A 115,343-nucleotide genomic window follows, 5' to 3' on the forward strand; every position below is an offset into this window, starting at 1 on the left:
TCTTGAAAATGATGAAAATAAAGAAAAATTACTTAATGATTTTTATAAAATTCAATCAAAAGAAATCTTTAGCGAAATTTTAAAAAGATTTTGTGTGATTGTTGGTAAAGATATAAAAGCTTTAAAAGTTCGCAAAATGAAAACTCGTTGGGGTTCTTGCAATACGAAAAAATCTTATATAAATCTAAATACCGAATTAATTAAAAAAGATATATTAGCAATAGAAGCGGTAATTATGCACGAATTAACACACCTTTATCACGCTAATCACTCAAAGGCTTTTTATACCACGCTTTTAGGATTTATGCCTGATTATAAAGCAAGAATTAATTTATTAAAAGATAAATAATTTATATTTATCCCCCATATTTTATACAGCTAATGCCAAATTTATCTCTTATAGCACTTAGGGTTTCGTTTAATTTTTGATTTTTTGTGGTGTTTTGAAAAATATTTTCACAATATGTTTTATCAAGATTATTAGCAGCAATTCCTATATAATAAACACTTACATTTTTAGTATTTTTCATAAGAATTTCAAATCCTTTTACGGCATTATCAATTAGATTTTTTTCATCAAATGGTTGCATGATTTCAATTCCAATATGCTCTAATTTATTGCCGTATTTAATACTTATTTCTATTTTTTTAGGATGATATTTGTGCTTTGAAATCCAAACACATAAATATCTAGCAAGTATTTTAACCCTTCGCCTTAACTCATCATAATCATTAATTGGCTTAAAGCTTTTTGATATTGCGTGGCTTTTAATATCTTTTGTTTCTTCTACTTTTTCATTATCAACGCCTTTAATTCTTGCTATGATTTTTTTGCCATTTTTACCATATTTATCTAGCAAATATTCTTTTTGCAATAATTCATCTAAAGTATTTACCCCATAAGCTCTTAAATATTTTTGTATTTCTCTTCCTATGCCTGCGAAATTTTTTATATCTATTCCTTTAATGGCATTACTTAAATCATATTCCATTCTAATGCCAAAAGGTTTTGCTAAATCGGTTAAAAATTTAGCTCCCCATTTGCTATTATTAATGCCTATACTAGCTGGTAAGCCAAATTTATCTAATAGTTCTTTTTGAAGATATTTTGCATAATCTAGCACTTCTGTGTCTTTTTTAAACCCTTCTAAATCTCCAAAAAACTCATCTATGCTAAATTGTTCAATCACGGGTATTTTGCTTTCTAAAAATTGCCTTACTTTAAAGCTTAGTTCTTTATAAAATCTAATATTACTTCTAGCTATTTTTAAATTCGGACATTTTTGATAAGCTATATTTAATTTATCTCCTACTTTTACGCCATATTTTTTAGCTTCATAAGATACGGCAATTGCAGTAAAATGCCTATAATCAATTACTTTATTTTCACTTCTTGCAACTTCAATTGAGCTCATAAAGGCGATTTTATTATCTATATATTTTGCATCTTGATTGAAAAAATCTTCATCGCTTCCAGCATAAATCACGCAAGGTGTATTGCAGAGTTCTTTATTTAATAGTCGTTGTGCATTTACAAAATAGCTATCAAAATCTATATGAAGTTTCATTAGAATTTGTTTTTATAAATATTTATAAATTCATTAATAGGTGTAGCACCTTTATGATAATAAAATCCTTGTAATTCATCACAACCTAATTGTTTTAAAATATTTACTTGCTCTAGTGTTTCAACACCTTCTGCTACTACTCTTTTATTCATAGTTTTTGCTATTTTTATAATACCAATTATAATTGCTTTTGAGTTTTCATTAATTAAATCACAATCTTTACTATTTAATCCATCTATAAAGCTTTTATCAATTTTAATTGTATCAATAGGTAAATGATTTATATAAGAAAGAGAACTATAATCTTTCCCAAAATCATCAATACTTATTAAAAATCCAATAGCTTTTAATTTTTCTAATATAGTTTCACTACTGCTATTAAGTCTATATCTTTCTGTTATTTCTATATCTATTAAATTTGGATTTATATCGTATTTTTTAACATTTGCTAGCAAATAATTTATCATATCTTTATTGTGCAAGTGTTTTGCTGATATATTAATACTTATTGGAATATTTATTCCCTTATTTTTTAAAACTTGTATTTCTTGAAATACTTTTGCAATTACAAATTTTTCAAGTTTTATTATTAAATCAGTTTTTTCTGCAATTCTTATAAATTTTTCTGTATTTTCAAATTTATCATTTCGTTTCCAGCGAATTAATGCTTCTGCGCCTTTTACTAAATTATCATTTGCTCCGATTTTTGCTTGATAATATACATCAAGCTCACCTTTTTCTAAAGCCCTTTTTAAATCATTTTCTAATTTTGCTTCATTATCTATTTGTGTTTTAACTTCATCAGAATAATCGCAATACAATGTATCTTTTTGAACGCTTGAAAGTAAGGCTGCTTTGTAAGTATCGTTTATTATTTGATTGTAATTTTCATTTGTTAATACACTAAAGCCAACCCCTATACTTTGTTCATAAATTCCATCACTTCCAAAATTAATACTTTCACTAAAGCATTCGTGCAACTTAATAGCCATATTATTAAAAGTTGTTTGTATTTCATCAATACAAGGAAATGCTAATAAAAAATCTCCATTGCCACTTATTTTGGCTATTTTAGAATTTAAAATAGTTGTAGAAAAACTTGAAAATCTACTTGCTAATTCTAATATTATTTTATCAGCTAAATCAAAACTTCTACTTTTTAATAGATTTTGATAGTCTTTAAGATATATATAGCTAACTATTATAGGACAATCGCTTTTTTCATAGAGTTCTTGTATGTCTAATAAGAATTTTTGTTTTTTAGGTAATTTGGTTAAAGAATTATAGTTTTCTTGATAGTATATATCATTTAAGACTTCGTTTAAAGAATTTGCTATTTTTTGAAATTCGCTGTAATTTAGCGTATCGTTTAGCATTAAAGGCTTATGTTTTTTTACTGAATTTGCGAGAAGTTCTGCAAAATCATTAAAATTTGATTTTACTCTTTTTAATCTTTTTATATAAATTGCATTACTAATAACTGCGGCTACTAATACAGCGAAAGAAAATACTAAAAATTGAAAAATAGTATGGTCTTTATTTTGTTGTAGCCTAATTACCAAGCTATCATTTCCTATATTGTGAATTCTATGATGCTCTTCAATTCTTTTTGCCTCGCTAATATATCTATAAGTTCCAAAAATTCCACCAGCAATTTCAATTAGTAAAAAAGTTGTAATAATAAAATTCTTAAACGAGTTAGATAGAATTGATTTTGTTTTCATAGTACTCACCTAAACATTTTAATTGATGCCTTTGCTTCTTCTTTTTCCATATAATTACGAACTGATTCTTGAGCATTTTTATTCATTAAATAGCTTTTAATTTGTTCTTTTGCTACTTCATAACTTGCCCCATTCATTTTATCTTTATTTAAATTATAAAATCTAATTACTTCATCATCGCTTACATCTTTCATATAATTTTGAGCGATTAAATCAAATAATTTCTTTTTTAGAATTTCATCTTTTATATTTTCTGTTAGCATTTTGATTTTATCTTGGTTATGTTCTATGAAAGTAGATAAGCTAATATTATTAGCAGCAGCTATTTTTGATAATTCTTGATTGATTTCTAGTTCATTTGCAGCTAATTTGAATTTTTTAGCTAAAGATGTGCATATTTTATTTTGAATTAGCAATCTTAATGCGTCGTTTTGGCTTATATTCATATATTGTGAAATTTCTATAATATCAATATTTGTAATAGGCTCGTTATTAACACTAGCTATGATTGAAGTTATAGGACTTGCGTTCATAAATGCACCAAATACAAGTGCAAGCAAAATTTTTCTCATTATTTACCTTTAAGTGATTTTAAATGATTATAACTATAAAAAATTCACAAAAGGCTAATAATAATGATAGTTACAAGATTTGCACCCTCTCCGACAGGGTTTTTACATATTGGTGGATTAAGAACAGCACTTTTTTCTTATCTTTACGCTAAAAGAAATAATGGTAAATTTATTCTTCGTATTGAAGATACAGATATGGCAAGAAATAGCGAAGAAGCAACCAAAGCTATTTTAGAAGCTTTTAAATGGGTTGATTTAGAAGTAGATGGGGAAATTACTTACCAAAGTAAAAGATTAGATATTTATAAAGAATATATTCAAAAATTACTTGATAGTGGCAATGCTTATTATTGTTATATGAGCGAAGATGAGTTAAACTCATTAAGAGCAGAGCAAGAAGCTAGAAAAGAACGCCCTAAATATGATGGAAGATACAGAGATTTTAAAGGCACTCCACCAGAAGGAATTAAGCCTGTTGTAAGGATTAAAGCACCGCTTGATGGAGAAATAATAGTAAATGATGGAGTAAAGGGCGAAATTAGATTTAACGCTGCTGATATTTTAGATGATTTTGTAATAGCTCGTGCTGATGGCACTCCTACTTATAATTTCGTAGTGGTTGTTGATGATGCTTTAATGGGCGTAACTGATGTTGTTCGTGGAGATGACCATCTTTCAAATACTCCAAAACAAATAATAATTTATGAAGCTTTAGGCTTTAAGGTTCCTAATTTTTATCATTTAGCTATGATAAATGGAGAAGATGGCAAAAAACTTAGCAAAAGACACGGAGCAACCGATGTTATGGAATATAAGGCTTTAGGATACTTGCCTGAAGCTTTACTTAATTTCTTATTAAGATTAGGATTTTCAAACAAAGACCAAGAAATATTTTCAATGCAAGAAATGAAAGAATGCTTTACATTTGATAATGTTAGCAAAGGTGCAAGTACATATAACGCACAAAAATTAGAATGGATTAATGCTCATTATATAAAAAGCGTTAGCGATGAAAGATTAGTAAATGCTTGTAAAGATTTAGGATTTGATTTTTCAAGTGTTAAGAATTATTCATTCTTATTAACAATGTTAAGAGAAAGAGCTAAGACTTTAATAGATTTGATAAATAGTGCAAAAATTATTATAAACGAGCCAAATTCTTATGAAGAAAGTGGAGTTGCTAAGTTTGTAAATGATAATAGTAAAGCTTTATTTTCTAAGTTTGTAAATGATTTTAAAGGTGCAAATACTGAAGCAGAATTTGAATTAGCCGTTAAACAATTTTTAGATAGCAATAATGCTAAGCTAAAAGACATAGCGCAATTAATTAGATTAAGCCTAACAGGAACAACAATTAGTCCTAGTATTTATGCTATTATGGAGTTTTTAGGCAATGATGAGATTAAAAAAAGATTTAATAATTTTTTAAAGGAGATTTTATGAATAATTTAAAAGAAAGAGCATTAGAGTATCATTTAGGCGGTAAATTAGGCACTTTTATTAAAACGCCTATGAAAGAATATGAGAGTTTAAGTTTAGCATATTCTCCTGGAGTTGCATATCCTTGTGAAGAGATTGCTCGTGATAGTGATTTAGCTTATAAATACACAAGTAAAGGTAATTTAGTAGCAGTTATTAGCGATGGTTCAGCTGTTTTAGGTCTTGGCAATATCGGTGGAATTGCAGGAAAACCTGTTATGGAAGGTAAGGCTTGCTTATTTAAAAAATTTGCAAATGTTGATTCTTATGATATTGAATTAAGCACTCAAGATACCGAAGAAATAATAGCAGCAGTAAAAGCTATTGCTCCTAGTTTTGGCGGTATTAACCTTGAAGATATAGCAGCTCCAAAATGTTTTGAGATTGAAGCAAGACTTCAAGACTTAGGTATTCCTGTAATGCATGATGACCAACACGGAACAGCTATTATTAGTGCGGCGGGGTTAATTAATGCTTGCGAAATAATTGGCAAAAAATTAGAAGATTTAAAAGTAGTTGTTTGTGGAGCAGGAGCAGCAGGGATTGCAAGTGCTAAGATATATAAGACTTTAGGGGTTAAAAAGATTTATTTAGTAGACTCTAAAGGTGTTTGCAATACTAAAAGAACAGATTTAAATGAGCATAAATTAGAATTTGTAAGAGAATGTGATGAGGATACTTTAGCTGATGTTTTAAAAGGAGCTGATGTTTTCTTAGGGCTTAGCAAAGCTGGAGCTTTAAGCGAAGAAATGTTAAAAACTATGGCAGAAAATCCAATAGTATTTGCTTTAGCTAATCCTGATCCAGAGATTTTACCTGAACTTGCGAAAAAAGTTCGCCCTGATGTAATTATTGCAACAGGAAGAAGCGATTATGACAATCAAATCAACAATGTTTTAGGCTTTCCGTATATCTTCCGTGGGGCTTTAGATGTTAGAGCTAGAAAGATTTCTATGGGTATGAAAATAGCAGCTGTTAAGGCATTAAGCGAATTAGGACGCCTTGAAGTTAGCGAAAAAACTAAAAAATTATATGGTAAAGACTTAAAATATGGAAAAGATTTAATAATTCCAAAACCATTTGATGATAGGGTAAAAGCTTATGTTAGTACCGCAGTTGCTAAGGCTGCTGTTGATGAAGGCATAGCTTTAGTTAAAAATTTTGATGATAAAGCATATTTTGAAAGGTTATTGAATGAAAGTAATTAAAAATACACTAGTTTCAACTTATCTAGCGAAAATTAGAGATAAGAATACATCTTGTAGGGATTTTCGTGAGCATATAAAAAAGCTTAGTGGATTTGTTATTTATGAAGCTTGTGAATTTTTAAGCACAGAAAAAGTTAATATTCAAACTCCACTTATGCCTTGTGAGTGCGAAGTTATTAGCGATGATATTGTAATAGTGCCTATTTTAAGAGCTGCACTTGGTATGAGTGATATTGCACTTGATTTATTAGGTAAAGCTAGTGTGGGATTTTTAGGTATTCAACGCAATGAAGAAACGCTTGAACCTGAATTTTTCTTTGAAAAATACCCACAAGATATGCAAAATAAAACTGCAATTATAATTGACCCTATGTTTGCAACTGGCGGAAGTGCTATTGCAGCTGTTGATAGATTAAAATCAATTGGTGTCAAAAAAATAATTTTTGCAAGTATCATTGCAACTCCTGAGGCAAGAGATAGAATGAAAAAAGCTCATCCTGATGTAGCATTAATTACTGCTTGTTTGGATAAAGGATTGAATGAAAAAGGTTATATTATCCCAGGTCTTGGAGATGCTGGAGATAGGATATTTAATACTTTAAAGGCTTAAAAATGAAAAAAATATTATTGGGTTTAAGTTTATTTGTTTGTTTAAATGCTGAGGTAATCACACAAAATATCAAGGAATTTGATTTTACTAATAGTGATTATGCTGTAATTGATGTTAGAATGCCTAGTGAATACGCTGCAACAGGTGTTGTAAATAAAGCAAAATTGATAACATTTCTAAACGAAAATGGAAGTATTAATCCTGATTTTTTGAATGAAATTAGTAAAAATTATTCAAAAGATAGCAAAATAGCAATTATGTGTAGAAGTGGTAAAAGAAGTGCAATGGTAACTAAAATGCTTGAGCAAAACGGCTTTACTAATATAATAAATCTTGATGGTGGAATGAACGAATTATTAAAGACAGATATTAAATTAGTTCCATATCAAAATTAATTTTTAATCCTATTTTAAATTCTTTTTAAAATAGGATTTATTTAAGTATTCCTTGATAGCCTGTATTAAAAAGTGCTTGATTTATTATGCTTTCGTTAAGTTCTTTATCGCTTTTAATTATCGCTGTTTTATTTTCTAAACTAACATTTACTTTATTTACTCCATCAATTTTTAGTAGTGCCTTTCTAACAATTGCCGTGCATAATGGGCAATGTATTTTAGGAATTTCTAAAGTGTATTCATAAGCATTTAAAACACTTAAAAATAAGCTTAACAATAATATTTTTTTCAAATCATTGCTCCTATAATTTCAGGATAAAATACGATAAATAATAATGCAAGTCCTATTAAAAATAATCTGATTTTATTTTTTTGATTTAGTTTTTTATAGACAAATATGCAATATAAAATGCAGGTTGCAATCCCCAAATATACTCTAAAAGGTGCTAAAAAATCAAAATTAACAAGGCTTACTCCAAATATCAAAAAGCTAATAGCTCCAACACAACAAAGGCTAGAGCTAATAGCTAAGATAAACATTGATATTAAATATTTTTTCATATTTGTTTTGAAGTGTATTCATATACAAATTCATTAGGTGAATAATAATCAATAGTATTTGAATCAACTTCAGCATATACATAGCCAAAATTATTAAGCGGTGCTTGAGCTGGGCGTGGAATTAACACGAAATCTCTTTTAGTATTAAACTCGCACCAACACATTTCCCAATTTCCGAATTGAAATTCTCTTAATTTTTGTATACCACTATCATTATTATCTAGGTTTAAAGATAATTTAACTTTAGCTATATCAGCAGGATCGCAAGGAATCCACCCATAGCCTTTTAGATAAAACTCCGCCCTACAATGTTGAGCTTTTGTTATATTTTCTTTACTACCCATTGCAGCATAAAATCTACTCGCACCTAAACGAATTCCAAAGCACTCTCTAGCAGGAATATTAATACTTCTTAAAAGTGCTACAAAAACAGAGCTAATATCAGTGCATTTGCCATAAAGTTTTTTACTTTCTAAAATAGCCTTAGCATCACCAATTCCACACCCAATTACACTCTCATCACGAGTAAAATTAAGTGCTACCCAATCATAAATAGCTTTTGCTTTTTCTAAATCGCCTTTTATACCTTTTGTAATTTTTAGTGCATATTCTTTTACTATTCCACTAGTAAAAATATGTTCGCTTGGTTTTAAATATTGTGCGATACTTTCGTCTAATTTCTCGTTTTCATTAAAATTAACTTTAGAAAAATCAGTAATTCTATCGTGAGTTTTAATGCTAAATTGTGTTATTAATTCAGCTTTTACATTAGAAAAACTTGCATATAAACTATTAGTTTCAAAATCACTTAAATAAATTTCATTGTAATTTCCACTATTTACAATATCACTTGTAAGGTATTGATATGAGCGTGATTTTGGTAATGGAAGCCATATTTTGCTAACTTCGCCTAATTCGCTTAAATTATGTTTTAAGCTTACAATGTATTCTTTACTATCGTCTTTTGTTGCTTGAGTATTATTTACTAAAGGTGTTTCATTCGCACTTAGTAAAGTGTTTGCTGCAACTGCAGACGATAAAGTTAAAAATGTTCTTCTTTTCATAACTTTATCCTTGTGTGAAATAAACTTTTATTTTAAATTATTTTATTTAATAATAAATTTAGTTTTTTAATAGTTTTTATGTTATTATTGACCTTTACATTTTTACAAAGGAAAATTATGGCTAAAGATGATGTAATAGAAATTGACGGCGAAGTTATTGAAGCTTTACCAAATGCAACTTTTAAAGTTGAGCTTGATAACAAACACGTAATTTTATGCCACATTGCGGGTAAAATGAGAATGCACTATATTAAAATTATGCCAGGAGATAGAGTAAGAGTTGAGCTAACTCCTTATAGTCTTGATAAAGGACGCATTACTTATAGACACAAATAATTTAGCACTTTTTATGGTGCTAAACTTCTAAATTATTTTTTTACCATTCATTTATCTTGGGGGGGGGTATAATCACTCTAAAGGAGATAAAATGAGTGATTTAACAACAAATGAAAATCAAAATGAAAACAAATATGATTTGTTTAATGGAGTTTTATTAGTAGATGTTGGTGCCGTAACGCAATATAGCTTAATTCATATAAGCGAACTTGAAATTACGGTTACTTCTGGTGTGAGTTACAAAGATGCAGAACAATCACTTAAAGATGTGGCTAGTTATTTAGGCTATAACTGTGTTTTAAACATAGTAAGAGACAATTATGTTGAAAGCACGGAAACTTTTGGGACTGCACGCACAGAAGGTAGTGTAGATGGTAAAATTAGTAAAGGTTGGTTTGGTTCTTATAATACTAATTCTAAAATCAATGCAGAAACTATAATTAATTCAGAAACTAAAATAAATAATTGCTTTAATATAAAAGGCACCCTTGCGATTATCGGTAAGCCAAACCCTAATGGTGAGAGCATAGATTTAGATGAGCTATCAAAAAAGGATGAAATAATTTTAAAGTGTGTTTATGCGGCTTATCCGGTTTATGATATTAATTGCGAGTTAGAAGAAGTTATAAAAAAACAAGATGAATTGGTTAATAAAACCTTAGGAGGGGCAGGACTTGCTACTTTTTTATCATTCGTAGTTGGGTTTTTATCATTTGTGAAATTTATAAGTATTCCTGTGTGGCTGATTTTTTTATTTTGGTGCAAATCAGCAGACAAAACAAGAGATACTTATAAAAATGCTTTAGCAGAATATGAAGAAAATTTCAAAAACATTGCAAGTAATTATGGTAGTGAATTAGCAGTTGTTTATAATTCTATTCCATACGCAAGAATTAAACACATAGGAGATTAAAATGAATAGTTTAGAAGTTATAAATAATGTTTCAGAATTTAAAGAAGGTGAGTTTTGTGTAGCGTTTCATAAGATGATTTTTGAAAACAATGCAAATGTAACCGATAAAAATGTATTAATAAACATGGCTAGACCAGTAAGTTGCTTTAAAATGGCGATAAACATGACTATTGGATCGTTTATATTATATCCAGTTTTATATGCTATTGGCTATTTTTTCTTTTAGTTAAAACTACAATTTTTTAAATAATTTAGCACTTTAAATGGTGCTAAATAATTTTTATTATATGCTCTATTTTATTTTTATCTAGGATTTTTAAACTTCATTTATATTGGGATATTTCACATACTTTAAAAGTTATCTAAAACTTTATGAATTAAAAAAGTAAAATCTATAAATTAATTCTTAAATAATAGTTTGAGATTAGATTGCTAAGAAATTTTTAGAATTATCAAAGACAAATAAATTTAATATTTAAACCTATATTAATTTTGTTTTGATAGTATTAGTACTTTTGCAATTTATCTGTGTGAAGAAGTAATATTTGAGTGAATTTTCCACCATTTAAATATTAGTTGGTAATTCGTGATACCTAAAAATGCAGATTGTAAAAAAGTGGAAAGCAAATTATTTTTTAGGAGACAAGATGAAAGTAAGACCATCTGTTAAGAAAATGTGCGACAAATGTAAAGTCGTTATGAGAAAAGGCGTTGTTCGTATTATTTGCGAAAATCCAAAACACAAACAAAGACAAGGATAAGGTATGGCTCGTATTGCAGGTGTTGATTTACCAAAGAAAAAAAGAATTGAATATGGCTTAACTTATATCTATGGTATAGGTTTATTTACTTCACGCAAAATTTTAGCAGCAGTTGGAATAGATCCAAACAAGCGTGTATATGAATTAAGCGAAGATGAAGCAGCAAATATTCGTAAAGAAATCCAAGAACATTATTTAGTTGAGGGTGATTTAAGAAAACAAGTTGCTATGGACATTAAAGCTTTAATGGATTTAGGTTCATATCGTGGTTTAAGACATAGAAAAGGTTTACCAGTGCGTGGTCAAAAAACTAAAACAAATGCTAGAACTCGCAAAGGTAAGAGAAAAACCGTTGGTGCAAAAGCGTAAGGATAGATAATGGCTAAGAGAAAAGTAGTTAAGAAAAAAGTAGTTAAAAAGAATATTGCTAAAGGTGTAGTATATATTAGTGCAACTTTTAACAATACAATGGTAACAGTTACAGATGAAATGGGAAATGCAATTGCATGGAGTAGTGCAGGTGGTTTAGGATTTAAAGGGTCTAAAAAATCAACTCCATTTGCTGCTCAACAAGCGGTTGAAGATGCTTTAAATAAAGCTAAAGAACACGGAATTAAAGAAGTTGGTATTCGTGTTCAAGGTCCTGGTAGCGGTAGAGAAACTGCTGTTAAGAGTGTTGGTGCAGTTGAAGGTATTAAAGTTACTTTCTTAAAAGATATTACACCATTAGCACATAATGGTTGCAGACCACCAAAACGCCGTCGTGTATAATATAAGTATAGGAATATAGGAGAAATAGTATGGCAAGATATACTGGACCAGTAGAGAAAATTGAAAGAAGATTAGGCGTTAGCCTTGCAATGAAGGGTGAAAGAAGACTAGCTGGTAAGAGTGCTTTAGATAAAAGACCTTATGCACCAGGTCAGCATGGTCAAAGAAGAGGTAAAATTAGCGAATACGGCTTACAATTAAGAGAAAAGCAAAAAGCTAAATTTATGTATGGTGTAAGCGAAAAGCAATTTAGAAAATTATTCCAAGAAGCTGCTAGAAAAGATGGAAATACAGGTTCTATTTTAATTCAATTCTTAGAACAAAGACTTGATAATGTTGTTTATAGAATGGGTTTTGCTACAACTCGCCGTTTTGCAAGACAACTTGTAACTCACGGACATATTTTAGTAAATGGTAAAAGAGTAGATGTTCCAAGTTATAGAGTATTACCAGGCGCTAAAATTGAAGTTGTAGAAAAAAGCAAAAACAATCCTCAAATAGTAAGAGCAGTTGAGCTTACAAATCAAACAGGTATTGTTGAGTGGGTTGATGTTGAAAAAGATAAAAAATATGGAATTTTCACAAGAAAACCTGAGAGAGAAGAAGTTGTCATTCCTGTTGAGGAAAGATTCATAGTAGAGCTATACTCTAAGTAATAAGGAGTAGCAAATGAGAAAAGTAGTTACAACAGCTCATATGCCAAATGATTTTACTATTGAAAATATCGGCGAAAATAAAGCACGCATTAGTGCTTGGCCTTTTGAAATTGGTTTTGGCATTACATTAGCACATCCACTGCACAGGCTTTTACGCCTTAGTGCAATTGGCTATGCAGCAACTGCTATTAAAATTGATGGAGTAAGCCATGAATTTGATAGCAAAAGAGGTATGGTAGAAGATATTTCTTTATTTATTATTAATATTAAAAATATGCGTTTTAAAATTAAAAACGAAGATAGTAAAAGAGAAGAAGTAAGCTTTAGCTTTAAAGGGCCAAGAGAAATTAAAGGTAGTGATTTAGCTAATAATGTAATTGAAGTTGTAAATCCTGATAACTACATTGCTACTATAAATGAAGACACTGAATTAGACTTCACATTAATTATTGAAAAAGGTATTGGCTATGTAGCAAGCGAAGATTTAAGAGAAAAAACTGATAGTAGTTTTATAGCTCTTGATGCGTTTTTTACACCAGTTAGAAATGCAAATTATTCAATAGAAAAGGTATTACACGAAGATAATCCTGATTATGAAAAAATTGTATTTGAAATAACAACTGATGGTCAAATTACACCTGAAGATGCGTTTAAAAATGCTTTAGATGCTATGTATCAACAAATGATGGTATTTAATAAAATTGCAACTACAAGTCCTAGATTAATAGGGGAAGAAACAACTGAAGAAATTGATTTATCTCCTTTATTAAAAAGCGTTAAGGAACTTGGTTTAAGCGTAAGAAGTAATAATGGTTTAGAAAAAGCTGGCATTGAATTTATAGGCGAATTAGCTTTAATGAGTGAAAGCGATGTAAATAATTTAAAAAATGTTGGTAAAAAATCAGTGGATGAAATTACTACTGCTATGAAAGAAATAGGCTATCCGATAGGTTCAAATTCTGTAGATGCTTATAAAGATAAACTTATTGAAAAAATAAAAGAAATTAAAGGATAATAAATGAGACACGGACATGGATATAGAAAGCTAGGTCGTACTAGCACTCATCGTGCAGCTTTACTAAAGAATTTAAGCATTGCAATTATCAAAAATGGTAAGATTGAAACAACTTTAGAAAAAGCTAAAGAATTAAGATCATACATTGAAAAACTAATCACTCGTGCAAGAGTTGGAGATTTTAACGCTCATAGAGCAGTATTTGCAGCTTTACAAGACAAAGAATGCACAAATAAATTAGTAAATGAAATAGCTCCAAATTACAAAGAAAGAAATGGTGGCTATACAAGAATTATTAAAACAAGAACTCGCCGTGGTGATGCGGCTACTTTAGCTTATATTGAGCTAGTATAATAATTGAGTGCTTCGGCACTCAAAATATTATGAATAAAATAACACTCCCAAATAATCAAACTTTAGAAAACTATATATTAAACAAAGAACTTTTTACCCTAGCTGATATTTCTCAAAATGCTTATAAATTTTGGAAAAATATAAAATACGCACAATATCCAAATTCTAGAATTGTATTTTTAGATAAAAATACAATAGCTAAAAAGTATGAGAATTTAATCCCTAAATGCTCTAATTTAAGTGGATTAGTATTAGCTAGTGCATTTTGTTCTATGAGTAATCTAGCGCCATCACATTTAAATCCAAATAATAATTCAAATCTTTTAAATGTAATAAAATTAGTAGAGATTGCAGGGATAAAATTTATTGATTTAAATGATTTTTTTACAAAGTTAAAAATACCTTTAAATTCTCATATTTATATAGAAAAATGTTGTTATTTTGCACCCGAGCCTTTTGAGAAAAAAATCAAACTCACAAACACTTTATGTTTAGGATATTACTAAGGAGATAAAATGCTTACGAAAATAAGAGATATTTTAAAAATCAATAATGCTGATTTTGCTTTAATACTAACGGCTGATTATCACTTGAGTGAGTATATTTCTGAATATTTTAAACTTAGAGAATTTATAAGTGGATTTAGCGGTTCTGCGGGCTCGCTTTTAATTAGCCTTGATGATGCAATTTTATTTACTGATGGTAGATATTTTTTACAAGCTGAAAATGAGTTAAAAGATAGCATTAGATTAATCAAAAGCCCTGATTATATAGACTATATTAAAAACAATCTAAGTACCAAAAAGGCTTTAATTGATTTAAAAACCATATCTCAAAATAATTATGAAAAGCTAAAAAACCTTGTTAATATAATAGATTATGATAATTTTTATAAAGATTTTTACGATAAACAACTCCCACAAGAGCCAATCTATAAGCAAAACGAAAAATTCATAAGTGATTTAAGTGCTAATAAAATAAAAAAAGTCCAAGATGAATTAAAAAATAAAAATATTGATTATTGCGTAATCTCAAGCCTTAGCGACATAGCTTATCTTACAAATTATCGTGGTAAAGATGTGGAATTTAACCCAGTATTTTTAAGCTATATGATAATTTCACAAACTAATGCGATTTGTTATATAGAGCCAACAAAACTTAAAAATATTCAAAAAGATTTAAATATAATTTATAAAAATTACGATGAGTTTTATTCGGATTTATCTAGTTTAAGTGGTAATGTATTGTGTGATTTTGCCAATACGAATGCAAAAATTATTAGCTTAATAAATGCAAATTTAGTAAATGAAATCTTGCCTAGCACCATACATAAAGCTTGTAAAAATGATGTGGAAATAAAGCACATAAAACAAGCTCATATAATTGATGCTATTGCATTAACTAAGTTTAATTATTACTTAGAAAATATTAATTTAGACTTGGTTGATGAGCTAAAAATTGATGAAGTTCTAACGCAATTTAGACAAGAAAATGAGTATTTTATCAGCAATTCTTTTGATACTATCGCAGCATTTAATGAAAACGCCGCAATAATTCACTATAAAGCAAACACAAAAACTTCAAAATTACTTAATAAATCAGGTTTATTATTACTTGATAGTGGGGCTCAATATGAGTGCGGCACTACTGATATTACGAGAGTTTTTAAGATAAAAAACGCAAGTTTAGAGCAAATTAGAGATTATACTTTGGTTTTAAAAGCACATATCGCAATATCAAAAACCATAGCACCCGAAAATATAAAAATGCCTTTATTAGACAGCATTGCAAGAAAAGAATTATGGCAATACGGATTTGACTATTTGCACGGCACAGGGCATGGGGTAGGATATTTTTTAAATGTTCATGAAGGTCCACAAGTTTTATCGTTAAATGCTAATATTAGCGAACATACTAAATTAAAAAGGGGTATGCTAACATCAATTGAGCCAGGTTTGTATCATAATAACAAATACGGAATTAGACTTGAGAATTTAGCAATTAGTAAGCATTGTTTTATCAGTGAATACGGAGATTTTTTGAGCTTTGATATAGTTACGCTTTATCCTTTTGAGCTTGATTTGATTGATAAAAAATTATTAAATCAAGATGAGATTAATTGGCTAAATGATTATCATAAAAGGGTTTTTGATACCATAAGTGTATTTTTAGATGATGAGTTAAAGCAGTTTTTAGAATTTAAAACGAGAGCATTAAACTAAACTTTAGGAATATTATTTGCTATTAAACAAATAATTAAAGGAGTTTTAATGAAAGTAGAAAATATTGCATTATTTAATGATACCAAAATAAAAAAAAGCAAACAAATATCATCTGAGTTTTTTACAAATGAATTAGCCAAAGTTACGACAAAAACTATATCAAATAATACGCCAACTTTACTAAGCACTTTAAATAATAGTATAAAAAATGAGCTTGATTATAAAAACGAATTAAATAAAGCAAAATCTAGCATTCAGTTTGGCTATAGCGTAGATAATGATGGCTTTATGGGTGCTGATTTTAACAAGGCTTCAGGGTTACCAGATGATTTTAAAATCCACTCAAGCACACTAAAAGAAATAGTTAGATTTAATGAAAAAATGAATGTATATTCGGTGATGAAAGATTCGGGCAAGACATTTAGCAATATTGATTTAGCCGATACTATTAAACATTATTATGATTTATTTACGCACATTACTCACAACAATCAAGATTATCCAAGTGGCATTAGCATAGATTTTGGTTACAGCAAGGTTAGCTTTGATTATATAAATGATATTAGCAAATATAAAATCACAAATATTTATAAAAATAACGAAGAATTAGAATATGCTAAAAGCATAAAAGCAGATGGCTTTAGCGTAATAGAGCTTAGTTTCGAGCCAAAAAATATTAGCGTTGATAAAGAACTTGCTTTTAGCCCTGATTTTTCTATGTATAATGAAAAAGAAAAGAAATTCATAGGATTTTTACAAAGCATAAATCCATTTGCAAGTGATAGCGGGACAACAAGGCTAAGCAAAGATGCTTTAAAATATGCTTTAGCTATGCAAGATGATTACAATAATATAAATAAAGATATTAAAAAGCATAAAGATTTATTAAAAATGGCTGATGAGATTAAGCATTTAGGCATTGATGAATTGCTAAAAACTAATACCGAAGTGGCTAAGTTTTTAGACAAAACTAAGGCTTGATTAGACTAAAATCTGCATTAGTTTTGCTTTATTCTCTTGGCTAATTTGGTAACTATCTTTACATTTTTGTAAAGTCATTTTAAGTGTTTTAGCGTCTAATTTGTGCGAACTTAAAAACGAAATGCCTAATTCAAATTCTTTAGCTAAAACTACTTGAAAATACCAAGCTCTAGCCATATTTATATAATATTCATCACTTTTTATACTAAATATAGCTTTTAACCCATCTTTATAAGCGATAAATTTCATATAACAAATTATCCCAAAACGAATTTTGTATATATGGTTTTCGCAAATTAATTCATTTGCAAAAGCTTTTATATCTTGATTTTTAAAGCTTTTAGGCACTAAAGTATCACAATTAGCCCAATTATCAACGAAATCTAAATAAAGCTTAGTGTATTTTAGTGCTTTTGAGAAGTCTTTTTCATAATTAATCCCATAGGCAATTATTTGTAGATATTCATAAAATTTCTCATCTTTTAAAAACTTATTAAAAAATTCATCAAAGGTATTTTCTTTTTGAAGTTTTTTTGCGTAGTCTTTTAATATATTTGAGCGAACTCCTAAAATTTCATATTTGCTAAAAACTAATTTTTTATGAAATTCTTTATAATTGTTATCAATAAATTTTGTTAAATACTCTTTCAACCTAGCTCCTTTTAAATGCTAATATAAATAATTGGAATTTAAAGATTATATTTTAAATTCTAAAACTAAACTTAAAAAGAAATTACTAATTAACAAATATTTACAAATTTTTATTATTTTCATAGATTTAAAGTTAAATTTTGATAATATTAAAAGATTTTAATTCAAGGAATAATTATGAGAAATAAACTAAGTTTATCTTTATTAACTTGTTTAGCAATCAGCGGGGGGGGGTATTTACACGCTGAAGAATTAAACACTGTATGTAACGACAAGAACCCTTGTAATATTGATGGTAAAACTATAGAAGTTAAAACTCCATACAATACAACTCAAGATATTATTGGTAATGGAGCAACTCTTGATATTACTGGAAGTCTAACTTCTACTGGAAAAGTTGATTTAGTTAATAGTACTTTTAAAAGCAGCAGTGCAAATAGTAAAACTGATGTAGATACTATTATAGGAGATAAGTTAAAATTTAATTTAAGTTCAGCTAACAGCAACTCTTTTAAAGTAAATAATATGATTTTAAAAAATAATTCTACAATAGATGTTGTTGATGGGACACAAGCGATTAAAATAGGTAATTTATCATTAGATAATTCAATTATTAGAAAAAATGGAATAATGGATATTGATGTTTTTGAGTTATCTAATAAATCTAGTTTTACAAATACTTTTCGCAATGCTATTGTTGGTGAATTAAAAATAGATGAAACTTCTACTTTTCATAATTGGCAAGGTGGTTCTACTATAAAAAAAGTTACAAATAATAGCACGAATGGTTCAAATGTTACATTAAAATCTGAGGGTAGTGGTATTACTATAGGAGATTCTTCTAGTAATTTGCAAGGTAATATATCAAAAGTTAATATAGAGGGAACAACTGTTATATTTAGTAATTTATTATTAGATAATACTAGCAAAATAGATGTTAGTGGTAATATAGTTTTGGATAATAAAATTAATATTAATAATATGGATTTATCAAAAACGACTTCCACTCCAACTTCACATAAGATTGTTATAAAAGATGGTGCAAATGTTATAATTACCGATACAAATCTTACTAATCAATCTATAAATGCTAATAGTAAAAGCGATAAAAATGGTTCTTTAACAATTATTGGTGGAATATTCAAAGATGTTAGTATAGGTGGGGCAACGGGAGCTACCAATCTTGCAAATGTTACTTTAGATAAAGTAAATATTGAAAATAGCGGATTAAATAAAGATAACAATATAATAGCTCAAAATGTTACTCTTAATAATATTACAACTTCAAATAATGCAAATATTAATGCAAAAACAAAATTAGATATAAAAAATTCTAAAATAGATAATACAAACAAACTTACAGCAACTAATGCAGAAATAGGAACTTCTACAATAGGTGCAGATATTAATGTAACTAATGAGTTAAAGGCAACAAATGGTGCGAATTTAAACGGCAGTATAACTTCAGGCACTATTATTGCTGAAAATGGTTCTATATTTAATGGGAATACAAAGGCTAATGACAGCATAACTGCTAATAGTGGCTCAAAATTTGTAGGGAATGTAAATGCAACTAACAAAATTACTTCAAGTGGTGCTATATTTAATGGAGAAGTTACAGCAAAAGATTTAGAAAGTTCTAAAAATTCTATATTTAATAACACTATAACAGCAAGTAATTCAATTACTTCAAGTGATACAACATTCGCAAAAAATGTAAGTGCAAATACAATTACTGCAAATAGTGGTTCAGTATTTAACGGCACAACCACTGCAACCGATAGCATAACTGCTAATAGTGGCTCAAAATTTGTAGGAACTACTACAGCAACTAACAAAATTACTTCAAATGGTGCTACATTTGATGGGTTGGTAAATACAAAAGATTTAGAAAGTTCTAAAAATTCTATATTTAATAACACTATAACAGCAAGTAATTCAATTACTTCAAGTGATACAACATTCGCAAAAAATGTAAGTGCAAATACAATTACTGCAAATAGTGGTTCAGTATTTAACGGCACAACCACTGCAACCGATAGCATAACTGCTAATAGTGGCTCAAAATTTGTAGGAAATGTAAATGCAACTAACAAAATTACTTCAAATGGTGCTACATTTGAAAAAGAAGTAAAAACTGCATTCTTAGACGCTCAAAAAGGCTCTATATTTGATACTACAAGCATAGTCAATGCAACAGATATTAATGCAGTAGGTTCTACATTCAATGGAAGCATAGTTAAGAATAATTCAATTACAGCTGATAGTTCAACATTTGCTAATGCAATTGATACAGCTACTCTAACAGCTAAAAATAATTCAAGCTTTGCAAATGTTACAGCAAATACTATCACTTCTACTAATTCAATTTTTAGCGGTAGTGTAAATGCAAGTAATTCTATAAACTCTACAGGCTCAACCTTTAAAGCTTTAGTAAATACTTCTAGTTTAACTACTGATGCTAATAGTGTTTTTAGTGCTACATCTAAAGTAAATGTAGAGAAATTAACGGCTAATAGCACTAATTTTCAAGGTTTAGTGGATATTAATTGTAAAAATACTGATTGCACTTCAAGTCTTAATAATAGTAAGTTTAATGAATTAAGCGTTACAAATGCAACCATAAGCGATACATTTACAGCACACAAACTAACAGCAAATGATAAGGCTACATTTGAAAAAGATATAAAATCAGATTTTATCACGGCAAATAGCGGTTCAGTATTTAACGGCACAACCACTGCAACTAATAGCATAATTGCAAATGGCGGCTCAACTTTTAATGGTTTTGTATCGGCAAATAATATAACTTCAGAAAAATCAGTATTTAATAAAGAAGTTAATGTAAAAGATACTTTAAAGTCTAATAATTCTAAATTTAATTCTATAGTTAATGCCAATACAATTGAAGCAGTTTTAGACACTACATTCTCTAAAGATTCAAAAGTTAATGCTAACACTATTAATACGAGTAAATCTATATTTAATGGCGAAGTTGTAGTAAGCAATCTTAATGCACTTAATACAAAATTTAATGGAGCTACTACAATTGATTGCAAGGATAATACAAATTGTAAGTCAGATATTAAAGCTAGTTATTTTAATGATTTGACTTTAAAAAATAATGCAAAAATTACTCTTGATGAGGGAAGTTCGGCAAATAATTTAACATTACTTGATGATACTACTTACCTAGCACTTAATGGCAAATCTCAAATCACAGGCGATATTAAAAATGAAGGTATTATTGAGATAGTTGATGGGACGATTTCATCAAAAATCACAGGTAATGGGGACTTAATTAGTAATAAAGTAGTTTATACAAACGATGTTGAATTGAGTGATATTAAAGGTAGTGGGGGTAAATTTGGTGGAATAACAACTACCACAAATGATGTAAGCGTAGATAATACAACATTTGAAAAAGATTTAAATGTAGGTAAAACTTTATATGCTAATCAAGGAAATCAGTTCAGTGGTAAAGTTAGTGCTACTGATGCAATCTTTAGCCTTGATACAAGTAAATCTATGGAAAAAGGTAATGTAATTACGGCAAATCAAGTTGATATTACTAAGAATTTAAATATAAAAGATTTAAATGTTACAGCAGAAAATATCAAATCAAATTCCGCACGCATTACAAACTCTACTATCAACTCATCAAATATCAATTCTAATTTAGTAAATATTGCAAACTCTACTATTAATTCTAAGCTTTTAGGCAAAGATGATAGCTCAAGTAATGTATATGATGCTAATATACAAAAAGATAGCGGAACTTACACTACAAAACAATCAGAATTAAATGGCGGCGTAAGGGTTGATAAGCTAGATACAACAAATACTCATATAAAAGGTCAAGTAGCAGTAAATACTTTAGTAGCTAATAATTCTAAGTTTTATATTTATGGTGGTGGAATTGATACTTCATTCCACGATATTTATAGTGGAGCTATAATAGTAAGAGAAGCTATAAGTGGTGCTAACAATACAATACAACTTGCTAATACAAACCTTACTATGCTAAAAGATAAAGAAGGTTTTATCCCTATAGCAATAGTTAATAACACTACTAATTCACAAAGAAGTGATGCAAATTCTCAATCAGGAATTAGCAAGGACTTTTTTAAAGTAACTTATCAAACAAAAGTGGCAAATTATGAATTAGCCGATAGATTTACGCATTTTAATCCTAATGCTAAAGGAAATGCTATTTGGAGCATTGGTATTAAAGGCGATGATTTAATAGATGAGAGTAATGTTGATAGTGTTATTTCGGGTCAAGATTTAGGCAATATAGCAAATGGTGCTAATAGCAATAATGTTAATACTTCTAGTTTAGAAGTTGTTTTAGGCGATATGTTTGATTTAATAGATTTTGATAAAGACGCTGTTGGGACGGCTAATTTCATTCTAACAAGCCCTGATTACATAGCAAATACTAAAAACAATACATTAAACAATAGATTAAGATTGGTGAAAAATCAAAAAGTAGGTAATGGATTTTGGCTAGATAATCAAATGGGATATAACAAATACGAATATAGTTCAATTCGTTATAAGAATTTTAATGTTGGTGCTGATAAGACAAATGAACTTAGCAATTCTAATTTAACTTTAGGTGTAGCTGCTAGTTTTGGAACGGCTGAAACTAAAGGAAATGTAGATGCTAATAGCGATTCAAAAGGCATTGGTTTATATGCTATGAATGTATTTAATAATGGAGTGTTTATAGGTGCTAATGCTTTTTACCACAATATATCAAGCTCTTATGAGGCAGATAAATTAGGAATTAAAGCTGATAAAAATCACAATGTTTATACAGCTAGTTTTGAAAGTGGGGTTAGATTTGGGGATAAATATTATTTTGAGCCAAGTTTAAGATATGATTTGACTTCTTATAAGCCGACTGCAATTAGCACAAATGGTCTTAGTATAAGTGGGGATAGCCAATTAAAGCATACTTTATCAGCTAAATTAGAAGGTGGAGTGTCTATGTTAGATAGCCTTGATGGATTTTTATCTGTTGCACTTAGCAAAGAACTAACTAAAAAGCCTGATATGTTGTTAATAGATGAAGTTAAAGAAAATATCATTGAAGGTAAAAAGGGCGATACAAGTGTGAATTTAAATTTTGGTGTAGATTATAAAATCAACCCTAATGCTAGTTTTAATATCAATTTAGGAAGCAATCTTTACACAAATTCTGATAAAGAATTAAAAGGTAGCTTAGGCTTTAGCTATAAATTCTAATGAAGAATTCTAATTCGTAATAGTTATTACGAATTAGAATTTATTTTTACTATCACAATTATTTTCTTTTTTATTTGATATAACTAATAAAGATTTTATTGCTTTAAAATATTTTCAATTAATATATTTTTGAGTTTGTTGGTTGGATATTTTTTTATGTAATTAATTTTTAAATTCTGCTAATTATGTCAAAATGTATATTTTAAACTAAGATATTTTGCCGATAATTTCTAGGAGTAGATAGAACTATAAAAGTTATTTTTAGCTTTATATTAGTATTTTAAAGGGTTGTTAAATAAAAATAAAAGTTGATTTTAGTATCAGATGAAGTATAAATTTTGTAAATATACAGACTTATTAGGGCTAAAACCCTAATAAGATTAGTGAATTATTTTTTAATAAATTCGCCTAATAAATGTCTAAAAATCATAAATAATTCAAGACTTGATTTTTCTGCTTCTTTATAAAGCTCAATAATTTCTTTGCTATTAGTTTGTTTGTTTGCAATATATCCAAGTGCTTGATTAATGCTTTCATGAACATTTTTATGCGGAGTATCAATTTTAGAATATAAAGGAAGATGTCCGAACATTTCTTTACCTTCATTTTGATACCATTTACCAAGACGGCAACTAAAATGGTCGCTTAATTTTGTTGGATTTTCACTTAGTGCATTTGCATATCCATTTGCTTTAAATAAGATATGGTCAAGTTTTACTAAAGATGTAAATACTTCGTATTTGATAGCACTCGCATTAAATTTAATATCTTTAGATATATGCGATAATCTATCAAATTGCTCCGAAAATGTTCCAATGTGTGCGTTTGAATCTTGTGATATTTGCTCTACCGATTCGCTTTGCGTAAACATTTCATTAGCGTTTTGTTTTAATAAATTGATATTCATTTCTACTTCAGCTGTTGCTTTTTGGGTTTTTTCTGCTAGTTTTCTAACTTCATCAGCAACCACAGCAAAACCACGACCATGCTCACCAGCACGAGCTGCTTCAATAGCTGCATTTAAAGCTAGCAAATTGGTTTGGTCTGATACATCTTTGATTAAATTAATTACATTTGTAATTTCATCAACGCTTCTATGGAGATTTTGTGCAGTATCACGAGATTTACTTGATGATTCAGTGATTTTTTCAAGTGATGTTATGATACTTTCAGATACTTGTTTAAGATTTACTATCATATCTACACAATCTGCTGAAAGAGTTTCTATTTCTTGAGCTCTTGATAAATCACCCTCAATATCTTTTTGAACAAAAGAAACGCTTTCTTTCATACCTTTTACCATAATGTCAAATAGTGAGAATTTGATTTTATCTTCTTCTTCGTTATTTGCCTTTGCAGTAATTTCATTTTTTAATTTCGCAATTTCAGCTTCTAACTTTTCTTTTTCTGCTATTGCTCTATTTAGTTTTTCCTGCAATTCATTTTGGAGGGTGTTATCTTTGTTAAAAAACATAAATACCCCCCCCCATCAAGCTTTATTTTTAATAGAATTTAAATAATTATTTAAATCATCTTTTAATTTTAATTTTTCCTTTTTCATTCTAGCTATTTCTAAATCATCTAAATGAATTCTACCTTCTTCAGCATCTTTTATCTTATGGTCTAAATCATTATGAGCTTCAAAAAGCTTATCAAAATGTGCGTCTTTACCTTTTAAATTCGTGATTAACTCTCTATGTTCGTGTAACATAACTTCTCCTTAATTTTTAGTAATGTGTATTAATATGGTAACTAAAATAAATTACAAACAGATAACATTTATATTTTATTTTAAACTTTCAGGAGTTTGCTTATTTTTAATAATTTTTTTAACTTCTTTAATACTTTCTGGAGTTCCTATTAACAATAATTTAGTCCCCGTTCCAATCATTGCATCACCTTTTGGCATAGGTAAAAAATTATTATTTGCATCTTTTATTCCGATTACGCTAACATTTGCTAATTGTCTAAAAGCTACATCTTTTAATCTTCTAAATCTAACCCAACTTTCATCAGGAACTTTAACTTCTTCAATATCAATACTTTGGTCTCTTGTGTATAAGTATTGCTCTAATAGATTTTCCATTTCAGGTCTTACACTTACAACGCTAAGTCTTTGAGCTGCTAATTTCGTAGCTAATACAACCGTGTTTGCCCCTAGTTTTTTAAGTCTTGCTGCGTCGTGTTCGGAATTTGAAATCGTTATTATAGAATAAGGACTAATTCTTTTTATATCTTTTTCATATAGTCTAGCACTAGCAATTATTGCTATATTATCAGCAGAATTTGGGCTAAGAGAAATAATTCCTTTCGCACTTGATAAATGTGTTTTTAAAAATGCCAAATCACTATGTGGTGGGCATTTAATATAGAATGGATATTTATTTGCTTCAGCAATTTTTTCAAAATCTGGTATATCATCTACTACTACAAAAGGTGTATATGTTTGTTTAAATTGTTTTGCTAATTCTTGGGTAAATTCGTTGTGATAACATATAACATAATGATTTTTTAATCTTGCTATTTTGTATAGCATTCGTTTTTCCTTAATAATTCTTGTTAATTCGCCTTTTTTTAGAACTTCAATCACAATACCTATTGAAAAAGTAAAAGTAACAAAGCCTAATAATACATAGCAAATCGTAAAAAATCTACCAGCAGGAGTGATTGTAGCTACTTCAGTATAACCTAAAGTTGTAAAAGTCATACCTGCTTGATAAATTCCATCAAGTAATGAAAAATTACTAGTAAGCATATAACCAATCGCCCCAAATAGCATCATTACAACAACTGCTATTAATGGGAGACGAAAAGGTTTTAATTGTTCGTAAAACTCGGTATTTATATCAACTTCAGGTTTTCCACTTTCAGCCCAACCGAGCAATTTGCCTAGCTTTTTAAAAAAGCTCATAAAAATTCTTTATAAAAATTAGTTAGCTCTTCTTTTTTTTAGTGTGCGTAATGTTGAAGCTGCAACTCTAATTTTTTTAGTTGTGCCATCGCCTAAATCAATGCGAATAGTGCGTAAATTAGGTAAAAATCTTCTTTTTGTTTTATTGTTAGCGTGGCTAACATTATTTCCTACCATAGGACCTTTACCTGTTAATTGACAAAATTTTGACATCGTAAATCCTTTTTTTGTGTTCTTGTAAAAATAAAAGTATTAATCATAGCATCTTAAGCTTAATTTTTTTTTTAAGTTTTAATGATATTCTATAAAAAATAATTTTAAGGATTAAAAAATGTATGTTGCTCCTAGTTTATTGTCTGCTGATTTTTTAAATTTAGCTGAAGATATTAAAAAAGTTGAGGCTGCTGGTGCTGATTTATTGCATATTGATGTAATGGACGGACATTATGTTCCAAATCTAAGCATTGGAACTTGCACTACAAAAGCTATTGCTAAAGTTGCTACTATTCCTTTAGATGTGCATTTGATGGTAAGAGAAGTTGATAAATTTGTTGATTTGTTTTTAGATATAAAACCTAAATTCTTAAGCTTTCATATAGATGCTACTACTCATCCTTTAAGATTGATTGATTATATTAAAAAACATGGCGTAAATCCTTCAATAGTATTAAATCCACACCAGAATTTAAATGAGATTGAATATGTTTTAAGTGAAGTTTCTATGGTGCTTTTAATGAGTGTAAATCCTGGTTTTGGTGGTCAAAGCTTCATACCAAGCACTCTTAGAAAAATCAGTGCCTTAAGAGAAATGATTGATAAGAATAATTATAAATGCTTCATTGAAGTTGATGGCGGAGTAAATGGCTTAAATATTGCAGATATTGAAAGAGCAGGGGCTGATATAGTTGTGGCTGGAAATTATGTGTTTAGTAGTAATGATTACAAGGTCGCAATTAATTCTTTAAAAATGGAATTTTGATGGATTATAACGAGCTTTATAAAAAACAAATTGCTAATTGTGATAAGATTTTAGAAAGGCTACTTACAAGTAGTATTAATTATAAAGATTTAAAAAACCAATACGAAAATGCCTTAAATTTTGAGATAACCTATGAAACTCTTTTAATGCTAGGGCTTGATATTACGCTCAAACAAAATCAAGAAGTATTTTTAAACTCAAGAAATAAATTAATTCAAGATGAGATTTTTTGTGTTGTTGATATTGAAAGCACAGGCTCAATTAGTAACGGGCAAATTATAGAAATTGGTGCTGTTAAGATAAAAAATGGCGAGATTTTAGATGAATTTGAAAGCTTTATTTATGCAAACGAAGTGCCTGAAAATATAGTTGAGCTTACAGGAATTACAACGCAAATGCTAAAAAATGCTCCTAGAAGTGCTAGGGTTTTAGCTGATTTTAGATTGTTTTTAGGTAATGCTATTTTTGTAGCTCATAATGTATCTTTTGATTATGGTTTTATCGCAAAAGAAAGTCTTGAATACTTAAATGCTCCATTGATTAATAGAAAGCTTTGCACGATTATGTTAGCAAGGCGTTGTATTGAATGTGATAAATATGGTCTTGATAGTTTAAAAAATGAATTAGGTATAATTAGCACTCATCATAGGGCTTTAAGTGATGCAAAAGCTTGTGCTGATATTTTGAATTATTGTATTAATTCTTTAAAAGGTTCGCAAATTAAAACAAGTAATGATTTGATTTTATATTCACGCTCTAAGATGAAAAAATAAGAATTTAAAAGTGGCTATTAAAAGCCACTTTATTATTTTTTAGTGCTTTTTGGGGTGCAAAGCATATTAATGTAGCGACCTTCAAATAAAGGTGCTTTATCCATATTTGCAATATCGCTAATTTCTTCATAAATTTTTAAAAGCAGTTCTTCGCCTGATTGTGGATTGCTTAATTTATGACCTTTTAAAAATATTTACATAATTGTAATATTTAAACATTTTTATGCTTTTTATTAAGCACTTAAAAGATAGCATATTTTTATTATTAAATTAGAATATAAAGTCAATGTAATTTTTGATAAAAATATTTAAAGAAATCTTTAGCACTAAGGCTAAAGATTTTGTAATTAGAATGTATATCTTACAACAGCGTTAATTTGATTGTCAATATTAAAATCAGCTCCGAAAGTTCTTTCGTAACCTAAGTTTAATCTTAAATTATCATTAAACTTATAATCACCTGTTAGATTTAAGTAAAATTTATTATCTCTTTTACCTTTTATTGTTTCACTTGCTTTGCTTGATTTTGCGATTATTATAGAATCACTTGGCTTATTAACATCTATAATATAACCAGCACCTAGTCTTATATTAGCATTATCATTTACTTTAAATCCTGAGAATACTGCAGGTTTTATATGTAAATTAGAATTAGCCTTACTTGTAATGCTTATAGCGTTATTTTCTAAGTTAGTTTTAGGTGTATAATCAAATATAGTTTCTATGCTAGGCTCAACATAAAATCTATTTAAATCAAATCTTTTACCAAGTTCAAAACTTGCAATAAATCCTGTCTTGCTATCTTTTAAACCTTTTAAAAGCTCTGAATTGTATTTAACATTATAATGATTTGCTTTAATTACTAAATCAGCATATAAATCATTGTTTGAAATATAGCTTGTATATAGACCAAACCCGTAATTATTTCCTTTTAAAACATCACTAGATTTAGAATTAGAAATATTAGCCATAATTCCTGTAATTACATTGCCATCTGCAAAATTATTAGCTTTATCAGCTCCAAATTGAACTTCAAATGAATTAAGTTTTACATCATCTATACTTGCGTTTGTATAATAAGCTCTAGCCCAAACGCCTAATTCCTTATCTAAACCTCTAATTTCGCCTAATCTTTTATTCATATTATTCCAAGCAAAAGTATTGATTAGATTTATTCCATTTGAAATAACTTGAGCTTGAGCTTTAGCGTTTTTGTTGATTTTAATATCTTTTATAAAATCATCTGCTATTTGGTTTTTATCAATTAGATTTGTTACGCCAGTATCAGGTTTGTTATCTGGTTTATTTTCAGGATTTGTTACACCTGTATCAGGATTTGTTACACCAGTATCAGGTTTAGAATTGTCTGGTTTATTATTAGGATTTGTTACACCTGTATCAGGTTTAGAATTGTCTGGAGTTTCAGGGCTTATACTAACTGTTTGTTTAGCTAGATTATCTAATGCAACTTTTAAGCCTTCATTACCATTATAATCACCTGCACTTTGATTTACTAATTTACCTAGCTCACTTGTCTTATCGCCGTTTGCAATGCTAGCAATATTATTTGCATTAAGTCCTGTATCACTTACTTTGCCATTTTTTGTAGTAGTGATTGCATAGGTTAGATAATCCCCTAGCATTGCACTAGCAATATAATCATTATTTATCACATAATCACTTATTCCATCGCTAATCTTATAATCTTTAAAGAAAGTTTTTAGCTCTGCTGTTCCTGTTCCTTTTTTAAGTATTGCTAAAGGTAGGTTTGCGTTGATTTTGCTTGTATCAAGCTTATCACCACTCATAACATTAAGTAATACTAATTCATTGTTTGCTCCGCTTGTGTTTTCTCTTGAGATTATTGCACCTGTGTAGCTTTCTTTGTTTGTTCCTAAATAATAAGCTGTGTTATTTGAAGTAAGGCTATTTGCTAGAACTCTTTTTGCTACTTTTGAATTTTTTATATCTAAAGTATGTGCTCTAACACTATTTGTAGCTATTACATTATCTAAGTTTATACTACTTGTGTTTGCTATAGTTAGGCTATTTTCATTTTTTTCATCAGCAAATTCATTGTAAAAATTATCTTGGTTAATTAATGCTGAAGTTGTATAGCCTTTAGAACCTGATAATTGCATATTTATAGTGCTATTTTTAATCGTTCCTTCACCTATAATGCTACCACCAATATAATATTTATCACCTGTATCAAGCCTATCTATATCATAAGCACCTGCTCTTATAGTCTTAATAGCCTTTACCTTGCTTTGCTTTCCGCTCTCACTAGTGTTTAGGGTTAGTTTTGTAACATAAATATCATCATTGAATGTAGAGCCTTTAGAATCAAGACTACCTTTATATTCACCAATAGAATTTATACCATTTACTTTACCACCAACAATACTATCAGTCAATGTTACCTTATCATAAGAATTTATTGAAGTAGTTATATTTGAATTTGTAATTCCTAAAATTCCAGTAGATTTTATCTCTTTTATTGTAGAATCTTTAATTGTTAAATTTTTACTAACATTTATTAATCCTATATTAGAATTTGTAATTGTTAAATCCTTGCCAAACTCTATATTTGTTACATCAGCGTGATTGATTGATCCTGTTGTTTCATAAAAATTATCTACTTTTACCAAATTATCTTTTGTCCCATTTAGATTAACATTAGAATATGATATTCCATTAATGCGTCCTCCATTTGCATCAATTGTTCCGGTAGTTTTGTAAATAGAATTAACGGCAGAATTTGTTAAATCAATTTTTATTCCTTGCCCATTTTCTATGTAGTCTAAATAAGAATTTGCAGCTTTTATATTTTTAAAATTTATGATATATGAATCAACAAAACTGTTTTCAGCTATAAAATTATTTCCATTATTAAATTTTGCAGTTTCGAGATAACTTTTAATTAAAGAATTTTTTATAGTAATATTATTACTATTACTAATAGTTTTACTTCTTGAGTCCCAAAAAGAATTATCAAAACTTATAGGAAAATTTTTGTTACTTAATCCTTCTGAAAAATATACATTTACATTATCAGCACTTTCTTCTGTAATATCTGTGATATTTTTAAGATTTGTCTTGTAATAATCTGGTTTTTTATTATCAAAAGGACCAAAATTATCATTAAATGGTTTATGAATATCTGGAAAAGTTTTAAAATCAAAGCTTTCTACCTTAGCTTTATCTACAACATTTATTGTTGCACCAAATAAGTTTGAAGAGATACATAGACTTGCAATTAATGAGAGTTTAAATACCCCCCCCCGTTACACTAAAATTTTGTTTCATAACATTCCTTTAAAAAAAATTGAAATGCTATTATCTTAAAATCTAACTTAAAGATTAATAAATATAAATGATTTTTTTTAAAAAATATCAATAAATTTCAATAATTATTATAAAGATTAAGGCAAATTAATTGCCTTAATGATAAGTTTTTATTTTTTAGTGCTTTTTGGGGTGCAAAGCATATTAATGTAGCGACCTTCAAATAAAGGTGCTTTATCCATATTTGCAATATCGCTAATTTCTTCATAAATTTTTAAAAGCAGCTCTTCGCCTGATTGTGGATTGCTTAATTCACGACCTTTTAAAAATACTCTAAATCTAACATGCTTTCCTGATTTTAAAAACTCAATAGCGTGTTTAACTTTATAGTTAATATCATTTTGAGCAATTTTTACAGAAAGTTTGATTTCTTTAACTTCTACTACCTTTTGCTTTTTCTTAGCATCTTTTAGCTTTTTTTCTTGCTGATAACAAAACTTGCCATAGTCCATAATCTTACAAACAGGTGGCTTAGCATCTTTTGCGATTAATACCAAATCAAGCCCTAAACGATTAGCAAGTGCATTAGCCTCATCGCTACTAATTATGCCATATTGTGCTCCATCATCACCTATACATCTAACCTCTGCTAAATCTATTTCTTCATTTAACAATACATCTTTTTCTTTACTCAAAATACTACCTCGTTTTGTTTTTCTTTAATTAGTTTCAAAAATTCCTCCATTGTAAGTGTTGATTGTTGTTTAGCTCTTCTATCTCTTAAAGCTACTTGATTATTGTTTATTTCTTCATCTCCGATTACTGCTATATAAGGCACTTTTAACATTTCTGCATTTCTTATTTTTTTACCTAAAGTATCGTTTTTCTCATTAATATCAGCATCAACTCCAAGCTCTAATAATTCTTTTTGTAATGCTTTTGAATACTCAATATGCTTTTCACCTACTGGTAAAATCATAACTTGAATTGGAGCTATAAAGAATGGTAATTCTCCTGCTGTATGTTCAAGCAATATGCCTAAAAATCTTTCAAAACTTCCAAGTAAAGCACGATGAAGCATTACAGGGCGTTTTTTCTCATTGTTTTCATCTGTATATTCAAGCTCAAATCTTTCAGGTAGGTTAAAATCTACTTGAATAGTTCCACATTGCCATTTGCGTTTAAGTGCGTCTAGTATTTTAATATCAATTTTTGGACCATAGAAAGCCCCACCACCTTCATCAACTCCGTATTTAATACCTTCTTCATCTAAAGCTTCCATTAAAGCTTTTGTAGCAACTTCCCAAATCTCATCACTTCCTATTGATTTTTCAGGTTTTGTTGAGATTTCTAGTTCCCATTCAAATCCAAAAGTTACCATAATTTTTTTAGCAAAATCTAAAATCTCTTTTACTAAGGTTTTTATTTGACTTGGCATACAGAAAATATGGCTATCATCTTGAGTAAATTCACGAACTCTTAAAAGCCCATGTAAAGCCCCACTCATTTCATGGCGATGAACCATTCCGTATTCAAAGAATTTAATAGGCAAATCTTTATAACTTCTACCCTCACTTTTATAGCAGAATACATGTCCTACGCAGTTCATTGGTTTTATTCCGTATTCTTGCTCATCAATTCTAGTAAAATACATATTTTCTTTATAGTTTGCATAATGTCCGCTTGTTTTCCAAACGCTAGAATTTAGTAATTCAGGGCCACGAACAGGCTCATAAAATCTAACCCTATGAGCTTTATATAAAATATGCTCTAATTTATTTCTAACTCTTGCACCATTTTTAAGCCATAATGGTAAGCCGCCACCAATTTGTTCGCTAAATGTGAATAATTTTAAATCATTTCCTAGTTTTCTATGGTCTCTTTTTTTAGCTTCTTCTATCATTGTTAGATAGTCTTTTAAAGCTTCTTTTGTTGCAAATGCGATACCATAAATTCTAACTAGCATTTCATTTTTTTCATCGCCGCCTAAATAAGCACCTGCTAATTTTGTTAATTTAAAATTCTTAAGCATTTTGGTGTGTGGTAAATGTGGCCCACGACATAGGTCGGTAAATTCACCTTGAGAATATGTGCTAATTTCTCCACTTAAACGACTTAAAACTGCTTGTTTTAATTCATCATTTTTAAACTTTTCACAAGCAGCTTCATAGCTCATTGTATTTTTTATCATAGGAGAGCCTTTTTTTGCAAGCTCTTTCATTTTATCTTCAATTACTTTTAAATCTTCTTCGCTGATTTTTTCATCTACTTTAAAATCATAATAAAAACCTTCATCAACGCAAGGTCCTACGAAAAATTTAGCATTTTTATATAATTGTGTAATAGCTTCAGCTAAAAGGTGAGCACAGCTATGGCGAATGATTTCAAGTGCCATAGGACTATCATCATAGAAAATTGGCTCAAGTCCTGCTCCATCAGTGCTTAAAGTATCATAAATATTTTTATCTTTATCGTAATATCCTATTATTTCCATTATTAATCCTTTAAATTTTTATAAATTTCATTAAGATTTTTATACAAACTATCATAGTTTATATCATTTTGCTCTAGTAGTTCATATAAGATTACATTGTCTTCTTTACCATTCCAAAGTTTTTTATAAGTTCCATTTTTATAGCCGTTATCTTGGCGGAATTTATTTAAGACATTTTTACCAATGTAGATTTTATAAAGTCTTGTAAATTCTAACTCACAACTACACATTAGCTTTAAAAATATTTCTGTAATTTGTGTTATGTTTAGCTCTTTTGCACTACTTGTGTGAATTAATTCTCTTGAAAGTTCTAAAATATCATTTAAATTTTTATTTGTTTTATTGAATTTAAATTCTGAAATCGTGTTTATAAGTTCTTTTTGTTGATTTTGCATAATTGCAAGGCTTAAAATAAAATGCCAAATATCAACTAATTCAATTTGAATATTTTCTAAATCCCAACTAGCATCTATGCTTTTCCAATGTTTCCAAGGCATAGAATCAACGAGTTCAGCACATTCCATATAAATACAACGAGCAAAATCAATTAAGCGATTTTCCTTTGTATAACCTTTTTCCCAACCAATTCCGCAAGTTGCGTTATTTAAAGCTTGTTGTAAGCTTAACATATCATTAGTATATTGTAATTTCATCATCCCTTCTACATCAAAAAATATCAAAATACTAGCAAAATTATTTAACAATCAAGCGTAGTGCTAAAAATTTTTTTAACTTGTGCTTTAAAATATAAATAATCATCTTTAAAACTCACTTCGCAAATATCATTGCTTTTTGGATAAATAGTAGCCTTTTCATCAACTAATTTAAGCATTCTAGCATAATAAAAACAAGCGTTCATTCCAGTTCCACAAGCTAAAGTTTCTCCAACTCCACGCTCATAAGTTCTAACATATAAAACCCCGTCTTTAAAAGTTGCGTAATTTACATTTGCATCATATTTTTCTCTTAAATATTTAGCATTTTCTTCGTTGTAGTTTTGCACTCCATCAAGAGTTACTAGGTGTGGCACACCTGTATCAATTAGGCAAAATACATTTTGAAATTCCACTAAATTTTCGTGTATAACCTTAGCTTTAGTTAGTCTAATTTCTACAAAATCATCATCAAAAATTGTCGCCTTAATAATCCCTGCACCAGTTAAAAAACTCATATTTTTATTTGCCAAATCTTGAGTATAAGCAAAATGTGCCGCAGCTCTTGCACCATTACCACACATATTAGCTTTTGAGCCATCTTGATTGTAAAATCCCCAAGTAAAATCATAATCTTTATCATTTTTTTTGATTGCAATAAGCCCATCAGCACCTATTCCACTATGTCTATTGCATAATTTTATGGCTAATTTACTTAAATAATTTTCATCTAAATTATCAGTTTGAAAAATAATAAAATCATTTCCATTTGCGTAGTATTTATGAAATTCCATGTTTTTCCTTTAGTTTTTGGATAAGTTTTAGCGAGTTATCTTTAAAATCTTCTAAATTACCATCGTTTTTGATTAAATAACTTGCAAATTTTATTTTTTTGTCTATGTGTAATTGAGAATTTAATCTTAGTTTTGCTTCAAATTCTGTTAAATTATTTCTATTCATAAGTCTTGTTAAAGATAATTCATAAGGGCAATAAATCACAATTTTATTAAGCAAAAAATTATAATTGCTATTTTCAAAAAACAAGGGAATTTCTACAAAAATTATTTTATTTTTATTTTGTTTGATTTTTTTGAGAATTTCTTTTTTGATTTTTGAGTGCATTATTTTTTCTAATGTTTTCTTAGCTGTTTTATCATTAAAAATCACATTTGCCACTGCTTGTTTTTTTTCTTTTAAGAATTTGAAATAGGAATTTGAAATATTTAATTTTTTACGAATTTGTTTCCATTTGTAGCAAAAAACTTTTGAAGAAATTTCATCAGCACTAATGCAAAATATTTCATTTTCTTTAGCAATATTTAAAAATGTAGATTTACCACAAGCAATGCTAGATGTTATTACATAAATATTTTTAAAAAATAGGTGTTTTTTTATCTTAATTTTTCTTATCAAAACCGACTCTTTTTATCATTATCATAATATTATTTTTTAGATAATTTTGTTTATTTTCTTAAGCCTAATTTTAAGGCAATAATGTATTATTTAGGTTACTTTTTAAAATTTTAGTAAGGAGGCAGCCATGGAGAACAAAAGAAGAGCTTTTCTTAAAAAAGCATTAAGTGCTGGAGCTACCTGTGCTGTTGCTAGCGTAGGTTTAAATGCAGCAACAAGTAGCGAAAATAATAGCTCTGGTGTAGTATCTGGTCGTGCAAAGAAAAAAGAAGTGTTATATAAAAAGACCCTTCACTGGGAAAAATTTTATAAAATTGCATATTAATTTATAGAAAGGATTTAAATGCGTAATTTAGGTAGAAGAAGCTTTTTAAAACTTGCAGCAGTTGCAGGTGCAAGCACTACCGCATTTGGTGCGACAAACGCAACCTTAAAGGCAGATGAAAAAGTTAAAATGCCTTATGAAGGTAGTAAAAGTGTTCGCACAGTTTGCTCTATTTGTAGTGCTGGTTGTGGTATAGAAGCTGAAGTAGTAAATGGTGTTTGGGTTAGACAAAATAACGCAATAGACCATCCAATTTCACTTGGAAGTCATTGCTGTAAGGGAATTGACCAAATTGATTTAACCAAATCAAAATGTCGTGTTAAATACCCATTAAAAAGAGTTAATGGTAAATGGGAAAGAATTAGCTGGGAACAAGCTGTAAATGAAATCGGCGATAAAATGCTAGATATTAGAAAAGAAAGCGGTCCTGATAGCGTAATGTTTTTAGGTTCAGCTAAGTTTAACAATCAACAAGCATATTATTTTAGAAAATTTGCTGCATTTTGGGGAACAAACTCAATAGATCACGTAGCTAGAATTTGACACAGCGCAACAGTAGCCGGTGTGGCTAATACTTGGGGATATGGCGCTATGACAAATCACTTTGGTGATGTTGTAGGTAATACAAAATGTATGATTATGTTTGGTGCAAACTCAGCAGTTGCAAACCCTATTGGATTTAAGCATATTTTACAAGCTAAAGATAGAAATAATGCTCCTTTAATCGTAGTTGACCCTATTTTTACAAGAAGTGCAGCTCATGCTGATATTTATGTAAGAATTCGTCCAGGAACTGACATTGCATTTGTATATGGAATGTTAAATCTTATTTTTGAAAATGGTTGGGAAGACAAAGAAATAATCAAAAATAGGTCTTATGGAGTTGATTTAATTCGTGAAGAAGCTAAAAAATATACTCCTAGCGAAGTTGCTGATATTTGTGGATGTAGTGAAGAAATTCTAATTCAAGTTACAAAATTATTTGCGACTACAAAACCTGCTACACTATTTTGGTCATTAGGTATTACTCAACATTCAGTTGGTAGTTCAAATACTCGTATTTTAGCTATTTTACAATTAGTGTTAGGAAATATTGGAAAACCTGGTGGCGGAACTAATATTATTCGTGGTCACGATAATGTTCAAGGTGCAACAGATATGGGATGTTTAGCAGACACACTTCCTGCTTATTATGGCTTAGCTGAAGGTGCTTGGAAACATTTTTGCAATTTCTGGGGAGTTAGCTATGAAGATATGCAAAAACGCTTCGTAGATGATAGTGCAAATGGTGGCAAAAAATGGATGCACGAAAAAGGATTTAGTTTATCTCGCTGGTGGCAAGGTGTTAAAGGCGTAGTTCCTTATGGCACAGATACAACTCATTCAAATGCTCCTGTTAGAGTTCTTTGGGTTCAAGGAACTGGAATTACTTCTATGGCTCACACTGTTAAAATTCAAGAAGCACTTAAAAAACTTGATTTAATAGTAGTTGCTGAACCATTTGTAAATGAAGTTGCAGTTTTAGCAGATCGCCCTGATGGAATTTATATACTTCCTGCTTCAACTCAATTTGAAACAGAAGGGTATGTAACAGCTACAAATCGTTCTATGCAATGGAGAAGTCAAGTAGTAAAACCAATTTATGAAAGTAAAGAAGACCAAGAGATTATGTTTATGTTTGCTAAGAAATTTGGCTTTTATACAGAATATACTCGTGGTATGAAACTTGAACTTCAAAATCATAAATTAGTTCAGGTAATTCCTGATGATGTTGATGCGAAATGGCCTGATGATGCTACAAGAGAAATGAGTAATGGTTTATTATCAATTGGTCTTCGTGGTATTAGTGCAGAGCGTTTAAGAAAACATCAAGCAAATTGGGCTAATTTTGACCCTGATACTTTAATGGGTATTGGTGGAGATGTAAAAGGCGAATATTATGGCTTACCTTGGCCTGTGTGGGATGCAAAACACCCTGGAACTGCTATTTTATGGAACCCAAATGTGCCTTATGAAAAAGGTGGAATGGGCTTTAGAAATAGATTTGGACTTGAGCATAATGGAGTTAGTCAGTTAGCTGATAATTCATTCACTCCTGTTGGTTCTAAGGTTAAAGGTGGTTATCCTGAAATTAAAAAAGATAATATTGAGCAAGTATTTGGTATTACATTAAGTGATGAAGAAAAAGAATTAATGGGTAATTCTTGGAGCACAGATATTTCAGGAATTATATTAGAAAAATGCCGTGAAAAAAGTGCTTGTTGCTTAGGAAATGCAAGAGCTAGAACTATAGTTTGGGAATTTAGCGACCAAATTCCAAAACATAGAGAGCCAGTGCATTCACCAAGATGGGATTTGGTGCAAAAATATCCAACATTTGACGACCAAACAACTCCAAATTTCCGTGTTACTACAATGTTTAAGAGCGAGCAACAAAAACAAGATTGGAGCAAGGATTTTCCTATTATCATTAGCTCAATGCGTTTAGTAAATCTAAGTGGTGCTGGTATGCTTGAGAGAACTAGTAAATATTTAGCTGATATTACACCTGAAATGTTTGCTAATGTTCATCCAGAACTTGCAATGCAACACAATATTGGCGATGGAGAAATGATGTGGATACATAGCCCGCAAGGAACTAAGATTAAAGTAAAATGTATTCACAATAGAAGTGTAACTCCAGATAGAATTTGCTTACCTTACAACTTCGCTGGTGTTTTACAAGGAGTTGATTTAAGTCATAACTATCCAGAAGGCACTAAACCTTATACAATAGGCGAAATGTCAAATACGGTTACAAACTATGGTTTTGATCCAAATACACAAATTAGCGAATTTAACGCTGGACTTTGCAAGATAGAAAGGGCATAAAAATGGCTAGAATGAAGTTTTTTGTTGATAAAAATCGTTGTATTGGTTGTTTTGCTTGTCAAGTTGCGTGTTCAAGCGGACATGAAGTTCCTGTTGGTATTAAAAGAAGAAAAGTAATTACTTTAAATGATGGTATTGAAGGCAAAGAAGTGTCAATGACAATAGCATGTCAGCATTGCACTGACGCACCTTGTGCTCAAGTTTGCCCTGTTAAATGCTTTTATATTCGTGAAGATGGTATCGTATTACACGATAAAAAAGAATGTATTGGTTGTGGTTATTGCTTATATGCTTGTCCATTTGGTGCTCCACAATTTCCAAGAGATGGAGCATTTGGAATTAAAGGCGAAATGGATAAATGTACAATGTGTGCAGGAGGCCCTGAAGAGACAAATAGTGATGAAGAAAGAGAACTTTACGGACAAAATCGCATAAGCGAAGGAAGAGTGCCTATTTGTGCTGCTGTATGTGCTACAAATGCGCTTTTAGTTGGAGATGAGAGCGAAGTTTCTAATGTATATAGAAAGCGTGTTTTAACTAAAAATGCAAATGTTAATTTAAGTAATATGTTTATTTAATTTAAATTAGGAGAGATGATGGAATTTTTAATTTTTGTTGGAGTTTTACTAGCTTTAATCATAGTCATTTTAATAAAGTCTATAATTATAGTATCGCAAAGCGATATTGTAATAGTTGAGCGATTAGGTAAATTTCACAAAGAATTAAGCGGAGGATTTCATTTAATCTTTCCTTTTATTGATATGGTTAAATCAATAATTACTATTAAAGAGCAACTAATAGATATAGAAAAACAACAAGTTATTACAAAAGATAATGTAAATATTTTAGTTGATGGGATAGTTTTTCTAAAAGTAACAAATGGAAAAATGGCATTTTATAATGTTGAAAATTATAAAAAAGCTATATCAAATTTAGCTATGACAACTCTTAGGGGTGAGATTGGTGGTATGTATCTTGATGATACTTTAAGTAGTCGTGATAGTTTAAATAGTGCTTTACAAATTGCACTTGGAGATGCTGCTGATAACTGGGGTGTAAAAATTATGAGAGTAGAAATTTCTGAAATTTCAGTTCCTAGTGGCATAGAAGAAGCAATGAATTTACAAATGAAAGCTGAAAGAGAAAAAAGAGCTATAGAATTAAACGCTGAAGCACAAAAAGTAGCACTTATAAAAAATGCTGAAGCATTAAAGCAAGAGCAAGTTTTAAACGCTGAAGCAATAGAAAGAATGGCTGATGCTAAAAAATACGAACAAATTGCATTAGCTCAAGGTCAAAAAGAAGCTATGAATAACATAAATGAAGCAATGGCACAAAACATTAATGCAGCTGAGTTTTTATTAGCTAAAGGCAGAGTAGAAGCATTTTTAGCTTTAGCAAAAAGTGAAAATAAAGATAAAATATTAGTTCCTTATGAAAGCACTGAATTAATAGGAGCTTTAAGTGTATTAAAAGAATTTGTAGGCAAAAAATGAGTAGCCTATATTTACTTTGTATAGGAATATTTTTAGGAATTTTAGAATTATTAGTCGGTAGTTTTTATATAATATTTTTTGCTATAGGATTTATTATTGTCGGTGCAATTAATTTAATAAAGCCATTAGATTTAGAATTACAAATAATATTAATTGCTGTTATATCTCTTGTTTTACTTATAATTTTTAAATTTTTTGTTAAAACTAAAAAAGTAGAGAATTATGACGATGATTTTTTAAATACTCAAGGCGAAGGCGTTGTTAAAAATGGTATGATTTATTATAAAGGCTCATTTTGGCAAACAACTGATAATTTAACCTTAAAAGAAGGTGAAATTGTAAAAATTGAAAAAATCCATAATAATAAAGTAAAAATCAAACAAGATTAATCTTTAGAACTTTCAATAATATTTTTTAATTTATAAAATACAACCACAAACAATAATATTACATAACTTAAACCATAAATGCCGCATAAATTACATAATAATGCAAATTGAAATTCTATGTTTGATTATTTTTTATAATCAAACATAATTTAAGTTATATTTAATTTATATAAATTATCATCACGACTTGCTTAGGCAAAATTATTTTTTTAAGGAGATGTCATGGCTAGACACATTACGGGGGGGGGTATTTAAGCTCTCATTAGTTGCAAGTGCATTAATTCTTAGCACTAGCTTAAACGCTTTAGAGTTAAACAAAGCTACTCACGCAGAAGCTGAGAAAGACTACTACAAAATTACAAGTGATATTGCTGAAAATATTACTATTAAAAACTACGGAAAAGCAACTTTTCAAGAAGATATAGGTCTTAAAACAATTACAGGTGATATTGTAAATAATGGAGCGTTTTTATTAGACCATGAAGGTGGTGGCGTTCATAAAGAACACATTTTAAAAGGTAGTTTTACAAATAATAAAAGCTTAGTTGATTTTAATCGTGCTTTAATTGACCCAGAATTTACAGAAGAGAAAGTAGGTTTTTTTAAAAAACTTTTAAATACCAATAAAAACTACAAAATCAATGGTTTGATTGATGGAATTCAAATAGATCTTGCAGAAGGTAAAAAAATTACAAACAATAGTGGTTTGCATGTATCAAATATAGAAATTAAATCTGTAGGAACTACAATTGAGAATAATGATTTATTTGTTTTAGATGAAGGTGCTATTGAAAGTAGCAGTGGTGTAGCTATTAGTGGCAATGGAGATGTAATTTTACTTGAAGCTGATGTAAATGGTAGCGTAAGTGCTAAAGATTTATATGTAATGGGAACACCAGTTGGAAATGATAAACCATACATAGCAAGAGAGCCTAGTATCCAACATGGCGAACAAACAAGTGATTTATATGGTGGAGATATAACAAGCTCTAATTTAGCTAAATTTGAAACAGCTGTAATCGGTGGTAAAGTTACAGCAAATACTAAAGCAAGTGCAAATAATTCATTCTATGGCTTTAATACAACTTTTCAAGGTGCTATTGATAATCAAAACGGCAAAGCTAGATTTATCCTTTCGGACATTCAAAATGGAGTTAAGAGTAAAGGCGATATAGAAATTTATGGAACAAAAATAAATGGTAATGTAGAAACTGATGGAAAATTCATAAGTGGAGCTCATCAAAAAGAATTAGCGAATAAGCATTTCTCAACTCTTTTAAATAGCGAAAAAATAGCAAGTGCTGAAGATATGAAGAGACTTGATGAGATAATGAATAATGAAGAAAAGTTCTTACCACTTATTAAAGCAGCAACTTCAAATTCTCATGATATTGATAGCACTACATTTTATAAAGATGCTTTAAAATATGTAGATAGTGAAGAGATGGAAACTGGCGATTTGATAGCTAATGGTGGTATTGATGCAACTGGTTTTGAAATGAGTGGAGATGGGGTTGTAAAAGTTACTAAAGGCGATATAAATACTATTGTTAGTAGTTTTGAAAATACAGGCGGTGTTTATATTACAGAAGGTAATTTAAATGCTAATAACTCAAGTTTTACAAGTGATGTAAATATCGCTAAGGGCGATTTAAAAGCTTTAGGAAATTTATTAGAAGAAAAAAGAGATGAAAGTGGCGAAAGAGTAAAAGATAAAAACGGCAATCAAGAGTATAATCCTGCATTTTCTTATATTGACAATGATGATGCAATTAATACAATGTCAAGATTTACAAATATCAATGTAAATGATGGAAATATAAGCCTAACAAATACTTATGCAGATAATATCATAGCAAACGATAAAGCTACAAGCTCTAAAACAATTACTCTTAAAAATGCAGTTATAAATAAGCTTACACACGGAACAAATCTAAAAGACGCAGAGTTTAATGTAAATGCTAATAAAGCTTTATTTAGAGAAAGCGTTACAAACTACGGCTCAATCAATGCTGTTAGTTCATCATTTGATAAAGATGTTAAGGCTAAAAATCTAAGCTTAAGTGGTATCGTTGAAGATGTAAAAAGACAAGATAAAGAAGATAATATATATCACGGAGAGATTAGCTATGACGCTAATATCGCAGCTTCAAATAATCTAAGCTTAACAGGTATAGAGAGTGCTTATAAATTAGATAAGAGTGCTAATACAACTCTTTTACAAGCAAAAGATATAAATATCAATAGTTCAGCTATCAAAGCTCAAGTTATAGGTAATGCTGATATTAGTGATGATTTAACTACTGGTGTATTGGCAAGTCAAGTTAGTGCTGCGAATTTTTATAAAGACCCTATCTCAAAAGGTTCAAGCATTAATTTAAATAACGCTATTGTATTTGGCGATATGAAAGCTGATAAATTAAATGTGAATAATTCTAAGATTACAGGTAGAATTTTAGCAAATGATTTAAATGCAAGTAATAATACATTTATTATGGGTGGCACAAACAATACATTCTTAGGCACAATGATTGCAAGAAATAGCACAAGTGGTAAGGCAAATGAAATAGGATTACTTGGTTTAAATGTAAATAATGGCAAAGCTGATGCAAGTAATTTAGCAAATCTTCCATTAGCTTTATTAAAGATTGGAAATGGAAATGCAACAGCAGAAGACTTCGTTACAAAAATCGGAGTTTATGATGGTCTAAGTGTATATTCATTAGATAAGAAAAATATCTTAAGCGGGACATTAAAGCAAGGAGATGAGGATTATATTTATTATTCAGTTGTAGCAAATCCTATTAATGCGGCTGCAAGTAGGGCTGATGCTAGTAAGACAAGTGATAATTTTAGTGCTGATAGCAAAAGTGGTGCTGATAAGAGTATCTTAGATAATGCAAGCTCAAGCATAGGTGCAATTGCTCAAAAAGCAAATGAAGTTGCAAAAGGAACTGCAAGTGATGAGGTAATGGCAAATGCTAATAAAGTTGCAAATGATACAAGCAAGATTGTAGCAAGTGAAACTAGCCTTGATAAAGCAATTGAAGAAGCGCAAACAGATATTAAAAACGCTGCAATTGAAGAAGCTATTAAAATAGGGTCTAACATTAATGGTAATGAGATTGAACTTACTTTAAAAGGTGCTAATACTAAGGCTTTAACAGATGCAAAAAATATGCTAAATCAGACTTATTATTCTTATGTTAGTGAATGGAACAATCTAAACAAAAGAATGGGCGAACTAAGAAATAATGATGGCAAGAATGCTGGAATTTGGATTAGAAGTTTTGGTGGCGAAGGCAAGATTGATAGTGCTAAAATAAAATACTATGAAGTGCAATTTGGTGCAGATAAGCAAACTAGCACAAATTACGGAGAATTATATTCAGGTGTAATGGCAAATATAGGTCAAAGCACAAGTAATTCAAGTAATTCTAAGGTGAAAAATCACGGCATTGGTGCTTATGTTAGCTTAGTTGGTAATGATGGCTTATTTATTGACGCTACAGCTAGATACACCAATCATAAATCAACATTTAAAGATAATGTTTGGTTAGGCGATTTAAAAGATAGCGGAAGTGGATTTTTAGGTAGCGTTGAGGCTGGATATAGAATGGGAAGTGATTTTTATCTTGAGCCTAGTGCTGAATTAATCCTTGGCTATGTTCCTATGGCTAATTTAAAGGGTAATGATAAAGTTACTTTAAAAAGTGAAGGTAAATTTATGGGAGCAGCAAAAGTTGCTTTAAGTGCTGGTGCGAATATTAATGATACTTTTGGTTTAAGAGCTAGTGTTGGCGGGGCATTTGATTTAAATAATACTCCTACTATAACTCTAAGCGATGGCACAACTACAAGAGTTGAAAAAGGCTTTAAAGATAGTCGTGGATTTGCAAGTGTGGGAGCTAATTTTAACTTAGGTAAAAATACTAAGTTTAGCTTAGATGCTGAAAAATCATTTAGTGGAAAATATAATACAAACTACAATATAAACGGAACTTTAAGATATTCGTTTTAAAAAATAGCCCTAGAAATAGGGCTTATTTTGATAATTTATTTTCTATATATTCATCTACACTTTTTTTAAATTTTATTGGTTCACCAATAAAAGGAACAGGTGCAGAAGAACCAGCACCATTTATAAATATTGTGCCAAAATTAAAAATCCTACCAAGAATTCCTTGACCAACTCTGATACTTTCTATTTTTTCTAATCTTAGCTCTATTGTATCTCTTCTAATAAAGCCAAATTTAGCTATAACTTTTCTATTTGTTAAAGCAAGTTCTGTTGTTGTAATGATAACGAACATACGAAGTAAAAGAAAGATGATAAATATAGCAATAAAAGGATGAATAGCAATACTTAAAATTGCTAAAACTAAAATAGCAAATAAATCACCTATAAAAGCAAAAATACTAACTTTGGCTTTTAAAACAACGCTTTCATCTGCACCTAAAACTTGTTCTACATAAGACATAAAAACTCCTTTTAAAAAAATTAAAAAAAGTATTATACCCCCCCCCATTTTTAATTCTAGCTTAAATGATAAATATATTTTGCGTTTAAATTTATAAAGAATTTGAATTAATAATTTTGATATTTTTAAAAGTTTTATAATAACTTGAATTTGGGTTTTTATAAGTATATTTTATTGTTGCTTTTAGTAATGTGTTTTTAAAATATTTGTAGTTATTATTGAGTTAGAAAATATTCATACAAAAATTAATTTGACTTATTAAAAAACTTGGGAAAATTGATTTATCTTAAGTGAAATTAAATGGCGCGGCGGACGGGGCTCGAACCCGCGACCTCCGGCGTGACAGGCCGATATTCTAACCAGCTGAACTACCGCCGCAACCGAATTTAATGAATGGTGGTCGCTATAAGACTCGAACTTATGACATCCACCTTGTAAGGGTGGCGCTCTACCAACTGAGCTAAGCGACCATGGCGACCCTTGAAAGATTTGAACTCTCGTTTCCAAACGGAGAGAATGGCGTCCTGAGCCACTAGACGAAAGGGTCTCAAACCTGGATCAAAAAAATGGTGTCCTGTGCTGGATTCGAACCAGCGGCCCCCTCATTAAAAGTGAGATGCTCTACCTGCTGAGCTAACAAGACTTAAAATAAAAATAAGTTTGGATTATACATTTTAAAACTTAAATTAAAATTAATATTAAAATAATTTATAATATTTATACTAAATCTCTTGAAAATAAAGAATATTTGAATAATAAAGTTTATAAAAATATTGCAAAAATTTTAATTAATAAGTTAAATAAATATACTTTCAAGATTTTATAACAAAAATATACTTAATTAAATTTTTTTATAAATAGTAATATGATTTGAAATTTATAAATTCTTATAATCAATCCCATCAAAATAAGCTAAAGCACTACCCCAAGTAAATCCGCCGCCAAATGCATCTAAAAGCATTAATTTGCTATTTGTTAAACGACCTTGTTCGTAAGCTTCATTGATAGCTATTGGAATTGACGCAGCTGAAGTATTACCAAATTTATCAACACATACAACACATTGCTCATCGCTTAAGCCAAGTTTTTCTTGAACATAAGAGATAATTCTAAGATTTGCTTGATGCGGTATAAATAAATCTATATCACTTGTTTTAAGTTTGTTTTTATCTAATAAATACGACACATCATCTGATAATGTTTTAACAGCTACTTTAAATACTTCATTGCCTTTCATTTCAAGTTTAATAGGCTCTAATTGTTTTGTTTGATTTGAACGCTTAGTGCATAATAAATCTTTAAATTCTCCATCGCTTCCTGTATGAATATCTATAATTCCTTTACCTTCACTTGCACTTACAACGCAAGCTCCAGCACCATCTCCAAATAAAACACAAGTAGTTCTATCTGTATAATCAAGAATTGAAGATATTTTTTCAGCTCCTATTATTAATACATTTTTTTTAGCACCACTTTCAACCATAGAACGAGCAAGCTCAAGCATATAAATAAATCCAGAACAAGCAGCACTTATATCAAATGCACTTACACCTTTTAATCCAAGTTTATTTGCTACAACTACCGCAGTTGATGGCATAGTAAAATAATCAGGACTTAATGTAGCTACTATTATTAAATCTATTTCATTAGTTTGAATTTTAGCTCTTTGTATAGCTTTGATAGCTGCTTTATATGCTAAATCGCTAGTGTTTTCAGTTTCACTAGCAATATATCTTTGCTTAATTCCTGTTCTTTTTAATATCCATTCATCACTTGTATCTAAAAAACTTTCAAAATCTTTATTTGTTAGTGTTTTTTCTGGTAAATACGAAGCAATACTTTTAATGCAAGCTTTTAATTTCATCTTCAATCACTTTATTTACATTTGAATTAGCAAATTTTAAAGCTTGAAAAATTGCATTTTTTATAGCTTCTTCATTGCTTTTTCCGTGGCTAATGATAGCACATCCATCAATTCCTAATAATGGAGCTCCACCATATTGGTCGTAGTCTAAATGCTGTTTTAAAGCATTAAATGCACCTTTGCTAAGCATATAACCAAGTTTTGACAATGATGATTTTTTAATCTCATTTTTTAACAACTTAGCAAAAATGCCTACAGCACCTTCTGCAGTTTTTAATAATATATTTCCAGTAAATCCATCGCAAACTACCACATCACATTCTCCAGCAAATATATGTCCGCCTTCAACATTGCCCATAAAATTGCTTAAATGTTCTCTTAATAATTTATGTGTGTCTTTTGTAAGTTTGTTTCCTTTGCAATCTTCTTCTCCGTTTGAAAGTAGTGCAATTTTAGGATTTTTTATATTCATTACTTCTTTTGCATAAGCTTCGCCCATTATTGCAAATTGTAATAAATTTTCTTCTTCGCAATCAACATTAGCACCTACATCTAATACCAAAACCCTGCCGTTAAAAGTAGGCATTAAAGTTGCGATAGCAGGTCTTAAAACACCTTTCACTCTACCTATTCTAAGGGTTGCAAGGCTCATTGTAGCACCACTATGCCCAGCCGAAACAACTGCATTTGCTTCGTGGTTTCTTACTAATTCAACTGCTTTATAAATACTGCTGTCTTTGCGTTTTAAAACATCTGTAGAATTTTCATCCATATCAAAAACATCGGTAGTATGAACAAATTCAACTCTATTTGATAATTCTGATGGAATTTGACTTTTTATTTTTTCTTCATCTCCAACTAGAATAACGCTAAAATTATCTTTTTCTTTTAACGCTTTTATAACTCCACTAATTATTGGGGGGAAAGAAAAATCTCCACCCATAGCATCAACAGCAACTTTTATCATAGGTATTAATATTCGCCAGTTGTTGGATTAATTCTATGAGGTAATTTCCAACTACCATCTTTATCTTTAATCGGTCTTACTAGCTCAATTTTGTAATGAGTGCGTCTTTTTGCTGCTCTTGTTTTACTAACTCTTCTCTTTGGAACTGCCATGTTATTCTCCTTATTTACATTTTTGACAATAAAAATAATCGCTTAAATATAAAGCTAATTCGCTTTTTAATACTTCAATTAAGTCTATTTCACCATCATAAAATTCCATAGTGTCGCTTAATTCGTTTTCTTCATCTTTAAATACACCATCGCTCAAATCTAAATTAATTTTTTCATTAATTTCAATCTCAATTTCAGCAGCACAACTATCACAATAATGAATTACATTGCCTACTAAAACTGCGTCTAGCGTAACTATTTTATTATCTTTTCTCTTTAAAAAGCCTTCTAATATTAAATTATCAAAATCTAACTTAAAAGGGTATTTTACCGAATTAATTTTACTAAAAGCAATTTTCATTTTAATTTATTTCAAGTTTATTAAAGAAAAACTCTATTTCTATTTTAGCATTTTCTAAACTATCACTACCATGAACTGCGTTTGCGTCAATACTTTCAGCAAAATCAGCTCTTATTGTTCCCTTAGCTGCTTCTTTTGGATTAGTTGCTCCCATTAATTCACGATTTTTAGCAACTGCATTTTCGCCTTCTAAAACAGATACTACAACAGGACCACTAGTCATAAATTCAACTAAATCTTTATAAAATGGTCTTTCTTTATGAACTGAGTAAAATTCTCCTGCTTGTTCTTTTGTTAAATAAAGCTTTTTAATAGCTGCAATTCTTAAGCCATTTGCTTCAAAACGACTTAAAATTTGACCTATAACACCTTTCTTAACAGCGTCAGGTTTAATGATTGATAAAGTTCTTTGCATTAAATCTCCTTAAAATAAAAGCTCATATTATACAAAAATAAATTAATTTAAGCTTTAAAAATTAAGTTCTTTTAATAAAGTTTTTGCATCAACTAATCCTATTATTTGTTTTAGCACTTCGCCTTTATCGTTTAAAACAAGTAAAACTGGTGGTCCAAAAACCTTATAAGTCTCTGCCATTTCTTGCTCAAATTGGTTTGGGTTAGTTAAATCTATTTTAATTAAATTGTAATTTTTCAACTCATTTATAACTTCTTCATTTTTAAAAGTAGTATTTTGCATAACTTTGCAGTTCTCACACCAACTAGCAGTAAAATATACAATATTTTTTGAACTTAGATTTAATTTTTCTTTTGCTTGTGTGAATTCTAAATTCTGTTGAGAAATATTATTACTTGGATTAAAAGTTTTGTTTAATAATATAAAACTATAAGCTAATATTAAAACTAAAATAATTTTAAAAAATAAAAAGAATTTGTTCTTAGTATTTTCAAATAAGCCAAAAAATACTACAAAACTAATACCAAGTAAGGCATATAAGACATTTGTGATATTCTCATTTATTATTCTTTCTAAGAAAAATATTGCTATTCCTAATAAAATAAATCCAAAAAATTTATTAACATATTGCATCCAAGAACCAGTTATAAATTTAAAACCAAAACCAATCGCTATTAGTGGAATTCCCATACCTATACTCATAAAAAATAATGAAAAAGCTCCAAGCAATACATCATTGCTATTTGCTACATAAATTAAAATTCCAGCAAGTGGTGCAGCTACACAAGGTCCTACTATTAAAGCACTTAAGACCCCCATTAAAAATACTCCAATAATTCCACTATATTTTGAGCTTTTTTTATTTACGCTATTTACAATAAAGTTAGGCATTTTTAGTTCAAATAAGCCAAACATTGATAATGATAAAATTACAAAAATTAAAGAAAATAGAATGATTACAATTGGATTTTGAAAAAATACTTGAACTCCACTTCCTACTAAAGCTGCTATTATTCCTGCTATTGTATAGCTAATAGCCATTCCTAATACATAAATAATGCTTGAAATTATTGGATTTTTACCACTACTTTTTGCCAAAATACTAGATATTATAGGTATCATTGGTAGGGTGCAAGGTGTTAAAGATAATAATATTCCTGATACAAAAAAAGTTAAAATACTTATTAAAAATGAAGAATTTAAAAGTTTGCTTTCATATTCATTTTGTGTAGATTGTTTTTCTTTTTTTAGTTTTAAAGCTTCTTTGTTATCATATTCTAAAACCAATTTATCATTTTGATAATTAAAAGACGCTACAAGTGGTTGATAACATAATCCTTCAGTAGAACAACCTAAATAAAAAATTTTAATATTGTCATTATTTTTTAATGTAAAATTTGGGAAATCAAATTCTAAAGTATTGTAAAAGACTTCAACATTATCCTTTAATACCGCATTGCTTAAGTCAAATTTATTTGTGATATTTTCGTTGTTTAATAAGACTTTTATTTCGTTTTTATATAAGTAAATATCAGGATTTAGATTAAGTTTTATAAAATTTGCTTGAGAGTTATTTTCAAGTTGGAATTTAAATGCTTCATTTGGTGGTAGTGGATTTGCAATTGCTAATACGCAAAATATTAAAATATTTATAATAAATTTCATTGTTTTTTCCTTGTTTTTTTATATTGTATAAGAGTAAAACATATGATTGTAAAAATAATAAATAATGTGCTAAAAATAATTAGTATTTTTTCTTTATCGTTATAACTTGCCTTTATTTTTTTAAAGTTTTTAATTTTATCTAAATCAATAGTGCAACCATAATATACATTTAAATTTTTATCTTTTTTGATATAAGTTATTATATGTCTTATTGAGTAGTTAGTCCAAAAAATATTAGCTTTTGTATATCCTTCATCCTTTATTTTTGCTAGCAGTTCTTTTATATAAAATTTATTATTTGTGTCTTTTTCTAAAAAAATATTTTGATGCTCATAGTCCTTAGAATAATGAGCTATATAAAATCCTAACTCATTAAAAGCATAGGCTTTTTCTTGATAATTATCAAAATTAATCGTATTAATTTCTTTTTTGATTAGATTAATTTTTTCTTTATAATTTAAAGAATTTGGAAGATTTTTTGCATAATTATCTATTTTATCTACTATTGCTTTTGCTTGTTTTGCGATGATATTTTTAGTGCCTTCATTGTCTTTTAGTTGATAGTTTTTATCAAGTGTAATATAAACATCTATGCTATTTAATATTACGCTAATACAGGCTAATAATGAAAATAATATAATAGTTTTTTTACCCATCAATACTTACCCTATTTAAAATTGCACTACTTAAAGAGTGAATATCAATATCTTGAATTTTAATACCATTTGGAACGCCTTGAGCGATTTTGCTTACTTTTACATTGTAGTGTTTAAAATAATCTTCTAAATAAAAGCACACCGTATCCGTGCTAACGCTTGGTGTGTAGGCTAAAACCAGTTCTATTGTATTGTATTTGCAAATCATTTTTTCTAATTTTTTTAAATAGTATTCATTGGTTTTTGAAAGTATAAAATATCTACCTTCATATACTTTACATTCATCTATAAAAAATACATCTTTTGGGCTTTCTACTAAGCAAATTGTATTATCTAATTCATCATTTATGCAATAATCACAAAGTTCATTTTCACTTAAGCAACCACAAATAGAACATTCTTTTATATTTTTTTTAGCATTCTCTAAAGAATTCATTAGTTCTTCTAATAAATTTTTATTTTCATAACACAAATAATAAGCCATTTTTAAAGAAGTTTTTTTGCCAATTCCTTGAATTTTTCCTATGCTTTTGCATAAATTATCAAAATGTATCACAATATAATCCTAAAGTTATGATAGCCATCATCGTAAAAATATTTAAGCTCAAATCCTTGAGTATCACAAATATATTTTATTAAATAAAGTCCTAATCCAAATCCACTTTGCTCTGCATTACCCCTTGCAAATGGTTTAAAATACTCTTCTGTATTAAAGTCTTTTTCTTCTCCTATGTTTTTTACATTAATATAGTCTTTTTGAAATTCAATTATACACTTATGGTTGCTTGAGTATTTAATAGCATTATCTAATAGATTTTTAATCAATATTATAAATAAAGCTCCATCTACTATTATTGTTCTATCTTCGTTCATTTTTACATCAATAATTTGTAAATTATCTAAATATAAAGCACTGATTGATTGCTCTAATAAATATGAATACGAATATTCTTTTAAGACTACTTCATGGTTTTTAGATAATATTTCTTCTACTTGCTTAAATTCATTTACTAAAGCATTCATACCTTTAAATACACTTATTAAGATTTTTTTATTTTTTTCGCTTTCTGGCATAGTTGCTGCAAACATTCCTTTAGCAATAGGTGTTTTTAACTCGTGCATAATTGCTCTTAAAAAAAATCTTCTTGCCAATACCAATTCATTATTTTTTTTAGTAGCTTTATTAAATTCTTTAGTTAATAATCCTATTTCATCATTTTTATAATAAGAAAAATTGCTATTTTTTCCGTTTGATAAATCCCTAATATGTCTTGTAAGACCCTTTAATGGTTGAATTAAATTATAACAATATATTAAAGAAGCAAAAAACATCATAATAATTAATGATATTAATAATTTAATTAAACCATCATTTATATTATTATTGTGGGTGTTTTCATAAACTTTTAATGAATTATTTTTTTGATTTATGAGTTTTAAATAATATTTGTCTTTATAAACAATTCCTTGAATTAGTCCAAAATTAGTTTTATGGTCTATTGGCTTATCATTGCTTGTGCAAAGCTCACGCATAAAACGCTTGTCTGTGATTTCTTGAAAATCAATATCTTGTAAGTATTTATCAATTTCTACACCAGCACCACTAGCATACAATTTATTAATAGCTAATATTGCAAAATAAAGCCTACTTATACTTTCAGCTCTTAAAGCCTTATTGGAGTATTGAGTTATTTGTATAATAGCTGTAATAGTAAGTATAATGCTAATAGCAAAAACTGCTATTAGCTTACTAAGAATAGAGTGTAACAGCATTAGCCAAGAAGCTTATAACCAATACCACGAACAGAGAATATATGTTTAGGGTCTTTTGAACTATCGCCTATCTTACTTCTTAATCTTCCTATAATTACATCTAAGCTTTTGCTATCTTTTTCTCTTAATGACCTACAGCTATTAGCTAGCTCATCTCTTGATACTGAATAGCTATGTCTTTTCACTAGATAACTTAATATATCATATTCAGCCGGTGTTAAGCTTAGTGGTTTTTTATCATAGTAAATTTCATGTTTTTCATGCTCAACTTTGAATAATGTGCTTACTTCTTCTTCAGGTGGTAGTAAGCTTTTTTTGTATCTTCTAACAAGTGATGATACCCTTGCTTGCAATTCAGTTGGCTCATAAGGTTTTGGTAAATAATCATCAGCCCCTAATCCAAGTCCTAAAACCTTATCACTTGTATCTCCTCTAGCACTTGAAATGATAATAGGAATATCATACTTCTTGCGAATTTCCTTGCATACTTCTAATCCATCCATTCCAGGTAGAGTTAAGTCTAAAATTAGACAATCATAATTACTAAAGTTAGCAGTTAAACCTTCAGCAGGAGTGCTGTAATTTGTAACTTTTATGTTAAACCTTGCTAAAAACTCTGTAATCAACTCAGCGAATTCCACTTCGTCTTCAATCATAATTACATTAATCATTTTTTCACCTTTATTTATTAAAGTCTTTCCATTCTAACAATAATTAATTTATAAATGATAAATTGCAAAAGGAAAAAGATGCGTGACTTTTATGAAATTCTAGGAGTTAGTAAAAATGCTAGTTCTGAAGAAATTAAAAAAGCTTATAGAAAATTGGCATTGAAATATCATCCTGATAGAAATCAAGGCGATAAAGATGCTGAAGAAAAGTTTAAAGAAATCAATGTAGCTTATGAAACCTTAAGTGATGACACTAAAAGAGCTAGATATGATAGATACGGCGAAGCTGGTCTTAATGGTGGTTCAGGTGCTGGTGGCTTTGGATTTGAAGGATTTTCAAATTTTAGTGATATTTTTAGTGATATTTTTGGTGGCTTTGGCGATAGTGATGATGAAGAAATTGATGAAGATTTATTTATTACTCTTGAATTAGGTTTTAAAGAAGCTATTTTTGGTTGTAAAAAGAAAGTTAATTATTCTTATAAAGCAAATTGTATTAAGTGTGATGGAACAGGCTCGGCAAGTAAAACTACAACTACTTGCTCAAGATGTAATGGCAAGGGCAAAATAGCTATTAGAAAAGGCTTTTTCCAAATGGTTAGCACTTGTGATGTGTGTGGCGGTAAAGGTAAAGTAGTAAAAGATAAATGTTCATCTTGTCAAGGTAGTGGAAAAGAAAATAAAAAAGAAGAATTAGAAGTAACTATTCCTGAAGGAGTTGATAACGGAGTAACTTTAAAATGTTCTAATAAAGGAAATGAGATTAATTCTAATGAGCGTTCTGATTTGTATATAAAACTTCGTGTAGCAAGAGATGATAGGTTTGTTAGAAAAGGTGATGATATTTATATAGATGTTCCAATCTTATTTACCCAAGCAGCTTTAGGTTCTACCATCATTGTGCCTACTATTAGAGGAGAAGCTAGTATTCAAATTCCATTTGGCTTAAGCGATAAACAACTTGTAAAAATTAGTGGCGAAGGTGTTAAAAACCATCATACAAGAAGAACAGGGGATCAATTTGTCCAACTTAGCATTATGTATCCAAAACATATAAATGCAGAACAAAAAGAATTATTAGAAAAATTAAACGAGAGTTTTGGTATCAAAAATGATGCTAAAGAGCAACAACACGGGATATTTGATACTATTAAATCTTGGTTTAAATAATTTTTATTTTAATTCAAATTCTTTTTTAGAATTTGGATTAAAAATATTTTTATTAAAGTGAGCTTAAAATACTTTCGTATGCGTTTTGCAAATCTTCTTCGCTTTTTATATTAAAAACTTTTGTATTAAATTTTTTATTAAAAGTCCTTTGTCTTTTTGCTAGTTGTCTTGTATGAATTGTGATTAATTCTTCTAATTCATCTTTAGATATTTTTTGATTAAAACAATCAATTATTTCTTTAGCTCCAATAGAGTTTAATGCTTTTGTATCACCATAAATCTTATATAAATTTATAACTTCATCATAAGCATTTAAGCTAAGCATTTGTTTAGTCCTTAGCCTAATTCTTTCGTTTAAAATATCTTTATTCCATAAAATATCGTATATTTTAAGCTCTTTAATAAGTGCTTCTTGAGTATTTGTTTTTAGCCAAAGGCTAGGAATTTCATTTGTGCTTTTATAAATACTATACCATTTATTTAGCCTATAAGTATCATTTGCTGATATGTTTGAGTTCTTATCAATTTTTAGCATTAGATTATAGATTTCATCAAGGCTTAAATTATGATTAATATCATTAATTTTAGGGCTTAATCCATCAAGCATTGCTTTTAGATAAAATCCACTTCCACCTGTTATGATTAGATTTTTTTCATTATTTTTTGCAAATTCTAAAGCCTTTTTGTATTCATCAAAATAAAGCCCTACATTATAATTTTCATTTACGCTAATTAGATTTATTCCAAAGTATTTAATCTCTTCTAGCATTTGATTATCTGGCTTGGCATTTATAATATTTAATTCTTTATAAAGACATAAACTATCAAGGCTTAAAATTATAGAATTTGAAGCTTTAGCAAGTTTATGAGCTAGGTTTGTTTTGCCACTTGCAGTTGTTCCTATGAGAGCAATTTTTTTCATCTTTATCCTTAAATCTTAATTAAAATATTATAAACTAGATTAAAAACGGAAGAGTTATGAATAAATTAAAAAACATTTTAGAATTAATCGTATTTAAGCATAGTATTTTTGCTTTACCTTTCTTAATTATTTCAATGCTTAGCGCTATAAAATTATATGAATTAAGCCTATCATCAATTTGGCTTAATTTTATCTTAGCTATTTTTTGTGCTGTTTGTGCTAGAAATTACGCAATGGCACTTAATAGATTGCTTGATGCTGATATTGATATTTTAAACGAAAGGACAAAAAATCGTCCTAGTGTAGATGGTAGAGTAGGGCGTGGGAATTTGGTTTTATTTATAATCGCAAATGCTGTAATTTTCGTGCTTTTAGCATATTTTATAAATACTACTTGCTTTTATCTTAGCTTTTTTGCCTTAGCTTTACTTGGTTCTTATTCTTTATTTAAGAGATTTTCTTATTTAGCTCATATTATTTTAGGCTTATCTTTAGGATTTGCTTGTGTAGCAGGTGAAATTGTGCTTACAAATTCTATTAGTGCTTATTCTATTGCTTTATGTTTTGCGGTTTGTTTTTGGACTGCTGGGTTTGATTGTTTGTATGCTTTGCAAGATTTAGAATTTGATAAAGCAAATAATTTATTTTCTATACCATCTTGTTTTGGTAAAACGGCTACTTTATTTATAGCTGCGATTTTTCATTTGATTGCATTTTTGTTTTGGTTTGTTTTTTTAGTTAGTGTAAATGCTGGATTTTATGGATTTTTAGGATTGATAATAGTAGGAATTTTATTAATAATAGAGCATTTTATAGTGAGAAAAAATACAGAAAAAATAGAAAGAGCTTTTTTTGATATAAATGCTATTGTTAGCATAGTGTTTTTGATATTTTTTATAATAGATTTAAAGGTTGGCTAATGATTATGTATGAAGCAAGATTTAGAATTGATTATCAAGAATGTGAAGAATTAGAAGATAGATTTTTACAAGAATATAATGCTATTAATTATCATAAATCTTTACAAGATTATAGGCACAGAGCTAGTAAAATGGATATGTATCCTGAAGATAAATTGTTTTTTGAAATGCTTTGTGATATTAAAAAAGATTTATTAGAAATTAAAAATCTTAAAAAAGATGAATTTATAAAATTAGATAATAGCACTTATTCAAATTCAATAAATTATGAATATATTCGTGTTGAAGATAGTTTAAAACCTAATCAAACATATTACGCAAGGCTTGTTTTAGTTGATAGAACTATATCTTGTTTTGTTAGTGCAATTGATGAGCATACTTTTAAAATCACTCAAATTAAAAGATATGATACAGAAGGGCTTAATTTATTTGTAGCTGATATTCAAAGGAATTTAATTAATATTAAAAAGGAAAAAAATGGGGATTGATTTATTAATTTATATTGTATTTATAATTTTTATAGTTTTATTATTTGTTTATGTAAGACTTAGTTTTAGAGATTTAAATGATAAATTAGATGGGGTTTTAAAGGCTATTGATGAGAATTATAAATCTATTCATAGACTTGAAAAAGATGTAGAAAAATTAAAACTAGCAGAGATAAATAACGCTAAACAAAATGATTTTAATGATAATATTATGCAAAATTGTGAGTTTTTAATACATTCAATTATTGATGAAAGAATTAATGAGCTAAATAGTGATTTAGGTATTATTCAAGAAAGTATTCAAGAAGTTACAAAAAACCAAGATAGTAGAATTGCAAATTTAGAACTTGCAAACGAGCCAATCACTAGGCTAAGTCCTAATGAAGACGCTGAAAGAATGCAGATTTTAAAACTTTTTGGAGATGGTAAAAGCGTAGAAGAAATAGCATTACTTCTAAACAAAAGCCCACAAGCAATTAATATTATTTTAAAAAGTTTATAAGGACTAAAAATGTTAATTGATTCGTATGGAAGAAGGATAAATTATTTAAGAATTTCACTTACTCAAAGATGTAATTTCCGTTGTCTTTATTGTATGCCAAAAGTTCCTTTTAATTGGGTTCCTAAAGAAAATTTATTAAGCTATGAAGAATTATTTTTATTTGCAAAATTATGTATGGATAAGGGTGTAGATAAAATCCGTTTAACTGGTGGAGAACCACTTGTAAGAGCTGATTTAGATAAATTCATAAAAATGCTAATTGATTATAAGAGCGATTTGGATTTAGCACTTACAACTAATGGATTTTTATTAAAAGAACAAGCAGCAAAATTAAAAGCAGCAGGACTTGTAAGAATAAATGTATCTCTTGATACTTTAGTGCCACAAAGAGCAAAATTAATCTCTCAAAAAGATATTTTAAAAGAAGTTTTAGAAGGTATAGAAGAAGCCTTAAAAGTAGGGTTAAAAGTAAAGATTAATTGCGTTCCTTTAAAGGGTATTAATGAAGATGAATTAATTGATTTGATTATGTTTTGCAAAGATAAAAATATTCAAATAAGATTTATTGAATTTATGGAAAACGAACACGCTTACGGACAATTATGTGGATTAAGAGAAGCTGAAATACTAGATAAAATCAAGCAAAGATTTAGCATAAATGCACTTGAGAAAGAGCCAAATTCTCCTGCTAGTTTATATAAAATTAATGAGTTAGATTATGTATTTGGTGTGATTAATCCACACAAGCACGATTTTTGTGATAGCTGCAATCGTTTAAGACTTAGTGCGGAAGGATTTTTGATACCTTGCCTTTATTTTGATGAAGCTATGAGTATTAAAAAGGCTTTAAGAAATAAAGATATTAATAAGGCTTTAGAGATTTTAAATACGGTTTTAGAAAACAAACCTGAGAAAAATAAGTGGAGCGAAGAAGATAATAAAAGCTCTGCTAGGTCGTTTTCACAAACGGGTGGATGATGAAATTAGTTGAAGAATTTTTAAGTATTCAAGGTGAAGGGATATTTGCAGGAAGGCTTGCTTATTTTATCCGTTTTGCGGGGTGCAATTTCTCTTGCTATGGATTTGGAGTTGTTAAGAGCAAAAATAATAAAACATTAATTGGTTGCGATACTTTAAGAGCTGTTTATACTAATGAATTTAGCGATGAGTATAAGGAATTTGAAACAGGAATTACAATTCAAAAAATCAAATCATTTAAGCACAAACCTATGATAGTAATTACTGGTGGAGAGCCTTTAATTCATCAAGAAAATCCTAAATTTATAGAGCTTTTAGAATATTTGGTAAAAAATGAATATTTAGTGCAGTTTGAGACTAATGCTAGTATTTGTTTAAAAGAATACGATTTTTATAAAAATTGTTATTTTGCAATGGGAGTAAAACTTGCAAATAGCAAAATGCCAAAGGAAAAAAGAATAAATTATGAAGCAATTAATTCAATTTTAAAGCAATCAAAACAAGCATTTTTTAAAATCGTTTTAGATAAAGCGGATTTAGAAGATAATCAAGAATTATTTGAATTAAGAAATGCTTATAAAGACGCTAATTTTTATCTAATGCCAAAGGGTGCTACTAATGATGAATTAAGAGCGAATGCTAAGAGCGTTTTAGAATTTGCTATTAAAAATGGCTTTAATTATACAGATAGGATACATATTAGAATTTATGATGATTTGGAGGGTGTATGAGAATAGGTAAATTATTTGAGTTTGAAAATGCTCATATAGTTAGGTTTTGTAGTTCAAAAAGATGTAAAACTAGCATTCACGGACATTCTTATAAATTAGAATTAATTTTATATGCAAATACTCTTGATAAAGCGGGAATGGTTTATGATTTCGGGCTTTTAAAAGGAAATATTAAGCAAATAATAGATGCGTTTGACCATAGCACTTGTATTTATAAATACGATGATTTAGAGTATGTAAATGATATTAAAAAGCATTCAGCTAGGTGGGTTGAACTACCTTGTAATATCAGTGCAGAAAATCTTAGCATAGTGTTTTTTATATTAATTTCTAAGATTTTACAAAATTCAAAAATGCACAATGATGAGAATGTAAGAGTAGATAAAATCAGACTAAATGAGACTAGAACAGGCTGGGCTGAATGTGAATATGATGATGCTTTTTATAATGATGAGCCTAGAATTAATTTAAATGAAATAACTTTTTCTAAGGCAATTTTAGAAGATTTTAGTGATACAAATTTATTTGAAAAAATTAAAAATAATGAGATTTTTATAAATCCAAAGGAAGTTTAATGAGTATTATTGGCATTCATATGTTTTTTGTGTATTGCTTGGTAGCTTTAGAATTTTCTTATTTGTTTATTTCTCAATGTTGTAAGGATATTAATAAATTTATTTCAAGAATTTCAATTATTAGTCCAATACAAATTATAGCCTTAGTTTTGGTGTTATTAAGTGGTATGTTTATTGAAGCTACTAAGGCATTTTTTAATTTTAAGATTTTTTTATTTTTAAGTTGGATTTTGATTTTTTATCTTAGCATTAGACAGCTTGTAATTTTTAATAAGATAAAAAAAGCAAAAAAAAGCTTTAATTTTAAATTATTCAGTATTGTTTTTGAGATATTAAAAATATTTTTAATCATATTTGCTGGTGTTACAAATTCTTTATTATTTTAATCGGAGTTTTTAATGAGTGATTTTATAAGTGTGCATTTGTTTTTTGTATATATTTTAATAATTTTAGAACTTTTATATTTTGTTTTTTCACAATATTTAAAGGACATTCATAAATATATTTTTAGAATCAGAGTGCTTTTGCCTGCTTATTATACGATAATTGTTTGTGTGTTTTTTACAGGCATTATTATTGAAGCTATGAAAGGCTTTAATGATTTTAGATTTTTAATGCTATTTGCTGTTATTTTAATTTTAGGAATTTCTATATTTCAATTTATTAAATTTAAAAAATATAGAAAAAGCAAAGAATATTTAAAATTTAAAAAATTAAGTTTATTTTTAGAGCTAATAAAATTATTTGCTATTTTAATTGCAGGATTTAACAATGTTTTACTATTTTAATGATTTAGCAGGTAGTGAAGAAATTGTTTTAGATAGTGAATTAGTATCTCATTTTAAAGCTAGACGAGAACAAATAGGAAATATAGTAAATATCAGTAGATTAGATGGGTTTTTGTATAAATATGAAATAATATTTATGCAAAGAAATAAAATCATTTTAAAAATGCTAGAACAATGTGAATTTAAAGCAAATAAAAGTGGTGTAAAAATTGCACTTGCTATGATAGAAATTGATAGTATTTTTGAAATTGCACCTTATTTAAATGAATTAGGATTAGAAGAATTATTTTTAGTTTATACAGATTTTTCTCAAAAATCTTATAAATTTGATGATAAAAAATTAGCTAAACTTGAAAAGATTTTGCATAATTCAAGCTCACAATGTGCTAGGGCTGATATTTTAAAAATCACAATTTTAAATAATTTAGCCGAACTTAAAAAACTTTATAATGATTTTGTTTTAATTGATTTTAATAAAAATGATTTATGCGAGTTTAATAAAGATTGTTTATATGTAATTGGCCCTGAAGGTGGTTTTAGTGAAAAAGAAAGGAATTTATTTAAAACTCAAGGTTTAAAAATTACAAATATTTTAAAAGCAAAAACGGCTATTATAAGCATAAGTTCAAAAATTTTAATGTAGATTTAATGTAATTTAAGATACAATCACAGCTTTATTTATGCCAAAAAGGAAAATATTATGAAAAAAGACATTCATCCAGATTATAAAAAATGCACTGTAACTTGTGCTTGTGGAAATACTTTTGTAACTAAATCAAATAAAGAAGAATTAAGAGTAGATATATGCTCAAGTTGTCATCCATTTTTCACAGGAAGTGAAAAAATCGTAGATGCTGCAGGTAGAGTTGAGAAGTTTAAGAAAAAATATTCAATGCAATAATGCTTTATTTCGTTCCTACACCAATAGGAAATCTAGGCGATATTTCATATCGTGCTTTAGAAGTCTTACAAGTTTGCGAGTTAATTTTTTGTGAAGATGTGCGAGTTTGTAAGGCTTTACTTAATTTATTAAGTAGTAAATATAATATAGAATTTAATATAAATAATTTCATATCACTACATTCACACAATGAAAAAGATTTTGATTTTTCTAAAATTGATTTTTCTAAAAATATAGCTTATTTGAGTGATGCAGGTATGCCTTGCATAAGTGATCCTGGAATTTCACTAGTAAAATATGCTCAAGAAAATTATATAAAATATAGTGTTTTGCCTGGTGCAAATGCTGCTATTACTGCACTTGTTGCAAGTGGGTTTTCTGATAAGGAATTTATATTTTTAGGATTTTTAAATATCAAAAAAAATCGTCAAGCTCAAATAGAAAATGCTCTAAACCAAAGCTATCCAACTATTATATATGAAGCTCCTACAAGGATTTTGGATTTAGTATTAGATATTGCAAAAATTGATGAAGATAAAGAATTATTTTTAATTAAAGAAATATCAAAAATGTATGAAAAAACTTATAAAGATACTGCTAAAAATCTAGCAAATATTTTAAAAAATGAGAATTTAAAAGGCGAATGGGTAGTGGTTATAAATAATGAAAATTCTATTTCAAATTCTAATATAAATTCTCAAGATATTTTAAATCTTAATATAAGTTTAAAAGATAAAGCGAAATTATTGAGTAAATTAAATGGGCTTAGCCCAAAACAAAATTATGAAAATTTATTAAAGAGTGAAAAATGATAATTTACGGCAAACAAGTGCTAATGCACTATATTACAAAACATCCTGAAAAAATAGAAGAAATATATTTAGCAAAAGATTTAGATAAAGATAGCTTTAGACAAATTACAAAATTAGGCAAAAAAATCCATAAGTTAGATTTTATTAAAGCTCAAGCAATGGCAAAGGGTGGAAATCATCAAGGCTATTTAGCAAAAGTTAGCGAATACGAATTAGCAAATGTAAATGAGTTTAAAAAATTTGAAAAAATTGTTTTATTGCACGAATTAAGCGATGTTGGAAATATAGGCTCAATTGCTAGAAGTGCTTATGCTTTAGGGTTTGATGGGATTATTCATTCAGGAAATAATATTAATATAGAAGCAGTTATGCGTTCTAGTGCTGGTGCTTTACTTGAATTAAATTTAGCATTTACTAAGGATATTTTAAGCTTGGTTAATGAATTTAAGCAAGTTGGTTTTAGCTTTTATGCTGCAAATAATTCAGAAAATGCTAAAGAGCATAATAAAATAAAATATGCTACAAAATCGGTTTTAGTTATGGGTAGCGAAGGTAATGGACTTAGTTCTAAGATTATTAAATCTTGTAATGAAGAAGTAAAAATTACTATGAAAAATAATTTTGATAGCCTAAATGTTAGTAATGCTTTTGCTATTTTAGGCGATAGGATGATAAATGAATGAAGTAGATTATTTAAAAAGTTTTTCTGTTAAAGAAATAGCTTTAAAAACTCACTTAGATGAAGCTAGAATTAAAGCAATAATTAATAAAGATTATGAGAATTTAAGTAGTGTTAATATTGCAATGAATATAAAGATTTTAGAGCGTGAATATAATATTGATTTTAGCGAATGGTTAAATGAATATAATGAATATAAAAACAATCATTTTAAGGACAAAAAAAATTCTTTAAAAGTAAAACCTAAAGTAATGGGTTATAACTCTGATAAGGAATCAAATAGTAATTTAGCTTATTTTATATATCTTAGTTTAGCTACTATTATTGTAATAGCTGGGGTTTTTTATTATTTTAATTATTATGATGAAAATTCTCAAGAAGTAGTAGAAAATACCACAACTCAAGAAAAACCAATAGAAGAATTGCAAGTAAATCAGCAAGAAAATTCTACACAAACCAAAACTCAAATAGAACCTATTAAAGAAGTAAAAGAAGAAATAAAACCAGCTACTCCTTTAGTAGAGAAAAAGCCTGAAGAAGTAAAAGAAGATAAAAAGCCTGAAAATTTAGAAGAGAGTAAAATCAATACAAAAGAAGAAACAATTCAAATTCCAGCACAAGTAGAGCTTATTCCTGAAATAAAACCACAAGAGATTAAAACTCAAGAAGTTAAAGTTCAAGAAGTAAAAGCTAATGAAATTAAAGAAGAAAAAGCAGAGATTATAGAGCCTAAAGTAGAGATTAAAAAAGATAATAAATTATTATTAAGTCCAAATTCTAAGGTTTGGGTTAGTGTTAAGAATTTAAAAACAAAAGAAACTAAAAATTATATGATAGTAAAAAGTGCTAGTTTTACTCAAGACTCTTTAATTTTTGTTGGTAATAACTTATTCACCCTTGAATTAGATGGTTCTAAGATAGAATTACCTACCACAAATGATGCTAGATATATTTTATTTAAAGATGGAAAAGTTACTTTTTTAAGTCAAAAAGAATATACAAAATTAGATAAGGCAAAATAATGAAAAAATTAATATGTTTATTTGTATTAGCTAGTTTTTCATATGCTACTTCTTCTTATGAAATAGCTTCAAAATTAGTAAATGACGATAGTAAAGATGCAAAGCTTAGATTATTATTTCCTAGCGGGTCTTATATGCAAGGAAATATGCCAAATATTAAAGCAATTACTCAAGTTTTAAAAATGAATTCTTTATTAACTTATGCTTATTCAAACGCTACAAATATGCAAATTAAATTTAGCGCAAAAGCAAAAGCAGGGATATTTTTAAAGGCTATTACAAAAGCTTATGAGCAAATAGGAATTAATTATTATTTAGTTAGTGAATATGTAAAAAATAATGATGAAATTAGTGTTGCTTTTACGATTAATTCAAAATTTAGTATAGACCCAGGTGCTTTATACGAAGCTTTAAAAAAGACAGGGGTATATATAATAGATGCTAGAAGAAATCAGAATGAATTTAGTTATGAACTTGATTTTAGCAGAGCAAATATACAAGCTGATTTTGAATTAAATAAAGGCGATTTATTAGAGCTTACTAAACCACTTGATGCGTATTTTATAAAAGTGAATAATATTTCTAAGCTCGTAATTGATAGAAATTTAAATAATATTTGGTATCCAAAGATTGAATTTTTGGATAAGAATTTAAATCTTATTTCAACTTATAAAAGTGAAAATAATTTTAAAGAATTGAATGTAGCAGTTCCTAAAATGTGTGCTTATATGATAGTAGGAGATGCTTTTACGCTAGAAAATATTAGATTAGGATTGAATATAAAGGGAATGTAATGAAAATAGCTTTATTAGGGTATGGAACGGTTGCTAGTGGTGTAGCAAAATTAATCAAAACAAATTCTGAATTAATTCAAAAAAGACTAGGCAAAAAATTAGAAATTTCTTTAGTTTATACAAGAGAGCATAAGGCAAATTGTCCTTATACTCAAACAAGTAATTTTGAAGATATTTTAAATAGCGATTGTGATGTAGTTTGTGAATTAATGGGTGGGACTACATTTGCTTATGAGTGCATTAAAAAAGCTCTTGAAAAAGGAAAACATGTAATAACAGCTAATAAAGCTTTACTTGCTTATTATCGTTATGATATTGAAAATATGCTAAAGCCTAATCAATATTTTGGCTATGAAGCAAGTGTTGCTGGCGGTGTGCCTATTATTAAAATTATCAAAGAAGGTTTAAGTGCTAATAAATTTAATTGTATTAAAGGTATATTAAATGGCACTTCAAATTACATTCTTACAAAAATGCAAAATGAAGGCTTAAGTTATGAAATAGCCTTAAAACAAGCTCAAGAATTAGGCTATGCAGAAGCTGATCCTACATTAGATATTAACGGAATGGACGCAGCACATAAACTAACCATTTTAGCAAGTCTTGCTTATGGAGTTAATATAAAACCTGAAGATATTTTGGTTCAAGGAATTGATAAGATTAGCAATGATGATTTTTATTTTGCTAAAGAATTTGAATTTGGAATTAAGCTTTTAGCAATTGCAAAACAAAATAATGATAAGGTAGAAATTAGAGTTCATCCAACATTAATAGATAAAAATCATATCTTAGCTAGTGTAAATAATTCTATGAATGCTATTTTACTTAATGATAATGCTTTAGGAGAGAGTTTGTATTATGGAGCAGGTGCAGGAAGTCTTGAGACTGCTAGTGCTGTTTTAAGCGATTTAATGCAAATAGCTGATAATAAAACTCGTAAAATGCTAGGATATAATGAATTACCAGTGGTATCTTTAGTATCAACTTGCGATATAACTTCTAAATATTATTTAAGATTAAGTGTAGATGATAAGATAGGTGTTTTAAATAAAATTACAAGTTTAATGAGTAATAATGAAATTAGCATAGATAGTCTAATGCAACGCCCATCAAAAAATCAATCAAGAACGATTTTTATTACAACTCATCTTGCAAATGAAGCAAAAATCAATAAATTATTGCAAGAATTACAAGTTCAAGAATTTGTAAAAGATGAAATTAATTTAATAAGAATAGAAGAATAGTAATTCATTTAATAATTTGGAATATTATTTATAAAAGATAATTTTTATCCCATTTTAAAAAACGGATAAAAAAGCTTTAGGAAAAGGAAAGGTTATGAAAGAAATTTATTTAGACAATAACGCTACTACTATGATAGACCCAAGCGTTTTTGAATTAATGAAGCCGTATTTAGAGAATATATATGGTAATCCAAATTCACTTCATCGCTATGGTCAAGCTACTCATAAAGCATTAAATGATGCTTTAAATAAATTATATAGCGGATTAGGAGCGAGTGATTTAGATGATGTGATTATTACATCTTGTGCTACTGAAAGCATAAACTGGGTTTTAAAAGGAATTTATTTTGATGAGATTTTAAATAAAGATAAAAACGAAATCATTATAAGTGGGGTTGAACACCCAGCAGTTGGTGCAGCCTGTGCTTTTTTAGAAGCTAGATTAGGTGTTAAGGTTAAAACTTTACCTGTAAATAGCGAAGGTACTTGCAATGTTGATGATTTAAAAGCAATGATAAGCGATAAAACAGCACTTGTGAATGTTATGTGGGCGAATAATGAAACAGGAATGATTTTCCCTATTAAGGAATTAGCTCAAGTTGCACACGAGCACGGAGCTTTATTTCACACTGATGCAACCCAAGCAGTTGGTAAAATAAAAGTTGATTTTAGAAGTGCAGGAGTTGATTTTGCGTCATTTTCAGCACACAAATTCCACGGGCCAAAAGGCGTTGGTGGTCTTTATATAAAACAAGGTTTAAAACTTACTTCATTACTTCACGGCGGAGAGCATATGGGTGGTCGTAGAAGTGGGACATTAAATGTAGCTGGAATAGTTGGAATGGCAGAAGCGTTAAGACTTGCTAATTTAATGCTTGACTACGAAAACTCTCATATAAGAAGATTAAGAGATAAATTAGAAGATGAGATTTTAACAATTCCTGATGTTAGTGTAGTAGGAAGTAGGGCAAATAGAGTTCCTAATACTATTTTAGCAAGTATTAAGGGTGTTGAAGGTGAAGCGATGCTATGGGATTTAAATAAGGCTGGAATTGCAGCAAGTACAGGAAGTGCTTGTGCTTCTGAAACTCTTGAGAGTAATCCTATTATGGAAGCAATAGGAGCTGAAGCTGATTTAGCTCATACGGCTTTAAGATTAAGTCTTAGTCGTTTTAATACAGAAAGTGAAATTGATTACGCAGCAGAACAAATTAAAGCAGCAGCTAAGCGTTTAAGAGCAATTTCTAGCACTTACGCTTATTCTCCAAGCTGGCTTAAAAAGGATAAATAATGGCAAAAAATAATTTAATAAGTGGTTCAATTTGGGATGAATATTCACAAAAAGTTCAAGATTTAATGAATAATCCAATTCATATGGGTGAGCTTACAGAAGAAGACGCAAAAGCTACTAATACAAGATTAATAGTTGCTGATTTTGGAGCTGAAAGTTGTGGCGATGCTGTTAGGCTTTATTGGTTAGTAGATGAAGCTACTAATATTATTAAGGACGCAAAATTTAAAAGCTTTGGCTGTGGGACTGCAATTGCTAGTAGTGATACAATGGCAGGACTTTGTATAGGTAAAAGTGTTGATGAAGCTGTAAAAATTACAAATATAGATGTGGAATTTGCAATGCGTGATAATCCTGATACTCCTGCAGTTCCACCTCAAAAAATGCACTGCAGTGTAATGGCGTATGATGTTATAAAAGCTGCAGCAGCTCAATATAAAGGTATTAACCCTGAAGATTTTGAAGATGAGATTATAGTTTGTGAATGTGCTAGAGTAAGCTTAAAAACTATTAAAGAAGTAATAAAATTAAATGATTTAAAATCAGTTGAGCAAATTACTCAATATACTAAAGCAGGTGGCTTTTGCAAATCTTGTGTAAGACCTGGTGGTCATGAAAAAAGAGAGTATTATTTGGTTGATATATTGGCTGAAACTAGAGCTGAAATGGATAAAGAACGCTTGAAAAAAGCTAATTTAAGTGATAATTTTGATGATTTAACCGTTGTAAAACAAATTAAAGCAGTTGAAGAATTATTAGATACTGAAATTCGCCCAATGCTACATATGGATGGTGGAGATTTAGAAGTAATTGATATTCAAAAAAGTAGCGATGGAATGTGTGATTTATATATTAGATATCTAGGCGCATGTAGTGGCTGTTCTAGTGGAAGCACTGGGACATTATATGCTATTGAAAATATTCTTCAAGAAAATCTTAGTCCAAACATTAGAGTAATTCCAGTGTGATTACAAAATAGGAAATATTTTTATTTCCTATTTTAATTTTTCTTATTACATATCACTCATAATATTGCTAAAGAATTTAAAATCAAATATAGTGTGTGTTGCACGCAAAATATAGTGAATTTTTTAAAATTACTTGATGATAAAAGTTACTTAAAGCTTTAATTATAAGGTTTTAAATAACTTTTAAAAGTATAAAAACTAATATATAAATAACACATATAATTTTTATAAAACTTAATAAAACGTACGAAATTAAATTAGCGTTGAAAGTAATTTAAGGTTTTAACTAAATAAACTTAAAAAACTATTTTATAAAAACTTTTTATAACTCTAATACAACGAAGTTTTAAATTAACTTTTAAAAATAATCTTAATTAAAACCTATAGGCTAAATCTAATATCATATTTAATTATTAAACAAAAAATATTAGATAAACCAAATTTATAAGAAAATAAATTAATTTTGTAATTTATTTTCACTTAATAATCTTGTTAATTCTCCTGCTTTTGCTGGGGTCATTTTTGCTAGTATTGATGATATTTTTTTAGCTTCAAGACTTAAAAATATTTTTATAACTTCTTTTTCATCCATTGTTTCTAAAATAGCCGCCGCCGCCGCATCTTTCATCTTAGCATAGGCATTTGATACTTTATTTATTTTATTTTCTGTAATTTCATTTTTTAATTGTCTAATTTCGGCTAAAATTTTTGCATTATTGTTTCTAATTTCATCTAATTTATCTTGTTCTTTTTTTATCTCTTCTAACATTGCTAAGTTTTTTTCTTCTTTTTCTTTTTGAATAGCTAAAAAAGCAGCCTTATAGCTTTCTAATGCTTGTTTTGCTTCATCTAGCTCTTCTATTTTTCTATCCATTTGTATTTGTTGGCTAGCAAAATAAGCGCTACAATCTTGTGCGTAAGTAAAAGAGATTAAACTCATAAGAATTAATAATTTTTTCAAGATTTTTCCTTTTTTAACATTGTTATTAAAATACCAATCATAATTAAAGCAAATCCAATTATTTGAACGATTAATAAGCTTGTCCCTAACCATAAATATCCAATAATTGCAGCAGCTAATGGTTCGTTTGATGATATTAGACTAGCTTTACTTGCTCCTATTTCTTGCAAACCAACCATAAAAAAACCAAAAGCCATAGTAGTTCCAACTACAATTACTCCTAACATAGCAAGTATTAATTCTAAATCAATTTGCACTTCAAATTCCCAAATCTTTTGATATAGACAAAAAGCAATTCCTGCAATAAGCATAGCAAAACCTAAATTAGGTAAAGGAGAATAAATCATATTAATTTTTCTAGGAATAATTGCATAGCAAACTGCTCCAATTGATGATAAAAAGCATACAATTAAAGCCTTAGTAGAGATTACAAATTTATTAAAATCACCATTAGTTGATAGCAAAAAAGCTCCACATAATACACAAATTAAAGCTAGAATTTCATATATGTTAGGAAATCTTTTTTGTTCAAAACATACGATTAGCACTATAAAAACAGGGGCTGTATATTGAATTACGGTAGCAATTGCAGCATTGCTTAATTCAATTCCGTAAAAGTATGTATATTGACACATAAAAATGCCGAAAAATGAAAATATTAATAATGTAAATAGGTGTTTTGTGTTTTTAAAAATTAAAAAATTAATTTTGATTTTTCTTATTAAACAAAATAAAAGCATTAATATTCCAGCAAATAATAATCTTAATGGCACTAGAAAATCAGCATTTAAGCCTTTTTTTAAGAATATAAATTCTCCACAAACACCACTAAATCCCCAGCAAATTCCACCTAAAAAAACTAAAATTACCCCATAATTTTTACTCATATTAATCCTTTAGGCAATTATAGTTTAAATGCTATTTTATTTGCTTAATTTTTTAGATTAATTAATTTATTTTACTAAACACTTAAAGTGATTATAAATTAAATAAATAGTATGGATTTTATAATAATAATTATTAGAATTTAAAATAATTTTTCAGTTTATTTTAAAATTAAATAATTAAAATAAAAATATAATTTTAATTTAAGGAGATTAAGATGAAAGTCTTAAAAAAAGTTTCAAGTTCATTGGTTTTAGCTACTATGCTAATGGGGGGGGGTAATTTATTTGCTTTAAGCGAAGGTAATGAATACATTACATTAAGCACTCCTATCCCAAATGCTCAAAATTCAGTTTATGAAGTATGGTCTTATAGATGCACGCATTGTTATTCGCATCATAAAGCAAAAACTATGGAAAAAATCCAAGCTGCATTCCCTGATGTAAAAGTTGGATATTTATTGGTAAAAACTATGGGAGATTATGGCAAGCAAGCTGCTGAAGTTTTAGCTTATGCACAAAATGAAGATGAAAAAGCAGGAAGAAAAGTTGCTGACGCACATAGCTTACACCATAAAGTAAGTGATGCTTATTTTTCAGCTTATTTTAAGAAAAATCAAAGATGGGGAAATGGTGCTGAGCCAGATAAATTTTATGAAACAGGTCTAAAAGCTTTAGGAATTGATAAAGCAAAATTAGATGAGTTTTTAGCTACTCCTAAGGCTCAAGAAATCATTGCTTCTTATGAAATCGCTGACCCTATTTCAAAGAATTTCGGAACTCCAGGTTTTGTAGTTAATGGAAAATATGAAGTAAATATTTCAAAAATTGGCTCGCCTGAAGCTTTAGTTGAGGTTATTAAAGAATTACTTAGTATGTAAGGAGTTTTGCTATGAAGCTTCTTAATAAATTAACAAGCCTACAAGAAGGTAGGCTTTTATGGATATTAATGGTTGTTGTTACACTAGGTCTTACTTGTGTAGCACATTATTTCTTTCAAGATTATTTATATATGCAGCCTTGCGAACAATGCGTATATATTAGATATGCAATGATAGTAATGGCAATAGGTGGCATAATAGCAGCTATTTATCCACATCAACTAACTAGAATTATTGGATATACTTTAGGTTTTTATGGTTGTTTAATAGGTTTTGGATTTTGTATAACTTTAAATGAAATTCACGAAGCAGTGCATAATGCAAATGCTTTTGGTGGAGTGCAAGGTTGTAGAGAAATTCCAATATATCCTTTTGCATTGCCTTTACACGAATTAGCACCAGGTTGGTTTTTACCTACTGGAGAATGTGGTCTTGATAATCCTATCGTGCCTGAAGATGCTTATGCTACTTTAAGTTCTTTTCAACAATTTTTTGTAGGAACTGAAGCGGGCGATTTTGAAGATGGATTTTATTCGCAAGGTTGGTATTTAATACCTAGTTTGCATTTTATGAATATGGCAATTGCATGTTTATTATGCTTTGTATGTTGTTTTGTTGCACTTTTAGCAATGTTTATAGGCTTTATATCAAAACCTTGCAAATGTGCAAAAATTGGTGCTATTATTGTAATAGCTGTTACTTTGATTTTATTTTTTAGTGGAAATGCTATTAAAGCAGCAAAAATTGCTTCAATGGCAGCTGGAATTTGAATATATTAATTTTTTAAAGGAGATTAAAATGAAAAAGGTATTGAGTTTATTTGCAGCAGCTGCAATTCTTTCAACAAGTGCTTATGCTATAGGTGGTGCTAGTGGTGCTAAGACTGATTATCACAAACAAGGCAAAATCGGTGAATTAGTAATGAACCCTTATAAAATCGCTCCACTTACTGCAGTTATTAAAAATGGTGGTTATAAATTAAGCGATGTTAGCGTTGAAATTGTTCCTAAGGAAAACGGAGTTCCTTTAAAATATAATGTTGCTAATAAATTTTTATTAACTCATGGTGGAATTCCAGTTTTTGGACTATATCCTAATTATTACAATACGGTTAAGGTTAGCTATACAAAAGAAGCAAATGGCAAAAAAGAAAGAGTAGAAAACGAAGTTTATGAAATGTATGCTAGTGCTATTTATGTAGAAGCTAGTGGAATTAAATTCCAAAAAGCTGCATTATTTAGTGAAGCTAAAGTAAATAAAATTGACCCAGAATTTAAAGATAGACTTTATTTTGTAAATAATATTGAAGAAAAAAGTGGAGCAGGAACTAAAGTAGTATGGAATAACCCAACAGGTGGGGCATTAGAATGGAATTACTATCCGCAAAACTTTATCATTGATACAACAGGAGAAGTTAGATGGTATATGTTAGCTACTCCAATTTATGACCTTGATAGCTCAACTATGGCTGGTGTTATGATGGGCTTTAAACAAGATACTGATGGTGCTTTAGTTTGGGGATATGGTCAAAGATATGCAAAATATGACATAATGGGAAGAGAGATTTTCAATCGTCGCTTACCTGCAAACTATATTGACTATTCACACCAACTTGATGTTGCAGCTAATGGAAATTATTTTTTAAGAGTTGCTAGTGCAAATACACTTCGCCCTGATGGTAAAAATGTAAGAACGGTAAGAGATGTTATCGTAGAAATTGATAGAGATGGTAATGTGGTTGATGATTGGAGATTATACGAAATACTTGACCCATATAGAGATATAGCATTAAAAGTTCTTGACCAAGGTGCAGTATGTTTAAATATTGATGCAAATAAAGCAGGTCAAACTTTAAGTGCTGAAGAATTAGCAAAACTTGATAGTAGTGATAAGTTTGGAGATATTGTTGGAACTGGAGCAGGTCGCAACTGGGCTCATGTAAATAGCGTTAGTTATGACCCAAGTGATGATAGTATTATCATTTCATCTCGCCATCAAAATGCGGTTGTAAAAATTGGTCGTGATAAAAAAATCAAGTGGATTTTAGGTGCTCACAAAGGTTGGAAAGATGAGTTTAAAAAATACTTATTACAACCTGTAGATAATAAAGGTAAAAAAATTGAGTGTGATGATGAATATAGTAAATGTCCAGGATATGAAAATCCTGAAGGTGGATTTGACTTCACTTGGACTCAACACACAGCTTATAGAATTCATGAATTAAGTAAAAAAGGTGTTACTTATATAACCGTATTTGATAACGGAGATAGTCGTGGTATGGAACAACCTGCGTTTCCAACTGATAAATACTCTCGTGCAGTTGTTTATAAAATAGATGAGAAAAAAATGAGCGTTGAACAAGTTTGGGAATACGGCAAACAAAGAGGTCATGAATGGTATAGCCCTGTAACTTCTCTAGCTCAATATAATGCAGATAAGAACTCAATTTTTGCGTATTCGGCTACTGCGGGAGCTAATTTTGATTTAGCAAATGGAGCATTCACTTCAGCGCCAAATCCATACATTATGGAATTTAAATATGGCTCAACTACTCCTAGCGTTGAAATCCAATTAAAAGATACAACAGGCTATCAAGCGTGGCCGTTTGATTTAGGCAAAGCACTTAGTAAATAAGTAAAAAAGAACTAGAATTATTTCTAGTTCTTTAAATTCTTAATAAAATGTATAGCAATACCTAAGGCTTTTTTGCAATCTTCTTGCTCTCCTAAGCCGCAAGATTTTTTAAAATATTTAAACGCTTTAAATAAATTATTATGTTTTACATACAAAATAGCTATATTTTTACAAGAAATCGCATTATCCATATTACAAGCTTTTAAATGATTTTCAAAACCTAATTTTTCGTTTTTCATCTTATTATTATATAAATATAATTGCCCTAAATTAAAGCAAGAATTTTGGTCATTTAACTTGCAATAATGTTCAAATATTTTAGCGGTTCTATCTAAGTTAGTATTTGTATTTATATATACGAAGGCTAATTGCATACAAGCATCTTTTATATTTGCTTTACAACCTTTAAATAAATATGGTTCTGCTTTAATATCATCTTTTAAAGTATTAGAATAAAATATACCTAAATTCCCACAAGAAATTCCATCATTATTATTATACTCACAAGATAATTTATAATAATATTCAGCCTTTTGTAAGCTATCTGGATTGTTTTCTTCATTATAAATAGTTGCTAAATTATTACAAGCTTTATATGATTTTTCATTACAAGAGATTATGTATAGTTCTTTTGCTTTTTCTAAATCACATTCAACGCCTAAACATTTGTGATATTTTAAAGCTTCTTTATAATAATCTTGCGAAAAAGCAATCACGCTAATTAATGCGATTAATAATATTTTTTTCATTTTTTCTCCTTTTTTTCAAGTGTCTTATTTTATTATAATTAAATATCATTTAGCAATTTAGTATTATTGATAGTAATTTTTAATTTATTTAAAAATAAAAATAATAATTGTTATAAATTTCTTGCTAATATTTCAATACTTTAAAATATTATTTAAGGAGAAAAATTGAAAAAGTTAGCTTTAACAATTCTAGCAAGCAGTGTGCTTTTGGCAAATGGTGTGGTGAATGTCTATACTTCAAGGCATTATGATTCGGACAAAATCGTATTTGACGCATTTACAGCAAAAACAGGTATCAAGGTTAATTTAGTTCAGGATAAAATCGACCCACTTATTACTAAACTAGAGCAAGAAGGCAAAGATACTCAAGCTGATTTGTTTATGACAGTTGGAGCTGGGGATTTATACAAAGCAAAATCAAAAGGCTTATTACAACCTTACTTATCAAAAATAGTTGATGAAAAAGTTCCTGCAAAATTTAGTGATAAAGACAAAACTTGGGCAGGAGTAACCTATAGAGCTAGAGTATTTGTGTATGACCCAAAACAAATTAACGAAAAAGACCTTAGCACTTATGAAGCATTAGCTGATGAGAAGTTTAAGGGCAAGGTTTTAACTCGTTCATCAACAGCTTCATATAATCGCCATTTAATAGCATTTATGATAGCAAAAGATGGGCTTAACCAAACTCAAGATTGGGCTAAAAAATTAGTTGCTAATTTTGCAAGAGAGCCAAAAGGCAATGATAGAGACCAAGCAAAAGCAATTGTAAGTGGCACAGGGGCAATTGCTATTATGAATAGCTATTATCTAGGTAGAATGTCAGTATCAAAAGACCCGATTGAACAAGAAGTATTCAAAAATCTTAAAATATTCTTCCCAAATCAAAACGATGGTGGAACGCATATAAATATAAGTGGAGCAGGTATTACAAAATATGCTAAAAATGCAAAAGAAGCAACCGCTTTAATGGAGTTTTTAGTAAGTAAAGAAGCTCAAGAGATTTTAGCTCAAACAAATTACGAATTTCCAGTAAATAGCGAAGCAAGTCCTGCTGATGTAGTTAAATCATGGGGTGAGTTTAAAGCAAGTGAAATTGATTTTAACGAAATAGCAAAAAATCTTGAAACCGCTCAAGTAGTAGCTGATAAGGCTTTATGGAAGTGAGAAGATTAAGCGATTTTTTAGCTTATTTGATATTATTTATAATATTAATTCCTATTTTTTATATTATATTTTTTATAACACAGCCGATTAAAGAAAATACGGCTGTGTTATTTGATAGCTACTTAGTAGAATATCTAAAAAATACAGGAATTATTGTGCTATTTACCCTTATTTTTTCTACGATTATTGGGGTATTTTTAGCTTATTTTGAGAGTTTTTATGAGTTTAGATTTAGGAAATTTTTTAAGTTTTGCTTGGTTTTACCTTTTGCAATTCCTAGCTATTTGTTTGCCTATGTTTATGCTGATTTTTTCTCTTATTTTTCTTGGTTTAATATATTTTTAAGAGATACATTTAATATTAAAATCCATTTTGATATGATGAATATTTATGGAGTTATTTTTGTATTTTCAATATCGTTTTTTCCTTATACTTACATACTTACAAGGGGATTTTTAGCTAGATTTGCTTCTAGTTTAATTTATAGTGCAAGAAGTCTAGGTAAAAATGAATTTGAGATATTTTTTAAAGTCATTTTGCCTTTATCAAGACCTGTTATTGTAGCTGGTGCAAGTTTGTGTGCTATGGAGACACTTAATGCTTATGGAGCGCCGAATTATTATGGTCTGCATGTATTTAGCACAGGTATTTACAAAGCTTGGATTGGATATGGGGATTTAAATGCTGCTATTAAATTAGCTGTGATTTTATTATTAATAGTATTTTTTATCTTATTTATTGAGAAAATCACTCAAAGACCTTATGAATTAGGCTCAAAACAATATGCACTAACAAGGACACAACTTAGCAAAAAAGCCGAAATAATTGTGCTTAGCTTGTTTTTTGTAATTTTATTTATTAGCTTTATTTTGCCTGTTATTCACATTTTAATATGGTTTAAGAGAAGTTATTTTGATGTTGATTATGCTAATTTATTTGCTCTTAGCAAAAATAGCTTTTTTTTAAGTGTAGTTTCTAGTGTGATTATTTTGATAATTGCTTTATTTTTAGCAGCAAATCAACGCTTTAAAAACAATAAATCAAAATTAATAATAAGCTCTTTAGCAAATATGGGCTATAGTATTCCTGGTTCTGTTGTAGCTGTTTGTATGCTTGTAATGTTTATTTTCATAGATAGAAGTTTGGCTTCTTTTTATTCTTACTTAGGAATTAATAAGAGTTTGTTTTTAACCTTAAGTCCTATGATTTTGATATTTGCTTATGTTGTTAGATTTTTATCATTAGGTTTTAATTCAATTAATTCAGGGCTTAATAGACTGCCTAGCTCACTAACTAATGCAAGGCATAGCTTGGGGATAAATCCTTTTAAAGGTTTTTTTAAGGTTGAGTTTGTTTTGATAATCCCTAGTTTGCTTAGTTCATTTATATTGATTTTTATTGAAGTAATTAAAGAATTGCCTTTAGCAAGTTTGCTTGCTACGAGTGAATTTAAAACCCTTTCGTTTGAGATGGATAGATATGCAAGTGATGAGCAGCTTGCTATGGTTAGTGCTCCTGCACTTGTGGTTGTATTAACTTGCTTTATATTATTAGTTATATTTAATTTGATTAAGGAAAGAAAATGAATTATTTTGAGTTTAAAAATGTGAGTTTTGGATACGAAAAGCCACTTTTTACAAATCTTAGCTTTAGTTTAAAACAAGGAGAAAAATTAGCCATCCTAGGAGAAAGTGGCAGTGGTAAAAGCACAATTTTAAAGCTAATTGCAGGATTTAACGAGCTAAAACAAGGAGAAATCTTTTTAGATAATGAAAATATTAGCAAAATTCCAGCTTATAAAAGAAATATAGGATTTTTATTCCAAGATTATGCTTTATTTCCACATTTAAATGTATTAGAAAATGTTATGTTTGGTATAAAAGATAAAGATAAAAAACAAATTGCCTTAGATATTTTAAATTCTTTAGATATAAAAAATCTTTTTAATTCTTATCCTAAGACTTTAAGTGGTGGTCAGCAACAACGCGTCGCACTTGCAAGGTGTATTGCTCAAAAGCCTAAATTATTGCTTTTAGATGAGCCTTTTTGTGCATTAGATGCTAATTTACGCTCTAGTGTTAGGACATTTGTTTTGGATTTTTTGAACAATTTAAACTTAACTTGCATTATGGTAACTCACGATTTAGCTGATGTGAATGCTTTTAAATCTTCAGTTTTAACATTAAAATGTGTATAAACTACACACTTTTTGAATTTTTTTACAAAAAGTTATTAAAAATGTTAAAAATTATTTTAAAATGAGCTTTTTAAAATTAATCAAAGGATTATTATGAGAACGCAAAACAACTCATTTTCGCTTGTTATTTTAACAGCGTTATTTTTTATGATGGGCTTTTTAACCGTTTTAAACGATATTTTAATCCCACATCTTAAAGAACTTTTTGAATTAACTTATTTTCAATCATCTTTAGTTCAATTTTGCTTTTTTGGAGCGTATTTTATAACTTCTGCATTTTTTGGTAAGCTAATTCAAAAAATTGGCTATCAAAATGGTGTTGTAGGTGGATTTTTATTAGCCGCATTAGGTGCTATTTTATTCTATCCTGCAGCAGGAACTCATAGTTATGCTATATTTTTAGGTGCTTTATTTGTTTTAGCTAGTGGGGTAGTGTTACTTCAAGTTACAGGAAATCCTTTCGTTACTTTATTATCACCTAGTGGTAAAGAAGCAAGAAATTTAGCTTTAGTTCAAGCATTTAATTCACTTGGAACAACCGTTGGACCATTTTTTGGTAGCTTATTTATCTTAAGTTCAACTACAAATTTAAGCTTAGAAGAAAAAATAAGCTCGGTTCAATTACCTTATTTAGGAATTGCAGTTGCACTAATTGTTTTAGGAATTTTTGTGAAGTTTTTCATAAAATTACCTGATGTAAGAATTACAGCAGAAGAAATTAGCGAAAACGCACACGATACAAGAACAAGTGCTTGGCAATATAAACACTTGGTTTTAGGTGCTATTGGGATTTTTTGCTATGTTGGTGCTGAAGTTGCTATCGGCTCATTTTTAATTCTTTATTTAATGCCTATTTTAAATATCACTCAAGTAGAAGGTGCTAGTATGATAGCTTATTATTGGGGTGGAGCTATGGTAGGTCGCTTTATTGGAAGTTATATAATGAATTATATTAAACCTGCTTATTGTTTAGCATTCAATGCGGTTATTGCTATGACGCTTTTATTGTGTGCTATTTTAATTGGTGGAGAATTGGGTGCTTACGCAGTTTTAGGTGTTGGATTTTTTAACTCTATTATGTTTCCAACTATTTTTTCACTTGCTACAAATGGACTTGGTCGCTGCACTTCTCAAGCTTCAGGAATTATTTGTATAGCAATCGTTGGTGGAGCTATTATCCCTCCTATTCAAGGAATACTTGCTGATATTGTTAATTTACATATATCTTTCATTATTCCTGCGATTTGCTATTTATATATTTTATTCTTTGCAGTTAAAGGTTATAAATGCAAGTAAGAATTTGAATTCAGATTTTTCTGAATTCAAATCTTAAATCTTAACCATAAAAATCCAAGCACAGCAGAACAACAACTAGCACTTAAAACTGCTAATTTTGCACTATTAAAAATTGCTTCATTTCCTTCAAAAACTAATGTATTTATAAAAAAGCTCATTGTAAAGCCAATTCCTGTTAATATACTAGCTCCGTATAAAATCTTTTTGCTAGATGGTAAGGTCGCACCTAGTTTATTAGCAAGTAAGCAAAAACTAAATACTCCTAATTGCTTTCCAATAAATAAACCAAAAAATATTCCAAAAAATACACTATTTAAATTATCTAAATTAAACTCAAGCAATACCCCAGCATTAAATAAAGCAAATATAGGCAATATTGCATAATTTACATAAGGGGTTAAATCGTGCATAATTTGCTCTAAAAATTCTTTATTGTCTTTAGTATGTAAAGGGATAAAAAATGCGCAAAGCATTCCAGCTAAAGTAGTATGAACTCCACTTTCTAAAACACAAACCCAAATAAAAGCACCTACTATTAAATAAAACATTTTGTAAGTGCAATGGAAAATATTTAATATAAATAATAACCCAACACCAATAGAGCCTAAAACAAGAGAAATATATAAAAGGTCATTTGTATAAAATATCGCAATTATAATAATTGCAGCAATATCATCAAATATTGCAAGGCTTAATAAAAATACTCTTACACTATTTGGAACATAGTTTTTTAGCATTAATAAAATAGCAATAGCAAACGCCGTATCAGTTCCTGTTGGAATTGCAAATCCACTTAATCTATAAGTATCAAAAAAATTAAATATAGAATATATTAAAGCAGGAACCATAATTCCACCTAAAGCACCAGCAAGCGGTAATAATCTTTTGCTATTTGTATTTAGTTCTCCGCATAGAATTTCTTTTTTTACTTCAAGTCCAATCCAAAAGAAAAATATAGCAACCAATCCATCATTTACCCATAAAAACAATGGTTTGCTTAAAGAATAATCTAAAAAGCTAATAGATGCTCTAGCTTCTAAACAAGCATTGTAAAATTCACTAAATGAAGAATTTTTTAAAAATATTGCTAAAAATGTCATAAATAATAATAAAAATGCAGGTAAAAGTTCGTTGTTTTTGATTTTTGATAACATTTCTCTCCTTTTAAATAAATTAAATAAAACATTCTTAGTAAAAAATGCTTGATTTAAAGAATTGTAAAGGTTTTAAAAGCGATATTTACTCTGATAATAATTAAAAAAAATAAATAAAAGTTTATAAAAGATAATAATTTTTATTATTTAATAATTTAAAAATAAAATTAAAATTCCTATTTTAAATTCTTGAATTTAAAATAGGATATTTGAATTATTTTGTTGTATCTGGAAGTTTTTCAATATAAAGGCTAGTTGAAGGGAAAGCAAAACTTAGACCATTTTTCTCAACTATTTTCATAATTTCCATTAATATTTTGCTTTTTTCATCATAATATTGTTTAGCACTAACGCTTTTTATATAAAAGTATAGCTCTACATTGATACTACTTGCAGCAAAATCATCTAGCCAAACATAAATTGATGATTTAAAGCCTTCTAAATCATTGACAGAAATTAAATTTTGTTTGTAATAATTTTTGTTTTTGTGTTGAAATACATCATCGTTTTCGTTAGCAATTATATTATTGCTTGTCAGCAATTCTTTTATATCGTTTATAAAATTTTGTATTTGCTCTGTGCTTGCGTCGTATGTCAAGCCAACGCTCATTCTTACTCTTCTACCATATTTTCTTTTTGAATAATTTTTTATATTTCCATTTAATATCGTAGAATTTGGGATAAATACTAAGCAGTTATCAAAAGTTCTTATGGTTGTTTTTCTAAGACCTGTTTCAACTATTGTTCCTTCTATTCCGTTAATTTCTACCCAATCACTTTGAGAAAATGAATTATCAAATAACATTAAAACAGAAGCAAAAAAGTTAGCGATAATATCTTTTGCAGCAAGTGCAACTGCTAAACCACCAATACCTAATGAAGCAATAATTGCTGAAATATCAAAACCTAATTTAGCAAGTATGATTAATATAGCTATGAAGACTATTATAAAATATAGTATTTTTAGCATAAGATTTATTATTTCTTTTTTACCGCTTCTTTTAGCAATTTTTGAAATAATTATTACTCCGTATCCATCTAAGATAGTTATTAATAACCAAGTAAATGCCATAGTATTAATAATGCCAAATAGCGTTAGTATAAGTGTCATAATTGGAGCAGGATAGAACGCTATTAGAAAACATAACCATAAACCATATATATAAAATAAAGCAATTAATGGTTTTGTTGATTTTTGTAATAATTGCAATGAATGATCATCATGGTTTTTCTTAAATACTCTTAAAATTATTGCAAAAATTATTTTAAGAACTAATTTTTTTAATAAAAATATAAATAGCATTATAAGAGTGCATATTATCACTTTGCCAGGGTTTATATATTTATTTACTTCTTCTGGAAAATATGAATTAAATTTGCTTAAAAATTTATTAGTATCTAGTTGCTTAAAAATATCATTAGTGGTAAATATATCTGTATTTAGTCTAAGATATGTTAAAAGTTCTACATAAGAATTGATTTTAATTTTTACCTCTTGGTTATCACTTGTATAATTACTAATCGTTTTTATGCGTTCATCTATTAGATTTTTTAAATCTGTTTTATGCTCTTCTTTAGAATTTAGATAAGAAATAATTTCTAATAAACATTCATAAAAATTTTGTTCTACTGCTTGTAAAATTTTATCATTATTAGTTTTTTTAATATCTTTTAATATGTTTTTGTCTAAATTCTCTGGTGTAATTAGGGTTGGAAATATTGCTAAGATTTGATTTTTTTCATTTTTTAATTCTTTGATTTCAGAATTTATTTTGAGTTTATTTTGGCTGTTTTCATCTTTTTCATCAGCTAAAAATTTATTTAATTCTTCTATTTTTATGTTTTTAGTAGAAAAATTATCAATATTATTTAATAGCTCATTAGAATATAAAAAAACCCCAAATAATAGTATAAATAAAATTCTCATTTAATATCCTTTAATGGCTTAAAGTGTCCGTCATTAGGGCAGTATTCATAGATTTCTCCTGTTTCTATTAAAAAATACCAAGCTCTAATTTTTAATTTATTCTCATCAATTCTTTTTTGAACTTCAGGATAGCCTAATAAATTCTCATAGCTATTTAAAATATTTGCTTTTTCTATCATCCAAGACCTTAATGCGTATTGACCTTCGTAGTGGTTTAGTTCTAATGTAAAATCAACTTGTTGTTTAATATCATCAATTAAAGAAACCCATTTTTTTACGTTAGGTAAAAGTTCTGCTTTTTTACTAGGAATATCTTTACATCCACCGCAGTTGCTATGCCCACATATTATTACATTTTCAACATTTAACGCATATAAAGCATATTCAATAGCTGAAGTTGTTGCTAAATATTCATCTTTTACACGATATGGTGGGATAATATTTGCTATATTTCTTACAACAAATAATTCTCCTGGAACTGTTGAAGTTATTAGATTAGGAATTACTCTTGAATCAGCACAACCTATAAATAATGTATGTGGATTTTGCTCTTCTTTTAAGTCTTTAAATAAGTCTTTATGTTCTAAAAACCCTTCTTGCATAAATTGCAATGCGCCTTTTATTAATTTATCCATTTTTTATCCTTGTTAAAAAGCGAAATTATATAAAAAAATTTCAATGAGATATTAACTAACTTAGTTATAATCAAGTGCATTTAATAATAACAAGGAGACAATTATGAGTTTATACGAAAGAACTCGCACTAGTTCAGCAATTCGCTCAGATGCTGCTATTTTTGTAAGAGATACATATATGTATTTTGCACTTTCACTAGTTGCAGCTACTTTAGGAGCTTATTTAGGTGCTACTTATTTAGCTAGTTTTTTAGTTGGCAATATTTGGGCTAGTATAGGAACGCTTATAGTAGAAATTGCCTTAATTATGATATTAAATAGAAAAAGTGAGGTAACTAATGGTGCTATTGCTATGCTATTTGCATTTGCATTTATTAGTGGATTAAGCCTTACTGGAATTATTTATATTACTTTACAAAGTCAAGCAGGTGCTACAATTATTGCTCAAGCTTTATTCTTAACAACTTTAGCTTTTGCAGGTCTTAGTGTTTTTGCATTTACAACTAAAAGGGATTTTAGCGTTTTTGCTAAAGGATTTTTTATAGTTTTATTAATTATGATAGGTGCGTCTTTATTAAACCTATTTTTCCAAAGCCACCTTTTACATTTAATAGTTTCTTGTGTTGGAGCAATAGTATTTAGCTTCTTTATCATTTATGATACTCAAATGATAATTCGTGGAGCTTATCAAACACCAATTCAAGGTGCAATTGCTTTATACCTTGACTTTATTAATTTATTTATATCTTTATTAAATATCTTAAGAAGCATTAGAGACTAATTTTTAAGCCTTCAATTTTGAAGGCTTTAACTTATTTTAAATTTTATAACATATAATACAAACTTTATTTTTAAACGAAAGAAGTAATATGAACACAATTTTTATCGCAATTCAATTTATTTTAGTAGTTATTATTTGTGCTTGCGTTCTTATGCAAAAAAGCTCAAGTATAGGCTTAGGTGCTTATAGTGGTTCTAATGAGAGCTTATTTGGAGCTAAAGGTCCTGCTGGTTTTTTAGCAAAATTTACTTTTATTATAGGAGTTTTGCTAGTAGCTAATACTATTTATTTAAGCTATAGTTATAACACTAAAACTGGTGAAAGTCTAGTAAATAAACTAGAAAATGCTAGCAAACAACTTAATGACACTAATCAGCCTAAAGCATTACCAGAATCAATTAAATAAAAGGAATACTAATGTTAAATGATATTTATTCAAAACAAAAAGAACAAAACGAAAAAGCTCACAATTCTTTAAAAAAAGATTTTATGACTTTAAGAACAGGTAAAGTAAATATTTCTATATTAGATAATGTTTTTGTAGATTATTATGGAACTCCAACTCCATTAAATCAAGTTGCAACCGTGTTAGCAACTGATGCAACGACAATTACTATTAGTCCTTGGGAAAAATCTATGATTAAGGCTATAGATACTGCTATAAAAGCAGCAAATATCGGTGTAAATCCTAATGCTGATGCTGATGGAGTTAAATTATTTTTTCCACCAATGACTAAAGAGCAAAGAGAAGAAAATGCTAAAGCTGCAAAAGCAATGGGAGAAAAATGCAAAGTAGCTATTAGAAATATTAGAAAAGACGCTAATGATGCTGTAAAAAAATTAGAAAAAGATAAAGCAGTAAGCGAAGATGAAGCTAAAAAAGCTTACGATGAAGTTCAAAAATTAACAGATGCGGCAATAGCTAAGACTGATGAATTAGTTAAAGAAAAAGAAACACAATTACTTAAAGTTTAAAAATGGCAAAGGCTAAGGTAAGTTTAGCTAGCCTTTATGATAAATTAAAAGCTGGCATTGTTGATATGTTTATGATAATGATGCCAATACAATACTTCACTACCTATATCTTAGTAGGTAGTGCTAGTGAGTATAGACAAAATCAATCTTTTATATTATTTGCAACCATTACTTATCTTTTAGTTTTATTTTTACTTTTATTTTTTAAAGGTCAGAGTTTAGGGTATAAATATTTAGGTTTGCATTTAAGAAATAAAAATGGTAAAAAAGCAAGTTTATTTCAAGTTTTTATTAGATTGGTATTGTTTGTGCTTACATTTTCTTTATTATTTGGTATTTTATTTCCATTTTTTAGAAAAGATAGGCAATATATACACGATTTATTTTCAAACACAATAGTCCTTAAGGAGAACAAATGATGGATAGAAAAAGAATTTATAATCCACAAAGTAATGAAGATTTAACATCAAGAAGAGTATTTGGTGGAAATCCACAAGGTATATTAAATTTTACAAAAGCAAAATATGAGTGGGCTTTAAAATTATGGGATTTAATGGAAGCTAATACTTGGTTTCCTAGAGAAGTTGATACTACAAAAGATGCACTTGATTATAAATGTAATTTAACTTCAAGTGAAAAAAGAATGTATGATTTAGTATGGAGCCAACTAATTTCTATGGATAGTTTTCAAACCAATAACCTTGCTGATAATATCAACCCTTATATAACAGCTCCAGAGATTAATGCAGTATTAGCAAGACAAGCTTACGAAGAAGCAAATCATTCAAAAAGTTATGCGGTAATGGTTGAAGCTATTTGTGATGACACTGATTTAATATATGAAATGGAAAAGCACGACGCTACTTTAAGAAAGAAAAATGATTTTATTTCAAGTTTATATGAAGAACTTGCAGGAGATGTAACTGATGAAAAGTTACTATATGCAATGGTTGCGAATCAAATTCTAGAAGGAATTTATTTTTATAGTGGCTTTACTGCAATTTACGCACTAGCTCGTGCAGGTAAAATGCTAGGTTCTGCTCAAATGGTAAGATTTATTCAAAGAGATGAAATCACTCACTTATTGTTGTTTCAAAATATGATTAATTCAGTTAGAAAAGAAAGACCTGATTTATTTAACGAAAAAACAATTGCTAAAATTTATGAAATGTTTGAAAGAGCTGCAGAGCTTGAAATTGAATGGGGTAAATACATTACTCAAAATCAAATTATGGGCTTTACTGATGATATAATTACTGAATATATTCATTATTTAGTAGATTTAAGACTTAGCTCAATCGGACTTGATAAAAAATATAATGCAAAACATCCTATTAAATGGGTTGATGACTTTTCTAAATTTAACGACCAAAAGAGTAACTTTTTTGAAAGTAAAGTTACAAATTATAGTAAAGGAAGCTTGAGTTTTGATGATTTTTAAGGATATTTACGAACAGCAAAAATGTGCTAGACTTGCTGAAAATATTGCAAATGAAGTTAATATTAGCAATGAGATTAAACAAGCATTTGCTAATACACCAAGAGAAATTTTTATGCCTATGAGTAATTTTGCTTATGAGCTTCACGCAATGCCGCTTAGCTCAAATCAATGGATTAGCTCACCAATAACAGTAGCAAAGATGACAGCAGCACTAGAGCCTGTTGGTGCTGATAGTGTGCTTGAGATTGGTTGTGGTAGCGGGTATCAAGCTGCACTTTTGAGTAATCTTATTAGAAGAGTTTTTTCTCTTGAGAGAATAAAGGAATTATCAAATAAAGCAATAAAAAATCTTGATACAATCAAGGCAAATGTATATGTTCGCCACGCTGATGGAAATAATGGGCTTAAAAATTATGCACCTTATGAGAGAATTTTACTATCTGCATATACAAATAAAGTTCCTGATGTATTATTTACTCAACTTGAAGTTGGTGGAATTTTAGTAGCTCCTGTTGGAAATGAAAATAAACAATATATTACTAAATATATTAAGCATAAAGATAGAATAGAAGAAATCATTCTTGATTCTTGCACTTTTGTTCCTATGTTAAGTGGTGTTGAATAGTAATTTAACATCACTTTTTAATCTTTATTTTTACTCAAAATATTTTTAATCTACATTTATTTGTATAATTAGCTTAATAAGGTAAAAATTATCCTTTGTAAAGAAAAATTAATTTTAAAAATATATAATCGAAACTTTATTTAAAAATTAAGGACAAATTGAGTCAATGAATAAGGTTTTCTTATCATTTGTTGTTAGTGGTAGCTTACTAGCATCAAATTATAAGCTAGTTCCATTGAGTGCTGATGGAGTAGCTTTATCTAGCTCAAATTTAGCAAAGAGTTTTAGTGCCGATGCGGCTTTTATAAATCCAGCAAATATGGGATTTTTAGGACAAAATCCACAATTGCATTTTAGTTCAAATTTTTACAATGCTGCTGGCTCAAGATTTACAAATGAATTGGTAAATGGTTTAGATGGCGAACCATATTATAACGCCACTGATGCACACGGAAAAGAGTTTTCGTTCTTTATACCAACACTTGCATTTGTTTATCCTATTAACGAGCAACATTTTGTTGGATTTGCAGGTTATACTGATTTTGCTGCTGTTTATGGATGGAATAGTGATTATGCAAAAGCACTTGCTAATAATATGGATATTCGTGGTGGAACTGCAGCTATTTCCTATGCTTATAAGCCTATTGATGAATTAAGTTTGGGTGCAAGTTTAACATTAAATCATACTAGAATTAAATTTAATATTTTAAAAGATAATGCAAAAAATCCTAGATATATTCCAGCAGATATTAGTAGTGTAAATAGAGTTTGGGTTGATGAAAAAGGTAATGCACATCCTTATTCTTGGGTATATGAAGGAGATGCTAGGGTAGATAATGGTTATAAATTTGGATACAAATTATCTTTAACTTATGTTCCTAAATATTTTGATGATAAATTAAGATTTTCATTACTTTATAATTCTTCTTATAAAAATAAGTTTGAAGGTAATATTGATTTTAAAATGTCAAAGTTTGGAATGTTTGATTTTGCAAATAATTTATCTCCAAAAAATCAAGAACAATTTAATTCTATGCAAATGTCTATTCAAGAGTTAGCAGCTATGAGTATTGGATTGGCTGGTCTTATGAGTGAAGTATATAAAATAGACCCTAACACTGGTTCTATAGTTGGAACTTTACCTACTCAAGATAGTAAAGTTGGTTATAATGGTTATGTGAGTGCTAATTTCTTATATCCTGCTAATGCTAATTTTGGTATTGCCTATGAATATGGTAAACACGAGTTTATGTTTAATATGGGAAGAACATTTTGGAGTAAAGCAAAAACATTGGATTTAAAAATAAATTCACCAGAAATTCCACAATCATTAAAGCTCGCAACAATGCAATTTATGCAAAAGTGTGCAGCATCTGGTAATGATTGTAATACTATTGAAGGTTTTCAAAAAGTTGCTATGAGTATAGGTGCTACTTTAGACCCTAAAGATAAGCAAGCTATTGAAGAGTATTTTTTATCATCATTTTTACAAAGTAGTTTAGAACAAGGTTGGAGAGATACAACATTACTTAGCTTTGGTTATAGATATAACTATGATAAAGAATTATCGCTTATGCTAGGTTTTTCTACAGAAGATAGTCCAGTAAGACGCGAGAAAATAAGCTTTTTAGCAAAAGATAGTAGAATGTATATGTATTCTTTAGGACTTGAATATAGATTAAACAAAAACTTAAAAGTAACAGGAGCGGGAGCATATCAACACTATGCTGATGTTAAAGTAAATAATGTTACTGATAATATTTTGATACAGACTAAAGGTAAGTTTTCAAATCAATCAAATCAGATTGTAAATGTTGGTATCAATTATGAGTTTTAATTAAAGGATGTAAATGCAAAATTATTATGAATACTTAGAACATTATTCTAATTTAAGTAGAGTTGCTATTTTTGATGCAAATGGAAAAATAAGCTTTAAAGAGTTAAAAACTCATGTAGATAAAATGATAGCTTTTTTGCAAAATCAAGGCGTTAAAAGTGGTGATAATGTAGCTTTTATTATGAGTAATTGTAAAGAATTTATGATTTTATATTTTGCAATAGCATCTTTAAAAGCAGTCGCAGTTCCTATTAATACTATGCTAAAATGTGAAGAATATGAGTATATTATTAAAGACTGCGATGCAAAATTATTAATAGTTTCAAAAGATATTAAAGAAGCTGCTGAATTAGCTAATGAATTTAAAGATATTTTAATATACCATTCTTTTGATGATAATTTAAAAGATGGATATTTAGCGAGTTATTTAGATTATGCACCCGTTTATAATTTTAAGTGTGAAGCTAGTATTGATGATAGCGTTCATATAATATACACTTCAGGAACAACAGGTCTTCCTAAAGGAGTTTTATTAAGCTATAAAAATATTTTATCAAATATCAAATCAGCTCAACACGATTTTAAAATAAAATCATCAGATAGAGCCATAGCGTATTTGCCTATGTTTCATAGTTTTACTTTAACAGCAGTTTGTTTATTACCTTTACTTTCGGGTTGCTCGCTTGTAATTGAGCGTTCTGTTTTACCTTTTTCAAATGTTATAAAACAAATTCTATTAAAAAGAGTTACGATATTATTTTCAGTTCCTGTGATACTAAATGCTTTATTAAAAGCAAAGTTACCTTGGTATTTTATGTGGTTTCATAAAATTAGAATTATAGTATCAGGCTCTAGTGCCTTAAGTGAAGGAACTCTTAAAGCCTATAAGGAAAAATTTAAAAGAACCGCAGTTTTAGAAGGCTATGGATTAAGCGAATGTTCTCCAGTAGTTGCGGTAAATCGCCTAGATAAGCAAAAGGTTAATTCAGTAGGTTTGCCATTACACGGGTATCAAGTAAAAGTAGTAGATGATGATTTAAAAGAATTGCCTATCGGAGAAGTAGGGGAGTTAATTGTAAAGGGTGATTGTGTAATGCAAGGCTATTACAATAAACCTGAATTAACCAATGAAGTAATAGAAGGCGAGTGGCTTAAAACAGGTGATATTGCAAGACTTGATGAAGATGGATTTATTTATATAGTAGATAGGAAAAAAGACATAATAATTGCAAAGGGGATTAATATATATCCAAGAGAAATTGAAGATATTATTATGCAATTAGATGAAATTGATTCTTGTGCTGTTATAGGTGTTAAGGATAGTGAGTTAGATGAAAGCGTTGTTGCTTATGTTTGTTTAAAAGAAGGTGCTAAACTAAGTGCTCAAGAAATTCAAAAGTATCTTAAAAAGTATTTAGCAAATTATAAAGTTCCTAAAACAATTGTGTTTAAATGCGAATTACCAAAAAATGCTGCTGGAAAAGTATTGAAAAAAGAATTAAAAAAAGAGTTAGAAATTGGAAAAAATTAAAGAGTTTTTAAGTAATAATTACGAAGAGAGTTTTTTATATTTAAAGTTATTAAATCAAGGTCTATCTAAAGAAGCGTGCATTATATTAAGAACAATGCTAAACAAAACTATAAAATCTCGTTTTGGGATAAAGTTTCATAGCATTGTAGAAGATGCGTTTAATGCTAATACTACCGCTCAAATGGTTTCGTATTTACCAAATTTCGTTGAGCTATATGAGAAAAAATTTATTCAAGAAGCAAGCGGAAAGCAGTTTAATTATAAAGATAATGCAGGGCTTATTTTATTTCAGTCAATAGCACTTACAAGATATGCTCATGTATTTTTTAACCTTGCTAATGAATTTGATGGAGCAAGATTAATTAGTGATAATGAATTAGAAGAATATAAACATAAGCCTTATACTGATTTAAGCGTTTATTTAAATGATTGCTTTGATATGATTGATGCTAGGATTAAATTAGAGTTTTTAACATCGGATTTAAGACTTGATTTGATTAATACAAGGCTTAAAAATAGCCCAAAATTTCATAATCCTTTTAATGAAATTATGAAAGATTATGATTTGAGTGCCGAAGAAACTCTTATATTAATGGCTTTATTAAAAGAAGAATTAACAGGCTCTAAAAAACCACTTCATTATGAAGAATTATTAAGCATAATCAATCCGTATCAATTAGAAAAGATTAGAAATTATGAATTATTAAGTGATGATTCTAAGTTGCTTAGCAATGAATTAATTGAATATGTTGGTAATGATAATAGATTTATTATAAGTGATAATGCTTTAAAATACTTTTTCCCAAATAAAGGTGAAAATATTAAAGCTATTGTAGAAGAATTAAATTTCTTTGAATATTTAGAAATAAATGAAATAGATTTAATAGTTAGTAAAGATATTAGCGATTTAGCAACAAGTCTTAAAAAACGCTCAACCAAAAGTGTGGCAAAAAGATTGAAAGATTGGGGCATAGTAAAAGATGATGTTTTAAGAGCTAATATAATTTTTTATGGACCTCCAGGCACTGGTAAGACTATGAGTGCTAGTTATTTAGCAAAAACTTTAAAAAGAGAAATTATCACACTAGATTGTTCTAAAGTATTAGATAAGTATGTAGGAGAGAGTGAGAAAAATGTTCGTGCTATTTTTGATAATTATAAAATAATTAGCAAAAGTGTTAAAACTCCGCCTATTTTATTATTAAACGAGGCCGATCAATTCTTAAGCACTAGAAGTGTAGCAAGTCACGGAAGTGAATTAATGCATAATCAAATGCAAAATATTTTCTTAGAACAACTAGAAAAATTTGATGGCATTGTAATAGCTACAACTAACTTTTTAGATAGTTTAGACCCAGCGTTTTCAAGGAGATTTGAGTATAAAATCAAATTCTCAAATCCAACAGAAATAGAGCGTGAGAAGATTTGGAAATTACACTTACCAAAAAATGCAGAATTTGAATCAGGATTTAAAGTAGAAGATTTAAAAAGTTATGAATTAAGTGGAGCACAGATTAAAATGGTTGTTAAAAATACTGCTATAAAAGTTGCTCAAGGCGATGGAATTTTTAGATTAGATGATTTTAAAGAAAGTATTCAAAAAGAACTAAATAGCGATTTTTCTAAAGAAATTAAAATGGGCTTTAATTAATCAATAGCCCTTATAATAAAATAAACTACGAAAGGAAAATCCAGTGAATATTATTAAAAAAGCTCTAACATTTGAAGATGTATTATTGGTTCCGCAATATTCAGAAGTTTTACCAAAAGAAGTTGATATTAGCACAAAGCTTACTAAAAATATTAATTTAAATATGCCTTTAATTTCGGCTGCTATGGATACGGTTACAGAGCATAGGGCTGCAATAATGATGGCAAGGCTTGGTGGAATTGGAATAATTCATAAAAATATGGATATTGAAAGCCAAGTAAGAGAAATAATCAGGGTTAAAAAAAGTGAAAGTGGTATTATATATGACCCTGTTTATGTTAATACTAAAGCAAAGGTAAGTGATGCTTTAGCTATTATGAATGAATATAGTATTTCAGGTGTTCCTGTTGTAGATAATGATAAAAAATTATTAGGAATTTTAACTAATCGTGATTTGAGATTTGAGACTGATTTTTCAAAAATAGTTGATGAAGTAATGACAAAAATGCCTTTAATTACTGCTAAAAAAGGCTGCACCTTAGATGAAGCTGAAGTAATTTTTAGTAAAAATAAAATAGAAAAATTACCTTTAGTAGATGAGAGCAATACTCTTTGTGGTCTTATTACTATAAAGGATTTAAAAAAGCGTAAAGAATATCCAAATGCAAATAAGGATAACTTAGGAAGATTAGTAGTAGGTGCTGCTATTGGAGTAGGGCAACTTGATAGGGCTAGAGCTTTAGTAAATGCAGGTGCTGATGTCTTGGTTATGGATAGTGCTCACGGACATAGTAAAGGCATAATTGATACTTTAAAAGAAATCAAAAAAGAATTAAATATAGATGTAATAGTAGGCAATATCGCTAATCCTAAGGCAGTTAGGGATTTAGCATTAGCAGGAGCTGATGCTATAAAGGTTGGTATTGGACCAGGTAGTATTTGCACTACTCGTATAGTAAGTGGAGTTGGAGTGCCGCAAATTACTGCTATTAGTGATTGTGCTGAAGCTGCTAAAGAGTTTAATGTGCCTATAATTGCTGATGGTGGGATAAAGTATTCAGGAGATATCGCAAAGGCTCTTGCAGCAGGTGCAAGTAGTGTAATGATAGGCTCGCTTTTAGCAGGGACTGATGAAAGTCCAGGAGAATTTATCACATATCAAGGAAGACAATATAAATCGTATCGCGGTATGGGTAGCTTAGGGGCTATGGCAAAGGGTAGTTCTGATAGATATTTTCAAGAAGGAACAGCAAAAGAAAAGCTCGTGCCAGAAGGAATTGAAGGAAGAGTTCCACATACTGGAAGTATTAAAAATGTAGTGTTTCAATTACTTGGTGGTCTTAGAAGCTCAATGGGTTATAACGGAGCTATAAATATAAAAGATTTTCAAGAAAAAGCCGAGTTTGTAGAAATTACTAGTGCAGGGCTTAAAGAAAGCCATGTTCATGATGTAACAATCACTGCAGAAGCACCAAATTATAAGGTAAATCAATGAAAAAAACTTACGAACAAATCTGTGAAATTTTAGATGAAAAATTAAAAATAATTGAAGATGAGCAAACGCCTTTGTTTGATTTAGTAGATGCGTATAAAGATGGTATGAAACTAATAAATGAAGCTAGAGAATTGTTAGATAAGGCTAGTAAAGATATTGAAGAATTTGAACAAACTAAACAAAATAATTCTTTAAGTATTGATACAGAAAGATTGCCATTTTGAAAATAGCAGCACTTCAACTAAGCACTCAAGCTTTAAGTAATGCAAGGCTTGATTATTATTTAAGAATTTGCGAGCAAAAAGATGTTAGATTAGTAGCGTTAGGCGAGTATGTTTTAAATAATTTTTTTACTGAATTAAAGCAAATGCCAGTTGATTTAGTAAAAGAGCAAAGCAAAGTAAAACTAGAAGCCTTAAAAGAATATAGTGCTAAATATAATTTATGTATAGTTGCTCCTATAATTCTTAGCACTAATAAAGGTTTTAATAAAACTTGCTTAGTAGCAAATAAAGGTAAAATCAAATATATAAATCAGCAAGTTTTTATGCCGTATTCACATTGGAATGAAAAGGATTTTTTTATAAATTCAACAAAAGCTATTAAATTGCATACTTTTAAATGTGATAATTTTAAAATAGGTGTTTTATTTGGCTATGAAATACATTTTGATGAGTTTTTTAAAAAGGCAAATGAATTAGATTTATTGATAATTCCTACGGCAAATACTTATAATTCAAATTCTAGATGGTGCGAACTTATTAAAATGAGAGCATTTTTAAATAATACTAATATTTTAAGAGTAAATCGTATTGGTGTTAGCGAAGTAGATGAATTAGAGTGGAATTTTTATGGTAATAGTTTTTTATGCAATGCTTATGGAGATATAGTTCAAGAATTAAGCGACGCTGAAGAAGTATTAATTTCTGAAATTAGCAAACCTAGTGAAGCTGCTAAATTTTGGCAATTTAAGGAAGTAAGAAATGAAATCAACAAGCGACTTTTATGAAAGACAAACTTTATTATTAAAAGATAAGCAAAAGAATTTAGAAAACAAAGAAATCATAATAATAGGTGCAGGCGGTCTTGGCTCAAGTATAGCATACGCACTTGCTAGTAGTAGTATAAAGAGTATTAGTGTAGTTGATTTTGATATAGTTAGCTTTAGCAATATTCAAAGGCAAATTATGTTTAATTTTAACGATGAAGGTAAAGCTAAGGTTGATTGTTTTAATAAATTAAAAGAGCGTTCATTTTGTGATATAAAAACCTATAAAATGAGTGCGGCAGAATTTTTTGCTACTAAACCTAGTGCTGATTTGATTATGGATGCGACTGATAATTTATCAGTTAGAGCTGAAATTGATAATTACGCTAAAGCTAATAATATTCCTTGGATTTTTGCTAGTGTTGAAGAGTTTTTCATAAGTGCTAGTATTGTAAAAAATAAAAAAATAGCATTCAAAAATGAAATAAAAAGGATAAAACCTCAAGCAACTCCATTTGTTATGTTTAGTGCTACTTTTGCAAGTATTTTGGCATTAAAATATCTAGCAGGTTATGAAGTAAAACTTGATTATTTATATTATTTTGATTTTTCAAAAGATATTTTAAATCTTAATAAGTTTAATTTATGAACCATCAAGAAAAATCATTTTTTTTATTAATATTTGCTGTAGTTATCTGGGGAGCATCGTTTTTACCTACTAAGTGGGTATTAAACTATATAAATAGCTATGAATTATTATTTTATAGATTTTTATTAGCTTCTATTGTGTTTTTTTTCTTGGTTAAAAATGATATTTTAAAACATTATAAAAATACTTATTTATATGGATTAATCACTGGTTTTTGTATGGCGTTTGCCTTTATTTTTCAAACCCAAGCACTAAGCTTTACTCAAAGCTCTAATGTGGCTTTTCTAACTGGTTTAGAAGGAATTATTGCTCCATTTTTATGCTTTTTTATAAGCAAAGCAAAGCTTAGTTTTAAGATATTTTTCCTAGCTTTACTTGCTTGTTTTGGTATGTTTTTATTTAGTGATGCGAATTTTGATAATTTTGGAAAAGGCGAATATTTAGCGATAATTTGTGCTGTGTTTTTTGCACTTTTAGTGGCTTTAAATGATAAATTTTTAAAATCAAATGATTTAAATACTTTTATATTTTTTCAATTTGTAGGCAGCACGATAATGTATTTATTATCGGCTTTAATTTTTGCTGATTTAAGTTTAACTCCTATTTTAAATTCTAAGGTTTTTATACTTATTTTAGTATCAGCATTGATATTTACAATATTTTGTTTTTTTGCTCAAAATTACGCTCAAAAGCACCTTCATCCAAGTAAAGTCGCATTGATTTTACTACTTGAGCCAATTTCGGCTGGAATTTTAGGAAGTTTTTATGGAGAAGTATTTACAATTTTACAATTATTAGGAGCAGGGTTAATTTTGATTGCTCTAGCATTTTCTTAAAGGATTTTTATGAAAAAAATATTTTTTATTGGTATTGGTGGCATTGGTCTTAGTGCGTTGGCTAGATTTTTAAATGAGCGTGGAATTAGTGTTTTAGGAAGCGATGTTTATGAGAGTGAATTAGTAAAAGAATTAAGAGCAGAAGGAATTGCGGTTTTTATAGGTCATAGTGCATCAAATTTAAGCAACGATATTGATTTAGTAGTGCATTCAGCAGTAATTCGTGAAAACAATCCTGAAATAAAAAAAGCAAAAGAACTAGGCATAAAAGTTCTATCAAGAAAAGAAGCCTTGCCACTTATTTTAGAAAACAAAATGCTTTTTGCAGTTGCAGGTGCACACGGCAAAAGCACTACAAGTAGTATCCTAGCAAATATTTTGCAAAGCTCTTTTATAATCGGTGCAGTGGATAAAAGAGCTGGTAAAAATATGGTGTATAAAACTAGTGAAAAATTAGTTTTTGAAGCTGATGAGAGTGATAGTTCGTTTTTGAATTTAAATCCTGCTTTAAGTATAGTAACTAATGCTGAACCTGAACATTTAGAGCATTATAACCACGATTTAAACGCTTTTTATAAAGCTTATACAGACTTTTTAAAACAAAGCAAAATTAGAGTAATTAATGCTGAAGATGAGTTTTTAGCTACAATTGATTTAGATTGTGAAAGGTTAGTGCCTAGCGAAGATATTAAAAACTTAGAATTTGAAGTTAAGGATTATTTGCCTTTTATATCTTTTGATTTAAGAGATTTTGGTCGTTTTAGCGTGCAAGGTCATAGCGAATGTATAGCTATTGATACTGCTTTAGCAATACTTGCTGCTAGGTGTGTTGGGCTAAGCCTAAGTGAGATTAAGCAAAATTTAAAAGATTTTTGTGGTATTAAAAAGCGTTTTGATGTTTTATATGCTAGTAAGGATTTTGTAATAATTGATGATTACGCTCATCATCCAACCGAAGTAAGAGAGACTAAAAAAGGCATATTTTCTTATGCAAAAGCACTAAATTTAGATGATACTATAGCGATTTGGCAACCGCATAAATACACAAGATTGTTTGATAATTTAGAAGGTTTTAAAACTTGTTTTGAAGGTTTTTCAAAGCTATTTATTTTGCCTGTTTATAGTGCTAATGAAGATGAAATTAAAATTGATTTAGCTAAGCATTTTCCTAATGCTTGTTTTATTACAGATGCAAAAAGAGTTGATAATTCTTTAAAATTATTTAGTAATTTAGGAGAAATTACTTTAGATAAAGGCGTAGTGGTTGGATTTAATGCAGGTGATTTGACCTATAAATTAAGGGGCTTAAAATGATTAGATTTGCAATATTTTTAATATTGTTTTTTGCATTAATTGGTGTTTGTATTTATTATAAAAATCATTTTAATTCTAAGCTTTATGTGGCTGTTATTTCATTAATAGTTGTTGCTTTTATAGTTGGTTTTATATATACTAGCCTAGATAATTCAAGTGGAGCTTTAAAGCAAGAGATTTTAAATATTTATAATTCAGGCAAGGATTTAGATTGTCAAGGTATAAAAATCAATATCAAAACTCACGGATTTAACAACGGAACTTCAGTGTTTATAGATAATACTAACAATCAAAAAATAGATATGTTTATTTGCAAATAATTTTAAGATTTGAATTAAAGCCTAAATAATAAAGGCTTTAATTATTTTAACTATCTTTAAAATATATTTTAGCAGCAAAGCTTACTGCTAAAATTATCATTGAACTTATTAATAAAATTGAAACCAACATTTTTTACCCCTTTAAAAATATCTATAAAGCACAGCATTAATTCCACTTGGCATATCACTTGTGCTTTCTAATTCTTCAATTTCTTCATATTTTTTACGAGCTTTTTGCTGCTCTTGATGATTTGAACCTTCTTTTTTATCTCCAAAATTCATAGCAAGACCCGTAAAGCCCATATTTACAAGGCTATTTTTAAATTCTTGCTGATTTGCTATGAAAAGATTTAAAGTATTTGCATTGTTTGAATTAAGATTTATATGTAAGTTATTACCCCTTGCAATCATAGTAACATTAACTTCTCCTAATTCTTTAGGATTTAAATTAATGCTAACTTTATGGCTTGGAGCTTTGAATTTTTCTATTTCTTCCTTAAAATCTCTTGTAAAATTATCAATTACTAATTTAGTTTGTTCTTTACTAAGTTCTTTATTAGGATTTAAAAAATCAACTTTAAGATTTTGTGGTAGATTTAGCTTTTCTTTATTATCTTGAGTTTGGCTTGAGTTTTCATCTAAATTATCTTGCAAATTTTCTTCTACTATATTTAATTCAGGTAGAATTTTATTTTCATTTTCTTTTGTTTCTTGGGTTTGAATTTGAGTTTTATTTGCTTGAATTTGTATATCTTTTATATCATTTTTAATTGTGTTCGGAGTGATTTTAGGACTTTGTGTTTCTATATCTTTTGAAACGATTTTAAATGCTTCTTCTTTTATATCTTTAGTTTGTTTTTTATCATCATTTGCAATTTTGCTTAATAACTCATTTAAAGCTCCAGTTTTTAGAGTTTTTTCAGCGTTTATAATAGGTTCGTTTGTATTATTAGATACAATTTTTTCACTTTTTACTGATAATAAACTTTCTAAATTTGGTTTTTTAATTTCAGTATTTTTTAAATTCTCTTCAATTTTTGTATTTTTGTTTAATGCGTGTGAGAAGAAATTTTGCTCATATAATTTAGGATATGGTTTAGCAAAAATTTGCTCGTTATATTCATTATTTTTAATTTTTTCATAAGTTATATTGCTAAGCCCTAATTTATGCTCTTTTGCAAGTTCTACTAATGAATGAACGCTATTTGTATTTGCAAAACTTTCTAAACTAGCTTTATTATTAACAATATTTTTTAAGTTAAAAAAATCATTTAATTTTACATTTTTTTTATCTTGCTTTAATATGTCTAAAAAATCTAAAATCTGAACGAAATTCAAATCATCTAAAAGTTCTTTTCCATATTCAACATCTTCCATAGAAGTCTTAATATCTTGCATAATTTCAGCATCACTTATTTGCAATCTTTTAGGTAAAAATTCATTCATTTCTTTTGCATTTTGCACTATTTTTGATACTTTATCTTGTAGAGTTTTTGGATTTTGTAAAAGACTTGCTAATAAATTTGGCTCTTGTTTGCTTGTTTTTTCATTTAATAAAGTTGAAGCTAGATTTATATTACTAAATTGTTTTACATCTTTATTTTTTATTTCATTTTTTGCTTTAAATACATTTTGCATTACCAATAAATTTTTAGTATCTTTTACATCGGTTTGATTAAATAATAAATCAGCAAAACCTTCTCCGCCAGACTTTTTAGAGCCTTTACCTTTTTTAGAATTTAGATTTTTTACATCTTGTAAAATTAATAAATCTTTCATAATAATCCTTGTTTAAAACTTAATGGGATTTAGCAAAATTCGTTCCAAGTTTTTGTGATTTCATATTTAAAAATTAACCTAAATTAATTAAACTTTTACTTTAAAATCAAGGAGAAAACATTGAGTATTAGAAATATAGCAGTAATCGCACACGTTGATCATGGTAAGACTACAATGGTTGATCAGTTATTAAAACAATCAGGAACATTTAGCGAAAGAGACCAAGTTGATGAACGCGTTATGGATAGTAATGATATTGAAAAAGAGCGTGGAATTACAATTCTTTCAAAAAACACAGCAATTAATTATAAAGGCACAAAAATTAACATAATTGATACTCCAGGCCACGCAGATTTTGGTGGAGAAGTTGAGCGTGTTTTAAAGATGATTGATGGGGTTTTATTAATTGTTGATGCTCAAGAAGGTGTTATGCCACAAACTAAATTCGTTGTTAAAAAAGCATTAGCATTAGGTCTTAGACCAATAGTTGTGGTAAATAAAATAGACAAAGCTGCAGCTGAACCTGATAGGGTAATTAATGAAGTATTTGACCTTTTTGCTGCACTTGATGCAACTGATGAGCAATTAGATTTCCCTGTAATTTATGCAATTGGAAAAGAAGGTATTGCAAAAAATGAATTAGATGATGATAGTAAGGATATGCAACCTTTATTTGACAAGATAATTGAGCATGTTCCAGCACCAAGTGGTAGTAATGAAAATCCTTTACAATTACAAGTATTTACATTAGGTTATGATAACTTCGTTGGTAAAATTGGAATTGCTAGAATTTTCAATGGAACAATTTCAAAAAATCAAAATGTAATGTTAGCTAAGGCTGATGGGACAAAACACACAGGAAGAATTTCAAAACTAATTGGATTTTTAGGTTTAGAAAAAATGGATATTGATAGTGCTAGCACAGGAGATATCGTAGCAATTGCAGGTTTTGATGCTTTAGATGTTGGAGATAGCGTAGTTGATCCTAGCAATCCTATGCCACTTGACCCACTGCATATAGAAGAACCTACTTTAAGCGTTGTATTTAGCGTAAATGATGGACCTTTAGCAGGAACTGAAGGAAAGCATGTTACAAGTAATAAAATCGCTGAAAGATTAGAAAGCGAAATGAAGACAAATATCGCTATGAAATATGAAAATATTGGCGAAGGTAAGTTTAAAGTAAGTGGTCGTGGTGAATTACAAATTACGATTTTAGCTGAAAATATGAGAAGAGAAGGTTTTGAGTTTTGTCTTGGACGCCCTGAAGTTATCGTAAAAATTGAAAATGGAGTTAAAACAGAGCCTTTTGAAAATCTAGTTATTGATGTTCCTGATGAGTTTAGTGGAACGGTTATTGAAAAGCTTGGAAGAAGAAGAGCTGAGATGAAAAGTATGGTTCCAACAGGAGATGGACAAACTAGACTTGAGTTTGAAATTCCTGCTCGTGGGCTAATTGGATTTAGAAGTCAGTTTTTAACAGATACAAAAGGTGAAGGTATAATGAATCATAGTTTTATGGAATTTAGACCTTTTGTTGGTAGTGTTGAAAAACGCCAAAATGGAGCATTAGTGAGTATGGAAAATGGTGTTGCATTAGCTTATTCATTATGGAATCTTCAAGATAGGGGTGTTTTATTTATAGACCCTCAAGCAAAAACTTATGTTGGTATGATTATAGGCGAGCATAGTCGTCCGAATGACCTTGATGTAAATCCTATAAAAGGTAAAAACCTAACCAATGTTCGTGCTAGTGGTAGTGATGATGCTATTAAATTAGTTCCACCTAGAAAACCTACTTTAGAGCGTGCTATGGAGTGGATTGAAGAAGATGAATTAGTAGAAGTAACTCCAATTAATATTCGTATTAGAAAGCGTTATTTAGACCCAACTCTAAGACGCCGTATGGAAAAATCTAAATCTTAATTTTTATTCTTTCTATTCTAAATCTTTTAAAGAATTTAGAATAGAAAATTAAAATGTTTGAAAATAAAGCTTTTAAGACTTCTGTTAAGCAAAAACAATTAAAATTAAAAGATTATGAGAAAAGCAAAACCTATTAGAATGTGTATTATTTGCAAGATTAGAAAAAATCAAACTGATTTAAAGCGTTTTCAAGTGTCTTTAAATGAAGTTTTATTTCAATTTAATAGCGGTAGAAGTATGTATTTATGTGATGAATGCCTTAAAAAAGATGATAGTGATTTTTTAAAGTCTTTGCAAAAAGTTATAAAAATTAATATAGATAAAAAAGAACTTGCTAGTAAATTAAAAGAAAGGTTTTTAAATGGCGAATATAAAAATTAGTGAAATAGCAGCGGAATTAGGTTATCAAAATAAAGAAACTTTAGAAAAAATTAATGAATTAGGATTTGATTATAAATCACCTCAAAAAGCTGTAAGTGAAGATGTAGCAGCAGCAATATATGAGTATTTAAAAAATGGAACAATTCAACAAATTTTAAAAGATGAAGTTGCAAAATCAAGTAAAAGTGCCAAAAAATCTAGTACAAAATCAACTACTTCTAAAACAACAAAAAGTAAAACTGAAAAAGCTGAAAAAAGTACAAAGACTGAAAAGATTGAAAAAACAAAAAAAACTGAAAGCAAACAAAAAGAAATTCTTAAAGAAGAAACCAAAGAAGATAAACAAGAAACTAAAGAAGAAAAAATAGTAGAAGAAAAAATCACTAAGGTAGAAGTTAAAGAAGAAATGAAAAGCAAAGAAATAGCAAAAGAAGAATTAGTGCAAGAAGAACCTGTAAGTCTTGCAAGAAGTGGGCTTGAAAAACGCCGTGGCTTAGTAATCATTAAGAAGAAAAATGCAGTAAAAGAAGAAGTTAAAGAAGAGGTTAAGCCTAAAGCTCAATCAAAAGAGCCCGTATCGTTTGCTTCAATATTTAGCACAGATGAAAGCTTAAAAAAGAAAAAAGCTAAAAAAATAGTTCCAGCAGCAAGAAAAGAAAGTTCATCTAAGATGGATTTTGATACTAATTTTGCAGAGATTAATGATGATGAAGATGATGTTGTGGTTATGCCTGATTTTTCATTTAATGAAAGAAAAGAAGATATTGAAAAGCCTGCAAAGGCACAAACTTCATTAAGAAGTGCATTTAATAACCAAATCAATCAATTTACAAATACTTCAATAGCAAGGTCTCGCCGTAAAAAATCAAAAGCATATAAAAAAGAACAAAGTAGCGAAGAAATTACAAGTATTAAAATTCCTAAGGAAATAAGACTTTATGAATTAGCAGAGAAGTTAGGTAAAAAAGATAGTGAATTAATTTCAAAATTATTTATGCAAGGAATGATGACTACTAAAAATGATTTCTTAGATGAAGAAACTATTGAGATTTTAGGACTTGAGTTTGGAATTGAAATAAGCTTTTTTGATGAGACTGCACAATTTGATTATGTTGCTGATTATGAAGAAAATCAAGAAGAATTAAAAGATATTAAAGTTCCTGTTGTAACAATTATGGGTCATGTTGATCATGGTAAGACAAGTTTGCTTGATTATATTAGAAATAGTCGTGTAGCAAGTGGCGAAGCAGGTGGAATTACTCAGCACGTTGGTGCTTATATGGTTAATAAAAATGGTAAAAATATAACCTTTATTGATACTCCAGGTCACGAAGCATTTTCAGCTATGAGAGCTAGGGGTGCTAGTGTTACTGATATAGTAATTATTGTTGTTGCAGCTGATGATGGTGTAAAACCACAAACAAAAGAAGCAATTTCGCATGCAAAAGCAGCTGGTGTTCCAATCATTATCGCTGTTAATAAAATAGATAAAGAAGCAGCAAATCCTGATAGAGTTAAAACCCAATTAGCAGAGCTTGATATTATGCCAACTGAGTGGGGTGGAAGTCATGAATTCGTTCATATTAGTGCTTTAAAGGGAACTGGAATTGAAGATTTACTTGAAATTATCTTATTACAAGCTGAAATTTTAGAGCTTAAAGCAAATAAAAATACAGCTGCAAAAGCAAATATAGTTGAAAGTTCTTTACAAAAAGGTCGTGGTGTAGTAACTACTGTGATTATGGAAAATGGAACGCTAAGAGTAGGAGATACCGTTGTAGCAGGCATTGCTTATGGTAGGGTAAAAAGCATTACAGATAGCAAAGGTAATGCATTAAAAGAGATTTTACCAGGCGAGTGTGGTGTAATTATGGGTCTTAATGAAATTCCTGATGCAGGTGAAACATTAATTAGTGTTGCGACTGATAAAGAAGCAAGAGATTATGCACAAAAACGCCACGAATATTTAAGACAAAAAGAATTAAGCAAATCAACAAAAGTAAGCCTTGATGAATTAAGTGCAAAAATTAAAGAAGGGAATTTAAAATCATTACCTGTTATTTTAAAAGCCGATGTAGGTGGAACATTAGAAGCTATTAGAGGAAGTCTTGAAAAGCTTTCAAATGATGAGGTAAAAGTTGATATTGTTTTAGGTGGTGTTGGTGGAATATCTCAAGGAGATATTGCTTTAGCACAAGCTAGCGGTGGTGTTATAGTTGGCTTTAATGTTCGTCCAACAGGGGATATTAAGGAAAAAGCAAAAGAAGCTAAGGTTGAGATTAAAACATATAATGTAATTTACAATCTAATTGATGAAATTAAGGCTATTTTAGGTGGTTTAATGAGTCCTATTATTAGCGAAGAGCAACTCGGACAAGCTGAAATTAGACAAGTAATCAATGTGCCAAAAGTAGGACAAATAGCAGGATGTATGGTAACTGATGGAAGTATAGTAAGAGGGGCTAAAATCCGTGTTATTCGTGAAGGTGTTGTAGTGTTTGAAGGAGAGATTAGTTCACTTAAACGCTTTAAAGACGACGCTAGAGAAGTTAGCAAAGGTTATGAATGTGGTGTTGGTATCGTTGGATTTAACGATATGAGAGAAGGCGATTTTATAGAAAGTTATAAAGAAGTTCAAAGTAAGGCTAGTTTATAATGAATGATAAAGCACAAATAAAACGCCTAAGAACACAAAGTTTGCTAAAGGAATTAGTAGGAGAAGCTTTAGCAAACTTAGATGATCCTTTATTAAGCGGTCTATTGGTAAATGATGTAGATTGCAAAAAGGGTCGTTATGACGCTTTTATATATTTAGATAAAATGTCGCTTACAAAAGATGAACAAAATTTAGTTCTTTCTAAGCTAAAAAGAGTTAGTAAAGTATTGCAAGCTCATTGTTTAGGAGCGCTTGGTATGTATAGATGTCCAAATTTTCATTTTAGGTTTGACGATAGTTTAGATAAAATTAATAGAATAGAAGAATTATTTAAGCAAATTAATAAGGAAAAGAAATAAATGGAGCTAGAGAATTTAGCTAAACAGCTTAATTTAGTGATTTATGATACTGAATTAGCAAAAGAAGGCAATAACTTTATTTATAGAATTTTCATCTTAAAAGATGGAGAAAGTAAATCAGTTAGCCTTGATGATTGCGAGCAATTTAGTAGATTGATTTCTCCTATACTTGATTTAAATCCACCTACAGATGAAAAATACTTTTTAGAAGTAAGCTCTCCTGGACTTGAAAGAAAGCTTACTAAAATAGAGCATTTTAAACTTAGTATAGGTGAGATACTAAAAATTAAAACTAAAGAAAAAGAAGAAATTATCTCAAAATTACTTGGTGCTGATGATGAAAAAATCACTTTAGAAGATGGCACAATTTTAAACTACGCAGATATTAAATCTACAAAAACTTATATCTATTGGTAAGGCAAAGCCTTACCTATATACTCTTACTCAAATTAATAATCATTAACAAAATCAAAATTAGAAATAAAAAAAACAAAGAAATTTAAAGGAATTTGATGAAAACTATTACAAAAAAAGATACAAAAACCTTAGCATTAAGTGCATTAGGTGGGACATTAGAATTTTATGATTTTATTATATTTGCATTATTTACTCCGTATTTTACACATCATTTTTTTCCAAAAGAGCTTGATGAGAGTATAAAATTATTAAATACTTATGGAGCTTTTGCTGCAGGGTATTTAGCTCGTCCATTAGGTGGAGTTATAATGGCACATTTTGGAGATAAGTTTGGTAGGAAAAATATGTTTTTATTAAGCATTATTTTAATGGTAATTCCTACATTTATTTTTGCGATTATGCCTACTTATGAGCAAATTGGCTATTTTGCTATTGCTATTTTATTAGCTATTAGATTAGTTCAAGGCGTTGCGATTGGTGGAGAGTTACCTGGTGCTTGGGCTTTTATATATGAGCATAGTCCTGATAATAAAAAGGCATTATTTTTAGGAGTTTTAACTAGCGGGGTTTGTGGTGGTATTACTTTAGGAGCTTTAAGTGCGTTATTGCTTCAACTAAATTTTACAGAAGATGAAATAAAAGATTATGCGTATAGAATTCCTTTCTTAATCGGTGGTATTTTTGGTCTAATTAGCATTTATCTTAGAAGATTTTTGCAAGAAACTCCTATTTTTAAGCAACTTCAAGCTGAAAAGCAATTAAGCGATTTTCCTATAAAATCAGTCATTAAAGATTATAAAATGGAAATAATTTTATCAATGTTTTTAACTATTGTTCTTACTGCTTGTGTTTTAGTATTTTTAATAATGATGCCTAATTTTATGAAAGGTATTTTAAATATTAATCCTGCTTTAAATACTAGTTTACAAATTATTGCTAGTGTTAGTATGATGATTGGACTTGTTGTTTGCGGGGCATTGGCTGATAGATTTAAAGCTAGTTTAATTTGCAAAATTTTTGCTATTTTATTAGTTTTTACTAGCACTATGTATTTTTATTCTTTATATGTTTTAAAGGATTTTGCTTTAACTTGTATATTTTATTTTGCTTCGGCGTTTTTTGGTGGTATTGTTAATTTTACATCATTATTTATGTGTAGGCTTTATAAGGCTAGTATTAGATATACAGGCATAGGATTTTCTTATAATTTAGCTTATGCAATAGCAGGATTTTTAACTCCAATTATCGTAGTTCAATCACACGGAAAATTTGATATTGGTAGTGGATATTACATTATTTTCATATGTTTAATTGCTTTTTTAAATTCTGTATTTTTTGACAAAATTATAAAAAATAAAAAATAAAGAATTTGATTTTAAGATAAACTCTAAAAATTTTTAGAAGTTTATCTTATTTTGGAATAAGTTTTGCTTTTATCAAAATATAAAATATTTAAGGAAAGTTATGCAAAACGGATTTTATCAAGCTACAGGAGCAATGGTTACTCAACTAAATCGCTTAAATGTTATCTCTAATAATTTAGCTAATGTAAATACTGCAGGTTATAAAAGAGATAATGTAGTAATTGCTGATTTTAAAAGGCTTTATGATGAAGAAATGCAAAATATGCCAATTGATAATCATACAAAACAAGCTGCAAAATATATAAATCAAACCATAAATAGAGTTCCTAATATTGATATAGAATACACAGATTTTAGCGTAGGTGCAATCCGTCCGACCAACAATCCTTTAGATATTGCAATCAAAAGAAGTGATTGTTTTTTTATGGTTCGCTCATCAGATGGTAGTGTGAAATTTAGCAAAAATGGAGCATTTAGCCTAGATGAAGATGGCTTTATAGTTACAAAAAATGGAGATAGATTATTAAGCTCAAATTATTTTGAAGACCCTGCAAATGATGGCATTCAAGTAGGAGATAATCAAAGATTAACTATTGATTCAGATGGAAATGTCTATTTAGATGGTGAAGTAGCAAATAGGATTTTTGTAGCTAGGATGGATGATACAAGGGATTTAGAAAAGATAGGAGATAATCTTTATAAACTAGATGATTTAACTAAAATGCAAGATTTTGAGGGTTCAAATGCACTTGCGAGTGGGTTTTTAGAAATGAGTAATGTAAATGCCGTTAATGAAATGGTAGGTCTTATAGAAACTCATCGTTTAGTTGAAATGTATCAAAAAGTAATGACTAGCCATATGGATGAGCTAAATAGCGACGCAATAAATAAATTAGCAAATGTTAAATAGGAGTAAAAATGCTTAGGTCTTTATATACAGCAGCAACAGGAATGATAGCACAGCAAACACAAATTGATACAACATCTCATAATATTGCCAATGTAAATACTATGGGATACAAAAAAAATAGAGCAGAATTTGCTGATTTAATGTATCAAGTAATGGAATACGCAGGCACTAGCACAAGCACAACAACGCAAAGTCCAACAGGTATTGAAGTAGGTCTTGGAGTTCGCCCAACAGCAATTACAAAACAATTTACACAAGGTTATTTTAAAGAAACAGGCAATCAATTAGATATGGTAATAGCAGGTAATGGTTTTTTCCAAGTTCAGCTACCTGATGGCACTACGGCATATACAAGAAATGGTGCTTTTAAGCTAGATAGTGAAGGAACTATCGTAAATAGTGATGGATATAGATTAATCCCTGAAATTACAATCCCTGAAGATGCAGTTGCTATTGGGATAGGAACTGATGGGGTTGTAAGTGTAATTCAAGCGGGTAATCCTGAAGCAGTGCAACTAGGTCAAATTGAATTAGCAAACTTCATAAATCCTAGTGGCTTACACGCATTAGGGGATAACAATTTCCTTGAAACTAGTGCTAGTGGAGCAGTTGTTGTTGGCACTGGCGGGACTAATGGTTTTGGTCAAATTAAGCAAAACTTCGTAGAGATGAGTAACGTGCAATTAGTAGAAGAAATGACTGATTTAATCACAGGTCAAAGAGCTTATGAAGCAAACTCTAAAGCAATCACTACAAGTGATGAAATGCTATCAATCGTAAATGGACTTAAAAGATAAATAATATAGATTGAAATTCTTATAATTTTATAAGAATTTCAAATACGAATTACTTAAAAGTAACTTCTAATGCTTGTTTAATATCAGCTATTAAATCATCAGCATTTTCAATACCAACAGAAAGCCTTACAAGACCTTCGCTAACTCCAGCTTTTATTAATTCAGCTTCATTTAATTGTCTATGAGTATGACTTGCAGGGTGTAAAATACAACTTCTTGCATCGGCTACATGAGTTGCTATCATTATTAATTTTAAGCTATCTAAAAACTTAACTGCCTTAGCTTTATTTGCTTTTAATGTAAAGCTAATAACCCCACAAACCCCATTAGGCATATATTCTAAAGCTAGATTATAATAAGGACTGCTTTTTAGCATAGGGCAATTTACGCTTTCAATATATTCATTATTTTCTAAAAATTCTGCAATTTTTTTCGCATTTTCGCAGTGTTTTGCCATTCTTAAAGGTAGGCTTTCAATATGAGTTGATAGCATATATGCACTAGTTGCAGGTAAGCAAGCACCTATATCTCTCATTAATTGAACAATCATTTTTACAATATACGCTAATTTGCCAAATTTTTGCGTATAGATTAATCCGTGATATGACTCATCAGGGGTATTAAAATCTGCAAATTTTTTAGGATACTTACTCCAATCAAAATTACCACTATCAAGCACAACCCCAGCAATCACACTTGAATGCCCATCAAGATATTTAGTGGCTGAATGAATAACAATATCAGCTCCGTGTTTTATAGGCTGGCAATTAATAGGAGTTGCAAAAGTATTATCAATTACTAACGGAATTTCATTTTCGTGAGCAATATTTGCAAATCTTTTAATATCAAGCACTACTAAAGCAGGATTTGATACGCTTTCAGCGTAAATTAATTTTGTGTTTTCTTTAATAGCTGCTCTTATTTCATCATCTGTGCTATTTGCACTAATAAAGGTGCAATCAATTCCAAATTTTTTAAGCGTTACGCCTATTAGATTTATACTTCCACCATAAATCTCATTTACGCAAACTAAATGATCTCCTGCTTTACAAATATTTGTAATTGCAAAAAATATAGCTGCTTGTCCGCTAGAAGTTAGCACCCCAGCAATTGCTCCTTCTAATTTAGCAATTTTACTAGCTACATAATCATTTGTAGGATTTGCTACTCTTGAGTAAAAATATCCACTTTCTTCTAAGTCAAATAATTTTCCCATAAATTCACAAGAATCGTATTTGTAAGTAGTTGATTGAATGATTGGCACTTGCCTACTTTCGCCATTTTTTGGCTCATAACCTGCGTGAATACATAAAGTATCTTGTTTTAACATTTTCTCTCCTTTAAAAAAAATATTAGTTTAACTTTATTTTAAGTATTTAGCAAGTAAAAAATGGCAAAATTAGTTAAAAAAGGAGAAAAAATGCCCGTTAATATAAAAACTAACCTTCCAGCAAAAGTTTTACTAGAAAATGAAAATATTTTCGTAATGGATGAAGCAAGAGCAAATTCTCAAGATATTCGTCCATTAGAGCTTGTGATTTTAAACCTTATGCCAATAAAAGAAGAAACTGAATTAGAATTACTTAGAATGCTTTCTAATACGCCTTTACAAGTAAAAATCACGCTTTTAAGAATAGCAAGTCACGAGAGCAAAAACACTTGTCAAAGCCACTTAAACGAGCATTATTTGGTATTTGATGAGATAAAGCATAAAAAATTTGATGGAATGATAATAACAGGAGCTCCGCTAGAACAATATGAATTTAGCGAAATAACTTATTATGATGAATTAGTTAGTATTTTAGAATGGAGCAAAAGCAATGTTTTTAGCACTCTTCATATATGCTATGGTGCGATGTTTGGGCTAAATTATCATTACAATATTGCAAAAATTCCTTTAAAAAAGAAATTAAGCGGAGTGTTTTATCACGATGTAATTGATAGTAAAGATGAGATTTTAAGGGGAATTGATGATGTGTTTTTAGCTCCACATTCAAGGCATTCAGGAATTGATGAATTAGCCTTAGCAAATCATAAATCTTTAGTGATTTTAGCTAAAAGCGATTTAGCAGGAAGCTATTTGATAAGAAGTGCTGATAGAAGACAAGTTTTTGTCCTAGGTCATCCTGAATACTCTCGCACTACTTTAGATAATGAGTATAAAAGAGATATTAAAAATGGCTTAGATGTTGATATTCCTTATAATTATTATAAAGATGATAATCCAAACAATCCTCCAAAACTTACTTGGAGAGCTCACGCAAATTGTGTTTATATCAACTGGCTAAATTATTATGTATATCAAACTACACCTTTTGAATTAGACAAACTTAATTCAATTAATTAATTAAGATTTAGATTTTCTAAATCTTAATTAGATTTTTTTAACTCCGCTTTCATTCATATAATTTATGAAATCTTGTCTTAATTCTTCTTCTTTTTGTTTGATTTTTGCTAGTTCTAATTCTTGCTCTTTTTTCTTTTCATTTTCTTTTATATCTGTTTTGATTTGTTTTAATGAGTCTAAAAAGTCCATTTTTTCTCCTTTTGATTTTTGTATTATATTATTTAAATAATGTAATAAATAACTTTTAAAAATATAAATTCAATATGTTTTATTTAATAAATTTTTGCATAATGCTAAGTCGTAAAGAGTTAAAAAGAGATAATTTTATTAAATCAAAGGAGAGAATTTGAAAACCATAATCGCATTAGATTTTGACACCTTAGAGCAAAGCCGTGAATTTGTATCAAAACTATCAGCAAAAAATCTTGAAAACTATGCAAAAGAGCATAATTTAAAATTAATTATGCCTTATTTAAAAGTCGGTATGTGGCAATACTACACAGCTGGAAATGACTTTTTAAAAGAGCTAAAAGACTTAGGTTTTAATATATTTTTAGATTTAAAATTAATTGATATCCCAAATACTATTTATAATGCTACTAAGACACTTTTAAAAAATGATATTGATATTTTAAGCCTTCATTCTTTTGCAGGCGAGCAAGCTTTAAAGGCTGCTGTTAATGCTAAAAATGAATTAGGTAGCAAGTGTGAATTATTTGGAATTTCTGTATTAACTTCGTTTGAAGAAGAAGAATTTAAAAATGATTTAGGCTTTAATGGAAGCATTAATGATTGCGTAAAACAACGCTGTTTAATCAGCAAAAAAGCAGGTCTTGATGGCATAGTAAGTAGTGCTTATGAAGCAAAATTTGCTAAAGATTTAGGACTTAAGGCTCTTACGCCTGGCATTAGATTTTTAGGCAATGATGCAAATGACCAAGCAAGGGTTGCTACGCCAAAATTTGCTATAGAAAACAATATTGATTATATTGTAGCTGGTAGAATGATTACAAAGAGTTCTAATCCTATTAGAGCTTATTTTCAATGTATAAAAGGAGAAGAAAATGAATAAAGAAGTTGCAAGTGAAGTTGTAAAAATATTAAAAGATTGTGAAGCAATATTTATTAATACTAAAGAGTTTTTCACATATTCAAGTGGTATTAAAAGCCCTATATATTGTGATAACCGTGTGTTAATTAGCTATCCAAAAGAGCGTAAAATCATAGCAAATCATTTAGCGAATTTGATTAAAGAAAAAGCAGGAGATGTTGATTACATAGCAGCAACTGCTACTGGAGCTATTGCTCACGGAGCTTGGGTGGCTGATATATTAAACAAACCATTAGTATATATATTATCAAAAAACAAAACCCACGGAAGAGCAAAGATGATTGAAGGAAGCTTTAAGCACGGAAGCACTTGCGTTGTGCTAGAAGATTTAATCTCAAGTGGCGGTTCAAGTATTGCTGCTGTTGGTGCTGCTAGGTCTCACGGATTAGATGTAAAAGGTGTGTTTTCAATATTTAGCTATGAATTAAATCAAGCTAAGAAAAATTATGAGAGTATTGATTGCCCTGCTTATTCGCTTAGTGGATTTTCTGCATTTAGTGGATTTTTAAGCGATGAAGAAGTAAAAGTTCTAAACGAATGGCGTGACGCTCAAGAATAAAATAATTTTAATTTCAAATTCCGATTTTGGAATTTGAATATCTTCAGACCTTCTTTACTTTACAAAAAATAATTTTTATAATATTTACTTAATAATTAAAATTAAGGAGAAATAATGGCTTTTAAGAACGCAGTAGTTACAAAAGAATTTGATGAAAAATACAAAATGACAGATATTTTTTGCAATTATACAGATAGCTTATATTATAAACAAAATCATATGTTGCCTGATGAGAAAAGAATAGTAATAGATGAAGAATTAGATTGTTTTATAATGCTAGGTTATAATTTTTTAGACCCTGAATTAGAGCATGCAAGACTTAGCAAAGGCTTGTGGATTTTGTATTATAAAGGTAATTTGATTGAAGTTATACTTGATTATGATTTTGATATAACAATAGATGGTGTTTTATATGATAAAGTTTGGAGTATTTTTGATATTAAAAACAATGAATTATTAAGTGAAAAAGAAGTTATAAATCTTCTTAAAGAAATATTAGATGTTTATAATCTTTCTGGTGCTTGGGAAACAATTGACGGCTATAAAGTATATGTAAGAGATGAAATAATAAAAGAATAAATATTTTAAATCCTAATTCAAATTCTTTAAAAATTGTGGAATTTTAAGTAGGAATTTGGTTTAAAAAAAGGTAAGCAAATGGCTTTTAAAAACGCAATTATTGATGATAGATTAGAGAAGAAATATTCTTTTGTAGATATTTGTATTGAGCATACTAATGATTGGTATTTAAGACAACATCATAAATTTCCTTTTGAAGAACGCATTGTAATAGATGAAGAATTAGACTGCTGGTTTATGAATTGTATGTATTTTGATGACCCAGAACTAGACCATGCAAAACTTAATAAATCTTTGTGGATTTTATATTATAAAGGCGAACATATAAGGATAATTTTAGATTATGATATCAAACAAGAGATTGATAATGTAGTTTATAATAGAGTTTATAAAATTCTTTCTATAAGAGATAATAAAACATTAAGTGAAAAAGAAATAATAGCCTTATTAAGAGAAATATTAGCTGTTTATAAATGGAATGGAAGCTTAAATAATGATAAAGAATTTAAAGCATATATAATAGATGAAGTGCTAGGAGAATACTTATAACAAAAGGAGATTTTATAATGGAAAAAAGTATTGTAAAAATTGTGATTTCAATTGTAATATTGTCTATTTGTTGTTTTTTATTTACGATAATTTTTTTTGTATATGATACTTTTTATATGTTTTTATCAATTACACAAGCACCTTATGGAAGTTTATTAGGCTCAATATTTATTATACCTTTATGTTTTTTAACTCATATAATATATAGCAAGATATCAAAAGAGTTATGTTTAATATTTTTATCTATTATGTTTTGTTTTTCTTATATTCCTGTTTTGACCTTATCAATAGGCGGAATAATAGCTTTGATTTTGCCATTTATGTATTATTATTTATTAGTAATGTTATATAAGAAATTCTTTAAAAGTAAATCAAGTTTTATAGGCAATACACAGCTTAGAGTAGATTTTAAAACTATACAAATTGATAACGAAATTTATGAAAAATATAAAATAAATGAAGCACTTGCTAAATATAATATACAAGATACCATATTCAACACAAAAACAATACTATTTAATAAAGAGCTTGATTGCTTTTTTATTGATTGTGATTTAAATTCAAATAGAATATTTTGGATTTTAAAATATAAAACAGATATTATTAAAATACTTCTTGTGCATAAAAAGCGTTTATCAACTGATACTGCTATATTTGTAATCATAGATATTGCGGGTAATAATTTACTTAGCGAAGAAGAAGTGATTTATTTATTAAAAGAAATCTTAGATATTTATAATCAAGATAAACAAATAAAATACACATTATTAGATAAAAAATATTAAATGATTAAAGAAATTTTAAAATTCATAATTATATTTGCTTTAACTCTTATAAATGCTGTTTTTATATATCTTGCAATTAAATCTTGTTTTATTGAAAATTATTTGTTTTTAATGTTTGTTTATATGTTTGTTCATTATTTTGTTTTATCAATGAAGTATTTTTATGATAAATCAAAATTTTTTGCTATTGTTTTATTTAGTTTAATTTCGCTTATTTTTGTAGTAGAAAATTGGCTATATTTTATAATTTTTATCGCTATTTATATCCTTGTAATTTATATATTAAGAGAAGTTGATACAAGCAATGCGATTTATGTGATTAATCCAAAAAGATTTGATTTAGTTCATATAACTTTTGGATTTTTAATGCTGCTTTCATTTATTAGTATTGTAAGCTTTTTAAAAGATGAATTAATTATTTATAAAATAATCGGCGTAGTAATTATATTATGCACTTTAATTATATTTTGTGGTGTTAAAAGAGTGATTTGCTATGAAGATTGCTTGGTGTTTGTAAAAGGCTTAGGAGTTAGCAAAATAAAATATGATGATATTAAGGAATATTATTTTTTTAAAACAAATTTTAAAAATACTATAAGAATTTTTTTAAAGCAAAAAAGATTTAAGATTTTTTATAAATCTTATGAGCTTTCCTTTAATAAATTTAATAAAAGCGATTTAGAAAAATTAGAAGAATTAATCAATAAAAATGAAAATAAAAATAAAGGAAGTATATTTCAATGGATTTAAAAGCGTTAGAGCTGATTTTAAATACTTTTTATTCTATAAAATACTTTAGCTTATTCAATAAAATTACAAAAAGTAACACAAAATATTGATTTTTATCAAATTTAATCAAAAAAATTATAAAAAACATAATTTCATTCCATAATAAAAGTCTATATTAAAAAAAGGAGTGATTATGAACGATAAACCAATTTGTTATGTTCCTAGTAGAAGAATTGGCGAAGTTTTTAGTGGTGTTCCATCATTTTTAGGGTTACCTAAGATTCATAATGATGAAGAACTAAACAATTATGATATTGTAGTAATGGGTGTGCCTTGGGAAGGGGTTTGCACTTATGGTAATTATTCAGGTTGTGAGTTATCTACAAAAAATATTAGAGCTGCTTCTGTTAGATATGGTGGATATTTACCAGAATTTGATTTAGATGTATTTGATTATTTTACTGGTGGAGATTTTGGTGATTGTGCTATAGAAAATGGTAATTATGATTTTTCTTTTAATAGCATAAAAGATAAGTATTCTAAAATAATGAAAGCTAAAAAAATCTCTGTAGTATTTGGAGGTGATCACTCAATATCATTTCCGTTAATTAGTGAGTTTGCTAAGGCACATAATGGAAATATAGGCATTATTCATTTTGACGCACATATGGATAATATGGATAAATTTGGC

Annotated in this window: 122 protein-coding genes and 4 tRNA genes (1 of these 126 running past the window's edge); 83 read left to right on the plus strand and 43 right to left on the minus strand. The window is 28.6% G+C overall.

Annotated elements, in window-relative coordinates:
* A partial coding sequence (locus tag AVBRAN9331_RS02505) for a M48 family metallopeptidase (protein ID WP_336612335.1) occupies positions 1 to 349 on the plus strand: 349 nt, incomplete at its 5' end.
* A gap of 7 nt (positions 350 to 356) precedes the next feature.
* On the opposite strand, the gene AVBRAN9331_RS02510 is transcribed toward AVBRAN9331_RS02505, so the two are convergent.
* The 3 genes from AVBRAN9331_RS02510 to AVBRAN9331_RS02520 are packed head-to-tail and all read right to left on the minus strand — an operon-like array spanning position 357 to position 3,864.
* Positions 357 to 1,568 carry a Y-family DNA polymerase gene (locus AVBRAN9331_RS02510; protein ID WP_336612336.1) on the minus strand — a complete coding sequence of 404 codons (1,212 nt, stop codon included), beginning with the start codon at positions 1,566 to 1,568 and terminating at the stop codon, positions 357 to 359.
* The gene (locus AVBRAN9331_RS02515) at positions 1,568 to 3,292 is read right to left on the minus strand and encodes an EAL domain-containing protein (RefSeq protein ID WP_336612337.1); all 1,725 of its coding nucleotides are present in this window, start codon (positions 3,290 to 3,292) and stop codon (positions 1,568 to 1,570) included. The genes AVBRAN9331_RS02510 and AVBRAN9331_RS02515 overlap by 1 nt, the downstream gene beginning before the upstream one ends.
* Positions 3,293 to 3,297: 5 nt before the next feature.
* Entirely contained in the window at positions 3,298 to 3,864 is a 567-nt protein-coding gene (locus tag AVBRAN9331_RS02520; protein WP_214117779.1) for a hypothetical protein, read from the minus strand.
* A gap of 42 nt (positions 3,865 to 3,906) precedes the next feature.
* On the opposite strand from AVBRAN9331_RS02520, the gene gltX reads away from it, so the two are divergent.
* Genes gltX through AVBRAN9331_RS02540 form a run of 4 tightly spaced genes read left to right on the plus strand, consistent with a single transcriptional unit; the run spans position 3,907 to position 7,556 of the window.
* The gene (gene gltX / locus AVBRAN9331_RS02525) at positions 3,907 to 5,307 is read left to right on the plus strand and encodes a glutamate--tRNA ligase (protein ID WP_239803736.1); all 1,401 of its coding nucleotides are present in this window, start codon (positions 3,907 to 3,909) and stop codon (positions 5,305 to 5,307) included.
* Positions 5,304 to 6,551 carry a malic enzyme-like NAD(P)-binding protein gene (locus tag AVBRAN9331_RS02530; protein WP_214119549.1) on the plus strand — a complete coding sequence of 416 codons (1,248 nt, stop codon included), beginning with the start codon at positions 5,304 to 5,306 and terminating at the stop codon, positions 6,549 to 6,551. Before gltX ends, AVBRAN9331_RS02530 begins: the two co-directional genes overlap by 4 nt.
* A complete protein-coding gene (gene upp, locus AVBRAN9331_RS02535) occupies positions 6,538 to 7,161 on the plus strand; it encodes a uracil phosphoribosyltransferase (RefSeq protein WP_214117776.1) in 624 nt (207 codons plus the stop codon). Before AVBRAN9331_RS02530 ends, upp begins: the two co-directional genes overlap by 14 nt.
* A 2-nt stretch (positions 7,162 to 7,163) precedes the next feature.
* Complete coding sequence (locus AVBRAN9331_RS02540) at positions 7,164 to 7,556, plus strand: rhodanese-like domain-containing protein (protein ID WP_214117775.1); 393 nt, start codon at positions 7,164 to 7,166, stop codon at positions 7,554 to 7,556.
* A 37-nt stretch (positions 7,557 to 7,593) separates the two neighbouring features.
* Here AVBRAN9331_RS02540 and AVBRAN9331_RS02545 read toward each other — a convergent pair whose 3' ends face one another.
* Genes AVBRAN9331_RS02545 through AVBRAN9331_RS02555 form a run of 3 tightly spaced genes read right to left on the minus strand, consistent with a single transcriptional unit; the run spans position 7,594 to position 9,181 of the window.
* Positions 7,594 to 7,848, minus strand: a complete 255-nt coding sequence (locus AVBRAN9331_RS02545) for a heavy-metal-associated domain-containing protein (protein WP_214119551.1) — start codon at positions 7,846 to 7,848, stop codon at positions 7,594 to 7,596.
* A complete protein-coding gene (locus AVBRAN9331_RS02550; RefSeq protein ID WP_214117773.1) occupies positions 7,845 to 8,117 on the minus strand; it encodes a hypothetical protein in 273 nt (90 codons plus the stop codon). Before AVBRAN9331_RS02550 ends, AVBRAN9331_RS02545 begins: the two co-directional genes overlap by 4 nt.
* Entirely contained in the window at positions 8,114 to 9,181 is a 1,068-nt protein-coding gene (locus AVBRAN9331_RS02555) for a transglutaminase-like domain-containing protein (RefSeq protein ID WP_336612338.1), read from the minus strand. Before AVBRAN9331_RS02555 ends, AVBRAN9331_RS02550 begins: the two co-directional genes overlap by 4 nt.
* 117 nt (positions 9,182 to 9,298) lie before the next feature.
* Here AVBRAN9331_RS02555 and infA point away from each other — a divergent pair, with 117 nt between their 5' ends.
* The 12 genes from infA to AVBRAN9331_RS02615 all read left to right on the plus strand — a co-directional run bounded on the left by infA (position 9,299) and on the right by AVBRAN9331_RS02615 (position 17,190).
* Positions 9,299 to 9,517 (plus strand): translation initiation factor IF-1, encoded by a 219-nt coding sequence (gene infA, locus AVBRAN9331_RS02560; protein ID WP_214117771.1) that lies wholly within the window; start codon positions 9,299 to 9,301, stop codon positions 9,515 to 9,517.
* Positions 9,518 to 9,608: 91 nt separating this feature from the next.
* Entirely contained in the window at positions 9,609 to 10,430 is an 822-nt protein-coding gene (locus AVBRAN9331_RS02565) for a hypothetical protein (RefSeq protein ID WP_336612339.1), read from the plus strand.
* 1 nt (position 10,431) lies between these two features.
* Positions 10,432 to 10,656 carry a hypothetical protein gene (locus AVBRAN9331_RS02570; RefSeq protein ID WP_336612340.1) on the plus strand — a complete coding sequence of 75 codons (225 nt, stop codon included), beginning with the start codon at positions 10,432 to 10,434 and terminating at the stop codon, positions 10,654 to 10,656.
* Positions 10,657 to 11,077: 421 nt separating this feature from the next.
* Entirely contained in the window at positions 11,078 to 11,191 is a 114-nt protein-coding gene (rpmJ, locus tag AVBRAN9331_RS02575) for a 50S ribosomal protein L36 (RefSeq protein WP_214117768.1), read from the plus strand.
* 3 nt (positions 11,192 to 11,194) lie between these two features.
* Positions 11,195 to 11,560, plus strand: coding sequence for a 30S ribosomal protein S13 (gene rpsM / locus AVBRAN9331_RS02580; RefSeq protein WP_214117767.1), 366 nt, complete (start codon positions 11,195 to 11,197; stop codon positions 11,558 to 11,560).
* A 9-nt stretch (positions 11,561 to 11,569) separates the two neighbouring features.
* Positions 11,570 to 11,962: a 30S ribosomal protein S11 gene (gene rpsK, locus AVBRAN9331_RS02585; protein WP_214117766.1), complete on the plus strand. Its 393-nt coding sequence runs from the start codon at positions 11,570 to 11,572 to the stop codon at positions 11,960 to 11,962.
* A 29-nt stretch (positions 11,963 to 11,991) separates the two neighbouring features.
* Complete coding sequence (rpsD, locus tag AVBRAN9331_RS02590) at positions 11,992 to 12,618, plus strand: 30S ribosomal protein S4 (protein ID WP_214117765.1); 627 nt, start codon at positions 11,992 to 11,994, stop codon at positions 12,616 to 12,618.
* A gap of 13 nt (positions 12,619 to 12,631) precedes the next feature.
* Positions 12,632 to 13,633, plus strand: a complete 1,002-nt coding sequence (locus AVBRAN9331_RS02595; protein ID WP_214117764.1) for a DNA-directed RNA polymerase subunit alpha — start codon at positions 12,632 to 12,634, stop codon at positions 13,631 to 13,633.
* Positions 13,634 to 13,636: 3 nt separating this feature from the next.
* A complete protein-coding gene (gene rplQ, locus AVBRAN9331_RS02600) occupies positions 13,637 to 13,987 on the plus strand; it encodes a 50S ribosomal protein L17 (RefSeq protein ID WP_214117763.1) in 351 nt (116 codons plus the stop codon).
* 29 nt (positions 13,988 to 14,016) lie between these two features.
* The gene (locus AVBRAN9331_RS02605) at positions 14,017 to 14,493 is read left to right on the plus strand and encodes a cysteine permease (protein WP_214117762.1); all 477 of its coding nucleotides are present in this window, start codon (positions 14,017 to 14,019) and stop codon (positions 14,491 to 14,493) included.
* A gap of 9 nt (positions 14,494 to 14,502) precedes the next feature.
* Positions 14,503 to 16,209: a M24 family metallopeptidase gene (locus AVBRAN9331_RS02610; protein WP_336612341.1), complete on the plus strand. Its 1,707-nt coding sequence runs from the start codon at positions 14,503 to 14,505 to the stop codon at positions 16,207 to 16,209.
* A 48-nt stretch (positions 16,210 to 16,257) separates the two neighbouring features.
* Positions 16,258 to 17,190, plus strand: coding sequence for a Cj0814 family flagellar-dependent secreted protein (locus AVBRAN9331_RS02615; protein WP_336612342.1), 933 nt, complete (start codon positions 16,258 to 16,260; stop codon positions 17,188 to 17,190).
* On the opposite strand, the gene AVBRAN9331_RS02620 is transcribed toward AVBRAN9331_RS02615, so the two are convergent.
* Entirely contained in the window at positions 17,191 to 17,841 is a 651-nt protein-coding gene (locus tag AVBRAN9331_RS02620) for a DNA alkylation repair protein (RefSeq protein WP_214119561.1), read from the minus strand.
* A 177-nt stretch (positions 17,842 to 18,018) separates the two neighbouring features.
* On the opposite strand from AVBRAN9331_RS02620, the gene AVBRAN9331_RS02625 reads away from it, so the two are divergent.
* Complete coding sequence (locus AVBRAN9331_RS02625) at positions 18,019 to 23,094, plus strand: hypothetical protein (RefSeq protein WP_336612343.1); 5,076 nt, start codon at positions 18,019 to 18,021, stop codon at positions 23,092 to 23,094.
* Between the two features lie 388 nt (positions 23,095 to 23,482).
* On the opposite strand, the gene AVBRAN9331_RS02630 is transcribed toward AVBRAN9331_RS02625, so the two are convergent.
* The 4 genes from AVBRAN9331_RS02630 to rpmB all read right to left on the minus strand — a co-directional run bounded on the left by AVBRAN9331_RS02630 (position 23,483) and on the right by rpmB (position 26,218).
* Positions 23,483 to 24,568: a methyl-accepting chemotaxis protein gene (locus AVBRAN9331_RS02630; protein WP_336612344.1), complete on the minus strand. Its 1,086-nt coding sequence runs from the start codon at positions 24,566 to 24,568 to the stop codon at positions 23,483 to 23,485.
* A 15-nt stretch (positions 24,569 to 24,583) separates the two neighbouring features.
* Complete coding sequence (locus AVBRAN9331_RS02635) at positions 24,584 to 24,805, minus strand: YdcH family protein (RefSeq protein WP_214117038.1); 222 nt, start codon at positions 24,803 to 24,805, stop codon at positions 24,584 to 24,586.
* A gap of 75 nt (positions 24,806 to 24,880) precedes the next feature.
* Entirely contained in the window at positions 24,881 to 26,005 is a 1,125-nt protein-coding gene (locus AVBRAN9331_RS02640; protein ID WP_214117036.1) for a potassium channel family protein, read from the minus strand.
* A gap of 18 nt (positions 26,006 to 26,023) precedes the next feature.
* A complete protein-coding gene (rpmB, locus tag AVBRAN9331_RS02645; RefSeq protein ID WP_214117022.1) occupies positions 26,024 to 26,218 on the minus strand; it encodes a 50S ribosomal protein L28 in 195 nt (64 codons plus the stop codon).
* A 118-nt stretch (positions 26,219 to 26,336) separates the two neighbouring features.
* On the opposite strand from rpmB, the gene rpe reads away from it, so the two are divergent.
* Positions 26,337 to 26,984: a ribulose-phosphate 3-epimerase gene (gene rpe, locus AVBRAN9331_RS02650; RefSeq protein WP_214117019.1), complete on the plus strand. Its 648-nt coding sequence runs from the start codon at positions 26,337 to 26,339 to the stop codon at positions 26,982 to 26,984.
* Complete coding sequence (locus AVBRAN9331_RS02655) at positions 26,984 to 27,757, plus strand: 3'-5' exonuclease (RefSeq protein ID WP_214119567.1); 774 nt, start codon at positions 26,984 to 26,986, stop codon at positions 27,755 to 27,757. The genes rpe and AVBRAN9331_RS02655 overlap by 1 nt, the downstream gene beginning before the upstream one ends.
* 32 nt (positions 27,758 to 27,789) lie before the next feature.
* Here the strand turns inward: AVBRAN9331_RS02655 and AVBRAN9331_RS02660 are convergent, their stop codons facing one another.
* The 7 genes from AVBRAN9331_RS02660 to coaE form a co-directional block, all read right to left on the minus strand.
* On the minus strand, positions 27,790 to 27,951 hold the full coding sequence (locus tag AVBRAN9331_RS02660) for a hypothetical protein (protein ID WP_336607900.1): 162 nt from the start codon (positions 27,949 to 27,951) through the stop codon (positions 27,790 to 27,792).
* A 153-nt stretch (positions 27,952 to 28,104) separates the two neighbouring features.
* Entirely contained in the window at positions 28,105 to 30,408 is a 2,304-nt protein-coding gene (locus AVBRAN9331_RS02665) for an autotransporter outer membrane beta-barrel domain-containing protein (protein WP_336612345.1), read from the minus strand.
* 807 nt (positions 30,409 to 31,215) lie between these two features.
* Positions 31,216 to 31,740 (minus strand): translation initiation factor IF-3, encoded by a 525-nt coding sequence (gene infC / locus AVBRAN9331_RS02670; RefSeq protein WP_214117012.1) that lies wholly within the window; start codon positions 31,738 to 31,740, stop codon positions 31,216 to 31,218.
* Positions 31,737 to 33,539, minus strand: a complete 1,803-nt coding sequence (thrS, locus tag AVBRAN9331_RS02675) for a threonine--tRNA ligase (protein WP_214117010.1) — start codon at positions 33,537 to 33,539, stop codon at positions 31,737 to 31,739. The genes infC and thrS overlap by 4 nt, the downstream gene beginning before the upstream one ends.
* A 2-nt stretch (positions 33,540 to 33,541) precedes the next feature.
* A complete protein-coding gene (locus tag AVBRAN9331_RS02680) occupies positions 33,542 to 34,243 on the minus strand; it encodes a dUTP diphosphatase (RefSeq protein ID WP_420707988.1) in 702 nt (233 codons plus the stop codon).
* Positions 34,237 to 34,986 (minus strand): diaminopimelate epimerase, encoded by a 750-nt coding sequence (gene dapF / locus AVBRAN9331_RS02685; protein ID WP_336612346.1) that lies wholly within the window; start codon positions 34,984 to 34,986, stop codon positions 34,237 to 34,239. The genes AVBRAN9331_RS02680 and dapF overlap by 7 nt, the downstream gene beginning before the upstream one ends.
* A complete protein-coding gene (gene coaE / locus AVBRAN9331_RS02690; RefSeq protein WP_336612347.1) occupies positions 34,973 to 35,605 on the minus strand; it encodes a dephospho-CoA kinase in 633 nt (210 codons plus the stop codon). The genes dapF and coaE overlap by 14 nt, the downstream gene beginning before the upstream one ends.
* A 127-nt stretch (positions 35,606 to 35,732) precedes the next feature.
* On the opposite strand from coaE, the gene AVBRAN9331_RS02695 reads away from it, so the two are divergent.
* From AVBRAN9331_RS02695 to AVBRAN9331_RS02720, 6 genes are all read left to right on the plus strand, one after another.
* A complete protein-coding gene (locus tag AVBRAN9331_RS02695; protein WP_214116989.1) occupies positions 35,733 to 35,930 on the plus strand; it encodes a twin-arginine translocation signal domain-containing protein in 198 nt (65 codons plus the stop codon).
* Positions 35,931 to 35,948: 18 nt separating this feature from the next.
* Positions 35,949 to 38,801, plus strand: coding sequence for a formate dehydrogenase subunit alpha (locus AVBRAN9331_RS02700; protein WP_214116987.1), 2,853 nt, complete (start codon positions 35,949 to 35,951; stop codon positions 38,799 to 38,801).
* A 2-nt stretch (positions 38,802 to 38,803) separates the two neighbouring features.
* Complete coding sequence (gene fdh3B / locus AVBRAN9331_RS02705; RefSeq protein WP_214116984.1) at positions 38,804 to 39,379, plus strand: formate dehydrogenase FDH3 subunit beta; 576 nt, start codon at positions 38,804 to 38,806, stop codon at positions 39,377 to 39,379.
* Between the two features lie 15 nt (positions 39,380 to 39,394).
* Positions 39,395 to 40,297 (plus strand): SPFH domain-containing protein, encoded by a 903-nt coding sequence (locus AVBRAN9331_RS02710; RefSeq protein ID WP_214116983.1) that lies wholly within the window; start codon positions 39,395 to 39,397, stop codon positions 40,295 to 40,297.
* Positions 40,294 to 40,686, plus strand: coding sequence for an NfeD family protein (locus AVBRAN9331_RS02715; protein WP_214116980.1), 393 nt, complete (start codon positions 40,294 to 40,296; stop codon positions 40,684 to 40,686). Before AVBRAN9331_RS02710 ends, AVBRAN9331_RS02715 begins: the two co-directional genes overlap by 4 nt.
* 217 nt (positions 40,687 to 40,903) lie before the next feature.
* On the plus strand, positions 40,904 to 44,707 hold the full coding sequence (locus AVBRAN9331_RS02720) for an autotransporter outer membrane beta-barrel domain-containing protein (protein WP_336612348.1): 3,804 nt from the start codon (positions 40,904 to 40,906) through the stop codon (positions 44,705 to 44,707).
* Positions 44,708 to 44,729: 22 nt separating this feature from the next.
* Here the strand turns inward: AVBRAN9331_RS02720 and AVBRAN9331_RS02725 are convergent, their stop codons facing one another.
* From AVBRAN9331_RS02725 to AVBRAN9331_RS02795, 15 genes are all read right to left on the minus strand, one after another.
* On the minus strand, positions 44,730 to 45,167 hold the full coding sequence (locus AVBRAN9331_RS02725) for a PH domain-containing protein (RefSeq protein WP_336612349.1): 438 nt from the start codon (positions 45,165 to 45,167) through the stop codon (positions 44,730 to 44,732).
* A 301-nt stretch (positions 45,168 to 45,468) separates the two neighbouring features.
* Positions 45,469 to 45,545: transfer RNA gene (locus AVBRAN9331_RS02730), tRNA-Asp, on the minus strand.
* A gap of 16 nt (positions 45,546 to 45,561) precedes the next feature.
* Positions 45,562 to 45,637: transfer RNA gene (locus tag AVBRAN9331_RS02735), tRNA-Val, on the minus strand.
* 1 nt (position 45,638) lies between these two features.
* Positions 45,639 to 45,714: transfer RNA gene (locus AVBRAN9331_RS02740), tRNA-Glu, on the minus strand.
* A gap of 20 nt (positions 45,715 to 45,734) precedes the next feature.
* A tRNA-Lys gene (locus AVBRAN9331_RS02745) sits at positions 45,735 to 45,810 on the minus strand.
* A gap of 234 nt (positions 45,811 to 46,044) precedes the next feature.
* The gene (locus AVBRAN9331_RS02750; RefSeq protein WP_336612350.1) at positions 46,045 to 47,031 is read right to left on the minus strand and encodes a beta-ketoacyl-ACP synthase III; all 987 of its coding nucleotides are present in this window, start codon (positions 47,029 to 47,031) and stop codon (positions 46,045 to 46,047) included.
* Positions 47,009 to 47,998 carry a phosphate acyltransferase PlsX gene (gene plsX, locus AVBRAN9331_RS02755; protein WP_214150181.1) on the minus strand — a complete coding sequence of 330 codons (990 nt, stop codon included), beginning with the start codon at positions 47,996 to 47,998 and terminating at the stop codon, positions 47,009 to 47,011. Before plsX ends, AVBRAN9331_RS02750 begins: the two co-directional genes overlap by 23 nt.
* Before the next feature lie 5 nt (positions 47,999 to 48,003).
* Positions 48,004 to 48,150 (minus strand): 50S ribosomal protein L32, encoded by a 147-nt coding sequence (gene rpmF, locus AVBRAN9331_RS02760; protein ID WP_214116941.1) that lies wholly within the window; start codon positions 48,148 to 48,150, stop codon positions 48,004 to 48,006.
* A gap of 10 nt (positions 48,151 to 48,160) precedes the next feature.
* Complete coding sequence (locus tag AVBRAN9331_RS02765; RefSeq protein ID WP_267525052.1) at positions 48,161 to 48,511, minus strand: hypothetical protein; 351 nt, start codon at positions 48,509 to 48,511, stop codon at positions 48,161 to 48,163.
* 1 nt (position 48,512) lies between these two features.
* Positions 48,513 to 48,926, minus strand: a complete 414-nt coding sequence (gene ndk / locus AVBRAN9331_RS02770; RefSeq protein WP_336612351.1) for a nucleoside-diphosphate kinase — start codon at positions 48,924 to 48,926, stop codon at positions 48,513 to 48,515.
* A 54-nt stretch (positions 48,927 to 48,980) separates the two neighbouring features.
* Positions 48,981 to 50,591 (minus strand): protein-disulfide reductase DsbD, encoded by a 1,611-nt coding sequence (gene dsbD, locus AVBRAN9331_RS02775; protein ID WP_336612352.1) that lies wholly within the window; start codon positions 50,589 to 50,591, stop codon positions 48,981 to 48,983.
* Positions 50,588 to 51,247: a hypothetical protein gene (locus AVBRAN9331_RS02780; RefSeq protein ID WP_239803062.1), complete on the minus strand. Its 660-nt coding sequence runs from the start codon at positions 51,245 to 51,247 to the stop codon at positions 50,588 to 50,590. The genes dsbD and AVBRAN9331_RS02780 overlap by 4 nt, the downstream gene beginning before the upstream one ends.
* Positions 51,240 to 51,803 carry a recombination protein RecR gene (locus tag AVBRAN9331_RS02785; protein ID WP_214120267.1) on the minus strand — a complete coding sequence of 188 codons (564 nt, stop codon included), beginning with the start codon at positions 51,801 to 51,803 and terminating at the stop codon, positions 51,240 to 51,242. Before AVBRAN9331_RS02785 ends, AVBRAN9331_RS02780 begins: the two co-directional genes overlap by 8 nt.
* On the minus strand, positions 51,800 to 53,020 hold the full coding sequence (locus tag AVBRAN9331_RS02790; RefSeq protein ID WP_214116929.1) for an ArsS family sensor histidine kinase: 1,221 nt from the start codon (positions 53,018 to 53,020) through the stop codon (positions 51,800 to 51,802). Before AVBRAN9331_RS02790 ends, AVBRAN9331_RS02785 begins: the two co-directional genes overlap by 4 nt.
* The gene (locus AVBRAN9331_RS02795; RefSeq protein WP_214116928.1) at positions 53,020 to 53,691 is read right to left on the minus strand and encodes a response regulator transcription factor; all 672 of its coding nucleotides are present in this window, start codon (positions 53,689 to 53,691) and stop codon (positions 53,020 to 53,022) included. Before AVBRAN9331_RS02795 ends, AVBRAN9331_RS02790 begins: the two co-directional genes overlap by 1 nt.
* 78 nt (positions 53,692 to 53,769) lie before the next feature.
* Between AVBRAN9331_RS02795 and dnaJ the strand changes: the two genes are divergently transcribed.
* Entirely contained in the window at positions 53,770 to 54,861 is a 1,092-nt protein-coding gene (dnaJ, locus tag AVBRAN9331_RS02800; RefSeq protein ID WP_214116926.1) for a molecular chaperone DnaJ, read from the plus strand.
* A gap of 52 nt (positions 54,862 to 54,913) precedes the next feature.
* Here the strand turns inward: dnaJ and miaA are convergent, their stop codons facing one another.
* Complete coding sequence (gene miaA, locus AVBRAN9331_RS02805) at positions 54,914 to 55,783, minus strand: tRNA (adenosine(37)-N6)-dimethylallyltransferase MiaA (protein ID WP_336612353.1); 870 nt, start codon at positions 55,781 to 55,783, stop codon at positions 54,914 to 54,916.
* A 56-nt stretch (positions 55,784 to 55,839) separates the two neighbouring features.
* Between miaA and AVBRAN9331_RS02810 the strand changes: the two genes are divergently transcribed.
* From AVBRAN9331_RS02810 to AVBRAN9331_RS02890, 17 genes are all read left to right on the plus strand, one after another.
* On the plus strand, positions 55,840 to 56,703 hold the full coding sequence (locus AVBRAN9331_RS02810; RefSeq protein WP_336607881.1) for a UbiA-like polyprenyltransferase: 864 nt from the start codon (positions 55,840 to 55,842) through the stop codon (positions 56,701 to 56,703).
* A complete protein-coding gene (locus tag AVBRAN9331_RS02815) occupies positions 56,703 to 57,191 on the plus strand; it encodes a hypothetical protein (protein WP_214116920.1) in 489 nt (162 codons plus the stop codon). Before AVBRAN9331_RS02810 ends, AVBRAN9331_RS02815 begins: the two co-directional genes overlap by 1 nt.
* Positions 57,181 to 57,693 carry a helix-turn-helix domain-containing protein gene (locus AVBRAN9331_RS02820; RefSeq protein WP_214116919.1) on the plus strand — a complete coding sequence of 171 codons (513 nt, stop codon included), beginning with the start codon at positions 57,181 to 57,183 and terminating at the stop codon, positions 57,691 to 57,693. Before AVBRAN9331_RS02815 ends, AVBRAN9331_RS02820 begins: the two co-directional genes overlap by 11 nt.
* 9 nt (positions 57,694 to 57,702) lie before the next feature.
* Entirely contained in the window at positions 57,703 to 58,671 is a 969-nt protein-coding gene (gene moaA, locus AVBRAN9331_RS02825; RefSeq protein WP_336612354.1) for a GTP 3',8-cyclase MoaA, read from the plus strand.
* The gene (locus AVBRAN9331_RS02830) at positions 58,671 to 59,402 is read left to right on the plus strand and encodes a 7-carboxy-7-deazaguanine synthase QueE (RefSeq protein WP_336612355.1); all 732 of its coding nucleotides are present in this window, start codon (positions 58,671 to 58,673) and stop codon (positions 59,400 to 59,402) included. Before moaA ends, AVBRAN9331_RS02830 begins: the two co-directional genes overlap by 1 nt.
* Complete coding sequence (locus AVBRAN9331_RS02835) at positions 59,399 to 59,977, plus strand: 6-pyruvoyl trahydropterin synthase family protein (RefSeq protein ID WP_336612356.1); 579 nt, start codon at positions 59,399 to 59,401, stop codon at positions 59,975 to 59,977. The genes AVBRAN9331_RS02830 and AVBRAN9331_RS02835 overlap by 4 nt, the downstream gene beginning before the upstream one ends.
* Positions 59,977 to 60,363, plus strand: coding sequence for a hypothetical protein (locus AVBRAN9331_RS02840; protein ID WP_336606707.1), 387 nt, complete (start codon positions 59,977 to 59,979; stop codon positions 60,361 to 60,363). The genes AVBRAN9331_RS02835 and AVBRAN9331_RS02840 overlap by 1 nt, the downstream gene beginning before the upstream one ends.
* 12 nt (positions 60,364 to 60,375) lie before the next feature.
* Entirely contained in the window at positions 60,376 to 60,765 is a 390-nt protein-coding gene (locus AVBRAN9331_RS02845; protein ID WP_214116907.1) for a hypothetical protein, read from the plus strand.
* Entirely contained in the window at positions 60,749 to 61,408 is a 660-nt protein-coding gene (locus AVBRAN9331_RS02850; RefSeq protein WP_214116905.1) for a 16S rRNA (uracil(1498)-N(3))-methyltransferase, read from the plus strand. The genes AVBRAN9331_RS02845 and AVBRAN9331_RS02850 overlap by 17 nt, the downstream gene beginning before the upstream one ends.
* A gap of 57 nt (positions 61,409 to 61,465) precedes the next feature.
* Complete coding sequence (rpmE, locus tag AVBRAN9331_RS02855) at positions 61,466 to 61,666, plus strand: 50S ribosomal protein L31 (RefSeq protein ID WP_214116903.1); 201 nt, start codon at positions 61,466 to 61,468, stop codon at positions 61,664 to 61,666.
* Complete coding sequence (gene rsmI / locus AVBRAN9331_RS02860; RefSeq protein ID WP_336608367.1) at positions 61,666 to 62,478, plus strand: 16S rRNA (cytidine(1402)-2'-O)-methyltransferase; 813 nt, start codon at positions 61,666 to 61,668, stop codon at positions 62,476 to 62,478. The genes rpmE and rsmI overlap by 1 nt, the downstream gene beginning before the upstream one ends.
* Positions 62,475 to 63,161, plus strand: a complete 687-nt coding sequence (locus tag AVBRAN9331_RS02865) for a TrmH family RNA methyltransferase (protein WP_336612357.1) — start codon at positions 62,475 to 62,477, stop codon at positions 63,159 to 63,161. Before rsmI ends, AVBRAN9331_RS02865 begins: the two co-directional genes overlap by 4 nt.
* A complete protein-coding gene (locus AVBRAN9331_RS02870; protein ID WP_336612358.1) occupies positions 63,154 to 64,179 on the plus strand; it encodes a hypothetical protein in 1,026 nt (341 codons plus the stop codon). The genes AVBRAN9331_RS02865 and AVBRAN9331_RS02870 overlap by 8 nt, the downstream gene beginning before the upstream one ends.
* Entirely contained in the window at positions 64,179 to 64,973 is a 795-nt protein-coding gene (locus AVBRAN9331_RS02875) for a hypothetical protein (RefSeq protein WP_214116895.1), read from the plus strand. Before AVBRAN9331_RS02870 ends, AVBRAN9331_RS02875 begins: the two co-directional genes overlap by 1 nt.
* Positions 64,973 to 66,217, plus strand: coding sequence for a homoserine dehydrogenase (locus tag AVBRAN9331_RS02880; protein ID WP_214116893.1), 1,245 nt, complete (start codon positions 64,973 to 64,975; stop codon positions 66,215 to 66,217). The genes AVBRAN9331_RS02875 and AVBRAN9331_RS02880 overlap by 1 nt, the downstream gene beginning before the upstream one ends.
* 94 nt (positions 66,218 to 66,311) lie before the next feature.
* Positions 66,312 to 67,508 (plus strand): NifS family cysteine desulfurase, encoded by a 1,197-nt coding sequence (locus AVBRAN9331_RS02885; protein WP_214116891.1) that lies wholly within the window; start codon positions 66,312 to 66,314, stop codon positions 67,506 to 67,508.
* Positions 67,508 to 68,476, plus strand: a complete 969-nt coding sequence (locus tag AVBRAN9331_RS02890) for an iron-sulfur cluster assembly scaffold protein (RefSeq protein ID WP_214116889.1) — start codon at positions 67,508 to 67,510, stop codon at positions 68,474 to 68,476. The genes AVBRAN9331_RS02885 and AVBRAN9331_RS02890 overlap by 1 nt, the downstream gene beginning before the upstream one ends.
* Positions 68,477 to 68,933: 457 nt before the next feature.
* Here the strand turns inward: AVBRAN9331_RS02890 and AVBRAN9331_RS02895 are convergent, their stop codons facing one another.
* Positions 68,934 to 69,437, minus strand: coding sequence for a magnesium transporter MgtE N-terminal domain-containing protein (locus AVBRAN9331_RS02895; protein ID WP_214116887.1), 504 nt, complete (start codon positions 69,435 to 69,437; stop codon positions 68,934 to 68,936).
* The gene (locus AVBRAN9331_RS02900; RefSeq protein WP_336612359.1) at positions 69,434 to 70,324 is read right to left on the minus strand and encodes a DMT family transporter; all 891 of its coding nucleotides are present in this window, start codon (positions 70,322 to 70,324) and stop codon (positions 69,434 to 69,436) included. Before AVBRAN9331_RS02900 ends, AVBRAN9331_RS02895 begins: the two co-directional genes overlap by 4 nt.
* Before the next feature lie 215 nt (positions 70,325 to 70,539).
* Between AVBRAN9331_RS02900 and AVBRAN9331_RS02905 the strand changes: the two genes are divergently transcribed.
* From AVBRAN9331_RS02905 to AVBRAN9331_RS02915, 3 genes are read left to right on the plus strand one after another with little or no spacing between them, the layout of a single operon-like run.
* On the plus strand, positions 70,540 to 71,202 hold the full coding sequence (locus AVBRAN9331_RS02905) for a thiol:disulfide interchange protein DsbA/DsbL (RefSeq protein ID WP_214116882.1): 663 nt from the start codon (positions 70,540 to 70,542) through the stop codon (positions 71,200 to 71,202).
* Positions 71,203 to 71,213: 11 nt separating this feature from the next.
* A complete protein-coding gene (dsbI, locus tag AVBRAN9331_RS02910) occupies positions 71,214 to 71,972 on the plus strand; it encodes a protein-disulfide oxidoreductase DsbI (RefSeq protein WP_214119799.1) in 759 nt (252 codons plus the stop codon).
* Between the two features lie 28 nt (positions 71,973 to 72,000).
* Positions 72,001 to 73,836 carry an aryl-sulfate sulfotransferase gene (locus AVBRAN9331_RS02915; protein WP_214116876.1) on the plus strand — a complete coding sequence of 612 codons (1,836 nt, stop codon included), beginning with the start codon at positions 72,001 to 72,003 and terminating at the stop codon, positions 73,834 to 73,836.
* Positions 73,837 to 73,859: 23 nt separating this feature from the next.
* Here AVBRAN9331_RS02915 and AVBRAN9331_RS02920 read toward each other — a convergent pair whose 3' ends face one another.
* On the minus strand, positions 73,860 to 74,585 hold the full coding sequence (locus AVBRAN9331_RS02920; RefSeq protein ID WP_336612360.1) for a tetratricopeptide repeat protein: 726 nt from the start codon (positions 74,583 to 74,585) through the stop codon (positions 73,860 to 73,862).
* Positions 74,586 to 74,750: 165 nt separating this feature from the next.
* Here AVBRAN9331_RS02920 and AVBRAN9331_RS02925 point away from each other — a divergent pair, with 165 nt between their 5' ends.
* The 4 genes from AVBRAN9331_RS02925 (at position 74,751) to AVBRAN9331_RS02940 (ending at position 79,245) form a co-directional block, all read left to right on the plus strand.
* Complete coding sequence (locus tag AVBRAN9331_RS02925) at positions 74,751 to 75,752, plus strand: Fe(3+) ABC transporter substrate-binding protein (RefSeq protein WP_336612361.1); 1,002 nt, start codon at positions 74,751 to 74,753, stop codon at positions 75,750 to 75,752.
* On the plus strand, positions 75,749 to 77,338 hold the full coding sequence (locus tag AVBRAN9331_RS02930; RefSeq protein WP_336612362.1) for an ABC transporter permease: 1,590 nt from the start codon (positions 75,749 to 75,751) through the stop codon (positions 77,336 to 77,338). The genes AVBRAN9331_RS02925 and AVBRAN9331_RS02930 overlap by 4 nt, the downstream gene beginning before the upstream one ends.
* A complete protein-coding gene (locus tag AVBRAN9331_RS02935) occupies positions 77,335 to 77,949 on the plus strand; it encodes an ABC transporter ATP-binding protein (protein ID WP_214149893.1) in 615 nt (204 codons plus the stop codon). Before AVBRAN9331_RS02930 ends, AVBRAN9331_RS02935 begins: the two co-directional genes overlap by 4 nt.
* A gap of 93 nt (positions 77,950 to 78,042) precedes the next feature.
* Positions 78,043 to 79,245, plus strand: coding sequence for a sugar MFS transporter (locus AVBRAN9331_RS02940; RefSeq protein ID WP_214149894.1), 1,203 nt, complete (start codon positions 78,043 to 78,045; stop codon positions 79,243 to 79,245).
* A 26-nt stretch (positions 79,246 to 79,271) separates the two neighbouring features.
* Here the strand turns inward: AVBRAN9331_RS02940 and nhaA are convergent, their stop codons facing one another.
* The 3 genes from nhaA to AVBRAN9331_RS02955 form a co-directional block, all read right to left on the minus strand.
* Positions 79,272 to 80,399 (minus strand): Na+/H+ antiporter NhaA, encoded by a 1,128-nt coding sequence (gene nhaA / locus AVBRAN9331_RS02945; protein ID WP_214116864.1) that lies wholly within the window; start codon positions 80,397 to 80,399, stop codon positions 79,272 to 79,274.
* Between the two features lie 214 nt (positions 80,400 to 80,613).
* Positions 80,614 to 82,326 (minus strand): mechanosensitive ion channel family protein, encoded by a 1,713-nt coding sequence (locus AVBRAN9331_RS02950; RefSeq protein ID WP_336612363.1) that lies wholly within the window; start codon positions 82,324 to 82,326, stop codon positions 80,614 to 80,616.
* Positions 82,323 to 82,961, minus strand: coding sequence for a carbonic anhydrase (locus AVBRAN9331_RS02955; RefSeq protein WP_214116860.1), 639 nt, complete (start codon positions 82,959 to 82,961; stop codon positions 82,323 to 82,325). Before AVBRAN9331_RS02955 ends, AVBRAN9331_RS02950 begins: the two co-directional genes overlap by 4 nt.
* 103 nt (positions 82,962 to 83,064) lie before the next feature.
* On the opposite strand from AVBRAN9331_RS02955, the gene AVBRAN9331_RS02960 reads away from it, so the two are divergent.
* From AVBRAN9331_RS02960 to AVBRAN9331_RS03035, 16 genes are all read left to right on the plus strand, one after another.
* Positions 83,065 to 83,742 carry a Bax inhibitor-1/YccA family protein gene (locus tag AVBRAN9331_RS02960; protein ID WP_239803051.1) on the plus strand — a complete coding sequence of 226 codons (678 nt, stop codon included), beginning with the start codon at positions 83,065 to 83,067 and terminating at the stop codon, positions 83,740 to 83,742.
* An 88-nt stretch (positions 83,743 to 83,830) separates the two neighbouring features.
* Complete coding sequence (gene secG / locus AVBRAN9331_RS02965) at positions 83,831 to 84,148, plus strand: preprotein translocase subunit SecG (RefSeq protein ID WP_214116856.1); 318 nt, start codon at positions 83,831 to 83,833, stop codon at positions 84,146 to 84,148.
* 11 nt (positions 84,149 to 84,159) lie between these two features.
* The gene (gene frr / locus AVBRAN9331_RS02970) at positions 84,160 to 84,717 is read left to right on the plus strand and encodes a ribosome recycling factor (protein ID WP_214116854.1); all 558 of its coding nucleotides are present in this window, start codon (positions 84,160 to 84,162) and stop codon (positions 84,715 to 84,717) included.
* Between the two features lie 2 nt (positions 84,718 to 84,719).
* On the plus strand, positions 84,720 to 85,136 hold the full coding sequence (locus AVBRAN9331_RS02975) for an RDD family protein (protein WP_214116851.1): 417 nt from the start codon (positions 84,720 to 84,722) through the stop codon (positions 85,134 to 85,136).
* On the plus strand, positions 85,136 to 86,158 hold the full coding sequence (locus AVBRAN9331_RS02980; RefSeq protein WP_214117055.1) for a ribonucleotide-diphosphate reductase subunit beta: 1,023 nt from the start codon (positions 85,136 to 85,138) through the stop codon (positions 86,156 to 86,158). Before AVBRAN9331_RS02975 ends, AVBRAN9331_RS02980 begins: the two co-directional genes overlap by 1 nt.
* A complete protein-coding gene (locus AVBRAN9331_RS02985) occupies positions 86,148 to 86,783 on the plus strand; it encodes a protein-L-isoaspartate(D-aspartate) O-methyltransferase (protein ID WP_214116849.1) in 636 nt (211 codons plus the stop codon). The genes AVBRAN9331_RS02980 and AVBRAN9331_RS02985 overlap by 11 nt, the downstream gene beginning before the upstream one ends.
* A 166-nt stretch (positions 86,784 to 86,949) precedes the next feature.
* A complete protein-coding gene (locus AVBRAN9331_RS02990) occupies positions 86,950 to 88,620 on the plus strand; it encodes an OmpP1/FadL family transporter (RefSeq protein WP_336606695.1) in 1,671 nt (556 codons plus the stop codon).
* A 13-nt stretch (positions 88,621 to 88,633) separates the two neighbouring features.
* Positions 88,634 to 90,151 (plus strand): long-chain-fatty-acid--CoA ligase, encoded by a 1,518-nt coding sequence (locus AVBRAN9331_RS02995; protein ID WP_214119789.1) that lies wholly within the window; start codon positions 88,634 to 88,636, stop codon positions 90,149 to 90,151.
* Positions 90,138 to 91,802: an AAA family ATPase gene (locus AVBRAN9331_RS03000; RefSeq protein ID WP_239803048.1), complete on the plus strand. Its 1,665-nt coding sequence runs from the start codon at positions 90,138 to 90,140 to the stop codon at positions 91,800 to 91,802. The genes AVBRAN9331_RS02995 and AVBRAN9331_RS03000 overlap by 14 nt, the downstream gene beginning before the upstream one ends.
* 43 nt (positions 91,803 to 91,845) lie before the next feature.
* Entirely contained in the window at positions 91,846 to 93,297 is a 1,452-nt protein-coding gene (gene guaB, locus AVBRAN9331_RS03005) for an IMP dehydrogenase (RefSeq protein ID WP_336612364.1), read from the plus strand.
* Positions 93,294 to 93,521: an exodeoxyribonuclease VII small subunit gene (locus tag AVBRAN9331_RS03010; RefSeq protein WP_214116840.1), complete on the plus strand. Its 228-nt coding sequence runs from the start codon at positions 93,294 to 93,296 to the stop codon at positions 93,519 to 93,521. The genes guaB and AVBRAN9331_RS03010 overlap by 4 nt, the downstream gene beginning before the upstream one ends.
* Positions 93,515 to 94,306, plus strand: a complete 792-nt coding sequence (locus AVBRAN9331_RS03015; RefSeq protein WP_214119803.1) for a carbon-nitrogen hydrolase family protein — start codon at positions 93,515 to 93,517, stop codon at positions 94,304 to 94,306. The genes AVBRAN9331_RS03010 and AVBRAN9331_RS03015 overlap by 7 nt, the downstream gene beginning before the upstream one ends.
* Entirely contained in the window at positions 94,281 to 94,934 is a 654-nt protein-coding gene (locus AVBRAN9331_RS03020) for a HesA/MoeB/ThiF family protein (RefSeq protein ID WP_336609343.1), read from the plus strand. The genes AVBRAN9331_RS03015 and AVBRAN9331_RS03020 overlap by 26 nt, the downstream gene beginning before the upstream one ends.
* A complete protein-coding gene (locus tag AVBRAN9331_RS03025; RefSeq protein WP_214119786.1) occupies positions 94,931 to 95,770 on the plus strand; it encodes a DMT family transporter in 840 nt (279 codons plus the stop codon). The genes AVBRAN9331_RS03020 and AVBRAN9331_RS03025 overlap by 4 nt, the downstream gene beginning before the upstream one ends.
* Positions 95,771 to 95,779: 9 nt before the next feature.
* Positions 95,780 to 97,084: a UDP-N-acetylmuramate--L-alanine ligase gene (gene murC / locus AVBRAN9331_RS03030; RefSeq protein ID WP_336612365.1), complete on the plus strand. Its 1,305-nt coding sequence runs from the start codon at positions 95,780 to 95,782 to the stop codon at positions 97,082 to 97,084.
* Positions 97,081 to 97,404, plus strand: a complete 324-nt coding sequence (locus AVBRAN9331_RS03035) for a hypothetical protein (protein WP_336612366.1) — start codon at positions 97,081 to 97,083, stop codon at positions 97,402 to 97,404. The genes murC and AVBRAN9331_RS03035 overlap by 4 nt, the downstream gene beginning before the upstream one ends.
* 141 nt (positions 97,405 to 97,545) lie before the next feature.
* On the opposite strand, the gene fliK is transcribed toward AVBRAN9331_RS03035, so the two are convergent.
* Complete coding sequence (fliK, locus tag AVBRAN9331_RS03040; RefSeq protein WP_336606690.1) at positions 97,546 to 99,183, minus strand: flagellar hook-length control protein FliK; 1,638 nt, start codon at positions 99,181 to 99,183, stop codon at positions 97,546 to 97,548.
* Between the two features lie 120 nt (positions 99,184 to 99,303).
* Between fliK and typA the strand changes: the two genes are divergently transcribed.
* From typA to flgG, 8 genes are all read left to right on the plus strand, one after another.
* Positions 99,304 to 101,109, plus strand: a complete 1,806-nt coding sequence (typA, locus tag AVBRAN9331_RS03045) for a translational GTPase TypA (protein ID WP_214116827.1) — start codon at positions 99,304 to 99,306, stop codon at positions 101,107 to 101,109.
* Positions 101,110 to 101,223: 114 nt separating this feature from the next.
* A complete protein-coding gene (locus tag AVBRAN9331_RS03050) occupies positions 101,224 to 101,490 on the plus strand; it encodes a DUF448 domain-containing protein (protein ID WP_336612367.1) in 267 nt (88 codons plus the stop codon).
* On the plus strand, positions 101,471 to 104,146 hold the full coding sequence (infB, locus tag AVBRAN9331_RS03055; protein ID WP_336606689.1) for a translation initiation factor IF-2: 2,676 nt from the start codon (positions 101,471 to 101,473) through the stop codon (positions 104,144 to 104,146). The genes AVBRAN9331_RS03050 and infB overlap by 20 nt, the downstream gene beginning before the upstream one ends.
* Positions 104,146 to 104,505, plus strand: a complete 360-nt coding sequence (gene rbfA, locus AVBRAN9331_RS03060; RefSeq protein ID WP_214116821.1) for a 30S ribosome-binding factor RbfA — start codon at positions 104,146 to 104,148, stop codon at positions 104,503 to 104,505. The genes infB and rbfA overlap by 1 nt, the downstream gene beginning before the upstream one ends.
* Complete coding sequence (locus tag AVBRAN9331_RS03065) at positions 104,506 to 104,922, plus strand: ribosome maturation factor (protein ID WP_336612368.1); 417 nt, start codon at positions 104,506 to 104,508, stop codon at positions 104,920 to 104,922.
* 95 nt (positions 104,923 to 105,017) lie between these two features.
* A complete protein-coding gene (locus AVBRAN9331_RS03070; protein ID WP_336612369.1) occupies positions 105,018 to 106,286 on the plus strand; it encodes an MFS transporter in 1,269 nt (422 codons plus the stop codon).
* A 100-nt stretch (positions 106,287 to 106,386) separates the two neighbouring features.
* The gene (locus tag AVBRAN9331_RS03075; protein WP_214116815.1) at positions 106,387 to 107,196 is read left to right on the plus strand and encodes a flagellar hook-basal body protein; all 810 of its coding nucleotides are present in this window, start codon (positions 106,387 to 106,389) and stop codon (positions 107,194 to 107,196) included.
* 8 nt (positions 107,197 to 107,204) lie between these two features.
* Entirely contained in the window at positions 107,205 to 107,993 is a 789-nt protein-coding gene (gene flgG / locus AVBRAN9331_RS03080; protein WP_214116814.1) for a flagellar basal-body rod protein FlgG, read from the plus strand.
* Positions 107,994 to 108,042: 49 nt separating this feature from the next.
* Here the strand turns inward: flgG and AVBRAN9331_RS03085 are convergent, their stop codons facing one another.
* Positions 108,043 to 109,323 (minus strand): O-acetylhomoserine aminocarboxypropyltransferase/cysteine synthase family protein, encoded by a 1,281-nt coding sequence (locus tag AVBRAN9331_RS03085; RefSeq protein ID WP_214116812.1) that lies wholly within the window; start codon positions 109,321 to 109,323, stop codon positions 108,043 to 108,045.
* 90 nt (positions 109,324 to 109,413) lie between these two features.
* Here AVBRAN9331_RS03085 and AVBRAN9331_RS03090 point away from each other — a divergent pair, with 90 nt between their 5' ends.
* Entirely contained in the window at positions 109,414 to 110,340 is a 927-nt protein-coding gene (locus AVBRAN9331_RS03090; RefSeq protein ID WP_214116810.1) for a homoserine O-succinyltransferase, read from the plus strand.
* A 27-nt stretch (positions 110,341 to 110,367) separates the two neighbouring features.
* On the opposite strand, the gene AVBRAN9331_RS03095 is transcribed toward AVBRAN9331_RS03090, so the two are convergent.
* On the minus strand, positions 110,368 to 110,529 hold the full coding sequence (locus tag AVBRAN9331_RS03095) for a hypothetical protein (protein ID WP_214116808.1): 162 nt from the start codon (positions 110,527 to 110,529) through the stop codon (positions 110,368 to 110,370).
* 157 nt (positions 110,530 to 110,686) lie between these two features.
* Between AVBRAN9331_RS03095 and pyrF the strand changes: the two genes are divergently transcribed.
* From pyrF to AVBRAN9331_RS03130, 7 genes are all read left to right on the plus strand, one after another.
* Entirely contained in the window at positions 110,687 to 111,412 is a 726-nt protein-coding gene (gene pyrF / locus AVBRAN9331_RS03100; RefSeq protein ID WP_214116806.1) for an orotidine-5'-phosphate decarboxylase, read from the plus strand.
* Positions 111,405 to 112,010, plus strand: coding sequence for an orotate phosphoribosyltransferase (pyrE, locus tag AVBRAN9331_RS03105; RefSeq protein WP_214116805.1), 606 nt, complete (start codon positions 111,405 to 111,407; stop codon positions 112,008 to 112,010). The genes pyrF and pyrE overlap by 8 nt, the downstream gene beginning before the upstream one ends.
* A gap of 114 nt (positions 112,011 to 112,124) precedes the next feature.
* On the plus strand, positions 112,125 to 112,589 hold the full coding sequence (locus AVBRAN9331_RS03110; RefSeq protein WP_336612370.1) for a hypothetical protein: 465 nt from the start codon (positions 112,125 to 112,127) through the stop codon (positions 112,587 to 112,589).
* Positions 112,590 to 112,667: 78 nt separating this feature from the next.
* A complete protein-coding gene (locus tag AVBRAN9331_RS03115; RefSeq protein WP_336612371.1) occupies positions 112,668 to 113,138 on the plus strand; it encodes a hypothetical protein in 471 nt (156 codons plus the stop codon).
* A gap of 17 nt (positions 113,139 to 113,155) precedes the next feature.
* Positions 113,156 to 113,923, plus strand: coding sequence for a hypothetical protein (locus tag AVBRAN9331_RS03120; protein ID WP_336612372.1), 768 nt, complete (start codon positions 113,156 to 113,158; stop codon positions 113,921 to 113,923).
* Complete coding sequence (locus tag AVBRAN9331_RS03125) at positions 113,924 to 114,673, plus strand: hypothetical protein (protein WP_214150558.1); 750 nt, start codon at positions 113,924 to 113,926, stop codon at positions 114,671 to 114,673. It begins immediately after the preceding gene.
* 172 nt (positions 114,674 to 114,845) lie between these two features.
* Positions 114,846 to 115,343, plus strand: partial view of an agmatinase family protein gene (locus AVBRAN9331_RS03130; protein WP_239803038.1) — the 5' portion only. Its footprint extends 483 nt past the window's final position; only the first 498 of its 981 coding nucleotides appear in the window; it begins with the start codon at positions 114,846 to 114,848; its stop codon lies off the right edge, out of view.

The sequence above is a fragment of the Campylobacter sp. RM9331 genome (assembly GCF_020137685.1).
Taxonomy (GTDB): Bacteria; Campylobacterota; Campylobacteria; order Campylobacterales; family Campylobacteraceae; genus Campylobacter_E.

Bases quoted from the DNA above. Each gene is read 5' to 3' on its own strand.
- AVBRAN9331_RS02900 (WP_336612359.1), bottom strand. From the start codon at position 70,324: ATGAGTAAAAATTATGGGGTAATTTTAGTTTTTTTAGGTGGAATTTGC.
- AVBRAN9331_RS02595 (WP_214117764.1), top strand. From the start codon at position 12,632: ATGAGAAAAGTAGTTACAACAGCTCATATGCCAAATGATTTTACTATT.
- AVBRAN9331_RS02955 (WP_214116860.1), bottom strand. From the start codon at position 82,961: ATGGATAAATTAATAAAAGGCGCATTGCAATTTATGCAAGAAGGGTTT.
- rpsM (WP_214117767.1), top strand. From the start codon at position 11,195: ATGGCTCGTATTGCAGGTGTTGATTTACCAAAGAAAAAAAGAATTGAA.
- AVBRAN9331_RS02980 (WP_214117055.1), top strand. From the start codon at position 85,136: ATGGATAGAAAAAGAATTTATAATCCACAAAGTAATGAAGATTTAACA.
- AVBRAN9331_RS03110 (WP_336612370.1), top strand. From the start codon at position 112,125: ATGGCTTTTAAGAACGCAGTAGTTACAAAAGAATTTGATGAAAAATAC.
- plsX (WP_214150181.1), bottom strand. From the start codon at position 47,998: ATGATAAAAGTTGCTGTTGATGCTATGGGTGGAGATTTTTCTTTCCCC.
- AVBRAN9331_RS03035 (WP_336612366.1), top strand. From the start codon at position 97,081: ATGATTAGATTTGCAATATTTTTAATATTGTTTTTTGCATTAATTGGT.
- AVBRAN9331_RS02835 (WP_336612356.1), top strand. From the start codon at position 59,399: ATGAGAATAGGTAAATTATTTGAGTTTGAAAATGCTCATATAGTTAGG.
- secG (WP_214116856.1), top strand. From the start codon at position 83,831: ATGAACACAATTTTTATCGCAATTCAATTTATTTTAGTAGTTATTATT.
- AVBRAN9331_RS02750 (WP_336612350.1), bottom strand. From the start codon at position 47,031: ATGAAATTAAAAGCTTGCATTAAAAGTATTGCTTCGTATTTACCAGAA.
- AVBRAN9331_RS02695 (WP_214116989.1), top strand. From the start codon at position 35,733: ATGGAGAACAAAAGAAGAGCTTTTCTTAAAAAAGCATTAAGTGCTGGA.
- AVBRAN9331_RS03070 (WP_336612369.1), top strand. From the start codon at position 105,018: ATGAAAACTATTACAAAAAAAGATACAAAAACCTTAGCATTAAGTGCA.
- AVBRAN9331_RS02915 (WP_214116876.1), top strand. From the start codon at position 72,001: ATGAAAAAGGTATTGAGTTTATTTGCAGCAGCTGCAATTCTTTCAACA.
- AVBRAN9331_RS02635 (WP_214117038.1), bottom strand. From the start codon at position 24,805: ATGTTACACGAACATAGAGAGTTAATCACGAATTTAAAAGGTAAAGAC.
- AVBRAN9331_RS02990 (WP_336606695.1), top strand. From the start codon at position 86,950: ATGAATAAGGTTTTCTTATCATTTGTTGTTAGTGGTAGCTTACTAGCA.
- AVBRAN9331_RS02905 (WP_214116882.1), top strand. From the start codon at position 70,540: ATGAAAGTCTTAAAAAAAGTTTCAAGTTCATTGGTTTTAGCTACTATG.
- AVBRAN9331_RS03125 (WP_214150558.1), top strand. From the start codon at position 113,924: ATGATTAAAGAAATTTTAAAATTCATAATTATATTTGCTTTAACTCTT.
- AVBRAN9331_RS02885 (WP_214116891.1), top strand. From the start codon at position 66,312: ATGAAAGAAATTTATTTAGACAATAACGCTACTACTATGATAGACCCA.
- AVBRAN9331_RS02890 (WP_214116889.1), top strand. From the start codon at position 67,508: ATGGCAAAAAATAATTTAATAAGTGGTTCAATTTGGGATGAATATTCA.
- upp (WP_214117776.1), top strand. From the start codon at position 6,538: ATGAAAGTAATTAAAAATACACTAGTTTCAACTTATCTAGCGAAAATT.
- thrS (WP_214117010.1), bottom strand. From the start codon at position 33,539: ATGGAAATAATAGGATATTACGATAAAGATAAAAATATTTATGATACT.
- miaA (WP_336612353.1), bottom strand. From the start codon at position 55,783: ATGAAAAAAATTGCTCTCATAGGAACAACTGCAAGTGGCAAAACAAAC.
- AVBRAN9331_RS02725 (WP_336612349.1), bottom strand. From the start codon at position 45,167: ATGTCTTATGTAGAACAAGTTTTAGGTGCAGATGAAAGCGTTGTTTTA.
- AVBRAN9331_RS02640 (WP_214117036.1), bottom strand. From the start codon at position 26,005: ATGAGCTTTTTTAAAAAGCTAGGCAAATTGCTCGGTTGGGCTGAAAGT.
- AVBRAN9331_RS02570 (WP_336612340.1), top strand. From the start codon at position 10,432: ATGAATAGTTTAGAAGTTATAAATAATGTTTCAGAATTTAAAGAAGGT.
- AVBRAN9331_RS02810 (WP_336607881.1), top strand. From the start codon at position 55,840: ATGAATAAATTAAAAAACATTTTAGAATTAATCGTATTTAAGCATAGT.
- AVBRAN9331_RS02985 (WP_214116849.1), top strand. From the start codon at position 86,148: ATGATTTTTAAGGATATTTACGAACAGCAAAAATGTGCTAGACTTGCT.
- AVBRAN9331_RS02655 (WP_214119567.1), top strand. From the start codon at position 26,984: ATGGATTATAACGAGCTTTATAAAAAACAAATTGCTAATTGTGATAAG.
- AVBRAN9331_RS02630 (WP_336612344.1), bottom strand. From the start codon at position 24,568: ATGTTTTTTAACAAAGATAACACCCTCCAAAATGAATTGCAGGAAAAA.
- rsmI (WP_336608367.1), top strand. From the start codon at position 61,666: ATGCTTTATTTCGTTCCTACACCAATAGGAAATCTAGGCGATATTTCA.
- nhaA (WP_214116864.1), bottom strand. From the start codon at position 80,399: ATGTTATCAAAAATCAAAAACAACGAACTTTTACCTGCATTTTTATTA.
- rbfA (WP_214116821.1), top strand. From the start codon at position 104,146: ATGAATGATAAAGCACAAATAAAACGCCTAAGAACACAAAGTTTGCTA.
- rplQ (WP_214117763.1), top strand. From the start codon at position 13,637: ATGAGACACGGACATGGATATAGAAAGCTAGGTCGTACTAGCACTCAT.
- AVBRAN9331_RS03075 (WP_214116815.1), top strand. From the start codon at position 106,387: ATGCAAAACGGATTTTATCAAGCTACAGGAGCAATGGTTACTCAACTA.
- AVBRAN9331_RS02870 (WP_336612358.1), top strand. From the start codon at position 63,154: ATGAATGAAGTAGATTATTTAAAAAGTTTTTCTGTTAAAGAAATAGCT.
- AVBRAN9331_RS03020 (WP_336609343.1), top strand. From the start codon at position 94,281: ATGAAATCAACAAGCGACTTTTATGAAAGACAAACTTTATTATTAAAA.
- rpsK (WP_214117766.1), top strand. From the start codon at position 11,570: ATGGCTAAGAGAAAAGTAGTTAAGAAAAAAGTAGTTAAAAAGAATATT.
- murC (WP_336612365.1), top strand. From the start codon at position 95,780: ATGAAAAAAATATTTTTTATTGGTATTGGTGGCATTGGTCTTAGTGCG.
- AVBRAN9331_RS02950 (WP_336612363.1), bottom strand. From the start codon at position 82,326: ATGAGAATTTTATTTATACTATTATTTGGGGTTTTTTTATATTCTAAT.
- dsbI (WP_214119799.1), top strand. From the start codon at position 71,214: ATGAAGCTTCTTAATAAATTAACAAGCCTACAAGAAGGTAGGCTTTTA.
- rpmE (WP_214116903.1), top strand. From the start codon at position 61,466: ATGAAAAAAGACATTCATCCAGATTATAAAAAATGCACTGTAACTTGT.
- moaA (WP_336612354.1), top strand. From the start codon at position 57,703: ATGTTAATTGATTCGTATGGAAGAAGGATAAATTATTTAAGAATTTCA.
- AVBRAN9331_RS02830 (WP_336612355.1), top strand. From the start codon at position 58,671: ATGAAATTAGTTGAAGAATTTTTAAGTATTCAAGGTGAAGGGATATTT.
- rpmJ (WP_214117768.1), top strand. From the start codon at position 11,078: ATGAAAGTAAGACCATCTGTTAAGAAAATGTGCGACAAATGTAAAGTC.
- rpe (WP_214117019.1), top strand. From the start codon at position 26,337: ATGTATGTTGCTCCTAGTTTATTGTCTGCTGATTTTTTAAATTTAGCT.
- fliK (WP_336606690.1), bottom strand. From the start codon at position 99,183: ATGAAAGATTTATTAATTTTACAAGATGTAAAAAATCTAAATTCTAAA.
- AVBRAN9331_RS02845 (WP_214116907.1), top strand. From the start codon at position 60,376: ATGAGTGATTTTATAAGTGTGCATTTGTTTTTTGTATATATTTTAATA.
- AVBRAN9331_RS02510 (WP_336612336.1), bottom strand. From the start codon at position 1,568: ATGAAACTTCATATAGATTTTGATAGCTATTTTGTAAATGCACAACGA.
- dnaJ (WP_214116926.1), top strand. From the start codon at position 53,770: ATGCGTGACTTTTATGAAATTCTAGGAGTTAGTAAAAATGCTAGTTCT.
- AVBRAN9331_RS02795 (WP_214116928.1), bottom strand. From the start codon at position 53,691: ATGATTAATGTAATTATGATTGAAGACGAAGTGGAATTCGCTGAGTTG.
- AVBRAN9331_RS02975 (WP_214116851.1), top strand. From the start codon at position 84,720: ATGGCAAAGGCTAAGGTAAGTTTAGCTAGCCTTTATGATAAATTAAAA.
- AVBRAN9331_RS02880 (WP_214116893.1), top strand. From the start codon at position 64,973: ATGAAAATAGCTTTATTAGGGTATGGAACGGTTGCTAGTGGTGTAGCA.
- rpmF (WP_214116941.1), bottom strand. From the start codon at position 48,150: ATGGCAGTTCCAAAGAGAAGAGTTAGTAAAACAAGAGCAGCAAAAAGA.
- AVBRAN9331_RS02540 (WP_214117775.1), top strand. From the start codon at position 7,164: ATGAAAAAAATATTATTGGGTTTAAGTTTATTTGTTTGTTTAAATGCT.
- AVBRAN9331_RS02875 (WP_214116895.1), top strand. From the start codon at position 64,179: ATGAAAAAATTAATATGTTTATTTGTATTAGCTAGTTTTTCATATGCT.
- AVBRAN9331_RS02850 (WP_214116905.1), top strand. From the start codon at position 60,749: ATGTTTTACTATTTTAATGATTTAGCAGGTAGTGAAGAAATTGTTTTA.
- AVBRAN9331_RS02940 (WP_214149894.1), top strand. From the start codon at position 78,043: ATGAGAACGCAAAACAACTCATTTTCGCTTGTTATTTTAACAGCGTTA.
- AVBRAN9331_RS03120 (WP_336612372.1), top strand. From the start codon at position 113,156: ATGGAAAAAAGTATTGTAAAAATTGTGATTTCAATTGTAATATTGTCT.
- infB (WP_336606689.1), top strand. From the start codon at position 101,471: ATGGCGAATATAAAAATTAGTGAAATAGCAGCGGAATTAGGTTATCAA.
- AVBRAN9331_RS02720 (WP_336612348.1), top strand. From the start codon at position 40,904: ATGTCATGGCTAGACACATTACGGGGGGGGGTATTTAAGCTCTCATTA.
- fdh3B (WP_214116984.1), top strand. From the start codon at position 38,804: ATGGCTAGAATGAAGTTTTTTGTTGATAAAAATCGTTGTATTGGTTGT.
- AVBRAN9331_RS02960 (WP_239803051.1), top strand. From the start codon at position 83,065: ATGAGTTTATACGAAAGAACTCGCACTAGTTCAGCAATTCGCTCAGAT.
- pyrE (WP_214116805.1), top strand. From the start codon at position 111,405: ATGAATAAAGAAGTTGCAAGTGAAGTTGTAAAAATATTAAAAGATTGT.
- AVBRAN9331_RS03050 (WP_336612367.1), top strand. From the start codon at position 101,224: ATGAGAAAAGCAAAACCTATTAGAATGTGTATTATTTGCAAGATTAGA.
- AVBRAN9331_RS02550 (WP_214117773.1), bottom strand. From the start codon at position 8,117: ATGAAAAAATATTTAATATCAATGTTTATCTTAGCTATTAGCTCTAGC.
- AVBRAN9331_RS02935 (WP_214149893.1), top strand. From the start codon at position 77,335: ATGAATTATTTTGAGTTTAAAAATGTGAGTTTTGGATACGAAAAGCCA.
- dsbD (WP_336612352.1), bottom strand. From the start codon at position 50,591: ATGAAATTTATTATAAATATTTTAATATTTTGCGTATTAGCAATTGCA.
- AVBRAN9331_RS02995 (WP_214119789.1), top strand. From the start codon at position 88,634: ATGCAAAATTATTATGAATACTTAGAACATTATTCTAATTTAAGTAGA.
- AVBRAN9331_RS03095 (WP_214116808.1), bottom strand. From the start codon at position 110,529: ATGGACTTTTTAGACTCATTAAAACAAATCAAAACAGATATAAAAGAA.
- rpsD (WP_214117765.1), top strand. From the start codon at position 11,992: ATGGCAAGATATACTGGACCAGTAGAGAAAATTGAAAGAAGATTAGGC.
- AVBRAN9331_RS03010 (WP_214116840.1), top strand. From the start codon at position 93,294: ATGAAAAAAACTTACGAACAAATCTGTGAAATTTTAGATGAAAAATTA.
- frr (WP_214116854.1), top strand. From the start codon at position 84,160: ATGTTAAATGATATTTATTCAAAACAAAAAGAACAAAACGAAAAAGCT.
- AVBRAN9331_RS03115 (WP_336612371.1), top strand. From the start codon at position 112,668: ATGGCTTTTAAAAACGCAATTATTGATGATAGATTAGAGAAGAAATAT.
- AVBRAN9331_RS02625 (WP_336612343.1), top strand. From the start codon at position 18,019: ATGAGAAATAAACTAAGTTTATCTTTATTAACTTGTTTAGCAATCAGC.
- AVBRAN9331_RS02820 (WP_214116919.1), top strand. From the start codon at position 57,181: ATGGGGATTGATTTATTAATTTATATTGTATTTATAATTTTTATAGTT.
- AVBRAN9331_RS02815 (WP_214116920.1), top strand. From the start codon at position 56,703: ATGATTATGTATGAAGCAAGATTTAGAATTGATTATCAAGAATGTGAA.
- AVBRAN9331_RS02715 (WP_214116980.1), top strand. From the start codon at position 40,294: ATGAGTAGCCTATATTTACTTTGTATAGGAATATTTTTAGGAATTTTA.
- AVBRAN9331_RS03085 (WP_214116812.1), bottom strand. From the start codon at position 109,323: ATGTTAAAACAAGATACTTTATGTATTCACGCAGGTTATGAGCCAAAA.
- ndk (WP_336612351.1), bottom strand. From the start codon at position 48,926: ATGCAAAGAACTTTATCAATCATTAAACCTGACGCTGTTAAGAAAGGT.
- AVBRAN9331_RS03025 (WP_214119786.1), top strand. From the start codon at position 94,931: ATGAACCATCAAGAAAAATCATTTTTTTTATTAATATTTGCTGTAGTT.
- flgG (WP_214116814.1), top strand. From the start codon at position 107,205: ATGCTTAGGTCTTTATATACAGCAGCAACAGGAATGATAGCACAGCAA.
- AVBRAN9331_RS02780 (WP_239803062.1), bottom strand. From the start codon at position 51,247: ATGGGTAAAAAAACTATTATATTATTTTCATTATTAGCCTGTATTAGC.
- AVBRAN9331_RS02565 (WP_336612339.1), top strand. From the start codon at position 9,609: ATGAGTGATTTAACAACAAATGAAAATCAAAATGAAAACAAATATGAT.
- AVBRAN9331_RS03065 (WP_336612368.1), top strand. From the start codon at position 104,506: ATGGAGCTAGAGAATTTAGCTAAACAGCTTAATTTAGTGATTTATGAT.
- AVBRAN9331_RS02610 (WP_336612341.1), top strand. From the start codon at position 14,503: ATGCTTACGAAAATAAGAGATATTTTAAAAATCAATAATGCTGATTTT.
- dapF (WP_336612346.1), bottom strand. From the start codon at position 34,986: ATGGAATTTCATAAATACTACGCAAATGGAAATGATTTTATTATTTTT.
- AVBRAN9331_RS02530 (WP_214119549.1), top strand. From the start codon at position 5,304: ATGAATAATTTAAAAGAAAGAGCATTAGAGTATCATTTAGGCGGTAAA.
- infA (WP_214117771.1), top strand. From the start codon at position 9,299: ATGGCTAAAGATGATGTAATAGAAATTGACGGCGAAGTTATTGAAGCT.
- AVBRAN9331_RS02790 (WP_214116929.1), bottom strand. From the start codon at position 53,020: ATGCTGTTACACTCTATTCTTAGTAAGCTAATAGCAGTTTTTGCTATT.
- AVBRAN9331_RS02840 (WP_336606707.1), top strand. From the start codon at position 59,977: ATGAGTATTATTGGCATTCATATGTTTTTTGTGTATTGCTTGGTAGCT.
- AVBRAN9331_RS02615 (WP_336612342.1), top strand. From the start codon at position 16,258: ATGAAAGTAGAAAATATTGCATTATTTAATGATACCAAAATAAAAAAA.
- rpmB (WP_214117022.1), bottom strand. From the start codon at position 26,218: ATGTCAAAATTTTGTCAATTAACAGGTAAAGGTCCTATGGTAGGAAAT.
- AVBRAN9331_RS02710 (WP_214116983.1), top strand. From the start codon at position 39,395: ATGATGGAATTTTTAATTTTTGTTGGAGTTTTACTAGCTTTAATCATA.
- AVBRAN9331_RS03090 (WP_214116810.1), top strand. From the start codon at position 109,414: ATGCCCGTTAATATAAAAACTAACCTTCCAGCAAAAGTTTTACTAGAA.
- AVBRAN9331_RS02515 (WP_336612337.1), bottom strand. From the start codon at position 3,292: ATGAAAACAAAATCAATTCTATCTAACTCGTTTAAGAATTTTATTATT.
- AVBRAN9331_RS02555 (WP_336612338.1), bottom strand. From the start codon at position 9,181: ATGAAAAGAAGAACATTTTTAACTTTATCGTCTGCAGTTGCAGCAAAC.
- AVBRAN9331_RS02920 (WP_336612360.1), bottom strand. From the start codon at position 74,585: ATGAAAAAAATATTATTAATCGCATTAATTAGCGTGATTGCTTTTTCG.
- AVBRAN9331_RS02765 (WP_267525052.1), bottom strand. From the start codon at position 48,511: ATGAAAATTGCTTTTAGTAAAATTAATTCGGTAAAATACCCTTTTAAG.
- AVBRAN9331_RS02520 (WP_214117779.1), bottom strand. From the start codon at position 3,864: ATGAGAAAAATTTTGCTTGCACTTGTATTTGGTGCATTTATGAACGCA.
- AVBRAN9331_RS02605 (WP_214117762.1), top strand. From the start codon at position 14,017: ATGAATAAAATAACACTCCCAAATAATCAAACTTTAGAAAACTATATA.
- AVBRAN9331_RS02865 (WP_336612357.1), top strand. From the start codon at position 62,475: ATGATAATTTACGGCAAACAAGTGCTAATGCACTATATTACAAAACAT.